The organism is Algoriphagus persicinus (genome assembly GCF_035156415.1).
Lineage (GTDB): Bacteria > Bacteroidota > Bacteroidia > Cytophagales > Cyclobacteriaceae > Algoriphagus > Algoriphagus persicinus.
In genome coordinates this window covers 57,672-167,677 of record NZ_JAYEEY010000011.1, presented here as the reverse complement: position 1 = coordinate 167,677, position 110,006 = coordinate 57,672, and the positions used below count along the sequence as shown (strand labels likewise).

Annotated in this window: 107 protein-coding genes, 1 tRNA gene and 2 pseudogenes (1 of these 110 only partly in view); 75 read left to right on the top strand and 35 right to left on the bottom strand. The window is 40.3% G+C overall.

Annotated features, from left to right (window positions below; translation table 11 throughout):
- Positions 1-1,025: RHS repeat-associated core domain-containing protein (locus U3A58_RS10760; protein ID WP_323823429.1), on the top strand; the 1,025-nt coding region annotated here is incomplete at its 5' end.
- 389 nt (positions 1,026-1,414) lie between these two features.
- Here U3A58_RS10760 and U3A58_RS10755 read toward each other — a convergent pair.
- Together U3A58_RS10755 and U3A58_RS10750 are read right to left on the bottom strand one after the other, a co-directional pair.
- Positions 1,415-1,870: a hypothetical protein gene (locus U3A58_RS10755; protein WP_323823428.1), complete on the bottom strand. Its 456-nt coding sequence runs from the start codon at positions 1,868-1,870 to the stop codon at positions 1,415-1,417.
- 58 nt (positions 1,871-1,928) lie between these two features.
- Complete coding sequence (locus U3A58_RS10750) at positions 1,929-2,267, bottom strand: helix-turn-helix domain-containing protein (protein ID WP_323823427.1); 339 nt, start codon at positions 2,265-2,267, stop codon at positions 1,929-1,931.
- Between the two features lie 113 nt (positions 2,268-2,380).
- Here U3A58_RS10750 and U3A58_RS10745 point away from each other — a divergent pair, with 113 nt between their 5' ends.
- A complete protein-coding gene (locus tag U3A58_RS10745) occupies positions 2,381-3,595 on the top strand; it encodes an RHS repeat-associated core domain-containing protein (RefSeq protein ID WP_323823426.1) in 1,215 nt (404 codons plus the stop codon).
- A 230-nt stretch (positions 3,596-3,825) separates the two neighbouring features.
- Here U3A58_RS10745 and U3A58_RS10740 read toward each other — a convergent pair whose 3' ends face one another.
- Positions 3,826-4,161 (bottom strand): helix-turn-helix domain-containing protein, encoded by a 336-nt coding sequence (locus U3A58_RS10740; protein ID WP_323823425.1) that lies wholly within the window; start codon positions 4,159-4,161, stop codon positions 3,826-3,828.
- A gap of 113 nt (positions 4,162-4,274) precedes the next feature.
- On the opposite strand from U3A58_RS10740, the gene U3A58_RS10735 reads away from it, so the two are divergent.
- Together U3A58_RS10735 and U3A58_RS10730 are read left to right on the top strand one after the other, a co-directional pair.
- A complete protein-coding gene (locus tag U3A58_RS10735) occupies positions 4,275-4,826 on the top strand; it encodes an RHS repeat-associated core domain-containing protein (RefSeq protein WP_323823424.1) in 552 nt (183 codons plus the stop codon).
- A 10-nt stretch (positions 4,827-4,836) separates the two neighbouring features.
- Positions 4,837-5,181: a hypothetical protein gene (locus U3A58_RS10730; RefSeq protein ID WP_323823423.1), complete on the top strand. Its 345-nt coding sequence runs from the start codon at positions 4,837-4,839 to the stop codon at positions 5,179-5,181.
- A gap of 80 nt (positions 5,182-5,261) precedes the next feature.
- Here U3A58_RS10730 and U3A58_RS10725 read toward each other — a convergent pair whose 3' ends face one another.
- The 11 genes and pseudogenes from U3A58_RS10725 to U3A58_RS10675 form a co-directional block, all read right to left on the bottom strand.
- Positions 5,262-6,149, bottom strand: coding sequence for a sugar phosphate isomerase/epimerase family protein (locus U3A58_RS10725; RefSeq protein WP_323823422.1), 888 nt, complete (start codon positions 6,147-6,149; stop codon positions 5,262-5,264).
- A gap of 149 nt (positions 6,150-6,298) precedes the next feature.
- Positions 6,299-7,186 (bottom strand): SMP-30/gluconolactonase/LRE family protein, encoded by an 888-nt coding sequence (locus tag U3A58_RS10720; RefSeq protein ID WP_323823421.1) that lies wholly within the window; start codon positions 7,184-7,186, stop codon positions 6,299-6,301.
- Between the two features lie 13 nt (positions 7,187-7,199).
- Positions 7,200-8,087 (bottom strand): sugar phosphate isomerase/epimerase family protein, encoded by an 888-nt coding sequence (locus U3A58_RS10715; protein WP_323823420.1) that lies wholly within the window; start codon positions 8,085-8,087, stop codon positions 7,200-7,202.
- Between the two features lie 25 nt (positions 8,088-8,112).
- The gene (locus U3A58_RS10710) at positions 8,113-8,910 is read right to left on the bottom strand and encodes an SDR family NAD(P)-dependent oxidoreductase (RefSeq protein WP_323823419.1); all 798 of its coding nucleotides are present in this window, start codon (positions 8,908-8,910) and stop codon (positions 8,113-8,115) included.
- A 1-nt stretch (position 8,911) separates the two neighbouring features.
- Positions 8,912-9,739, bottom strand: a pseudogene (locus U3A58_RS10705) (zinc-binding dehydrogenase); the annotation flags it as partial.
- A gap of 1 nt (position 9,740) precedes the next feature.
- Positions 9,741-10,062: pseudogene (locus tag U3A58_RS10700) on the bottom strand (alcohol dehydrogenase catalytic domain-containing protein); the annotation flags it as partial.
- A 12-nt stretch (positions 10,063-10,074) separates the two neighbouring features.
- A complete protein-coding gene (locus U3A58_RS10695; RefSeq protein ID WP_323823418.1) occupies positions 10,075-10,773 on the bottom strand; it encodes an orotidine 5'-phosphate decarboxylase / HUMPS family protein in 699 nt (232 codons plus the stop codon).
- A gap of 418 nt (positions 10,774-11,191) precedes the next feature.
- Positions 11,192-12,262, bottom strand: a complete 1,071-nt coding sequence (locus U3A58_RS10690; RefSeq protein ID WP_323823417.1) for a dipeptidase — start codon at positions 12,260-12,262, stop codon at positions 11,192-11,194.
- A 3-nt stretch (positions 12,263-12,265) separates the two neighbouring features.
- Positions 12,266-12,976: an SAM-dependent methyltransferase gene (locus U3A58_RS10685; RefSeq protein ID WP_323823416.1), complete on the bottom strand. Its 711-nt coding sequence runs from the start codon at positions 12,974-12,976 to the stop codon at positions 12,266-12,268.
- A gap of 99 nt (positions 12,977-13,075) precedes the next feature.
- Positions 13,076-13,834, bottom strand: a complete 759-nt coding sequence (locus tag U3A58_RS10680; RefSeq protein WP_323823415.1) for an alpha/beta fold hydrolase — start codon at positions 13,832-13,834, stop codon at positions 13,076-13,078.
- A gap of 137 nt (positions 13,835-13,971) precedes the next feature.
- Positions 13,972-14,688 carry a pyridoxine 5'-phosphate synthase gene (locus U3A58_RS10675; RefSeq protein WP_323823414.1) on the bottom strand — a complete coding sequence of 239 codons (717 nt, stop codon included), beginning with the start codon at positions 14,686-14,688 and terminating at the stop codon, positions 13,972-13,974.
- A 62-nt stretch (positions 14,689-14,750) separates the two neighbouring features.
- Between U3A58_RS10675 and U3A58_RS10670 the strand changes: the two genes are divergently transcribed.
- From U3A58_RS10670 to U3A58_RS10625, 10 genes are all read left to right on the top strand, one after another.
- Positions 14,751-15,203: a GatB/YqeY domain-containing protein gene (locus U3A58_RS10670; protein WP_323823413.1), complete on the top strand. Its 453-nt coding sequence runs from the start codon at positions 14,751-14,753 to the stop codon at positions 15,201-15,203.
- Position 15,204: 1 nt separating this feature from the next.
- Positions 15,205-15,753, top strand: coding sequence for a CvpA family protein (locus U3A58_RS10665; RefSeq protein WP_323823412.1), 549 nt, complete (start codon positions 15,205-15,207; stop codon positions 15,751-15,753).
- Positions 15,734-16,321, top strand: coding sequence for an anthranilate synthase component II (locus tag U3A58_RS10660; protein ID WP_323823411.1), 588 nt, complete (start codon positions 15,734-15,736; stop codon positions 16,319-16,321). The genes U3A58_RS10665 and U3A58_RS10660 overlap by 20 nt, the downstream gene beginning before the upstream one ends.
- Before the next feature lie 123 nt (positions 16,322-16,444).
- Complete coding sequence (locus U3A58_RS10655) at positions 16,445-17,656, top strand: ATP-binding protein (protein ID WP_323823410.1); 1,212 nt, start codon at positions 16,445-16,447, stop codon at positions 17,654-17,656.
- A 220-nt stretch (positions 17,657-17,876) separates the two neighbouring features.
- Positions 17,877-18,611, top strand: coding sequence for an RluA family pseudouridine synthase (locus U3A58_RS10650; protein ID WP_323823409.1), 735 nt, complete (start codon positions 17,877-17,879; stop codon positions 18,609-18,611).
- Positions 18,612-18,857: 246 nt separating this feature from the next.
- Complete coding sequence (locus tag U3A58_RS10645; protein WP_323823408.1) at positions 18,858-19,355, top strand: phosphoglycerate mutase family protein; 498 nt, start codon at positions 18,858-18,860, stop codon at positions 19,353-19,355.
- 85 nt (positions 19,356-19,440) lie between these two features.
- Positions 19,441-21,003, top strand: a complete 1,563-nt coding sequence (locus U3A58_RS10640; RefSeq protein ID WP_323823407.1) for a glycerol-3-phosphate dehydrogenase/oxidase — start codon at positions 19,441-19,443, stop codon at positions 21,001-21,003.
- A 19-nt stretch (positions 21,004-21,022) separates the two neighbouring features.
- Positions 21,023-22,522 carry a glycerol kinase GlpK gene (glpK, locus tag U3A58_RS10635; RefSeq protein WP_323823406.1) on the top strand — a complete coding sequence of 500 codons (1,500 nt, stop codon included), beginning with the start codon at positions 21,023-21,025 and terminating at the stop codon, positions 22,520-22,522.
- On the top strand, positions 22,522-23,256 hold the full coding sequence (locus tag U3A58_RS10630) for an MIP/aquaporin family protein (RefSeq protein WP_323823405.1): 735 nt from the start codon (positions 22,522-22,524) through the stop codon (positions 23,254-23,256). The genes glpK and U3A58_RS10630 overlap by 1 nt, the downstream gene beginning before the upstream one ends.
- A 212-nt stretch (positions 23,257-23,468) precedes the next feature.
- Positions 23,469-24,617, top strand: coding sequence for an ATP-binding protein (locus U3A58_RS10625; protein ID WP_323823404.1), 1,149 nt, complete (start codon positions 23,469-23,471; stop codon positions 24,615-24,617).
- Positions 24,618-24,662: 45 nt separating this feature from the next.
- On the opposite strand, the gene U3A58_RS10620 is transcribed toward U3A58_RS10625, so the two are convergent.
- Positions 24,663-25,805 (bottom strand): acyl-CoA dehydrogenase family protein, encoded by a 1,143-nt coding sequence (locus tag U3A58_RS10620; protein WP_323823403.1) that lies wholly within the window; start codon positions 25,803-25,805, stop codon positions 24,663-24,665.
- Between the two features lie 403 nt (positions 25,806-26,208).
- On the opposite strand from U3A58_RS10620, the gene U3A58_RS10615 reads away from it, so the two are divergent.
- Complete coding sequence (locus tag U3A58_RS10615; RefSeq protein WP_323823402.1) at positions 26,209-26,901, top strand: cyclase family protein; 693 nt, start codon at positions 26,209-26,211, stop codon at positions 26,899-26,901.
- 24 nt (positions 26,902-26,925) lie between these two features.
- Here the strand turns inward: U3A58_RS10615 and U3A58_RS10610 are convergent, their stop codons facing one another.
- On the bottom strand, positions 26,926-27,744 hold the full coding sequence (locus tag U3A58_RS10610) for an inositol oxygenase family protein (protein ID WP_323823401.1): 819 nt from the start codon (positions 27,742-27,744) through the stop codon (positions 26,926-26,928).
- Between the two features lie 4 nt (positions 27,745-27,748).
- Positions 27,749-29,353 (bottom strand): solute:sodium symporter family transporter, encoded by a 1,605-nt coding sequence (locus U3A58_RS10605; protein WP_323823400.1) that lies wholly within the window; start codon positions 29,351-29,353, stop codon positions 27,749-27,751.
- A 203-nt stretch (positions 29,354-29,556) separates the two neighbouring features.
- Here U3A58_RS10605 and U3A58_RS10600 point away from each other — a divergent pair, with 203 nt between their 5' ends.
- The 3 genes from U3A58_RS10600 to U3A58_RS10590 all read left to right on the top strand — a co-directional run bounded on the left by U3A58_RS10600 (position 29,557) and on the right by U3A58_RS10590 (position 34,845).
- Positions 29,557-30,957: an alpha/beta hydrolase family protein gene (locus U3A58_RS10600; RefSeq protein WP_323823399.1), complete on the top strand. Its 1,401-nt coding sequence runs from the start codon at positions 29,557-29,559 to the stop codon at positions 30,955-30,957.
- A 295-nt stretch (positions 30,958-31,252) separates the two neighbouring features.
- Positions 31,253-34,225, top strand: coding sequence for an HsdM family class I SAM-dependent methyltransferase (locus U3A58_RS10595; RefSeq protein WP_323823398.1), 2,973 nt, complete (start codon positions 31,253-31,255; stop codon positions 34,223-34,225).
- Between the two features lie 2 nt (positions 34,226-34,227).
- The gene (locus U3A58_RS10590) at positions 34,228-34,845 is read left to right on the top strand and encodes a hypothetical protein (protein WP_323823397.1); all 618 of its coding nucleotides are present in this window, start codon (positions 34,228-34,230) and stop codon (positions 34,843-34,845) included.
- Between the two features lie 16 nt (positions 34,846-34,861).
- Here the strand turns inward: U3A58_RS10590 and U3A58_RS10585 are convergent, their stop codons facing one another.
- From U3A58_RS10585 to dinB, 3 genes are read right to left on the bottom strand one after another with little or no spacing between them, the layout of a single operon-like run.
- Positions 34,862-35,455, bottom strand: a complete 594-nt coding sequence (locus U3A58_RS10585) for a 2'-5' RNA ligase family protein (protein ID WP_323823396.1) — start codon at positions 35,453-35,455, stop codon at positions 34,862-34,864.
- A gap of 27 nt (positions 35,456-35,482) precedes the next feature.
- Entirely contained in the window at positions 35,483-38,449 is a 2,967-nt protein-coding gene (locus U3A58_RS10580; protein ID WP_323823395.1) for a DNA polymerase III subunit alpha, read from the bottom strand.
- Position 38,450: 1 nt separating this feature from the next.
- Positions 38,451-39,599, bottom strand: a complete 1,149-nt coding sequence (gene dinB, locus U3A58_RS10575; RefSeq protein ID WP_323823394.1) for a DNA polymerase IV — start codon at positions 39,597-39,599, stop codon at positions 38,451-38,453.
- 69 nt (positions 39,600-39,668) lie between these two features.
- Here dinB and U3A58_RS10570 point away from each other — a divergent pair, with 69 nt between their 5' ends.
- The 4 genes from U3A58_RS10570 (at position 39,669) to U3A58_RS10555 (ending at position 43,588) form a co-directional block, all read left to right on the top strand.
- Entirely contained in the window at positions 39,669-40,481 is an 813-nt protein-coding gene (locus U3A58_RS10570) for an XRE family transcriptional regulator (protein WP_323823393.1), read from the top strand.
- A 554-nt stretch (positions 40,482-41,035) separates the two neighbouring features.
- On the top strand, positions 41,036-42,202 hold the full coding sequence (locus U3A58_RS10565) for a CynX/NimT family MFS transporter (protein ID WP_323823392.1): 1,167 nt from the start codon (positions 41,036-41,038) through the stop codon (positions 42,200-42,202).
- A 70-nt stretch (positions 42,203-42,272) separates the two neighbouring features.
- Positions 42,273-42,875 carry a DUF2179 domain-containing protein gene (locus U3A58_RS10560; RefSeq protein ID WP_323823391.1) on the top strand — a complete coding sequence of 201 codons (603 nt, stop codon included), beginning with the start codon at positions 42,273-42,275 and terminating at the stop codon, positions 42,873-42,875.
- Positions 42,875-43,588, top strand: a complete 714-nt coding sequence (locus U3A58_RS10555; RefSeq protein WP_323823390.1) for a tRNA1(Val) (adenine(37)-N6)-methyltransferase — start codon at positions 42,875-42,877, stop codon at positions 43,586-43,588. The genes U3A58_RS10560 and U3A58_RS10555 overlap by 1 nt, the downstream gene beginning before the upstream one ends.
- On the opposite strand, the gene U3A58_RS10550 is transcribed toward U3A58_RS10555, so the two are convergent.
- On the bottom strand, positions 43,585-44,916 hold the full coding sequence (locus tag U3A58_RS10550; RefSeq protein WP_323823389.1) for a saccharopine dehydrogenase family protein: 1,332 nt from the start codon (positions 44,914-44,916) through the stop codon (positions 43,585-43,587). The two genes, U3A58_RS10555 and U3A58_RS10550, sit on opposite strands and share 4 nt — an antisense overlap.
- Before the next feature lie 120 nt (positions 44,917-45,036).
- Here U3A58_RS10550 and U3A58_RS10545 point away from each other — a divergent pair, with 120 nt between their 5' ends.
- The 4 genes from U3A58_RS10545 to U3A58_RS10530 all read left to right on the top strand — a co-directional run bounded on the left by U3A58_RS10545 (position 45,037) and on the right by U3A58_RS10530 (position 47,449).
- Positions 45,037-45,519, top strand: a complete 483-nt coding sequence (locus U3A58_RS10545) for a cytidine deaminase (RefSeq protein ID WP_323823388.1) — start codon at positions 45,037-45,039, stop codon at positions 45,517-45,519.
- A 4-nt stretch (positions 45,520-45,523) separates the two neighbouring features.
- A complete protein-coding gene (locus U3A58_RS10540; protein WP_323823387.1) occupies positions 45,524-46,171 on the top strand; it encodes an alpha/beta hydrolase in 648 nt (215 codons plus the stop codon).
- Between the two features lie 94 nt (positions 46,172-46,265).
- On the top strand, positions 46,266-46,703 hold the full coding sequence (locus U3A58_RS10535) for a UPF0158 family protein (RefSeq protein ID WP_323823386.1): 438 nt from the start codon (positions 46,266-46,268) through the stop codon (positions 46,701-46,703).
- A gap of 239 nt (positions 46,704-46,942) precedes the next feature.
- The gene (locus U3A58_RS10530) at positions 46,943-47,449 is read left to right on the top strand and encodes a GNAT family N-acetyltransferase (protein WP_323823385.1); all 507 of its coding nucleotides are present in this window, start codon (positions 46,943-46,945) and stop codon (positions 47,447-47,449) included.
- 76 nt (positions 47,450-47,525) lie between these two features.
- Here U3A58_RS10530 and eda read toward each other — a convergent pair whose 3' ends face one another.
- Positions 47,526-48,185 carry a bifunctional 4-hydroxy-2-oxoglutarate aldolase/2-dehydro-3-deoxy-phosphogluconate aldolase gene (eda, locus tag U3A58_RS10525; protein ID WP_323823384.1) on the bottom strand — a complete coding sequence of 220 codons (660 nt, stop codon included), beginning with the start codon at positions 48,183-48,185 and terminating at the stop codon, positions 47,526-47,528.
- Positions 48,186-48,193: 8 nt separating this feature from the next.
- On the bottom strand, positions 48,194-49,189 hold the full coding sequence (locus tag U3A58_RS10520) for a sugar kinase (protein ID WP_323823383.1): 996 nt from the start codon (positions 49,187-49,189) through the stop codon (positions 48,194-48,196).
- 281 nt (positions 49,190-49,470) lie between these two features.
- Between U3A58_RS10520 and carB the strand changes: the two genes are divergently transcribed.
- Together carB and U3A58_RS10510 are read left to right on the top strand one after the other, a co-directional pair.
- A complete protein-coding gene (carB, locus tag U3A58_RS10515) occupies positions 49,471-52,290 on the top strand; it encodes a carbamoyl-phosphate synthase large subunit (protein WP_323823382.1) in 2,820 nt (939 codons plus the stop codon).
- Positions 52,291-52,315: 25 nt separating this feature from the next.
- Positions 52,316-52,573: a DUF4834 family protein gene (locus U3A58_RS10510; RefSeq protein WP_323823381.1), complete on the top strand. Its 258-nt coding sequence runs from the start codon at positions 52,316-52,318 to the stop codon at positions 52,571-52,573.
- Between the two features lie 117 nt (positions 52,574-52,690).
- On the opposite strand, the gene U3A58_RS10505 is transcribed toward U3A58_RS10510, so the two are convergent.
- Together U3A58_RS10505 and U3A58_RS10500 are read right to left on the bottom strand one after the other, a co-directional pair.
- Positions 52,691-53,878: a THUMP-like domain-containing protein gene (locus U3A58_RS10505; RefSeq protein ID WP_323823380.1), complete on the bottom strand. Its 1,188-nt coding sequence runs from the start codon at positions 53,876-53,878 to the stop codon at positions 52,691-52,693.
- Entirely contained in the window at positions 53,878-54,867 is a 990-nt protein-coding gene (locus U3A58_RS10500) for an aspartate-semialdehyde dehydrogenase (RefSeq protein ID WP_323823379.1), read from the bottom strand. Before U3A58_RS10500 ends, U3A58_RS10505 begins: the two co-directional genes overlap by 1 nt.
- A gap of 358 nt (positions 54,868-55,225) precedes the next feature.
- Between U3A58_RS10500 and U3A58_RS10495 the strand changes: the two genes are divergently transcribed.
- From U3A58_RS10495 to scpB, 4 genes are all read left to right on the top strand, one after another.
- Positions 55,226-57,748 (top strand): lamin tail domain-containing protein, encoded by a 2,523-nt coding sequence (locus tag U3A58_RS10495; RefSeq protein ID WP_323823378.1) that lies wholly within the window; start codon positions 55,226-55,228, stop codon positions 57,746-57,748.
- A gap of 67 nt (positions 57,749-57,815) precedes the next feature.
- A complete protein-coding gene (locus U3A58_RS10490) occupies positions 57,816-57,986 on the top strand; it encodes a hypothetical protein (RefSeq protein WP_323823377.1) in 171 nt (56 codons plus the stop codon).
- A 425-nt stretch (positions 57,987-58,411) separates the two neighbouring features.
- The gene (locus U3A58_RS10485; protein ID WP_323823376.1) at positions 58,412-58,795 is read left to right on the top strand and encodes a TraR/DksA family transcriptional regulator; all 384 of its coding nucleotides are present in this window, start codon (positions 58,412-58,414) and stop codon (positions 58,793-58,795) included.
- 3 nt (positions 58,796-58,798) lie between these two features.
- Positions 58,799-59,359 carry an SMC-Scp complex subunit ScpB gene (scpB, locus tag U3A58_RS10480; RefSeq protein WP_323823375.1) on the top strand — a complete coding sequence of 187 codons (561 nt, stop codon included), beginning with the start codon at positions 58,799-58,801 and terminating at the stop codon, positions 59,357-59,359.
- Here scpB and U3A58_RS10475 read toward each other — a convergent pair whose 3' ends face one another.
- The 4 genes from U3A58_RS10475 to era all read right to left on the bottom strand — a co-directional run bounded on the left by U3A58_RS10475 (position 59,360) and on the right by era (position 62,531).
- Positions 59,360-59,983 carry a SprT-like domain-containing protein gene (locus tag U3A58_RS10475; protein ID WP_323823374.1) on the bottom strand — a complete coding sequence of 208 codons (624 nt, stop codon included), beginning with the start codon at positions 59,981-59,983 and terminating at the stop codon, positions 59,360-59,362.
- A 64-nt stretch (positions 59,984-60,047) separates the two neighbouring features.
- On the bottom strand, positions 60,048-60,245 hold the full coding sequence (locus U3A58_RS10470) for a hypothetical protein (protein ID WP_323823373.1): 198 nt from the start codon (positions 60,243-60,245) through the stop codon (positions 60,048-60,050).
- Positions 60,246-60,321: 76 nt separating this feature from the next.
- Positions 60,322-61,635, bottom strand: coding sequence for a ribosome biogenesis GTPase Der (gene der / locus U3A58_RS10465; protein WP_323823372.1), 1,314 nt, complete (start codon positions 61,633-61,635; stop codon positions 60,322-60,324).
- 2 nt (positions 61,636-61,637) lie between these two features.
- Complete coding sequence (gene era / locus U3A58_RS10460) at positions 61,638-62,531, bottom strand: GTPase Era (RefSeq protein WP_323823371.1); 894 nt, start codon at positions 62,529-62,531, stop codon at positions 61,638-61,640.
- Between the two features lie 145 nt (positions 62,532-62,676).
- Between era and U3A58_RS10455 the strand changes: the two genes are divergently transcribed.
- From U3A58_RS10455 to U3A58_RS10415, 9 genes are all read left to right on the top strand, one after another.
- Positions 62,677-62,749: transfer RNA gene (locus U3A58_RS10455), tRNA-Met, on the top strand.
- 174 nt (positions 62,750-62,923) lie between these two features.
- Positions 62,924-64,180 (top strand): tyrosine-type recombinase/integrase, encoded by a 1,257-nt coding sequence (locus U3A58_RS10450; RefSeq protein ID WP_323823370.1) that lies wholly within the window; start codon positions 62,924-62,926, stop codon positions 64,178-64,180.
- Between the two features lies 1 nt (position 64,181).
- Entirely contained in the window at positions 64,182-64,877 is a 696-nt protein-coding gene (locus U3A58_RS10445; protein WP_323823369.1) for a hypothetical protein, read from the top strand.
- Between the two features lie 69 nt (positions 64,878-64,946).
- Positions 64,947-65,249, top strand: coding sequence for a hypothetical protein (locus U3A58_RS10440; RefSeq protein ID WP_323823368.1), 303 nt, complete (start codon positions 64,947-64,949; stop codon positions 65,247-65,249).
- Positions 65,250-65,537: 288 nt separating this feature from the next.
- Positions 65,538-66,560: an AAA family ATPase gene (locus U3A58_RS10435; RefSeq protein WP_323823367.1), complete on the top strand. Its 1,023-nt coding sequence runs from the start codon at positions 65,538-65,540 to the stop codon at positions 66,558-66,560.
- Between the two features lie 169 nt (positions 66,561-66,729).
- Positions 66,730-67,773 (top strand): toprim domain-containing protein, encoded by a 1,044-nt coding sequence (locus U3A58_RS10430; protein ID WP_323823366.1) that lies wholly within the window; start codon positions 66,730-66,732, stop codon positions 67,771-67,773.
- Positions 67,774-68,313: 540 nt separating this feature from the next.
- Positions 68,314-70,887, top strand: a complete 2,574-nt coding sequence (locus tag U3A58_RS10425; RefSeq protein ID WP_323823365.1) for an AAA family ATPase — start codon at positions 68,314-68,316, stop codon at positions 70,885-70,887.
- A 182-nt stretch (positions 70,888-71,069) separates the two neighbouring features.
- Entirely contained in the window at positions 71,070-73,289 is a 2,220-nt protein-coding gene (locus U3A58_RS10420; protein WP_323823364.1) for a hypothetical protein, read from the top strand.
- An 84-nt stretch (positions 73,290-73,373) separates the two neighbouring features.
- Positions 73,374-74,036 (top strand): condensin-2 complex subunit G2, encoded by a 663-nt coding sequence (locus tag U3A58_RS10415; protein WP_323823363.1) that lies wholly within the window; start codon positions 73,374-73,376, stop codon positions 74,034-74,036.
- 45 nt (positions 74,037-74,081) lie between these two features.
- On the opposite strand, the gene U3A58_RS10410 is transcribed toward U3A58_RS10415, so the two are convergent.
- Positions 74,082-74,351: a hypothetical protein gene (locus U3A58_RS10410; RefSeq protein WP_323823362.1), complete on the bottom strand. Its 270-nt coding sequence runs from the start codon at positions 74,349-74,351 to the stop codon at positions 74,082-74,084.
- Between the two features lie 381 nt (positions 74,352-74,732).
- Between U3A58_RS10410 and U3A58_RS10405 the strand changes: the two genes are divergently transcribed.
- The 3 genes from U3A58_RS10405 to U3A58_RS10395 all read left to right on the top strand — a co-directional run bounded on the left by U3A58_RS10405 (position 74,733) and on the right by U3A58_RS10395 (position 83,319).
- On the top strand, positions 74,733-78,170 hold the full coding sequence (locus U3A58_RS10405; RefSeq protein WP_323823361.1) for a DEAD/DEAH box helicase: 3,438 nt from the start codon (positions 74,733-74,735) through the stop codon (positions 78,168-78,170).
- A 112-nt stretch (positions 78,171-78,282) separates the two neighbouring features.
- Positions 78,283-82,608 carry a DarT ssDNA thymidine ADP-ribosyltransferase family protein gene (locus tag U3A58_RS10400; RefSeq protein WP_323823360.1) on the top strand — a complete coding sequence of 1,442 codons (4,326 nt, stop codon included), beginning with the start codon at positions 78,283-78,285 and terminating at the stop codon, positions 82,606-82,608.
- 102 nt (positions 82,609-82,710) lie between these two features.
- Complete coding sequence (locus U3A58_RS10395) at positions 82,711-83,319, top strand: macro domain-containing protein (protein ID WP_323823359.1); 609 nt, start codon at positions 82,711-82,713, stop codon at positions 83,317-83,319.
- A 208-nt stretch (positions 83,320-83,527) separates the two neighbouring features.
- Here U3A58_RS10395 and U3A58_RS10390 read toward each other — a convergent pair whose 3' ends face one another.
- The 3 genes from U3A58_RS10390 to U3A58_RS10380 all read right to left on the bottom strand — a co-directional run bounded on the left by U3A58_RS10390 (position 83,528) and on the right by U3A58_RS10380 (position 84,990).
- Complete coding sequence (locus tag U3A58_RS10390) at positions 83,528-83,797, bottom strand: hypothetical protein (protein WP_323823358.1); 270 nt, start codon at positions 83,795-83,797, stop codon at positions 83,528-83,530.
- Positions 83,798-83,804: 7 nt separating this feature from the next.
- On the bottom strand, positions 83,805-84,551 hold the full coding sequence (locus tag U3A58_RS10385; RefSeq protein WP_323823357.1) for a ParA family protein: 747 nt from the start codon (positions 84,549-84,551) through the stop codon (positions 83,805-83,807).
- Between the two features lie 70 nt (positions 84,552-84,621).
- Entirely contained in the window at positions 84,622-84,990 is a 369-nt protein-coding gene (locus U3A58_RS10380) for a helix-turn-helix transcriptional regulator (protein ID WP_323823356.1), read from the bottom strand.
- 698 nt (positions 84,991-85,688) lie between these two features.
- Here U3A58_RS10380 and U3A58_RS10375 point away from each other — a divergent pair.
- The 27 genes from U3A58_RS10375 to U3A58_RS10245 all read left to right on the top strand — a co-directional run bounded on the left by U3A58_RS10375 (position 85,689) and on the right by U3A58_RS10245 (position 106,236).
- On the top strand, positions 85,689-86,258 hold the full coding sequence (locus U3A58_RS10375; protein WP_323823355.1) for a GNAT family N-acetyltransferase: 570 nt from the start codon (positions 85,689-85,691) through the stop codon (positions 86,256-86,258).
- On the top strand, positions 86,255-87,175 hold the full coding sequence (locus tag U3A58_RS10370) for a response regulator transcription factor (protein WP_323823354.1): 921 nt from the start codon (positions 86,255-86,257) through the stop codon (positions 87,173-87,175). Before U3A58_RS10375 ends, U3A58_RS10370 begins: the two co-directional genes overlap by 4 nt.
- A 152-nt stretch (positions 87,176-87,327) precedes the next feature.
- Positions 87,328-87,693, top strand: coding sequence for a plasmid mobilization protein (locus U3A58_RS10365; RefSeq protein ID WP_323823353.1), 366 nt, complete (start codon positions 87,328-87,330; stop codon positions 87,691-87,693).
- Entirely contained in the window at positions 87,690-89,018 is a 1,329-nt protein-coding gene (locus tag U3A58_RS10360; protein ID WP_323823352.1) for a relaxase/mobilization nuclease domain-containing protein, read from the top strand. Before U3A58_RS10365 ends, U3A58_RS10360 begins: the two co-directional genes overlap by 4 nt.
- Before the next feature lie 9 nt (positions 89,019-89,027).
- The gene (locus tag U3A58_RS10355) at positions 89,028-89,678 is read left to right on the top strand and encodes a ParA family protein (RefSeq protein WP_323823351.1); all 651 of its coding nucleotides are present in this window, start codon (positions 89,028-89,030) and stop codon (positions 89,676-89,678) included.
- Positions 89,657-90,001, top strand: a complete 345-nt coding sequence (locus tag U3A58_RS10350; protein WP_323823350.1) for a hypothetical protein — start codon at positions 89,657-89,659, stop codon at positions 89,999-90,001. Before U3A58_RS10355 ends, U3A58_RS10350 begins: the two co-directional genes overlap by 22 nt.
- Before the next feature lie 2 nt (positions 90,002-90,003).
- The gene (locus U3A58_RS10345) at positions 90,004-90,390 is read left to right on the top strand and encodes a hypothetical protein (RefSeq protein ID WP_323823349.1); all 387 of its coding nucleotides are present in this window, start codon (positions 90,004-90,006) and stop codon (positions 90,388-90,390) included.
- Entirely contained in the window at positions 90,387-90,716 is a 330-nt protein-coding gene (locus U3A58_RS10340) for a DUF4134 family protein (protein ID WP_323823348.1), read from the top strand. The genes U3A58_RS10345 and U3A58_RS10340 overlap by 4 nt, the downstream gene beginning before the upstream one ends.
- A 57-nt stretch (positions 90,717-90,773) precedes the next feature.
- Positions 90,774-91,079, top strand: coding sequence for a DUF4134 domain-containing protein (locus tag U3A58_RS10335; protein WP_323823347.1), 306 nt, complete (start codon positions 90,774-90,776; stop codon positions 91,077-91,079).
- A complete protein-coding gene (locus U3A58_RS10330) occupies positions 91,079-91,369 on the top strand; it encodes a DUF4133 domain-containing protein (protein WP_323823346.1) in 291 nt (96 codons plus the stop codon). The genes U3A58_RS10335 and U3A58_RS10330 overlap by 1 nt, the downstream gene beginning before the upstream one ends.
- Positions 91,362-93,851 (top strand): TraG family conjugative transposon ATPase, encoded by a 2,490-nt coding sequence (locus U3A58_RS10325; protein ID WP_323823345.1) that lies wholly within the window; start codon positions 91,362-91,364, stop codon positions 93,849-93,851. The genes U3A58_RS10330 and U3A58_RS10325 overlap by 8 nt, the downstream gene beginning before the upstream one ends.
- A gap of 14 nt (positions 93,852-93,865) precedes the next feature.
- Positions 93,866-94,522 carry a hypothetical protein gene (locus tag U3A58_RS10320; RefSeq protein ID WP_323823344.1) on the top strand — a complete coding sequence of 219 codons (657 nt, stop codon included), beginning with the start codon at positions 93,866-93,868 and terminating at the stop codon, positions 94,520-94,522.
- 2 nt (positions 94,523-94,524) lie between these two features.
- Positions 94,525-95,178 (top strand): hypothetical protein, encoded by a 654-nt coding sequence (locus U3A58_RS10315; RefSeq protein WP_323823343.1) that lies wholly within the window; start codon positions 94,525-94,527, stop codon positions 95,176-95,178.
- Positions 95,175-95,837, top strand: coding sequence for a hypothetical protein (locus tag U3A58_RS10310; protein WP_323823342.1), 663 nt, complete (start codon positions 95,175-95,177; stop codon positions 95,835-95,837). Before U3A58_RS10315 ends, U3A58_RS10310 begins: the two co-directional genes overlap by 4 nt.
- Positions 95,834-96,616, top strand: a complete 783-nt coding sequence (locus tag U3A58_RS10305) for a hypothetical protein (RefSeq protein ID WP_323823341.1) — start codon at positions 95,834-95,836, stop codon at positions 96,614-96,616. Before U3A58_RS10310 ends, U3A58_RS10305 begins: the two co-directional genes overlap by 4 nt.
- On the top strand, positions 96,613-97,767 hold the full coding sequence (locus U3A58_RS10300; RefSeq protein WP_323823340.1) for a plasmid transfer protein: 1,155 nt from the start codon (positions 96,613-96,615) through the stop codon (positions 97,765-97,767). The genes U3A58_RS10305 and U3A58_RS10300 overlap by 4 nt, the downstream gene beginning before the upstream one ends.
- Positions 97,768-97,769: 2 nt before the next feature.
- Positions 97,770-98,378, top strand: coding sequence for a conjugative transposon protein TraK (gene traK, locus U3A58_RS10295; RefSeq protein WP_323823339.1), 609 nt, complete (start codon positions 97,770-97,772; stop codon positions 98,376-98,378).
- Positions 98,356-98,793: a hypothetical protein gene (locus U3A58_RS10290; protein WP_323823338.1), complete on the top strand. Its 438-nt coding sequence runs from the start codon at positions 98,356-98,358 to the stop codon at positions 98,791-98,793. Before traK ends, U3A58_RS10290 begins: the two co-directional genes overlap by 23 nt.
- Positions 98,783-100,006: a conjugative transposon protein TraM gene (gene traM / locus U3A58_RS10285; RefSeq protein ID WP_323823337.1), complete on the top strand. Its 1,224-nt coding sequence runs from the start codon at positions 98,783-98,785 to the stop codon at positions 100,004-100,006. Before U3A58_RS10290 ends, traM begins: the two co-directional genes overlap by 11 nt.
- Before the next feature lie 6 nt (positions 100,007-100,012).
- Positions 100,013-100,849 (top strand): conjugative transposon protein TraN, encoded by an 837-nt coding sequence (traN, locus tag U3A58_RS10280; protein ID WP_323823336.1) that lies wholly within the window; start codon positions 100,013-100,015, stop codon positions 100,847-100,849.
- Positions 100,846-100,980, top strand: a complete 135-nt coding sequence (locus U3A58_RS10275; protein ID WP_323823335.1) for a hypothetical protein — start codon at positions 100,846-100,848, stop codon at positions 100,978-100,980. The genes traN and U3A58_RS10275 overlap by 4 nt, the downstream gene beginning before the upstream one ends.
- Positions 100,977-101,444, top strand: a complete 468-nt coding sequence (locus U3A58_RS10270; RefSeq protein ID WP_323823334.1) for a hypothetical protein — start codon at positions 100,977-100,979, stop codon at positions 101,442-101,444. Before U3A58_RS10275 ends, U3A58_RS10270 begins: the two co-directional genes overlap by 4 nt.
- A 9-nt stretch (positions 101,445-101,453) precedes the next feature.
- Complete coding sequence (locus U3A58_RS10265; RefSeq protein ID WP_323823333.1) at positions 101,454-103,445, top strand: type IV secretory system conjugative DNA transfer family protein; 1,992 nt, start codon at positions 101,454-101,456, stop codon at positions 103,443-103,445.
- Positions 103,446-103,457: 12 nt separating this feature from the next.
- Positions 103,458-104,090: a M23 family metallopeptidase gene (locus U3A58_RS10260; protein WP_323823332.1), complete on the top strand. Its 633-nt coding sequence runs from the start codon at positions 103,458-103,460 to the stop codon at positions 104,088-104,090.
- 10 nt (positions 104,091-104,100) lie between these two features.
- Positions 104,101-105,030, top strand: coding sequence for a DUF4099 domain-containing protein (locus tag U3A58_RS10255; RefSeq protein WP_323823331.1), 930 nt, complete (start codon positions 104,101-104,103; stop codon positions 105,028-105,030).
- Positions 104,996-105,673: a hypothetical protein gene (locus U3A58_RS10250; protein ID WP_323823330.1), complete on the top strand. Its 678-nt coding sequence runs from the start codon at positions 104,996-104,998 to the stop codon at positions 105,671-105,673. The genes U3A58_RS10255 and U3A58_RS10250 overlap by 35 nt, the downstream gene beginning before the upstream one ends.
- A gap of 68 nt (positions 105,674-105,741) precedes the next feature.
- On the top strand, positions 105,742-106,236 hold the full coding sequence (locus tag U3A58_RS10245) for a hypothetical protein (RefSeq protein ID WP_323823329.1): 495 nt from the start codon (positions 105,742-105,744) through the stop codon (positions 106,234-106,236).
- A 54-nt stretch (positions 106,237-106,290) separates the two neighbouring features.
- On the opposite strand, the gene U3A58_RS10240 is transcribed toward U3A58_RS10245, so the two are convergent.
- Positions 106,291-107,355 (bottom strand): 6-bladed beta-propeller, encoded by a 1,065-nt coding sequence (locus tag U3A58_RS10240; protein WP_323823328.1) that lies wholly within the window; start codon positions 107,353-107,355, stop codon positions 106,291-106,293.
- Between the two features lie 442 nt (positions 107,356-107,797).
- On the opposite strand from U3A58_RS10240, the gene U3A58_RS10235 reads away from it, so the two are divergent.
- The gene (locus U3A58_RS10235; RefSeq protein WP_323823327.1) at positions 107,798-108,013 is read left to right on the top strand and encodes a hypothetical protein; all 216 of its coding nucleotides are present in this window, start codon (positions 107,798-107,800) and stop codon (positions 108,011-108,013) included.
- A 40-nt stretch (positions 108,014-108,053) separates the two neighbouring features.
- Here U3A58_RS10235 and U3A58_RS10230 read toward each other — a convergent pair whose 3' ends face one another.
- Complete coding sequence (locus U3A58_RS10230) at positions 108,054-108,716, bottom strand: hypothetical protein (protein ID WP_323823326.1); 663 nt, start codon at positions 108,714-108,716, stop codon at positions 108,054-108,056.
- A gap of 150 nt (positions 108,717-108,866) precedes the next feature.
- Between U3A58_RS10230 and U3A58_RS10225 the strand changes: the two genes are divergently transcribed.
- From U3A58_RS10225 to U3A58_RS10215, 3 genes are all read left to right on the top strand, one after another.
- Positions 108,867-109,031, top strand: a complete 165-nt coding sequence (locus U3A58_RS10225; protein WP_323823325.1) for a hypothetical protein — start codon at positions 108,867-108,869, stop codon at positions 109,029-109,031.
- A 162-nt stretch (positions 109,032-109,193) separates the two neighbouring features.
- Positions 109,194-109,787, top strand: a complete 594-nt coding sequence (locus U3A58_RS10220) for a DUF6088 family protein (protein WP_323823324.1) — start codon at positions 109,194-109,196, stop codon at positions 109,785-109,787.
- Between the two features lies 1 nt (position 109,788).
- Positions 109,789-110,006, top strand: the 5' portion of a protein-coding gene (locus tag U3A58_RS10215) for a nucleotidyl transferase AbiEii/AbiGii toxin family protein (RefSeq protein ID WP_323823323.1). It continues 817 nt past the right edge of the window; the window shows 218 of its 1,035 coding nt (coding positions 1-218); the start codon lies at positions 109,789-109,791; the stop codon falls past the right edge of the window.

The following is a 110,006-nucleotide window of genomic DNA, read 5'->3' as shown; positions in this document are numbered from 1 at the left end:
GATATGTGTATATTTATTTATCCAATGAAAATACAACTCCGGTGGAAGTTTTCTTTGATGACTTTAAAGTAACCCATACACCTACTGATATTGTTCAGAAGGATGATTATTATCCATTTGGGTTGACTTTTAACTCGTTACTCAGGGAGAATTCATTAGGCAATAAATACTTATTTAACGGGAAGGAAAGGCAGGAACTTACTGGGTGGGATGACTATGGGGCCAGGATGTATATGGCTGATATTGGAAGGTGGGGAGTTGTTGACCCCATGGCGGATCAACGTTCTTGGATGACACCGTATAACTATGTCCAGAACAATCCATTGAACCGTATTGATCCTGACGGGATGCTGGACGAATGGAGATTAAATACCGAGACGGGAGACCTTGCTTGGATGAGTGATTTGGGGGGTGATTCCCAACAAACAGTACATATAGGAAACAGAAAAACTATAATTGAAGGATCCAAAGAAGACATTCATGTTGGGGCCGTTTCTAAACCAGGTGGTTCGGATGGAGATTTTGTTTACACAGCCAGTAAAGCCGACTTATGGTCGGATATTCCTGACGAGTACCAAGGACATTATAGTTCTAGAGACCTTGTTGAAAGATATAATGCAGCACAAGATGGGGGGATAAAGATTAGAAGCATTCGTGATATGGAAGGTCAAGGGCTTTCAAGGCGAGAAATGGTTTGGAATAGGTCTGATTATGGAAGACACCTCGTTACAAAATACGGCAGCAAAGATGCATTTTATATGGCTGCTGATTTGGGAATGATGCCTTTGCCGAGTCCTGCAGGTTTTGATGATTTTGCTTTTGCAGGAAGCGGTCTTTCAGCAATAAACAATTTTTCAAAGAATAGGAGTGCATTGAAAGTTACATCGCAATTAAATATTGCCGCAAGAGGTGTAAAGTTATCGAATAACCCTTGGATCAAATTTCTACAGCAAAACAAAGGTAGTTGGAGTGGTAAGGACTGGTTAAATCAAGCCAGACAGGCATATAAAGTACTTAAAAAATGAAATATATGTTAGAATTGGTTTACATATGCAGAAAATGCGGTAAAGCCAACTCTATATTTTCTTTCTATGAAGATCGCTATAAACTTTCAGAGAAAGTAGGAAAGGAATTCGGTGTGGAATGTAGGTATTGTTGTAAATCGGACAATATCCATGTGAATAGTGTCCATTCTAAGGTAATCCCTGTATATGCTTTCATTGTTTTTGGATTATTGTTTATCCTATCCTGTTTCGTTAGTTATTTTCTTTTTATGGAGTATTGGAGAGATAGTGTTTTTATCCAGAATAAATCTATTCAAGTTGTGTTTATAGGTTTCTGCATTCCAATATCGGTAATGGCGGTATTGTCTATTTCTTTGAAGGAAAAAATTAGAGCATTTAATAAGTATCGACTATAGGAGGATTTCTTCCCTTTTGATTGAATTTTTTCTTTCTCGAAATTCTTTCCAATATTTTGCAATCTCCTCTTGATTGCCGTGGCCAATTAAATCGATATCAGTACTTATATCTATGGGTTTTAGTTCTAGTTTTTCAAATTCATTCAAAATGACAAGATTGTTTGTTTCAGAGTTTGAAATTTGATATTTAATATGTCCATTGTCTTCGGTGGAAATTGTAAAAAAAGCATCACTTAATTCAAGGATATTTGAGATTGAAGTTCCCATCACTTCATTATGGATAATAAAAAAATCATTGCTAATTAAAGCTTCATTATACATACCACTTAAGTCCTTAAACATCCAAGCTCCAGTGATTTCTTGTTCTTTATGGCTTTTTGGAGCACATTTAATGAATATGGTGCCAATTATCAGGTATTTACAGATATGGTATATTGTGTTTTTTAACAAGATCATCGATTGGTTAATCATAATGGGTGAAACTACAATTTGTTAAATCATAAAAGATCTAATTACAGCGCAGCGATACTTTTGAGTTTGGCAACCTTGATGAAAGCGTCGATGGTTGCGAAGAAGTGTGACATTTTTCGGGATCGAGGTTTTGGATCTCCTTCATTTTTTTGAGCGTTTCGTTGTCAATGCGCCCATACTTTCCGTCTTTGACAAGATAATCCAGCGTGACCCCGATTGAGTTGGCGATCTTTGCAGACACGTCAATTAATGGGATGTTTTCACCCCGTTGGTACTTGCCGATGATATACCCTGAAGTCCCGACAAGCTTCCCCAGGTCTGCCTGACTTATTTTTTTCTGCTTGCGCGCGAAAGCCAATCTGTCTGCAAAAGCCATAAATGCCTCGTTTTTAAGAGTTATATGAGAGTGATTTACAAAAATACATGACCTATAGGTCAAATACAATTACCATAACTCTTTATTGTAAACGTAGTCCTGGAAGTGAAGCTATGCCCTCTTTCATTGGAATGCTTGGGGGCAACGGGGAGCAAAACTCTGGGGCTCCTAGAGCCTATTTGAATCTGATGGTGTTCGATTTGAACTTTCAACAGGTTGGGAATACTTTATTCAAGCAGATTTCAACAGCGGCCCAGGAGGATGGATCGGAAATAAGCCATGAATACATTTCGATCAATCCGGTCACTATAACAGAACCTGGATATGTATATATTTATCTATCCAATGAAAATGTGACTCCGGTGGAAGTATTCTTTGATGACTTTGAAGTAACCCATACACCTACTGATATTGTTCAGAAGGATGATTATTATCCATTCGGCCTCACTTTTAACTCGTACTCTTCTGGTACAGAAAATCTCTACAAATACAATGGAAAAGAGGAACAGAAGGAGACTGGGCTGTACGATTATGGCGCTAGGATGTATGATCCAGCAATTGGAAGGTGGAATCATGTTGACCCCATGGCGGATCAAAGGAGTTGGGTGTCACCTTACAACTTTGTTCAAAACAACCCTCTCAACAGGATCGATCCTGATGGAAGACTAGACTGGGTGGCCAATAGGGAGGGAGAAGTATATTGGGATGAAAATGCAACTTCTCAGGCAACCACAAAGACTAATGAAACTTATCTGGGTAAATCCGGGACAGGGATAGACGAACAAACAGGGAATATGTTGGTGTATAATTCTGATGGGTCAATAGATCAGGGAATGATGAGTTTGGGAGAAGTGACAGTGTCAGCCACTCAATCAGACCATGATAGAACAATGAGTAGCCCTGTTGTACAGAACATGCGGGCAAACAGCGAGCGTATTAAAAGCGAAGCGTTACCTTTTGCCAGGCACATGGTGAGAAGTGCAATTGATGGTGCAGGATATACCGGGGCGGGGATAACCGCTTTAGGTGGAGTTGTGGTTCCGTTTGTTCCTCCTATTGGTGCTGGATTAATTGGTGTTGGAGGATCTGTTTCTACAATAGCAGGTGGGGCAAGTACTTTAATGTATGCAGCAGAAGGTGACTATAAGAGTGCTGCTATTGAAGGGTCATTAACTGTTTCAGGATCTGTTAGTGGCCGATATCTTCAAAATATGGCATCTCCGGCAAGAGGGTTGATAAATTCAACGACCGATCTCCCAATCTTACAAGGCCTGAAAAACACTTCCTTTGACATTGTGAACATTATTATTGTTCCAAAAATAAAATAAGAAAGGAAATGGTTTTTGTTATTAGTTTACTTTTGATTGTTACTGGGGTTCTTTTATTAAGGAATCAAAAGGGTAATCAACAAAAAGAGGATTTTTTGTTGATAGGTTTTCAATTTAGAATTATGATATATATGCTGATAGGTTCTGGGATTGTTCTCATGATACGTGAACTAATACTGTTATTTATTTAAAAAAAGTAAAACAAAAGCCTCTTAATTGGGGCTTTTGTTTTATAGTGCAGCGATACTTTTGAGTTTGGCGGCCTTGATGAAGGCGTCGATGGTAGCGAAGACGTGTGACTTGTTTTCGGGATCCAGGTTTTGGATCTCCTTCAGTTTTTTGAGCGTTTCGTTGTCAATGCGCTCGTACTCCCCATCCTTGACCAGGTAATCCAGCGTGACCCCGAGTGAGTCGGCGATCTTTGCGGCCACGTCAATGGATGGGATGTTTTCACCCCGTTCATACTTGCCGATGATATCCCCCGAAGTCTCGACGAGCTTCCCCAGGTCTGGCTGCCTGATTTTTTTCTGCTTGCGTGCGAACGCCAATCTGTCTGAAAAAGCCATAAATACCTCGTTTTTAAGAGTTATATAAGAGTTATTTACAAAAATACATCACCTATAAGTCAAATACAATTACCATAACTCTTTATTGTAAACGTAGTCCGGGAAGTGAAGCTATGCCCTCCTTCATTGGACTTCTTGGGGGCAATGGGGAGCAAAATGCAGGTGCTCCAAGGGCTTATTTGAATCTGATGGTGTTCGATTTGAACTTTCAACAGGTTGGGAATACCCTATACAAGCAGATTTCAACAGCGGCCCAGGAAGATGGATCGGATATAAGCCATGAATACATTTCGATCAATCCGGTCATTATAACAGAACCTGGATATGTATATATTTATCTATCCAATGAAAATGTAACTCCGGTGGAAGTATTCTTTGATGACTTTGAAGTAACCCATACACCTACCGATATTGTTCAGAAGGATGATTACTATCCATTTGGGTTGACTTTTAACTCGTTACTCAGGGAGAATTCATTAGGCAATAAATACTTATTTAACGGGAAGGAAAGGCAGGAACTTACTGGGTGGGATGATTATGGGGCCAGGATGTATATGGCTGATATTGGAAGGTGGGGAGTTGTGGATCCGATGGCACAACTCAGAGAGTGGGTTTCACCGTACAATTTCGTGCAGAACAACCCAATTTATAGGGTTGACCCATAAGGGGCTTTGGATGAACCTGTCTATGGTTCAGACGGCTATAGGGATTCTCTATGAATGGGGTAAGGGACAATCAGGAAAGGGTGATTATGCAGCATTTGGGGGAAACTTTTTTAGTGGAGCTTTATCCGCGATGGAAAGCATTGCAAAATATGGTTCAGTTGATCCAATGGTTTGTCAAAATCAAGAAAAGATGGCTAAGTGGGCAAAAAATATTAATCGCTTCAATATGGCTTTTGGTTTGTTTGGAGTTTTTAATGAATTAAATCCTGCTCCTACTCAGGGAGTACAGCTAGAATCATTAACATTTAGGTTTGTTGAATTAAGTGGACAGGCTAGCTTGGGCATACTACCTTAGATTGGAGACAGATTAAAACTTTTCAAAATTTGGTTTTTAGCGGTCTTCCTGATTGATTACAATTCTTGAAATTGATTTCCTTATTTCATGGCATTTCTAATCTCTTTCAAAAACACTGAAACTTTCACTTTTGGGTCGCCTTCACCCAAGGTCTCAAGTGGAATATATCCACGATAGCTGGATTTTTGAATTATCGCCATGACTTTGTCTAGGTCAGTTTTTTGCTCAATTCCATTCACATACAGATTCTCTTTCAATTGCCAACTGACCGCGTATGGAATGGCCTTTTCTATTTCCTGATAGGCATCAGTGCGAAAACTGCCAATATCCAGAATCAACCCAAACCAATCCGAGTTGACACGTTTGATGATTTCAATGGTCTCATCGGCTGTTTTAAGAAAATCATGGTGGTTCTGTATTCCAACAATTACCCCATGAGCTTTCCCAAATTCAACACATTCTTTGAGATCGGCGACCATATAATCGATCACTTTTTCGCGAGGGATGTCTGTTACATCAGCTGTTCCGGAGAAAACCCGAATAACAGGAACTCCGAGCTTTTCGGCGGCTAAAATCCAATTTTTCACCAACTCAACACTTGCTTGTCGCACAGCAGGATCTGGATCTGAAAAATCATTGCGTACACCTGTTCCGCTAATTTCAAGCCCAAGCAGAAAAGCTTTTTGTTTGATGTGGTACAAATATTCATCGGACGGGACTTCAGGATAACCCGGGAAATAGTAGGCGGTAATATCTACCGCATCAAACTGATTTACAGCACAATACTCCAGCAGATCGTCAAGATTCATTTCCCCTTTCATCAGCGGGCCATTAAAAGAATAAGCATTCAGGCTGGTCTTCAATTTGACAGGAAGTTTTTGCTGTGACTTTCCGACTAAAGGAAAACTTGTGACCAAAACAAGAAGGGTAACAATAATCCAAAGTTGCTCTTTATGATTTCGTTTCATGTGATTATAATTGTTTTTTAAAGTCAGATAGCCTGTCCCGTCCCGCCGCGGCGGATCGGGAGAATCTCGCATGGTAGATAATCATCCCTGTGTGTGACACTTAATAATCATGCTCGATTTCATATTCTTAAGATCTTTAGTTAAATAAGCTAGAATCCACATTGATAAGGTAAATATCCAATGCTGCTTGTCTTTACCAAAAATACATCTCCACTTTTGGGAAATTCTTTTAATTGCTCAGCGCTCATGTTTTCCTGAGCGGTGGTGATCAAAAGCACATCTAGATTTTCTCCTCCAAAACAACAGGAAGTGATGTGAGGAACTGGCAATTCAATTTTTTCGATTAATTCTCCTGTGATCGGATTCCAGCGGTAAGCTCCTGAGCCTCCATAATGTGCCACCCACAGCATTCCTTCCTGATCTATACACATGCCGTCTGGTAACCCTAATTCTTCAGGAATCTCGATGGCAATTCTATCAAATTCTATTTTTCCAGATTCTAGATCAAAGTGAAATGATTTGATCTGTCTGGTCGGCGTGTCGATAAAGTAAAAAGTCTGATTATCCTCTGTCCAGGCCATTCCATTGGAAATAGTCAACTGATCGAGTTGCTTTTTTGGCTTAAGTTCCTTGTCAACTCTATAAAGAGAGCCAGATCCTTGGGTGAATTTTGTGCTCATTGTTCCTATCCAAAGTCGCCCTTTTGCGTCGCATTTTCCATCATTGAAGCGATTTAGCGGGAGTTCTGTTTCTACTTCCGTTAGCCATTTCAGCTTTTCAGTTTCCAAATCGTATGTCGCAATCTTACGATCTAGCGCTAGGATCAACTTGTTTTCTGCCCCTTCCAATACAAGGGTGAGCCGATGCGGAAATGTGTTGATGGTGGTCTTCCCAGTAGCCAAATGATGCTCAAATAACTTTCCGTTTTCGATATCCACCCAGAAAAAACTTTGGCGCTCCTCATGCCAAAAGGGGCTTTCCCCCAACATACATTGGGATGGATAGAGGTGTTCAACGTTTAGTTTACTTTTTTTCATGTCATGCTCGATTTCATACCTGCCAATATTGAGATATTTTCTTTTTCAAGAAAGCCACACTCCGCTGAAGTTGATCCATGCCGTCCACTCCATCTTCTATACTTATCCAATTGTCAAATCCCACACGCTTCAATTCGGTGAAAATCGCATCGTAATCATTCAATCCTTTGCCAACTTCCCCATGACTAAGCCGGGCAGCATAACCCGTCACGCCACTTTCTTCATTTTTCAAATCTTCAATTGTGCCATATTTCAAAAAGCGGTCACTGGCATGCATGGTGACTACGCGCTCCGACACTTCATACAATAAATCCAGCGGATCCTCGCCAGCCAAAAAGGCATTGCTGGGATCATAATTTACCCCGAAACTTGGATCCTTGATGCTATTGACCAGCTTGGTAAATAGTTCTCTTTTCTGTGCAAATTCAGGGTATTCCCAAAAGTCATCTTTGTAATGATTCTCCAAGATTAAGGTAATTCCTAGGGATTTGGCATAGGGAAGGCAGGCTTGTATGGATTCGGAAGCAAATTTAATTCCTTCATCCTCGGAGAGTTCAGGACGATATTGACCTGACAGAACCCTGCAATATTTCCCGCCAAGTTCGTCGGTCATTTCTATCCAGCGCTTCTGTTTTTGGATTTCTTTCTCCCGAAATGCCTTGTCGGGATGAGTGAAATCCGGAGAACAGCACATCATGGGAATGACCATTCCTTTGTCCTCTACCATCCGTCGGAAGTGACGCCAATTTTCTTCTTTTTCCATTTCCAGAAAACCTGCATACCATTCCAATCCATCAATTTCCAGTGCGCCGGAAAGTTCTATCCATTCCGATAGTTTCATACTGCCATCCTTGCAAAGTGCTTGCATGAAAGCTTTGGGAAAAGCGGCTATTTTTGGCATTTCATTAGGTATTTGATGTTTGTCATTACTTGTGGGGAATTGTGCTGTTATCCTTTGGGACATTTCTGCCAATCATTGGGAACTGCTCCAGATCGACTACCTGTCCACTTATGGGGCCACTTTCGTCGGAAAGCCAATAAATGGCAGCAGCGGCAATTTCCTCTGGCCAGATGATTCTTCCCGCAGGAGCGTAAAACGCAGGCAAATCCTTATACCATTTGTCTGGAAGTCCATGTTCCTTCTTTCGCTTGATTTCATTTTCGGTGAGTACCCAGCCCGGATTGATTTGATTGACGCGGACTCCACTTTCTCGGAAAAGAGAATCGCCAAGATTTCTTGTCATGGTCATTAATGCTCCTTTGGAAATGCTATAGGCCAATAGGTTATGCTCGCCACTCCAGGCATTTATCGAACCGATATTTAACACTGCACCATGGCTTTCAATCAAATGAGGAAGTGCTGATTTTATCAAGAATAAAGGAGCCATGGTATTTACCTCCAATAAGCGTGTTAAGAATACCTGATCAGTAGTCAAAATAGTCGATGCAGCTACTATTGCAGCATTATTGACTACGGAGTCAATTCGCCCCCAGGAATCAAGCGCGAAGTCAACCAGTCGCTGAGTAGCACCTTCGTTGGAAATGTCTTCAATGTGAATTTTGGCGTTTTCAGCACCTAATTCAGAAACAACCTGAATCCCCAGGTCTTCTTCCAAACCATGGATAATCACTTTGGCTCCTTCAGCCACAGCCCTTTTAGCAATGGCTTTGCCTATTCCCGTTGTGCTTCCTGTGACGATAATAACTTTGTCTTTCAATCGCATATCAAACGGGTTTTAGTACACTTTTTACGACTGCTCCACTATGCATTTTTTCAAATGCTTCATGCCACTCTGTGATAGGCCAGATGCCGCCAATGATTGGTTTAACATTTAACGTTCCGCTGGCAAGCAAAGCGATTACTTTTTCCCAGATCGGCCAATTATGGCTGAAACTTCCCTGAAGTCGTACATTTTTTTGAACCAACGGATCGAGTGAAAAATTACATGGGGTTGGACCCCAGCCTACTTTTGTGATTTGTCCATTGGGGCGAACAAGATCCATGGCGATTTTCAATGTGTCACTAATTCCTGCTGCATCGATTATCAGATCTGCTCCAAGTCCATCAATTTTTCTTGCCCATGCCGAAGCATCGTTAATAAGAGGTGTAACTCCATAGCTTTTGGCTATTTCCAGCCTTCCCCGGTCTTTTTCTAGTCCTAAGATGGCAACCTCTCCACCACAAATCTTGGCTACTGCCGCGCATAGAATCCCTATGGTTCCTGGGCCGATTACGATTACCCGATCTCCCGGCTTGATATGGGAATTGACTGCGACGGCATTGTAAGCAACGGAACAAGGCTCGGTCAGGCAGGCTTCTTCAAAAGAAAGCCCATCTGGAACGCGGTGTAAACATCTTGCAGGGACTCTTACAAATCTTGTCATAGCGCCATTTACTCCATAACCAAATCCTTTTCTGGTTGGATCAAGATTATATAAACCTATTTTACTCATGGGGTTTTGAGGATCGATTACAGCGGCGGTTTCACTCACTACACGATCTCCTACTTTCCAGCCCGACACTCGATCCCCAACTGTCGCTATTTTTCCTCCNCTATTTTACTCATGGGGTTTTGAGGATCGATTACAGCGGCGGTTTCACTCACTACACGATCTCCTACTTTCCAGCCCGACACTCGATCCCCAACTGTCGCTATTTTTCCTCCGAATTCGTGCCCTAAGACCACCGGATAATTAACGGGCCAGCTGTGATCGGATGTCCACTGATGTAGATCGCTTCCACAAACTCCCACATTTTCCACTTCCAAAAGAATGTCTTCATCCCCGATTTCTGGGACAGAGATTTCTCTGATTTCTACCGAGCCTTTGGTTTCTGAAAAATTAACTACGGCAGGGGATTTACCTGATATTGACATGAAATAATGGGTTTAAGAATTGCTGATTGATTGAGAATGTATCGCTGCGCAAATTTTCCTCAAAGAAGCTTCGAGGTCGCCGTCAGCAGTTTTGAAAGCGTCCGCATCAATAGTGAGTGGCGCGCCGAGTACAACAAGGGGCGCTCCGAATTGTGGGCATTGGATGGCTTGTTCTAATGTGAGTCCGCCCACGGCCTGAACGGGGACTTTTACGGCATTCACCACTTCCCGCAATTGATCGAGCGGACTAGGCATTCGATGGCCGGCTGCGGCAATTCCCCGACGCTCATCGTAACCGATATGATGGATCACATAGTCACAGCCCAAATCCTCTAAAAACTGCGCTCCCTCGACCATATCTGGACAACCTAAATTGTCCCCCATCACTTTCACTCCGTAATCTTTCCCCGCCTGCACCACGCATTTGATGGTTTCTTCATGCGCTCTAGCCATTACGACCACGTGGGTAGCTCCAGCTTTGGCCATCATTTCTGCTTCCAGATAGCCACCATCCATGGTCTTTAAGTCCGCAACTATTGGAATTCCGGGGAAAGCTTCCCGCAATTTTCTGACTCCATGAAGTCCTTCAGCGAGAATCAGGGGAGTACCCGCTTCTAGCCAGTCTACCCCTGCTCGCATCGCCAATGCAGCAGTTTCTAGCGCTTCATCAATGTCTGTAAGGTCTAAAGAGATTTGTACTATAGGTTTCATTTTGGGTTGGGTTAAAAGTAGGTCAATGAAAAATGAGTAGCGTACTAAGATTTTTAAGATAAGGAAAATTGAAAAAGATACTTTCCTGTTTTGGGATAAAAGGGAAGATTAATTCTGACAGTCAATGAAAAATGTAGAATTTCAAAAGTGAAGAGAGGAAATACTTACTGGGGGTATTAAAAAACTTTCGTGAATTAGGACTTCGCTTCTAGCAAAACAGGGAAGAACAGTAGGGATGAAAGTTCAAATTAGATCCAGCTTCTAGAGAAGCAGGATAACACTAACCGAAATAGAAAGCGCAGGATATCGCTAAACCGTGACCTCTGCGTAAACCCCTGTGTCCAAAGTGGTAAAATAGGTCTTCATAAAAAAGCCTAAACTGGAAAAGAAAAGGGCTTTTATAAAGTTGGCGTAAAAATCAGGACCATGCTTTTCTGAGGAATTTTAACCAGTTCCCATGCATTACTTTGTTAATGTCCTCCTCTGAATAGCCTCTTTTTCGAAGCAAATCAGGAATAGTATCCAGATTACTGATTGTCTTGAGATCAGCGGGACATTGCTCGGAGCCAAATGCGCCATCCAAATCCGAACCGATTCCTATGTGGTTGGTATTGCCAGCAATCTGGCAAATATGATCCATATGATCCAAAACAGTGTTTAAGGTCACCTTTCGTTCTTGTGGAGTGGATTTTCCTCTTTCCCAACCAGGGCTTAGCATCCAAGCATCCATTGCGCCACCAATCACTGCGCCGCGATCAATTAATGCTTTGATCATTTCATCAGAAAATTGGCGGTTGTGATTCACCAGTGCCCGACAATTATTATGACTTGCCCAAACTGGGCCATTATAAATCTCCAGTGCCTCCCAAAAAGCAAGGTCACACAAGTGGGTTACATCCAGAATAATCCCCAGCTCATCCATTTTTCTGATCAGTGCTTTACCCTGTGCATTAAGGGGCGCAGATGCATCGGTACCATGTGCGTATCTTCCAGATCCATAATGGGCGGGACCAAGAGCACGAAGCCCGGATTCATAAGCTTTTTCCAGATAATCTACTTTCACTATGGAGTCTGCTCCTTCGAGAGAAAGTATAAAACCCACAGGTTTACTCGCATTATCCGCTCCGTTTTCCCACAGCTGGAGATGCGAATCCAACTCAGCAAAATTCCTGATCTGTGTCATTTCGCCTTTTTCCACCATCGCATGATACCAAGCCAACTGACCTTGGGTTTGCGCCCATGCCTGCTCGGGAGAATGCCAACCTGGAAGGGAATTTCCAGGAGCTACATACCGGGCAATTTGAGTTGCGACTACCAATCCAATTTTACCTTCTCGAAGGGCTGGAAGAGAAACCACAGCATTACCACGGTCTGGCTTATCAGTAAGTCCCTTTTCTCTGGCATTGATTTCTGAAACAGGCAACGTTAAATCACGATTCCATTCCAGTGCATTCATACTCAGATCAAGGTGTGCGTCGATAGTAAACATGGGCTAAAAGCTTTGAAGAATGAAAACAGTCGGGATTTTATGAAGATCAAGTGGGAATTGCTTCCATTCTTGAACGGTTTTAGTAAGGATCATTTCGTCCGAACCCGTTATATTTTTTGCGATGCAAAGCTTGGTCTGTGGGGAAAGTACACGCAGTAAATCCTCCAGCAATTGATTGTTACGAAAAGGGGTTTCCATAAAGATTTGAGCTCTTTTTTCACGTAGTGACTCAGCTTCCAGTTTTTTGATAGCGGCAGCTTTTTCTTTTTTATCTATAGGCAAATAGCCATGAAAAGCGAATGACTGGCCTGAGAACCCGGAACCCATCAAAGCCATAAACATAGAGCTAGGACCTGATAGGGGTACGACCTGGATTCCTTTTTTATGCGCATGCTCCACAGCCAACGCACCGGGATCTGCAATCCCGGGACAGCCCGCTTCGGAGATTATCCCTATGTCCGCGCCATTCATGAGGGGCTGCATCAGTCGGTTGATGAACTCGGGTGAAGTGCCTTTGTCTAGTATTTCCATGTGAACTTCCTCTAGGTTTACGCCCAGTTTTAAGCTACTAATATAGCGGCGCGCAGTACGCATATTTTCTACCAGATAGACTTTGGTGTTCGAGATCACCTCTTTCACTTGAGGTGAAATGACAGCATCTTGTGTATTGTCTGCCAATACATTTGGAATGAGGAAGAGTTTTCCTTTGGGCATTTTAGGTTGATTGTTGAGAAAAAGATCGGAAATTTAGGTTAATAGGGCTTCTTGAGAGCAGAAACTTTTTCAAATAGTTTGAAATAGCTAAGATCAAGCCTATTTCAAGAACCTTCTAATTTCCTCTACCACTGCCTCTGGTTGCTCGGCATGAAGCCAGTGTCCGGCATCCGCGATGAATTCCACTTCATTGTCTGGGAAAAATGCATCAATATCCACTAGATCAGATTGCTGAATGTAGCTGGAATTAGATCCCGCCATGAAAAGGGTAGGCCCAGCGAAACTTTTCCCATCCGGAAGAGCTTTACCCACTTCGTTGATTTTCTCAGTAATGACTGGTAGATTGATTTTCCACTGGAATCCATCAGTATCTCTACCTAGACTTTTCAGCAAAAACTGACGGACGCCAATTTCGGGAATAGACCTAGCAAGCTCTTCGTCGGCCTCTTTGCGGGATTGGAGTTCATTCAAATCCAGTGCATTCAACCCTTCTAAAATGTCATGATGATGGACCGCATAATAGCGAGGAGCAATATCAGCAACGATCAATTTTTCTACTTTCTCAGGATATTTCAATGCAAAATTCATCGCTGTTTTTCCGCCCATCGAGTGCCCCATCAGAAATGCTTTTTCTAGACCTTCATTATCCATTAGCTCTTTCAGATCTTCTGCCATCACTTCGTAATTCCACTCGTCAGACTGTGGAGAATCACCATGGTTTCGCTGATCGACCAGGTAAAGTGTAAAGTCGTCTTTGAGGTCCTTAGAGATGGTGAGCCAATTATCTGCTGAACCAAAAAGTCCGTGAAGAATGATTAATGGCTTTCCTGAGCCTATTTTTTTGAAGTTTAACTGCATTTTAGATTTGGGATTTACGATTTACGAGTTTCATTTATATTCCAACATCTATTTTTCTATTCAATCTATTTTTAGACAAATGGAGATGGTGCACTACATCGGACATCGGACATCGGACATTTTTCAATTTTCCAATCCTACAATTCCAGCTTCCTCCTATACATCTGTATGGTATTCTCCAAACCGTAGTAAAGTGCATCACAAATCAATGCGTGACCGATGGAAACTTCGTCCAAGTAGGGTATACTTTGTTTGAGGAATGAGAGGTTCTGCAAATCCAGGTCGTGGCCGGCATTTAGTCCAAGTCCCAATTCCCTTGCCACTTCTGCAGCTTCTACATAAGGTTTGACTGCTGCATCCCGGTCTTTAGGATAAAGGGAGGCATAAGGCTCGGTGTAAAGCTCCACCCGATCGGTGCCCGTGAGTTTTGCCGGCTCAAAGTATTTGATCTCCGGATTGATGAAAATAGATACGCGGATTCCAGATTCATGAAGTTCGGCTACGATATCTTTCAGCATGCCTTGATTTGAAATAGTATCCCACCCGTTATTTGAGGTAATCGCAGTCGGCGGATCGGGTACTAGCGTTGCCTGTGCAGGTTTCACTGCCCGCACCAATTCCATAAATCGATGGTCTGGGTAGCCCTCGATGTTAAATTCTGTCGTGACTACTTCGGCAAGATCAAGCACATCCTGGTAGCGTATGTGGCGTTCATCAGGCCTGGGGTGGACGGTAATTCCCTGTGCTCCAAAGCGCTCTGCGTCTAAGGCAACTTTTACTACATTTGGATTATCGGCTCCACGGGCATTACGCAGGGTGGCGATCTTGTTAATATTTACGCTTAGCTTGGTCATATCCGAGTCGAAAAAGGTATTTTTGTCAGTATTATTAGAAGTGTAACACAAACTTAGGACTAATGAGTTTAAAGCAGAAAATAGAAAGTGAAATTAAATCAGCAATGATAGCCAGAGACAAAACCCGTTTGGGAGCATTGAGATCTGTCAAATCGCTGATTCTTTTAGAAGAAACCAAAAGTGGAGCCAAAGCTGAAATCACCGAAGAAGATGAATTGAAGTTGCTCACTAAAGCGGCGAAGCAGCGTAAGGATTCTGCGGATATCTATGAGCAGCAGTCCCGAACTGATTTATTTGAAGTGGAAATGGCAGAGTTGAAAGTACTTCAAGAATTCCTGCCAACAGCGATGACTGATGAGGAAATTACGGCAGCCATTAAGGATATTATTGCTCAAACAGGTGCTTCAAGTCCTAAAGACATGGGCAAAGTAATGAGCGTGGCAAGTAAGCAATTGGCTGGCAAGGCAGATGGCAAAGTGATTTCTGAGAAAGTAAAAACCATACTGAACAGCTAAGTTGAGCATTATCGACATCATTATCGTAGTAATTCTTGGCCTAGGAGCTTTTGAAGGATTTCGCACTGGTTTCCTTCTTGGGGTCTTAGGCCTTTTTGGATTTGTGATCGCTGTGATCCTAGGACTTTATTTTATGTCTCCGATGAATGAGTGGCTGGCCGAAAATGTCACAGAGTTCAATCTGGGTTTTCCGATTTTTGGTTTTATAGTAGTTTTTGTGCTTACGCTATTGATAGTTAAGATTGTAGGATGGATACTAAAACAAATCATGAATATGGTACTCCTTGGTCCATTGGATGCTACGATTGGGTCGATTTTTGGGGTAGTGAAAGCCGCATTCTTTATTAGTCTTTTCTTTTGGCTGGCGAGTCTCTTCAAATTGGAGATGCCTGAAAAATGGACCAAGGATTCTGAAATGCTCTACCTCATCGAGCCTATAGCCCCAGGCATCGTAGCTGCGGTGGAGCCGTTTTTCCCGAGTATAGAGGAGAGTTTGGCCAAGCTGGATGAGATCGTTGAGAACATCAAAGATGCTGCTGCTGATAGATAATTTTGATTCCTTTAGTCACATGCTTGCGGATTTGCTTAGACAGACGGGGGAGGAATTGCTTGTTTTACGAAATGATGTGCCGCTAGAAGAAATCAAAAAGCTGGAGTTTGATGGGTTGGTTTTGTCTCCAGGACCCGGTATTCCAAGGGAGGCAGGAAATCTAACTACTATCCTAGCTCATTATCACAATAAGGTTCCGATTCTAGGAGTTTGTCTGGGGCATCAGGCGATAGGTGAATTTTTTGGAGCCAAGCTGAAAAAGAATACAGTTCCTACCCACGGGAAAGTGCATCAAATCAGAAAGGTGAAATTACATTCCTTGACATCTTCCTTACCGGATAATTTTTACGTAACCCGATATCATTCTTTACAACTGCATGACTTGCCAAAGGAGCTTGATGTGATTTTGGAAACTGAATCCAGAGAAGTAATGGGAATTGTGCATAAGTCTTTACCGATTCTTGGGATTCAATATCATCCGGAAGCGCACTTGACGGAGTACGGGTTGGAGTTGGTGAAAAGCTGGGTGGAAAGCATAAAAGGCCTTACTTGGGTAGCAAGTTCCTGATACCTCACCAGTGGTAATTGGATAATTCCCCTAGTGCGATAGTGAAAATATCGGATAATTTCCCTAGTGCGATAGTGAAAATATCGGATAATTTTACTAGTATGGTATTCAAATAGCTATTCTATGCGTCGAAAGCTTTTCACTGATCTATATCAACATATTCCTAAAAAAGAATTCACGATTCTTACGGGGGCAAGACAAACTGGTAAATCCACTTTATTGCGAGACTTAGAACATGAGTGCAAAAAAGATAAGCTTCCGACCGTTTTCATCAATTTGGAAAATAAAGAACTTTTAAACTTCCTTGATGCTAATCCTCTGAATATTTTATCATTCCTTTCTTCTCTAGATCAACGTACCATCGTATTTATTGATGAAATTCAATATTTGAGAGATCCTTCTAATTTTTTGAAGCACTTATTTGATGATCACGTTAGCCGGATTAAAATTGTAGCAAGTGGGAGTAGCGCATTTTATCTGGATGATAAATTTAGAGATTCCTTAGCGGGGAGAAAGAGGATTTTTCAGTTGAGGACTTGCGATTTTGAAGACTTTTTAACAATTCAAGATAAGGTAGAGCTGTGGAATGAAGTGTTGAATATTCGGGGATTATCTGGATATAAAAGCCTAATGATTGATCAGCTTAAGGTGGAATGGGAAAGGTTCATGATATATGGAGGTTATCCTTCAGTAGTGACTGAACCTGATCATAAAGAGAAAAAAGAAATCCTAACTGAAATACGAAACTCGTTTATTAAGCGAGATATTTTGGAGGCTGGAGTTCGGAATGAAATGGTTTTCTATCAATTGTTCAAAATTCTTTCTGAGCAAACTGGTCAACTTATTAACCTAAATGAATTAAGTAATACTCTTCGGGTGAGAAGTGAAACAATACAGAATTACTTGAGAGTAATGCAAGTATGTTTTCATGTTGCCTTGATTAGGCCATTCTATTCTAACCTAAGAAAGGAACTAGTCAAAATGCCAAAGATTTACTTTTTGGATAATGGTTTGCGAAACAGTCTCATCAATAATTTTCAAGATATCACAACTAGAACTGACCGTGGGGAGTTGTGGGAGCAAACATTATTTAGAATTCTTACTGATCAGCATGATGTTGATCATACTCGTTTTTGGAGAACTGCGGATGGAAAGGAAGTGGATTTTGTATTACCTGATGTAGAAAACCCATTTGCCATTGAAGCCAAATTGGATAAAAACTTAATCAAAGAGTCAAAATATCAAGTGTTTCAAGAAGCGTACCCAGCTATCAAATTCAATTTTGGATATCTGTATCCTTGGTCAGAAGATTTCTTTCGCAGAAATTTATTTTAGGAATTTGGCCAAATATGAAGTCTCTATCTTGAAGTTTCCTTGCTAATTGAGCTTTGGGTCTCCTTTTCAAAGCTCTTGAAAAATCAGGTATTCAACTCCTGTGAAATTCTTACCTTTGTTATTGATTGTGAAATCGAGCATTATTCTGAAAGTTACAAAGAGTAATGATTAAATGCGCTGCGAGATTCCATGTGGCCTTTGAAAGACAAATTATATACACATGAAAAAGAAGCCATTCACAGTTGTCTATGAGGACAACCACCTTTTGATAGTAAATAAAGCTGCAGGCATATTGGTGCAGGGAGATAAGACAGGGGATAAGACCTTGACCGATTACCTCAAAGAATATATTGCTAAGAAATACGACAAACCCGGAGCTGTTTTTCTACACCCTATACATAGATTGGATAGACCGGTAAGTGGATTAGTGGCTTTTGCCCGCACTTCCAAGGGGCTGGAGCGCATGATGGAGCTTTTCCGCAAAAGAGAAATCCATAAAGTGTACTGGGCACTCGTAAAGAGAAAGCCGAAAGAAGAAACCGGGAAATTGACGCATTACCTAGTCAAAGACGAGCAGAAAAACGTGGTGACGGCTCACGACCGTGAAGTACCAGGATCGCAAAAAGCCGAGTTGAATTACAAGACGTTGGGTTTTATGAATGATCATTGGCTGATCGAAGTTCGTCCTGTTTCGGGACGCCCACATCAGATCCGCGTGCAGTTGGCATCTATGGGTTGCCCGATTCGTGGAGATATTAAGTACGGCTTCGCAAAGCCAAACCCGGATGCAAGCATCAATTTGCATGCATTCAATTTGATTTTTGTGCATCCAATCAAGAAGGAAAAGCTTTACTTAAGAGCGGCTGTGCCAGAGGAAGAATTCTGGGAGCAATTCCTGGAATATGAAAGTATCAAGACAAAAGACCAGCACTTGGACAATTCATTTAGCGGATAAATAACTTAACCTTCGAAATTTCATTATTCTCGAAGGTTTTTTTTATAAGCACAAAGTGCACAGAGGCTTCACAGAGTTGGCACGGAGGTTTTGATGTTACTATGTCTTTTCATCAAAGGACTGGGTAAATCTAAAAGTTGGCCTACTTCGACCCACCCGACCTGACGGAGTCATCCTGCCTTTAATGACTCTTGATTCTTGCAGACAATAGTAAAAATCGTATTGAGAATTCTTTAACTTTTGGGCATGAAATATATCCTTCTCTTATTAATTGCCACATTATTTGCGGCATGCTCAAATAAGCAAGAACCTAAAACCATCTACATTGTCCGTCATGCAGAAAAGCAGTTGACCGGAGATGATCCCGGGCTTTCTGTAGCGGGCAATGCCCGTGCTGTGAAGCTTTCTCAAATCTTAGCTGACAAGGAGATCAAGCATATTTTTAGTACTGATTATCGGAGGACAAGATTAACTACCGAGCGCACCGCAAAAGAAGCAGGTATAGCGATCCAAGTGTATGATCCGAAAAACCACGATGCTCTTGTCGATCAACTTCGAAAATTGGAAGGAAATATTCTCGTAGTCGGGCACAGCAATACGGTGGGTCAAGTAGCCAATTATTTTGTAGGTGATGGAGATAAATACCAAGATCTAGAAGATTCAGAGTACAATTTTATCGATGTAGTCACGCTAGATAAGGATGGAAATTCATCTGTGACAAGAAAAACATATAAGGATTATTAATTTGAGGCACCTATGTAATTCTACCTAGGCTTGAGACTTTCCTTTCCTGATTTTTTCCTTACCTTAAAACGGTATTTTAATTACTATGAATCGCCCAGAAAACCTCAAACAATTACAGGACAAAACTAAAATTTGGGACATCGCCGTCATCGGCGGAGGTTCCTCTGGCCTCGGAGTGGCACTGGATGCGATATCCAGGGGACTTTCGGTTGTCCTTTTCGAAAAAGCTGATTTTGCCAAAGGCACTTCCAGCAGAAGCACCAAGCTCGTCCATGGAGGAGTGAGATACCTTGCCCAAGGAGATGTAGCCTTAGTCTTTGAGGCACTCAAGGAACGGGGGAAACTTCTGAAAAACGCACCTCATTTGGCTCATAACCAGCCTTTTATAATTCCAATTTATACTTGGAAAGACCGCATGATGTACAGTATTGGACTGAAAGTGTACGACTGGATGTCTGGTCGACTGAGTCTGGGAAAATCTAAATTCATCACAAAAGAAGAAACGCTCAAACGACTTCCAGGCCTAAAATCTGAAGGCCTCTATGGCGGAGTAGTATACCATGATGGGCAATTTGATGACGCACGGCTTGCATTGAATCTCGCTCAATCAGCTGATGAAGCCGGTACCTGTGTATTAAATTATGTCAGCGTGGATAATTTAGTTAAAAATGATGCTGGCAAAATCACCGGATTACTCGTTTCTGATAAGTTATCCAAGAAAAAGTATCAGGTGAATGCCAAAATGGTGGTGAATGCAACAGGGGTTTTTGCTGATAAAATCCTGCAAATGGATAATCCGGAAGCTCCGAAAATGATCCAGCCAAGTCAGGGAATTCATTTGGTCTTGGATCTTGACTTTTTGGGTGGAAAAGACGCCTTGATGATCCCGAAAACAAGAGATGGAAGAGTACTTTTTGCAGTTCCATGGCATGGAAAACTTGTAGTTGGGACTACCGATACACTTCGTGAAAAACCTAAATTAGAGCCAGAAGCATTACAGAAGGAGATAGATTTTGTATTGGAAACTGCCGCGGGTTACTTGGCCAAAAAGCCAGCTAGAGCAGATGTGAAGTCTGTTTTTGCTGGTCTTAGGCCACTTGCCAGACCCAAGGAAGGCAGTACCAAAACCAAAGAGATCTCACGTTCTCACAAAGTGATACTATCTGAAAGTGGCTTGGTCACGTTGACTGGAGGCAAGTGGACGACTTTCCGGAAAATGGGTGAAGATACGGTGGAGTATTTTACCAAAGTCACTGGAGAAAAGCTCAAGGACAGTAAGTCACTGGATATGAAAATCCACGGTGCCACTTCCCGTGTTCCCGAAGGACATTGGGGGATTTATGGTGTTGATGCGCAGCCTATTCAAGACTTGATCCTTGAGAATAAAGCATGGGGAGCAAAACTGCATCCTGATTTTCCCAATATAGAAGCCGAAGTAATCTGGGCTGTACGGGAAGAGATGGCCGTGAAGGTGGAAGATATATTGGCTAGAAGGATACGCATGCTATTCCTCGATGCTCGGGCTGCCATAGATGCGGCGCCCATAGTCGCCAGGTTGATGGCTGAAGAAATGGAAAAAGATGAAGAATGGATAGCAACAGAATTAGTTGACTTTCACAAGACAGCTTCGAAATACTTGATTAAATAATAACCCATACGAACCCAAAATGAGCCAAAACAAACCTTATTTGATGGCTCTAGACCAAGGCACGACCAGTTCTAGAGCTATTATTTTTGATAAAAAGGGCAAAATCGTTTCTGTAGCCCAAAAGGATTTTAAGCAGCATTTCCCAAAGCCCGGATGGGTAGAGCATGATCCCGAAGAAATATGGACTTCCCAGTCTTCTGTGATAATCGAATCTCTGGTCAACAAAAGTATTCGCGCAAATGAAGTAGCCGGAATAGGAATAACCAACCAGCGGGAGACGACCATCGTCTGGGATAGGAAAACAGGGGAAGCGATTTATAATGCCATCGTCTGGCAGGATCGTAGAACTGCGGAGTATTGCAACGAGATCAAGGATCAGGGACATGCAGAATTGGTAGCCTCGAAGACAGGGTTGATCATCGATGCCTATTTCTCTGCGACTAAAATCAGATGGATTCTTGAGAATGTAGAAGGGGCCAGAGTACGTGCTGAGGCTGGTGAACTTGCTTTTGGGACGGTGGATTCTTGGTTGGTTTGGAAGCTAACGGCAGGCAAAACCCATATTACTGACATTACCAATGCCAGCCGCACCATGCTTTTCAATATCCATTCACAGGAATGGGACAAGGAGTTGTTGGATTTATTTGAGATTCCTGCGTCGCTTTTACCTGAAGTGAAATCATGCAGTGAGATCTACTGCGAAACTGCCGGAGATGTGCTTAGTGTAAAAATTCCAATCGCAGGTATTGCAGGAGATCAGCAGGCGGCACTTTTTGGCCAGCTTTGCACCAAGCCGGGAATGGCAAAAACGACTTATGGAACAGGTTGCTTTTTAGTCATGAATACCGGAAAAGAGGCGGTGCGATCTGATAATAAACTATTGACGACAATCGCCTGGAAGATCGGTGATGAAATCAATTATGCCTTGGAAGGATCAGTTTTTATTGGCGGAGCTGCCATTCAATGGTTACGGGATGGTCTTGAACTTTTCAAGCATGCGCGTGAAAGTGAGCACTTGGCTGAAAGTATAGAAAGTAATGACGGAGTGTATTTTGTGCCTGCACTTTCGGGTCTAGGGGCTCCCCACTGGGATCAGAATGCACGTGGGGCATTTTTTGGAATCACTCGCGGAACTAGCAAAGCGCATATGGCCAGGGCTGCACTGGAAGCGATTGCTTATCAAGTTCACGATGTGCTAAAAGCCATGGAAAAAGACAGTGGGAAACCGACCCAGGAGCTCCGGGTGGACGGCGGAGCTACTGCAAACAGCTTTCTGATGCAGTTTCAGGCAGATTTGTTGGGTTGTGAAATCAAACGACCGGAAATTATAGAAACTACCGCCATTGGTGCGGCGTTTTTGGCTGGTTTAGCAGTAGGGTTTTGGAAAGATCAGGAAGAGATTAATTTGCTTTGGAATGCAGATAAAAGCTTTACTCCTAGAATGGAAAAAGGAGAACGAGAAAAACTGATACACTTTTGGCACAAAGCGGTAGAACGCTCAAAAAACTGGGTAGAATAATGAATGTATATCTAGCAGAATTAATAGGAACAGGGCTATTGTTACTATTGGGATCAGGAGTTGTTGCCAACATGCTGTTGCCAAAAACCAAAGGAAATGGCGGTGGCATTATGGAAATAAGTACGGCATGGGCATTGGCAGTTTATGTAGGAGTAGTAGTAGCTGCGCCATATAGTGGGGCACATTTGAACCCCGCGGTTACTATAGGTTTGGCCTTGACCGGGCAATTCGAATGGGCTTTGGCACCAGGGTATATTATTGCGCAGGTGTTGGGAGCAATGATCGGAGTAGGGATAGCATGGTTGTTTTATAAGGATCACTATGATGCTTCGGATGATACGGGTGCTAAAGCGGCCCCTTTCGGCACTTCACCAGCAATAAGAAATCTCCCCTTAAACTTCTTCTCAGAAGTAATTGGTACGTTTGTCTTGATTTTAGTCATTCTTTACAACGATGGAGTAGAAATAGGAGACGGCAATAAAACGCCTATTGGTATGGGGTCTCTGGGTGCAATTCCAGTTGCATTCCTGGTTTGGGTCATTGGCTTATCACTGGGTGGGACTACCGGCTATGCGATCAATCCAGCCCGTGATTTTGGGCCAAGGATTATGCATCAGATTTTACCTATAAAAGATAAGGGAAGTTCAGATTGGGGATATGCTTGGGTGCCAATTTTGGGGCCATGTGTAGGCGCAGCTTTGGCGGCGGGATTGTATTTGGTGGCGGGTTCGTAAGGAACTTTGAGAGCCAAGCTCCGGGTTTTAGAATTGACTGGAAAGTCAGTATATTGAAATCGAGCATATAGAAGAACGTCACACGGAGGGATGATTTGTCAGAATCCTGAAAATCTCTACAAAAAGCTAGCTTCAAAATGAGATCTTTTTTAGTAAGTTTGGTGATCGTAATCACTAAATATACGTATATTTGGTGATTACGATCACTGAATATGCATGTTTCTCGTACTTTATTTAATACGCTTCAAGCAAAAATAGACTTCAATAAGGCTATTTTGTTGCTTGGCCCAAGACAAGTAGGGAAGACTACGCTGGTAAAAAAATTGGCAGAAAGTATCTCGTCAAACTTCCTCTATCTCAATGGGGATGAAGCCAGTGTTCAAAGTTCCCTTGCTGATCCTAGTATTTCTTTTCTCAGGTCTTATTTAGGACAAAGCAAAGTCGTGGTGCTAGATGAAGCACAACGTATTCCCACAATAGGTCTCACCTTAAAATTGATCGTTGATAACTTTACGGATTTACAATTGATTGTAACGGGATCATCTGCCTTGGAACTTTCCAGCACAATTAATGAACCACTTACGGGAAGAAAATGGGAGTATAAAATGTACCCATTAAGCTGGATGGAAATTAGCAGTTCTTTAGGAATGCCTGAAGCATTAAGCGGTTTGGAGACTTATTTGGTTTATGGAACTTATCCAGAGGTTGTGACGCAAAAAGGCAATGAAATTCCAGTATTAACCAACCTTGCAACGAGTTACTTGTATAAGGATTTACTGAATTTTCAAGGGATCAGAAAACCAGAACTTTTAAATAAAATATTACAAGCATTGGCTTGGCAAGTAGGCTCTGAAGTAAGCTATAATGAATTAAGTAGAACTGTCCAAGCGGACAAAGTGACTGTGTCAAATTATATTGATCTATTGGAAAAAGCATTTATAATCGAAAAGCTTAATCCATTTTCAAGGAATCTTCGATCCGAAATCAGTTCCAGTAGAAAGATATATTTTCTTGACAATGGTATTAGAAACGCAATCATTGGTAATTATGCTCCAATTCCAGCGAGAAATGATATTGGGGCATTGTGGGAAAATTATTTAATCTCGGAGAGACGAAAGCTGTTAGCATATCATGGTTTCTATGGGCAAACGTATTTTTGGCGCACTACTCGGGGTCAAGAGATCGATTACATCGAGGAAATTAATGGGAAGCTTTACCCCTTTGAATTTAAGTGGAACCCTAACGCAAAACCTAAAATCCCCAAAACCTTTCAAGAGACTTATACTTCTGAAATACCAAGAGTGATACATCGTGATAATTTTTGGGAATGGCTAAATGCATATCCTTATACAAAAGCCTAAAATCTCTAAAGAGCTCAGGCTTTTTGATAGAGTTGGAGATGGAGATTATTTCAAAATCTCTCTCGCAATTACCATCTTTTGTATCTCAGATGTTCCTTCGCCTATTGTACACAGCTTGGAGTCACGATAGAATTTTTCCACTGGATAATCTTTGGTAAAACCATAGCCCCCAAAGATCTGCACCGCATCATTAGAAACGGAAACAGCGACTTCGGAGGAAAAATACTTTGCCTGTGCTCCGGCCAAGGTGACTTTTTCTCCACGGTTTTTGAGATCTGCAGCTTTAAATATCAATAGACTGGAAGCTTCTACCTGCGTGGCCATATCTGCCAGTTTGAAGGAAATACCCTGAAATGAACTGATTGGCTTGTTGAATTGATGCCTTTCTTTTGAATATTGAATGGAAGCTTCCAATGCTCCCTCGGCGATTCCTTGCCCCAGCGCGGCAATAGAAATCCTGCCACCATCGAGCACCTTCATAGATTGGATAAAGCCGTCGCCAACCTCGCCAATCACCTGACTCCCATGGATTTTACAATCCGTGAAAATCATCTCGGCTGTTTCGGAAGCGCGCATACCTAGTTTATCCTCTTTCCTTCCGCCTTCAAATCCAGGAGTACCGCGCTCCACAATGAATGCTGTCATTCCATGTGAATCCCCGATTTCCCCGGTACGTGCGATCACAACCGCTACATCTCCTGAGACACCGTGGGTGATGAAATTTTTTGCTCCGTTGATAATCCAGTGCTCGCCATCTTTCTTCGCGACGGTGCGCATGTTGCCGGAATCGGAGCCGGTGTTGGGCTCGGTTAATCCCCAAGCGCCGAGCCATTCGCAGGTAGCCAATTTGGGAAGGTATTTTTGTTTTTGCACTTCGGAGCCAAAAGCCATGATATGGCCTGAGCAAAGTGAATTGTGAGCCGCCATAGAAAGCCCGACCGAAGGGTCAAGCTTAGAAAGCTCCACAATCGCAGTAACATATTCTAGATATCCGAAACCAGAGCCTCCGTATTCGGTAGGGATCAAAACGCCCATCAATCCGAGTTCGCCGAGTTTCTTAAATAATTCATGGGGAAAAAACTGCTTGTCATCCCAGTCTTTTCTAAAGGGTGTAATCTCCTTGGCGCCGAAATCACGAATCATCTGAGCGATCATTCGTTGATTTTCATTTTGTGTGAAGTTTAACATATGGGTATTTGGGTTTATCCTATTATAGAAACTCTAAGATTCAGAAATAGTTTGGATTCAGCAAATCCTAAAAATCCAAAGTATATTTTTATTTTAACCCTTTATCAATCAAATAAATAGGAATTCTTGCAAGAGAGCTTAGTATTCTAGCTTCCATTTTATCTTTGCCCACTTTAAATTGAATCTTGCGAGAGAAAGATTTTTTGATTTATTTCCCAACAAATCAATTGTTTATGCATTCTTTCTGCTGTTTCGCTCTCCCTTTTTATCTACGCAAATTCTATTTGTCCAAACAACTTTAGAACTGTTCGCTAATCTTAGACTCGAATGGTTGTTGTCATTAATTGATTGGGACAAGGGAACCATTAAGACTGATTTTTTTATTATTGAAGAAATATTCTTTATGCCGGAAATCATTGACCTCTCACAGGAAATATACGAGGGTATGCCTATGCACCACAGCATGGCTCCTGTCAAAATCAGTGTTCACGCCACGCATGAGCAATGGGCAAAGGAAATAACTCCCAAAACTTACAACCCAAGTGCACTTAAGCTCGAGATGAGTGAGCATACAGGTACTCATGTCGATGGCCTTAATCACATGGGAAAAGAATTCGCTGCGCAGACAATAGATCAAATGCCTCTTTCCATGTTTTATACGGAGGGTATCTGTCTTGATTTAACCCATAAGGGATTGCAGGAATTAATTACAGTGGAGGATATCCAGCAGGCAATTCAAATCGCTGAATTATCCATTCTCCACGGAGATACTGTTTTACTTTGCACAGATCATTATCGGAAATATTTCGGCACAGATAACTGGAACAAAGGCCCGGGACTCACTGTTGAAGCTACTCGCTGGCTCGGTGAGCAGGAAATTTCCGCCTTTGGAGTAGAAACAATGTCTCCCGGAATTCCCAAGCTTACCAACCAAGAAGTGCATCAAATCTGTGGAGAGATGGGATTTACCCATTACGAAAATTTAATTAACCTCCATCTTTTGATCGATAGAGGTAGATTTCGATTCATAGGATTTCCTCTGAAGATCAGAGGCGGAACCGGGTCTCCGGTACGTGCAGTCGCAGTGTTTGAATAATGTTTGGAAAGCTCAAATGGAGGATTACCAGTTAATCGGGCCTTTTCCCAGATACTTTTCTGCAATCGGCAGGTAATACTCTTTCACATCATTTAAATCATAGATTTTAGGAGACTTGGTGTATAAGTCATACTGGTTGAAGTCCAGAATCCATTCTTTGTATTGTGCATCTTGTGGCGCTTCAAACTGAGAATAACTTCCGCCGTTGTGCCAAGGATAAAAAGAATGATAGCGTACCATCACCATTCCTGCTTCAGGGATTGTGTTTTCTGTATGGTTTTTCAATACTTGGTAAAAATACTCATCGTGTCCCCAAGCCAATTGTAAATTGTCAAGACCGCAGCCTTTCTCATAAATCCCCATTTCGGTATTGTAGCGGGGATCTTTCATGTCCGGGTTTAACTCGTTGAACTCAGGGTAAACGCAGGTATCAGGCAATTTCGCGCCAACTACGAATACATCTCCAACAAGTCCCCACTGCTCTGCCTGACTTGTGCCGTCTTCATCACTTCCAAACAGATACATGACTTTGCCGAGGTCATGAATCAAACCTACCAGCTGCATCCAATCAGGACGATTGTCATGTCTCAAAGCCTCAGCCGACTGGATCAAGTGCTGCACATTGGGCAAATCAAGATCCGGATCGCTTACATCGATCAGTGCATTGAGCTTCTCCATAGCATCCCAAAGATTCATGGGCTTGTCAAATTTGAGATACTTGGATTTCATACCTAGGACATACTCATAGGTCTGATACATCCGCATTTTTCGATAATGCTCACGCACCGCGACTTTCACATCGGCGTGGTCATAATTTCTGAATTCCTTTTCTGTAGTTTCCATAGAATTAAGCGATTGTACCTAAAATTACATAAATAATTACTGTGATTGCAATCAATATCCAGCCCAGCGTTTTGGCATATTTCCAAGGGACGATGCTCAACTTGCCCGAGTCAGCCATCACGAAAGGAATTTTAACAGGATACTTGGCTGACACCAGGTGCATTACGAGCAGATTGAGGATAAATTCTATACCCCAGATGTGGACGAAATGAATATTGACTTGTAGGATCAAATCCATAAGAATGTAAAATCCCAATCCAAATACCAGCCCCGCTTTAGCTCCTGCGGCAGATACTTTCGGGAAGAAGAACCCGGCAATAATCACCGTTGCCATAGGAATGAAGAAGATCCCGTTGAGCTGCTGCAAAAGCTGATAAAGTCCAGCCGGTGCATTGGCTACGAATGGTGCTACTATAATTGAAATCACAGCCAAAATAGCAGAAGTCCACTTTCCAATTCGTACAAGTTGCCCTTCTTTAGCAGCTTTATTGATATAAACTTTGAAAATATCCAAGCTGAAAATGGTAGCTGCACTGTTCAAAGCACTATTGAAGGTACTCAAAATAGCACCCATGATTACCGCCACAAAGAAACCAGTCATCCAGGGAGGAAGTACACGCTTGACCAGTTCAGGATAAACACTGTCCTGTGAATCAAAAAGTGTATCCCCGAAATAATAGAAGCCAATAATTCCCGGTAGGACAATCACCAAGGGAATCAGAATTTTTAGAATCCCGGTGAACAACAAGCCTTTTTGGGCTTCTTTCAAACTTACCGCTCCCAAAGCACGCTGTACGATGGATTGATGCATGGTCCAGAAATACAGTTGATTAATGATAAGGCCGGTGAACAATACTTCAAAAGGCAGAATGGAATCTCTGGATCCCGGGCCAATTGATGGCTCCTTACTGATCACATTAAATTTTTCAGGTGCATTATTAAACACCTTGGTAAGCCCCTCAATTATACTTCCATCTCCAATGTCCCAAAGCGCAAAAACAGGAACCAACAACCCTGCGATAAGCAGCCCAAAACCATTGATGGTATCTGTGTAAGCCACCATTTTCAATCCTCCAAAAATCGCGTAAACTGCGCCGATCACTCCCACTACGACCACAGTGAGCCAAATTCCCTCTGTTTGGGTAATTCCCAGCGTTTCCGAAATCCCAAAAATAGATTCAATATTTATCGCTCCTGTGTAGAGTACGATTGGCAACAGTGTCACGACAAAGGAGATAATCAACAGCAGGGAAATCAGGGCCTGTGTCATTTTATCAAATCTTTTCTCCAAAAACTCGGGAATGGTAGTCAATCCCATTCTCAAATATTTTGGGATAAAATACAGCGCACCGATTACAAGTGCGATGGCTGATGTTACTTCCCAGGCGATGATAATTGCCCCATTTTTATAGGCTGATCCATTCATTCCCACAAGGTGTTCGGTAGAAATATTGGTAAGCAACATAGATCCGGCGATGACCACACCGGTCAAGCTTCGTCCTCCTAAAAAATAACCATCTTGGGTTGCCAGGTTTTGCTTGCGTAGCATCCAGGTGGAATAGATGGCTACAAAGCCTGTAAAAGCTAAGAAACTGAAAAGAGTAAGCAATTATTTGGGGCTGAGTGGGTTTGTCAAAATTGTATTCTGGAAAAATAGGGAATAAGAGTTATTGTGGCAAATAAAAGATTAGTCTTTCACTAGTATTGTTCTAGGAGAGATGATTTTGAGGGAATACATACTCCTAAAATTTCCTTACTTTTCCTTTTGGATTCCAGTTACAGAATTCATAAGAACTGCTAACCAATTTTTGTATGAAGACCATTTCTTTAGGATTACTCAGTTTTGTGATCTCAATTTTCAGCTTTGCCCAAGATATCTCTGGCCAATGGCATGGTGCTCTGAAAGTTCAGAGTGTCCAGCTTCGGCTGGTATTCAATGTGAAGCAAACTGAAAGCGGCTATAGCGCTACAATGGACAGTCCTGATCAAGGTGCGTTTGGGATACCGGTGACTTCGACCAGCTTTGAAAATAGTACCTTGAAAATGGCGATCACCAACGCGAATATCAACTACGAAGGAACGCTAGGCGATGACGGGATAATCATCGGGGTTTTCAATCAGGCAGGCCAGTCTTTTCCTATGAATCTATCGAGAGAGGAAATAGAAAAAGTAGGTGCCAAAAGACCTCAGGAACCTAAAAAACCCTTTCCTTACCATTCGGAAAATGTAATTTTTGAGAATAAACAGGCTGAAATATTACTGGCAGGTACGCTGACTTTACCTGAACAGACAGGAATGTTCCCGGCTGTAGTGCTGATCTCTGGAAGCGGCTCACAGAATCGCGACGAGGAATTGATGGGGCATAAGCCATTTCTGGTTTTGTCTGATTATTTGACCAAAAATGGCATTGCTGTATTACGGTTTGATGATAGGGGAACAGCAGCTTCCACAGGTGATTTCGGTAGTGCTACCTCAGTGGATTTTGCCACGGATGTTGCTTCGGCTGTTCAGTATTTGCAGTCGCGACCGGAGATAGACAAAAGTAAAATAGGCCTAGTGGGGCATAGTGAAGGTGGGATTATTGCGCCGATGGTAGCAGGAGATTCGGATGATATTGACTTTATCGTGTTGCTTGCAGGTACTGGAATTCGGGGAGATAAACTACTTCTAGCTCAGCAAGCACTGATCGGGGAAGCTTCTGGGATGAGTCCCAATCAGCTTGGAGAAAATGAGCTGATCAGCAAGAAGGCTTTTGAAATTATGCTCATAGATCAGAGTGAAGAGGATCTGAAAACTGAGGTAAAAAACTACATGACTCAAGTTTTTAGAAATATTCCTCCAGAAAACGTACCCGGAGGGATGAGCGAGGAAGAGTTTGTCACGGCACAGGTGGATCAGCTGACTAGCCCTTGGATGCAATATTTCATCAGGTACGACCCTGCTCCTGCCTTGGAAAAAGTAAGCTGTCCTGTATTGGCGATCAATGGAGAGAAAGACCTGCAGGTTCCTCCAAAAGAGAACCTGGAAGCAATAAAAGCGGGCTTGGAAAAAGGAGGAAATACAAATGTGACCACGATGGAATTACCTGGGTTAAACCACTTATTTCAAGAAGCCCAGACAGGTGCACCAAGCGAATATGGAACTATAGAGCAGACTTTCTCTCCAAAGGCTCTAGAAGTGGTGAAGAATTGGATCAAAGAGCAGGTGGATTAATCATTTGCCTCTATACGATTCATTTGATCTATGCTGATACGGTAGTAATATTAATGTTAGCTTCATTTCAGAACCTGAACCCACACATATCAGGGGTATCCAAGCAAAAATGCCGAACTCGTCTAAGGCTTTCTTATCATGGGTGCAGTGTATTTGATTAAAGACAAAAGAATATTGACGGTCTATGTCGCAGATATTTATTGCTTAGTATTTTAAGCTATTTGGTATAAATTTGGGTCTAGCCTCCTCAAAATAAAACTGCAAATATCTTTTGAGAAGATTTTGATTTTGAATTATGAAAACCCAAATCCTCGATTTTACAGAAAACAATGGGCTTGTTCTGTGCAGCAAAGCTTCTGCTGCTCAGAATAACTATGAGCGACTGTATATTTCCGAGGTTAAAAAACTAAATGCCTACGCAGTTTTTTTTAGAAGATTTTTTAAAACTAAGGAGGATATAGCCGCTTATAAGTCTGAGCCAGTAGTTTGTGTTTTCCAGGAAGAGGATGTTCTGGTTAACAGTCCTCGCCATAAAGAAATACATGCTGCGCTCTGGAGTGAGAGCAAAATTGATGTTTATATCATAACTGGTAAAACGAGATTAAATATTTACAATGCTAGAAAGCCTGCCGAAAGAATCAGAGAGAATGAGCTTTCTGTAGAAAAATTGAAATTCCCTTTAGACGCAGTAAAAGTACTTGATAAGAAACGGAGTGCGGCACATCTATTTGGAACAGGGACATTTTGGGAACAAATAGAGAATCATAACCAAATAAATCTTGATAAGAGCCCGTATGTGCATCTTATCAATTATCTGATGAAAGTCAGAAAGGATTTCAATGAGAGAAGTAAAAAACTAGAACCAGAAACCATAGACAAGATATTGGTTCTAAGTATCTTGGTGAAGTTCTTGGAAGAGAAAAAGGATTCTGGAACTGATCGATCAACTCTTGATGAGATATTTTCAAAATATCAAGTACAGAGCTTTATCGAAGCGGTAGAAAAAGGAAAGTTCTTGAATGTTCTTGGTGATCTTTCTACAGAATTCAACGGAAGGGTATTCGATCAATTTACTCTTTTAGAAAAAGAGCAAATTGAGAAGATTGATTTGAGCTTACTAGCTCAGTTTCTAGGAGCTGAAAGCGACCTTAGTACTCAGCAGCTTTTTTTGTGGAAACAATATAGTTTTCAACATTTGCCTGCCGAGGTAATTAGTGCTATTTACGAAAATTTTATCCAAGAGGAAGCTCAAAGAGATGGAAAAGGCCGTGAAAAAGGTGTGGTTTATACTCCCATTCATTTGGTCAATTTCATGGTGGATGAAGTAATGCCACTTGAAAATCCTCCAGCATCTTTTACAGAAAATGGGATTTATAAGGTGTTGGATCCTACATGTGGATCAGGCGTTTTTCTAGTAGCAGCCTACAAAAGATTGATGCAATGGTGGGCAATCACTGAGAGTGAAAAAACCGGTGAAATTCTCTACCCAGATGCAAGGACTGCACAGAAAATTTTGGAGGAAAATATCTTCGGTGTTGATGTGAAAAGGACTGCAGTCCGAGTGACCATTTTTGGCCTTACCACAGCCTTATTAGATTACCTGACTCCCAAAGAAGTTTGGGGAGAATTGAAATTTCAAGATCTAAGCACAAAAAATATTGTAGAAGCGAAGCCCCATACTGGTTTTTTCCAATGGGCACTAGAGGCGAAAAATGAGAATAGGCATTTTTCATTAGTAATAGGAAATCCACCTTTCAATCCTGAAAAAAAATCATCAAAACAAAAGGTATTAGATGAGCATGTCATTAGTGACTTAGGCTTGAAGCATCCAAGTATTCCAAGAAAGAACTTTGCGTTACACTTCTTTGAAGCTTCCATTATGCTTGCAGATAGTATTTGTATGATCATTCCGGCAAATGCGCTTTTGTATGATAAGTCTGCGGGTAATTACAGAAGGGAGCTGTTTACAGATTACACCATTTCTGATATTTATGATTTCACTCATCTTAGAAGAGGACTCTTCGCTAGTGCTGATACTCCTGTAGTTGCATTAATAGTAAGTAATCGAGCTTCAGAATTCCAGCCAATAAACCATACGGTAGTCAAACGCACAATTTCTGTAGAGCAAAAAGTGCGTTTTGAAATTGATGAGTATGACAGACATCTAGTAAAATGGGATTGGGCGGTTGACCCAAAAAAGCAATTTGTATGGAAAACAAATTTGCTAGGTGGAGGAAGATTGTTTCATTTGATTCACAACTTGAGTCTTCTTCCTACATTGAAGAGGTATATTTATAGAAAAAAAGAAGAGAATTCTAAATGGATATATAGTTCAGGGTATAAAGTTGGTGGAAGTACTACAAAAAAATATCTTGCACCTTATCTGACAGGTAAAAATACATTGGACACAAAAAGAAAATTCAATAGGGAATTAGGCTTTTCTTTTGTTGAGGAAATTAACAAAGAATTCGAGGCACCTAGAACCAAAGAATTATATGAGCCACCTGTTTTGATTTTGGCAGAAGTTCTGGGTTTAGAATCAATTCCAATGCAATTATTCACAAATTCTCAACCATTTAATATAAGTTTTGTAGGAATACACGCACCGCTGAAAGAGGACTTAATTAAAATTAAATCCTATATAGAGGATAATTATAAGCTGCTGAAAGCTTACATGCTAGCAACTAGTTCAAAGCTTCTAATTAATAAAGAAACAACAATTGTAAAAGAGGATTTGGATATGATTCCTTTTGCAACCAAGGAGGATTTGATAACAATTTCAAGTGCAGATCAAATTTTATTAGATGACCTATTAACTTATGAGATACACCTTGGCAAAGCCATAACGAAAAACTCTAGTGGCGCAATCCTCCATCATCCAGTAAAAGAAAAGCAACTCCAAGAATATGGCGAAGTACTCTGCTCAGAGTTAAATGACATCTATGCTAAGGATGGAAATAGGTGGCAATCAGGCAAGGTTTATAGAATGCCCTCTTATACGGTTTATCAAATAGGCTTTGGAGTAGATGGTAAGTTGAAGCAAGAGTTTGTTGACGATCAATTAGACGATTCTATAGAGAATTTAATCAAAAATGACGCTACCAACCGAGGAGCTGCTTACAAGCGAATCGTTCGACTTTACGATCATGTTGATGGATTTGATTGCGTTTACTTTATCAAGCCGAATGCGTTACGTTATTGGCTAAAGTCTATTGCCTTGAGAGATGCAGATGAAACGTTTTCGGATTTTAAAGCTGAGGGATATTAAGTATGTCAGGGGTCTCATCTTTTAAAAACCTTCAATCTTCTCATTTAGTAAATGAACTGATATCATACTTAGAAGTAGAATTACCCAATTTCCTTGTTTCAGAAGAATTTGTTGAAATTCTCGCAGTTAAGAAAAATGAGAATCAGCATTCGTCAGCTTTTTGTGTTTATATGACAACCGAATGTTCATCTCATTTTTATTTTTTACCGGAAAATTCACAGAAAGGCAGCAGTAAAATAGATATAGGAATATATAAAGGAGCGAATTTATTTTTTACAATAGAAGCCAAAGTTCTTCCTACGCCCAAAGACTCAAAAAGGAAAGAGCATGAATATGTCTTTGGCAAAGGTGGAGGAATTGAACGCTTTAGGGAAGAAGATCACGGAGTGGATAATAGAAATAACTTGTTACCTGAATGTGGCATGATTGCCTATGTTAAAACCCAAGACTTCAACCACTGGTTTTCGACTATTAATCAATGGGTGACAGATGCATCCTGGCCTGAAATTGAAAAGCTGGAGATAGTTTCTTTTGATAAGATTGCCCGATTGAAATCAAATCATTTAAGAAAAGGAGGTTCGCAAGTTATATTGCACCATTTTTGGGTCGATGTAAGTTAAATCATCCTATCTCTACTCAGAAAATTGTTTCAAAATCCAAGCTGAGTTGCTGAATTGCTATTTCCTCTCCAGTGAAAGGAATAGTGGCAATTTTATCGAATTTATGGATTCGCTTGGTGTTCATTGGACGTCTTAAAAGCGCTAATTCATTCACCTCAAAAGACGCTTCGAATTCATGGTTTTGCCAATCCGCCCAAGCTAGAGCATGTTGCTCTGGAGTCATTCCTCTGGCGATTGAGATGTGAGGAGTTGTATGAAACCGTGGTTCGTTGAGCAATGGGCTTGCAAACTTACGAAGCTCCGTTATAATTTGTGTGAGGTGATACTTATTGAAGATATCGACAAAGACGGTCTCCGGAAACTGACCGATTCCGTTTAGTTCGGTGGTAAATGGCTCCACCGTTTTTCCAAACCTCTTTAGATTTTCGATGAGTTGGGATTCCCGATAATTTGATTGCAGGCAATTCATGATGCTAATATGTGGTTTGAAAATGTCTGCCATGGTACAGCCATATCTTTTCGTGAAATAATGTTTGTACGGCATGATCAACTCACAGATTTTCTCATTTGGTGAGATGATCAGGAAATATTCATAGGTATTGAGTCTCATCGTTTTTATAATTTTAAGTGGTTTGTTTTATACAGATACAGTAGAAAGCACTGAGATCGGAGGCACTTCTTTTTTATCTCTTAGCCCGACTTTCCACATGGCGTGTACATCTATAGCAAAGGCGCCAAATTCCTCTACGACTTTGCCCCGCATTTTGTAAAAACCCTTGCCTTGAAAAGGGTAGCGTTTCAGAGAATTGGGGAAATGGACGGTGTCCAGCCAGTCACCTTGGGCATCGAGAAAGGTTCCAAAAGCCATGTGCTCCCGATTGATCGTACGCACGTCTTTAGTCGTAACAAGCTGACCGAGCACTTCCACTTGCTTTCCAAGTAGGCTGCGGAATTGATCCGCCAGCGTCATTCCTTTGCCGTCGTTGGCTGCAAGCCGAAACATATCCGTGAGCGCAAAACCGAGCACGTTAATCTCATCAATTGCATCTTCGAGCGGGTAATCTGGAAAGTCGGGTAAAGTGAAGTCCATTGGAGGTTCTTTGAAAAGTGCAGGAGAATCAGGAATGGCTGTCAGGTGTTTTTGTGCGAAGTTGGCTTTCCAAAGCAGTTTTTTCTTTCCCAGACCTGTAAATCCAAAAGCCCCCACGCTGATGAGAATGTTCAGTTGCTCTGGCCCGGCATGTGTGCGCTCAATGAAGTCCTCCAAGCCGAGGTATAGGCCATTGGCTTGCCTTTCCTCCAAGATTAAGTCACAGAGCTTTTTTTCGAGTTGCTGCACATGGATGAGTCCTACGAAAACCTCCTCTCCACTGATGTTGGTTAGGTATTCACTGCGGTTTACGCAAGGCGGATTTACCTTCGCTCCTGTGCGCTTCAGCTCGTGGAAATAGAATTCTGTGCTGTAAAAACCTCCGAAATTATTGATCACTGCCACCATGAATTCCATGGGGAAATAGGTCTTTAGATAGAGGCTTTGATAACTTTCCACTGCGAAAGAAGCCGAGTGAGCCTTGGAAAATGAATAGCCTCCAAAGGATTCCATCTGTCGCCAGACCTCAGCGGCGACCGTATCATCACGGCCTAATTCTTTGCAATTTTTGAAAAATTTGTCCCGAATCTCATTGAAGCGATTGTGCGATCTATACTTGCCAGACATGGCTCGGCGTAGAATATCCGCTTCGCCCATGTCCAATCCCGCAAAGTGATGGGCCACTTTGATTACATCTTCCTGATACACCATCACGCCGTAGGTTTCCTCCAGTAGCTCCTTCATTTTGGGATGCAGATAGACGATTTTTTTCGGGTCATGAAAACGCTCGATGTATTGCTTCATCATACCCGACTGCGCCACGCCCGGCCGTATAATGGAGCTGGCAGCCACCAGCGTGAGGTAGTCGTCACATTTCAGCTTGGTGAGCAGCTGGCGCATGGCGGGGCTCTCGATGTAGAAGCAGCCGATGGTATCCGCTTTGCGAATCTGGGCGGCAACTTTGGGGTCAGCCATAAATTGTTCCACGCGATGGATGTCTATGTCGATTCCGCGGTTTTGCTTTACCAGTCGGATCGCTTCCTTGATATGTCCCAATCCACGCTGACTGAGGATGTCGAGCTTGAATAAGCCGATTTTCTCTGCCAAAAACATGTCGATCTGCGCCGTGCAAAAGCCCTTCGGCGGCAGTTCATTCACCGTGTATTGATAAATAGGCTTTTCGGAAATCAGCATCCCGCCCGGGTGAATGGAAAGGTGATTGGGGAAATTCTCCAGCAGCTGTCCGTATTTTAAAATGGTACGCTGGATTTTATCCTCATTCATCGGCTGGTCCTTGCCTCGGACGAGTTGGTCGATTTCTTCTTTTGGCAGTCCAAATACTTTTCCTAGTTCACGGATGACGGCTCTTCGCTGAAAGGTGCTGTACATGCCCAGCAGGGACACATGGTCTTTGCCGTATCGCTTGAAAATGTAATCGATGACCTCGTCCCGGTCTTTCCAGGAGAAATCAATGTCAAAATCGGGAGGAGAGGTCCGATGAGGATTGAGGAATCGCTCGAAATACAGGTCGAGCTTGATAGGATCCACATCGGTGATTTTTAGACAATAAGCCACAATGGAGTTGGCTCCACTGCCTCTTCCTACGTAATAAAAACCACGGTTTTGAGCATAGCGGATCAGATCCCAGACGATAAGGAAATAAGCATTGAAATTCAGGTCATTGATGATTTTCAGTTCTTTGATCACTCGGGCTCTGGCTGTAGGATTGTTACCGTAGCGATAGTGGAGACCTTCTATAGCAAGCTTTTCGAGTAAAATCCTATCGTCTTCTCCGCTGGCGCTGTAGTGCTTTTTGTTTTTGTCGGTATGGAGTTCAGTCGTGATCGCACAAGTATCGATCAGCTGTAGCGTATTGCTAATCATACCTGGGAAATTCCGAAAAACACTCATAAGGGCTGCTTCCGAAACGAACATTTCATCCGGCGAAGCAAAGTCCTTTTCTCCCAGTTTACTGATCAGCGTATTCTTGCCGATGGCTCGAAGCAGACGATGGATATTGAAAGCCGTTTTGTCCTGAAAAGTCACTGGGTGCCGGATGATGTATTTCTTGGGAAAGGCTTCAACTTCCTGCTTTTTGATGCGATTCAGCTCGCTTGCTAATACCCCGAGGAATTCATGTTCTTTTAGATTTTGCGCAGCAAAGCTCCCTAAAGGATACACGATCAAAACCTCCGAAAAACAATCGGGCCGCTCCGGGAAAGCTAATTCTGCTTGTAGATGCTGAGAAAGAAAACGATTGATCTCAAGTAGTCCTGCGTCATTTTTCGCCAGCAACATATAGCAGAAGGCATCTTCATTTCGGATTTCGGTGCCTGCGATGGGTTTGATTTTTTTTTCTCTACAGAAGTCCACAAAGTCCCACATGTCCGCAGTACTGTTGATATTGGTGAGACCAAGGGAAGATAGGCCGCGCTCGGCTCCGGAATTCACGAGCGCCTCGGTGCTGAAGGTACCGTAACGATAGCTAAACCAGGTTTTACAATTGATAAACATCTTAGGCGCGGGTTAGGGTGATAGCTCTGGTGAGGCTTTTTTCGCCGTAGCGATTCTTGATCCAGTCGATGGCTTGGTATAGACTCACGCCTTCTTCGGTGTCTTGAAAAAGGTCGATCTGCTGATGTCCCTGCACGAGATGACTGACTTTCACTCCGACCAAGCGTACGAGCATTCTCTTTTCATATAGCTTTGCAAACAGTTCCTTGGCTCGCTGGAGCAGGACCTCGTCCGAACTGGTATAGGAAATAATGCTTTGTCGGCTTACGGTATCGAAATTGGCATAGCGAAGCTTTACCGTGATGCAGCCACAGAGCTTGTGTTTTTGGCGGAGTTCAAAGCCGACTTTCTCGGTCATCCGCACCAATTGGCTGTTGAGAAAAGCCATGTCGATTGTGTCTGTCTCAAAGGTGTTTTCAGTTCCGATGCTCTTTTGCTCGGTGTAGGGAATGACCAGAGATTCGTCGATTCCATTTGCTTTTCGAGAAAGATCGATGCCTGATTTTCCTAGGAGGTTTTGCATCATCCGTGGAGGGATCTCACTTAGCAGTTTGATGCTTTCCACCCCCATGCGCTCTAGGAGCGTGGAAGTTTTTTCACCTACGCCGGGCATCCTTCGTATGGGGAGTGGGGCGAGGTAGCCTTTTTCTCCGCCAAAGGCAATGGTTGTCTGCCCGTTGGGCTTGGCATCATGCGTGGCGACTTTGGAGACCAGTTTGTTTACTGCCAAGGCACAGGAAATGGGTAAGCCGGACTCTTGGACGATCTTTTCCCGTAATTCTTTGGTGAATTTCTCGCAGCCAAAAAAGCGATCCATTCCCGTCATATCGATGTAAAACTCATCAATCGAAGCTTTTTCCATCAAAGGAACCTGCCCCTGAATTATTTCTGTGACCAGACGGGAACTTTTGCTATAGCTGTCATGATCACCTTTGATATAATGCGCCGAAGGGCAAAGCCTCCGTGCCAACTTCATCGGCATGGCAGAATGCACGCCGAATTTCCTGGCCTCGTAACTGCACGATGCCACCACACCCCGGTCGGAGCTCCCCCCGATGATGACGGGTTGATCATTGAGGGCACTGTTTTTCAGCCGCTCCACAGACACGAAAAACGTGTCCAAATCCAAATGCACGATATGCCTTTCCATTTCTCAGATTACCCTCTATATTTGATAGTATTAGTATCAAATTATTGTCATTAATTGTATCGAATAAAAATGGGAAGTCAAAGCTTTTTCTGGGCGTCCAATCTGAAATTTCTCAGAAAGCGACGCAAATTGAGTCAAGATATGCTGGCCGAGAATCTTGGTATGACCCGCGCCAAGCTGAATGCGCATGAAAATGGGCATAGCAAGTCGCCTGCGATCGAGGACTTGCTACTTTGTGCGGATTATTTCAGGATGAGCGTGGACACCTTGCTGCGTGTGGATCTGTCGAAGCTCAGCGAATTGAAACTCCGTGATCTGGAAGCCGGAAATGATGTGTTTTTGAGCGGATCTAAAGTCAGAATTCTAGCCACTACCGTGAGCTCCAGTAACGAGGATAACATCGAGCTTGTTCCGATCAAAGCGAAAGCAGGTTACCTGAGTGGATTTGGGGATCCTGAGTATTTGAGCACGCTGCCTGTTTTCAATCTGCCAAATCTGTCAAAAGACAAAAAATACCGCATGTTCCAAACCGAAGGAGATAGCATGCTGCCGATCGCGGATGGAGCGTATGTAATCGGATCATATTTAACTGAATGGCGACTTGCCAAAGAAACTCCCTGCGTGGTGGTGACGGCAAGCGAGGGAATCAGTTTTAAGATGCTGAGTTTTCTGGCTGGGGAAAGAGATTTTTTGCTACGCTCCCTAAATCCTGTCTATACACCTTACAAAGTCCCTGCGGAGGAGATTCGGGAGATCTGGAAGTTTGAATATTATATGAGTGACGAGTTTCCACAGGAACCGTTGACGCTGCAGCAAGTCGGAATTGAGATCTCGGAGATTAATAGGAAGTTGGGATTGTTGCAGGGACGGAGTGATTTGTAGTGATTTCTTTCTCGCGGTGGCGCAACGGTTATATATGGAAAGACCTTCTTTATAGTCTCCCGCGAAGGTGCAAATTCTATTAATAATAGTAAGACCGTTGTTTAGTAGAGGGCACTTTAGTACGTCTTTGCGAGAAGGAGGAATGACGACGAAGCAATCTCGTTTTTATCATAAGTGTTTTTCTTTCCCGCGGCGCAATGGCGCGACGAAAGATTGTTAATCTTCGAGGTTCGAAAAACCTCGAAGATTTTGGGAAGAATATCCCGCGAAGGCGCAAGTTCTATTGATACCAGTAAGATGTGAGAAACTGTTGTTTAGTAGAGAGCTCTTATTCGCACGTCATTGCGATGAGTGAGGTACGAACGAGGAAGCAATCTCACTTTTTAGCAGACTACATTGAAGGAGGTCTAAGTCATGAGACTTGAAACAGGGTGGGAATTAATATTCTTGGCCTGTATTGAGCGATAATTCCTCTTAAATTTTCCTAGTTTTGTCAGGCTTAATTAGCTGTTAATAGTGCGCCCTTCGTATTCTTTAATTTTTATAACCCTGTCTTGACTAAATCATTTTCCTCCCAATCACTCCTTATCACCGGGATTATTTTGGTTTCGATCAATTTGCGTACCTCGATAGCGTCGGTGGGGCCATTGATTCCTTTTATCCGTGAGGACTTGGGTTTGTCTAATGGTCTGGCGGGATTTCTCACCACGCTGCCTTTGCTGACATTTGCTACCTTTTCACTTTTTGCTCCCGGGATAGGGAAGCGATTGGGCATGGGAAGAGCCGTGTTTTTGGGAGTTGCCATTCTTGCCACGGGCGTGATTCTTCGTGTGTTGGGAGGAATAGAGCTGCTGCTTTTGGGTACAGCGCTGACCGGAGTGGGCATAGTGATCGCCAATGTGCTGCTGATTCCTTTGATCAAAGTGAGACTGCCAGAAAAACTGGGTTTGATGACAGCATTGCTTGCGACGATGATGTCACTGTTTGCTGCAATTGCAGTAGGGATGAGCGTGCCAATTGCAGTAGATTGGGATTTTGGATGGCGGGGATCTTTGGCGTTTTGGGCTGTTTTTATGGTTTTGGCGATGATCATATGGATTCCGCAACTTCAGCGACCCAAGGCAAGCCTTCATGAAGTCACTGACCCTGCAAAGAATGTATGGCGATCCAAACTTGCCTGGCAGATCACCATTTTCATGGGGTGTCAGTCAGTGATGTATTTCACGATGGTGACCTGGCTACCCGATATGCTGATTTTCCGGGGTTGGACTCCAGTCCAGGCTGGTTTTGTGTCTTCGATGATGCAGGTGGTTTCTCTGCTGGGATCGTATTTCGCTCCTGATTTCCTGATCAAACTCAGGGAACAAAGCGGTGTGGTATTGGCAGTGGGAATAGCTTACGTGCTGGGCTATCTGGGGTTATTTATAGAGAATGAGCTCGTAACCTACGTTTCCCTGGGAATTGTCGGACTCTGTATGGGGTCGAGTTTGAGTATCGCTTATATACTGATTGCCTTGCGTACTGCTGAGGATCAGACTACTGCCAAGCTTTCGGCAATGGTGCAGTCTTCCGGGTATTATTTGGCAGCTTTGGGGCCCTTGCTTTTTGGTGTGTCGCTGGATCTTTTTGACAACTGGAATGTGCTGATTTTCTTCTTGTTGTTCTTTGCTTTGGCGTTTACCTTTTTCGGAATGTCTGCAGGCAGGGATCGTAAAATCTAATTCCAACTATTATTTCGCTCTCATAGGAATAGGGTGTAGTTTTGCGGCTTCAATCTGAATCCCAAATCTCATGCAAGAATTCCTTCAATCTCTAGGCGTTTCTGAACAATTATTCGATTACCTGATCATGCCCTTGCTTATCTTCTGTGCGAGAGTGGGGGATGTGTCAATTAACACCCTGAGAATCATGTTTATGATGAATGGGAAAAAGAATATTGCTCCCGTTTTAGGTTTTTTCGAAGCCTTGATTTGGCTGCTCGCCATTGGGCAGATTTTTCAAAATATAGATAACCCGCTTTCTTATGTAGCCTATGCAGGCGGATTTGGTGCAGGGACTTATGTGGGAATGTATTTTGAGGAGAAATTGGCATATGGCAGGGTACTGGTGCGAGTGATTACGCCGCAGCCACTACCTGAATTGATCGAGTACATGAAGGCCCGTGATTTTCGCTTTACAAGTGTCGGTGGAGAAGGAAGATTTGGAAAGGTAAATCTGCTTTTTACAGTGATGAAAAGAGATAGTCTAACTGACTTTGTAGCTACGGTCAAAAGCATCGATGAGAAAGCATTCTACACGATTGAGAGTGTGAAGCGTGTGTCTGAGGATGAAGTTAATGTGATGGACGATAAACCAAGATTCAACATGAGTTTTTTTAGCAAGCCCCGTACTTAATGTCTAATACCTGGTTTCAGTTTCAGCAGTTTCGGGTCAATCAGGATAGATGTGCGATGAAAATCAGCACGGATGCTGTGATGCTTGGAGCGTTGGCTGAGGCTGCTTCCCCGGGAGAAATTTTAGATGTGGGGACTGGCACGGGAGTGATCGCTTTGATGCTTGCCCAGCGGTTTCCTGAAGCAAAAGTTCAGGCTGTTGAACTGGATTCTGAGGCGGCATCTCAGGCTTTGGATAATTTTCGATCCAATACCTTTTCGGAGCGTATGCAGCTTTGGGAAGGCAGGTTTCAAGACTTTGAACCTCAGCAGAAATACGATTTGATCGTAAGCAATCCGCCTTATTTCCCAGATCATCTGAAATCAACTGATGCGCAGCGCAACTCGGCTTTACATACAGACGAGCTCTCCTTTGAGGATTTATTGGGAAAAGTGCTTCAGCTGCTGAAAGAGGATGGGGACTTTTGGATTATTCTTCCACCAAGGCAAATGCAGGATTTTAAAAAGGAGGCAGCAACCCGTGGCTTGTTTCCCGGAGCCAAATTCACTCTGCAAGATATGCCAGGGAAACGGATACAAAGAGAGATCTGCGCTTTCGACAGAAATCAAACTGAGGTCAAAGTCACCGAGATTTTCATCAAAAACGAAGATGGAACAGCTCATGAAACTTACGCTAGTTTAGTCTCAGATTTTTTGCTTGGTTTCAAAGCCTAAAGTGTTCGTACTTCTTCTATGAAGCTAATTCCATGACTTTTTAGCGCAGCCAAAATCGGATCATAAATCTCTGGAAGCACTGGAACGTGGAGGCCTTTTAAGCCGATTTTTCCGTCTAGAAATAAATCAACAGCAATAGCTAGCGGAAGCCCCACCGTTTTTGCCATTGCCGTGTAGCTGGCATCTTCACCACAGCACACCAAGCTTGATCTGATTTCTTTGGTGCCTTCTGCCGTTTTGATTTGGAAGAGATGCTGCATCACGATCATGTCTTTATCTTCCGGGTAAAGCTTCCAGTTTTTCTCAAGAATTGCTTGCAGAATAACAGCAGGAGAGCCCTTCGTCTGTGGCAGCAAGTCGTTCCCGAAAAATCCCAGCCACTGGATTTTCTCCCAGGTCGGGAAATCAAAATCAGGGATCAAATTGCCGAGTTTTTCCTCTACAGAAAGCGCTGGATCGCAGGGTAAAAATGAATTTAAAAACTGTCGCAGCGTAGTGTCCTCCCGTAGATTCATCTGAAAGCTATCATCACACATACCGAGCTGTACAAATACATTCCAGGCTTTGCAGAAGCCAGCTCTTCGCAGAGTTCCCCGTAGCATGGTGCTGATATTTTCCAATCTATATACACTTCTATAACTGAGCGAATCCCGATTGGGGTACCCGTCAAAATCTCCTAATCTGGGAAATTGTATAGTTTCGAGGCGGTTGAAAAGTTGGTGATATGGGACAAATTTCAAATCGCCTTGTTCGATGTAGCGTGAAGTGCCTTGACCTGCGAGCACTACGTTTCTTGGATTCCAGGTGAACTTGTATTTCCATGGATTGTCCTCTGACTGTGGCGCGAGCAATCCGCCGCAATAGGATTTGAAGGAGATGATTTCTTCGCCTTTTGACTTGGCCAAGTTGATGATCTGCATGGCAGACATATGGTCGATTCCTGGATCCAACCCGCATTCATTTAGGAAAAACAAGCCTTTTGCTTCGATTTCAGTCTTCATTTCACGCATTTGCTCAGACTCGTAGGAAGCCGAAAAAAAATGCTTTCCGAATTGCAAACAATCCTTAGCCACCACCGGATGCATAAAAGCCGGCAGCATAGAAATCACTACATCGGCTTCTCGGATAAGTGCTTGTCGGGATTTCACATCCTCAATGTCTAGCTGACGCGCTTCAGTATTAGCTTGATTGTTAAGCTTTTTCTGAGCTGACTCTAGATTGATGTCAGCCAAAATCAACTCACGCGTGTTGTTTTGGCAGCTTTTTGCCAGAAAATCGATCAGGAATATGGCGGATTTTCCACCGCCTAAAATCAGAATTGTATGCATGGAATAGTAAATTACTCGGACTAAAGTGGAGAATTAATTTTAGGGTAAAAAATTGAGGTGAGAATATTAAAAGGAACAAATTCCTACCTTAATCGTTAGGAAAACTCCAATTAGAGATAGATGAGCAAGAAAATAAAAATTGAAGCTGAGTTTGAAGAACTGGCTTGGGGGGAACTGACTATAGAAGAGCAGCAGCTGATGATGCGGGCGAGAAAAGTCTCTGATCAAGCCTATGCGCCGTATTCTGACTTTCATGTGGGAGCGGCTGTCAGGCTCGAATCTGGGGAGATTCTTCAGTCTAGTAATCAGGAAAATGTGAGTTTCCCAGTCGGAGTTTGTGCCGAGCGGTTGGTGTTGGGTTATGCCGGAGCCAATTTCCCGGATCTTGCGGTGAAGGAGATCGGGATAGTAGCGCGCAGAAAGGGGGAGGAGATCTGGGCAGGAGTTTCACCCTGTGGGCTGTGTCGGCAGACGATCAACGAGATGGAAATGCGATTTAATCGTCCGATTACCATTTTTATCCAAAATCCTGATGGTAGCGTACTTCGATTCCAAGGGATTCAAACGCTTTTGCCTTTTAAGTTTGACGATCTAAACGCATAGCATTTTGAAGAAAAACATCATTTTTCCATATCAAGCTCAGTACTCCGTCTCACATGAGCCCACTTTTCAAGAGAAAGAAATCTGGCTGCTGCTGCATGGATATGGGCAATTGGCGGAGTTTTTTCTCAAGAAATTTCAGGGTTTTGATTCTCCAGATCGGCTTTTTATTGCGCCAGAAGCCACGAATTATGGTTATCTCAATGGGTTTACGGGAAGAGTAGGAGCGAATTGGATGACTAAGTATGAGCGGGAAGTAGCCATAGAAAACAATCATAATTACCTGGATCTGTTGATGGGGACGCTTCTTTCGCAGTATCAGGAAACTCCAAAAATCAATCTGCTGGGATTCTCTCAGGGGGCAGCAACTGCTACGCGATGGGCAAGTCGCTGGATGGGCAAAGTCGATCAGCTGGTGCTTTGGGCTGGAGGATTTGCGCAGGACATGGTTTTGGAAGATGCGAAAGAGAGATTTTCGCATACAGGAGTTACCTTAGTTTTGGGAGAGCAGGATGAATTCATCACTCCGGAAAGTATTGAAATACAGCAAGATTTGATCGAAAACATAGGTAAAGAGGTGAAAAAGCTGACTTTTCGGGGCGGACATGAGATTGATATTGAAATGCTTTCAAAAATTCTTGATTCAAGTGAGTAAATCCAACTATATTGTTGCTTCAATTGCTTAATTAAAATAGAATTTGATCAGAATTCGACTTTCACTATTTTTCTGAAAATTTTGTAAACCACCAATGCTTTCGCTTACTGAAAAGGAGATAGACCTTATCTCAACACAACTACTCAAAGGAATGATCTGTTTCTATCAGATCGATAAGAAAAGAATTCATCAGATGCCGGATGATGAGGATTATTATAATTATGATCTCACTGAGGCAGAAGAAGATGTACTGGATGATATCGAAGAAAGCCCGGAGAATTATGCCGAGTTTACTCAGATGGAACCTGCTCAAGAGCATCAGATGATGCAGGATTTTATTGACCGGAGGGTCAAAGAAAAAAATCTAGCAGATGATTTGGTGAGTTCACTTACCAAGCCAAAAGCAAATACTGCCTTCAAGTTTTTGATTGAAGATTCCAAATACAAAAAGGAATGGGCAGAGTTCCGGAAGGAAAAATACCACGATTGGATAAAGGAACAAGTTGATAGTTTCAACTTTACTGAAGAATAACAAATAGCAAAGATTATCTATATCCTAACACATACAGGGGAAGTGGGGTAAGTTAAACCTGGATATTTCAATAAGAGACTTAGTGGTAGATGAGAATCCTGGAATGGCTGTTTTTGATATTCCTGAGAAGTTCTTGTAATGATATGTAATAGACTCTAATTTGGAAGGGACTCAGTGGTGGGTTCTTTTTTTATTGCACCCAAGATTAAGTTTTCATCAATATTTCCTATTTTAATTGGATGCAAAATAGCTCTGATTTTTTGATCCGAAATACACTCGAGCCTGGTGATCTGGGGCAAGTGGCTGCCTTACACGGCAAAGTATATGCGGAAGAGTATGATTTTGGTTTGGGCTTTGAAGCCTATGTGATGGAAAGCTTGTTGGAGTTCTACCGTGCGTACGATAAGAAAAAGGACCGCGTATGGGTGGTGGAGCGTGAGGGCAGTATGATAGGTTTTGTATTACTCATGCATCGTCCGTCTAATCGCGCGCAGTTGAGGTATTTTATTTTAGCGAAGGAATTTCGTGGGTTTGGAATCGGAAGCAGGCTGATGAAAGAGTGGATGGAGTTCTATAATGATTCTAACTACGATGCCGCTTATTTATATACCACCTCTGGATTGGACGCCGCTGTCAGTCTATACGAAAGAATGGGTTTTCGTAAAATCAGCGAAATGAAATCGATGAATTTTGGAGTGCTCATGCTGGAACAGTACTATGAGTTAATCACTGATCCGAAAAAGTAGGCTTAAACATATATTGTGTCCTGTAAATTCTGTACGTGGTTAGTGGTTTAAGAAAACCACTAACCACGTACATCAACTACTTACACTTCTTGATGATCTTTAAAGTCTCTGCTATCTTATTCTCCAAAAGATCAAATTGCTGATTTTTGATCCAGTCTTTTTTGAAGAGTTGAGATCCCATTCCTACACAATACACGCCTGCATCAAACCATTCTTTCAGGTTTTCTTCAGTTGGTTCCACTCCGCCTGTGGGCATGATGTGCAAATCCGGAAATACTGACTTGGCAGCAGCCACAAATGCTGATCCCACCACATTTCCTGGAAAAGCCTTTACCAAAGTGGCACCGAGTTTTTTTGCCTTAAAAATCTCGGACATAGTCGCGCATCCCGGAATCCAGAAAACCTCTTTGGAATTGCAATACACAGCCAGTTCCGGTATCAAGGCCGGAGAAACGATAAAATCTGCCCCAGCTTCCACAAATGCATTTGCATCTTCAGTAGTGAAAATGGTCCCAATTCCCATGACCATATCTGGATATTTTCCGGCATAAGCGTATAGTGCTGAGAAAACTTCCAACGAGTTGCTCGCCCGATTTGTGAATTCAAAAACTCGAATTCCTGCTCTGTAAGCGGTGTCAAGCACGCCTTTTGCCACGTCTATATCTTCATGATTGAATACAGGAATCATCCCCGTATCACTCATGGCTTGTAGCATTTCACTGTTTGAAAATTTCATAATTGTTTTTAACGTAAAAGTTTACCAACATTTTTTCCTTCCACCAGCTGATTCACTTCATCGATGGAGACGAAGTTTGCGTCTCCTGGGATCGAATGCTTTAGTACCGAAGCAGCAACCGCAAAGTCCAAGGCGTTCTGGTCGTCTAAATGGAGTAAGCCATAAATCAGCCCGGCCATATAGGCATCTCCACCTCCGATTCTATCCACGATATGAGTCATTTCGTAGGTTTTGGATTCGAGTAGAGATTCTACATTCCAAAGTACTCCACTCAGATCATTTTCTGAAGCACTGATCGAATCCCGGTGAGTAGTCGATACATATTTCAAGGAGGGACACATAGATTTTGCCTTTTCACAAGCTTGCAAATAATCTGTTTCTTGGATTCCCATACAGTTTTCGAAGTCTGTAAGACCAGCTATAATCAGATGAGATGGTTTGATCAGATCAGGCATGATATCCATCGGGCCTTTTCCATATTGCCACAGATTTCTGCGGTAATTGATGTCGGCACTGATTTTTACACCAAGTTTAGAAGCTGCATCCACTGCGGCTTTGCAAAGGTCAGCTGCTGACTGAGAAATGGCTGGAGTAATTCCAGTCCAGTGAAACCAGTCCGCACCTTCAAATATCTTTGCCCAATCAAAATCTTTCCCATTCACTTTTGCAAATGCAGAATCAAAGCGATCGTAAATGATTTTTGATGAGCGCTGCATTGCCCCATTTTCGACAAAGTAAACCCCCATTCTTCCTTCGTTGAATCGAATAAAAGAAGTGTCCACACCCGAGAATCTCAATGTGTTTACAGCCGCCTGTCCGATTTCATGGTCTGGGAATGAAGTCACATGGGCGGCAGACAATCCCCAAAAGGCTAAGGAAACAGCCACATTTGCCTCTGCACCACCATAATTGACTTCATATGATTGAGTGTTGACAAAGCGTTCATGGCCTGGAGTGGATAGGCGGAGCATGATTTCGCCAAGGGTGATTATTCTTTTATTCATCGACAGGATGTTTTACTATTTTGGATTTATCGAAAAATTGGAATGACAAATTAAATTCCTTTTGATCTTAATGATTAGACAATAATAAATGTCATTTGTTGGTTTACCAATAAATCTAAATCAATACTTTGCCAAAAATGAAATTATTCCTAAGGAAAATTGCTGAGACTTCAACGACTGATGTGGATTTCTTTGGATTTTACCGTGCCCCTTCAGAATTTTTTTCTAATTTTGCCCCAATTTGGACTTAAGCAAAACTTTCCCATAAATCTCTCTCTCTAATGCCTAAAGATAGCAGTATAAAGCACGTTCTCATCATTGGTTCAGGTCCCATCGTTATTGGTCAAGCTTGCGAATTTGATTACGCAGGTTCCCAAGCAGCCAGGTCACTTCGCGAAGAAGGTATCATAGTGACGCTGATCAACTCGAATCCGGCGACAATTATGACAGACCCGGTCACGGCCGACAATGTGTATTTGCTTCCTTTGGAAAAGAAATCCATCGTACAAATTTTAAAAAAGCATCCGGACATCGATGCGGTTCTTCCTACCATGGGTGGGCAAACTGCCTTGAATCTTGCCATAGACTGCGAAAAGGGTGGTGTATGGGCAAAATACGGTGTGAACATGATCGGAGTAGATATCGATGCGATCGATACCGCCGAAAACCGTGAAAAATTCAAAGCACTGATGGAAAAAATCGGTGTAGGTGTATGTATTGGCGCTACAGCCACGTCTTTTCTTCAGGGAAAAGAAATCGCTCAAGAAATAGGCTTTCCACTCATTATCAGAGCTTCTTATACGCTAGGTGGTGCCGGCGGCGCATTCGTAGAAACTGCGGAAGAATTTGAGCAAGCACTGTCTGCAGGCCTGCAAGCTTCCCCTGTGCATGAAGTATTGATCGAGCAGAGTATCCTCGGCTGGAAAGAATACGAGCTGGAAGTGATGCGCGATAATATCGGCAATATGATCGTGATTTGTTCGATTGAGAACTTTGACCCGATGGGTGTGCATACGGGTGATTCTATCACAGTAGCACCTGCGATGACCTTGCCAGATACTACGTATCAACGGATGAGGAATTATGCGATCACGATGATGAATAGCATCGGGAATTTTGCTGGAGGATGTAACGTGCAGTTCGCAGTAAGCCCGGATAATTCTGAAATCATCGGTATTGAGATCAATCCTCGGGTTTCCCGATCTTCAGCTTTGGCGTCTAAAGCAACCGGATATCCAATTGCAAAAGTAGCAGCTAAACTAGCCATAGGGTACAACTTGGATGAGTTGAAAAACTCCATCACCGGGACAACTTCTGCATTTTTTGAGCCTTCTATAGATTATGTAATAGTGAAGGTGCCTCGTTGGAACTTTGATAAATTCAAAGGTGCTGATAGGAGACTAGGACTATCGATGAAGTCGGTAGGGGAAGTAATGGGAATTGGAAGAAACTTCCAAGAAGCACTTCAGAAAGCTTGTCAGTCACTTGAGATTAAGAGAAATGGTCTTGGGGCAGATGGTAAAGAATTACGTAACCAGGACGAAATCTTGTATTCCCTAGCACATCCTAGTTGGGATAGACTTTTCCATATTTATGATGCATTCAAACTCGGGATTTCTTTTCGAACTATTCAAGATTTAACAAAAATCGATAAGTGGTTCTTGAAGCAGATCGAGGAGTTGATTCACCTGGAAAGAGAAATAGAGAAATTTAAACTTAATACAATTCCTGTTGAGCTGATGGACCTAGCAAAGCGTAAAGGCTATGCGGACCGTCAAATCGCACACTTGCTAGACTGCCTGGAAAGCGAAGTCTTTGATAAGCGCTACAAGGAAATGGGAATCAAGCGTGTCTATAAATTGGTAGATACTTGTGCAGCAGAATTCGAAGCAAAAACCCCTTATTATTACTCTTCATTTGGCACTGAAAATGAATCTGTAAGCTCAGATCGTAAAAAAGTCGTGGTGCTGGGCTCTGGTCCAAACCGCGTAGGTCAAGGAATCGAATTTGATTATTCCTGTGTTCATGGCGTTTTGGCAGCCAAAGAATGCGGCTACGAGACCATCATGATCAACTGTAATCCAGAGACTGTTTCTACTGACTTTGATATTGCAGACAAACTTTACTTTGAACCTGTATTCTGGGAACATATCTACGAGATTATCCTTCACGAGCAGCCTGAAGGCGTAATTGTACAGCTTGGGGGTCAGACTGCATTGAAGCTTGCCGAGAAGCTGGAGAAATATGGGATCAAAATCATTGGAACCAGCTTTGAAGCCTTGGATCTAGCAGAGGATAGAGGTAGATTTTCTTCTCTTTTGAAAGATCTGGATGTTCCTTATCCTGAGTTTGGTACCATTCACAATACTGATGAGGCACTAGAGCTTTGTAAGACGATTGGTTTCCCGCTTTTGGTGCGCCCTAGCTACGTGCTAGGTGGTCAAGGGATGAAGATCGTGATCAACGAGAAGGAACTTGAGCAGCATGTCGTGGATGTGTTGAGGGACATTCCGAATAATGAGATATTGTTGGATCACTTCCTCGAAGGAGCTATAGAAGCCGAAGCGGACGCAATCTGTGATGGTGAAAATGTATATATCATTGGCATCATGCAGCACATTGAGCCGGCGGGGATTCACTCTGGTGATTCTTACGCAGTACTTCCTCCCTATAATCTGGGAGATTTGGTGATTCGTCAGATAGAAATCTACACAGAGAAAATTGCCCTTGCACTAAGGACTGTAGGGTTGATCAATATTCAGTTTGCGATCAAAAATGACAAGGTTTACATCATCGAAGCAAATCCTAGGGCATCGCGTACGGTGCCATTTATCTGCAAAGCGTACAGAGAACCTTATGTAAACTACGCCGTAAAGGTGATGTTAGGAGAGAAAAAAGTGACTGATTTTGAATTCAAGCCTTACAAAAAGGGTTATGCTATCAAAGAACCAGTTTTCTCATTTCATAAATTCCCGAAAGTAAATAAAGAATTGGGTCCTGAAATGAAATCTACCGGTGAAGCGATTTACTTTATCGATGATCTGATGGATGATTATTTCTTGAAAATCTACGCAGAGAGAAATCTGTATTTGAGTAGATAAGAAACAAATAAAACGTTAAAGTATTGTGTGGAAATTTCTTGTAATAGTTCTCGGAGTTGGTTGGCTGCTAGGCCAACTAATCCGTTATTTTCTTAGAAGCAAATTGGCAAAATTTGCACAGCATGTACACGAAGTAGCAAAGGAAGAGCAACGTGCCCAGCGGCATGCTGCTACTCCTAAGGATGATATTATTGTGGATTTTGCGCCAAAACATCAAAAGGGCAAGATTAACAAGGATATTAAAGGCGGTGAATACGTCGATTACGAAGAAGTGAAGGAGTAATCCTTCACTTTTTTTGATATTTCTTTCAAACCACGAAGAGCACAAAGTTTCGCGAAGTTGATGTTTATGAAAAATATGGTAAAGGTGGACTATTAACTGTGATGCTTGATCGCATACTCATTTTTCCATCTTGCACCAAAAAACTTTAAATCCACTTTGGGTTTTTGTGCCGATCAAAAAGTCATCTCCACCATCTTTTACACCTAGTTTTTTCTTTAGGTCTTCAGATCCACTGGCGTAATTTCGTGTGATTACATTGACCTTTCCTGAAGGGAAAAGCTTTTTGATTTCAGCTTTCTTCGGTTGTACTTCTTGAATCACCTCGAAAACTCTAGCTGGAATAGCTGTCTTAACTTCTGATGAAGTGTATAAATGGCTATTTGGATCTAGTTTTTTCAATCCAAACCTTTCTCCAAAAGTCTTAAATGCGCCTGCTTTTAATACCCCTGAAAAAGGCTCAAACAAATACTTTTCTACTTCTCCGATCCTTGAAGTGATACCTTCCTCTTCACTTGGCTCAAATGAAAAACTACTTTCTTTGGTGCCTAAATCTATTGCTTCGATGGTCAAAGGAAATTCAAAAGGTTTACTGCTCCAGTGTAAAAGCAACTCTTTCACGTCATTTTTCACAGAGATCACCTGCACTTTCTGAATATCGGGAAGCTCGCTGAGCGCCTGAGAAATATCGAGCATGGGCGATACTTTCAGCAAAATCGAATCAGCTTTGGTTTTCATCATTTCCCAAGAACTGATTATATCAGGGTCGCAGTCCTGAAGTTTGTACAGCTTCTGGTTGCCTTTTCCTCTTCGTGCAGGATCAGCATAGATCAAGTCAAAATACTTTTTTGTCTGAGTTATAAACTTTAGACCGTCACCTTTTACGCTAGTGAATTTAGATGGAGCAAGAATTTCCAAATTATGGGTTGCAATTTCAGCTAACTCCTCTTGCTGTTCGCAGTAAATGGCTTTGTCGAAATTCTTACCCAGAAAATAACTATCCACTCCAAAACCGCCTGTGAGATCTATCATCAGTTTCCCATTTCTATCTCTAGCCTTGAATTCAGCAGTTTGCTCTGATGAGCTTTGCTCTAGAGAGATAGAAGCTGGAAAAATCAATTGTGGATTGGAAGACCAAAAGGGTAGTTTTTTGGAAGCTTTTTGTCGTGTAGAGATCTGCTGCACGGCTGCTTTTAGGTCAAAATCAGTTTTGTCCTGATACTTAAAAAGCAAAAGTGCAGGATCTTCAGAAAGATGATCCTGCACAAATTGTTGGAAGTCAGCCCGATGATACTGGGTCAACTCCATTAAATCAAACCGTTTGCGAGCGCGTATTCAGCGATTTGCACTGCATTGGTTGCAGCGCCTTTTCTAAGGTTGTCCGCCACAATCCACATATTTAGCGTATTTGCCTGAGACTCATCTCTTCTCAATCGGCCTACGAATACCTCGTCTTTTTTATGCGCAGTGATCGGCATTGGGTAGATGTTGTTTGCCGGATCATCCTGTACGACTACGCCAGGAGCTGCAGCTAGTAATTCACGCACCTCAGTCAAATCAAAGTCTTCTTTGAACTCTACGTTTACTGCTTCAGAATGGCCTCCCATAGTTGGGATTCTCACCGTGGTCGCCGTCACCTGTATGGTATTGTCACTGAAGATTTTCTTAGTCTCGTTGATCATTTTCATTTCCTCCTTCGTGTAGCCGTTTGCCTGGAAGACATCGATATGAGGAAGTACATTCATGTCAATTTTGTGCGGATAGACCATTTCGGCTTTTTCTCCAGTACGCTCAGCCATCATCTGGTCCACTGCTGCTTTGCCCGTACCCGTCACAGACTGGTAAGTGGACACCACGACTCTTTTGATGCCGTAGCGCTGGCGCAATGGAGCCAAAGCCAATACCATTTGAATGGTAGAGCAATTGGGATTTGCGATGATCTTATCTTCTTTAGTAAGTTCTTTTGCGTTGATTTCCGGAACGATCAGTTTTTTGGTCGGATCCATTCTCCAAGCAGAAGAATTATCGATGACGATAGTGCCTACTTCAGCGAATTTTGGAGCCCACTCTGTAGAAGTGCTCCCGCCAGCCGAAAATATGGCTACCTCAGGTTTCAATGAAACAGCCTCTGCAAGACCGATGACAGTGTAGGGTTTACCCTTGTACTCAATCTGTTTACCTACGGATCGCTCGCTGGCGACTAATAGAAGTTCGTCAAAAGGGAAATTGTGCTCCGCGAGCACCTCTAGGATTTCGGAGCCTACCAAGCCGGTAGCTCCTACCACTGCTAATTTCATGTGTTTATAATTTGTTTTTTATAGGTCACATGGAATCTCGCGTTACGGAAAATCATTCCTCCGTGTGACGTCTGCGTCATGCTCGATTTCATATGTTTATAATAGTTTTTCAAATGCCATATGGAATCTCGCATTGTTGACAATCATCACTGGGTGTCACGATTGAGTAATGCTCGATTTCATCAGATTTATAAGTCGTTGTTGAAAATTTTTGAAGCACAAAAGTAAGGGCTATAGATTCATTTTCAGACCTGTCGCTCAAATATTTTGGCCAAAATGGTAGAAAACTCAATAAAAGTGATGGTTTGAGATCATTTTGATAAGTATATTTAGTGTAGACTTTTTAATTGACATGCTTGTGGTAGGCGTATTTTTTATTTGGCAATTCATCTTTTTTGCTGTTTTCACAGTGAGTGATGCTTCGCGAGGCTATGCAAGTAATCAGATTCAGGATTTCGAAAGTGGATTTTCCATCAATAACAACCTGAATGAGTTTTTGCCCGGCTGGTATGCTAACGAGATAGGAAGTACTTCTTCCCGTATTTATCAGGCAAGCGGACTTGGTAGGAATGGGAGCAAATCGCTAGCAGTCCAGCCTATTTCTACTTTTAATGGGGAAGTTATCATTCAACTTTCTCCGCAAGGTTTCATTGATCCCAAAGTCCGTTTCTGGACAAGGTCAATGAAAAATGGCACTGGTGACAGACCAGCTCAGGTATTCTTTAGTTGGGGGAGGAGTTTGGATGGGAATTATTCTGGGCGAGAAATCTTAGGAGGTGCAAATGAGTTTGGGAATGAGGATCAGGAGTTCAGGCTGTTTGAGTTAGTCTTGCCAGATAGCTTTTCTGAAAGCGAAGAAATTTTTCTCCGATTAGAAGTTCGCTATGGACCAGGAGCAGGTACCTGTGCAAAATGGCTGATGGATGATTTTGAGTTCGGAGAAGTTGTAGTGGATAAAACTGCTCCAGAGGTATTACGTGTACGTGGCTTTGATGAAAACAAAGTGGAGATTCAATTTGATGAGGCTTTAGATCCGATCTTCTCTGAGTTTTTGATTAGTTATAAACTGAATGCCCAAGAGCCTGTAGAAGTTAAGCTGAAGGCTGATTCTTTGGTGTATTTGAGTTTTGAAGAAAAGATTGAAAAAGGGAAAAGGTATGAGCTGTCGATTGGACAGATCTCTGATTTGGAAGGTAACTTCCTTAAGGATACGCTGATTTCCTTTCAGTTTTTTGATCCTACAGATATTCCTCCTAAGACCTTGGTAATCAATGAAATCATGCCTGCTCCAAAGGCTGATCTGGATCTGCCAAATGTGGAATATGTGGAGGTCTTTCATGCTGGCGAATATCCTGTTAGGCTAGGCGGAATTACATGGTCAAACTCCAGATCTACAGTTACTCTCCAAGATGAATGGATTCCTCCAGGAGACTTCCTGCTCATGGTACCCGAAAATCAAGCTGCATTTATGCGGAAATATGGGCAAGTGATACCTATAAAAAATTGGCCTACACTTTTGAATTCCGGTGATCAGCTAAGTCTAAAAGATGATGAAGGGAATCTGATTGATATGATTTCCTATTCCACGAAGAGCTGGGGAGGAAGTGAATTTGCCAGTGGAGGCTATAGCCTGGAAGTTGCAAATCCCTTTTATGCTTGCGAGCAATCTGAGTTGCTTAGTCACTCAATTGATCCGCTTAGAGGTACACCGGGTAGCGAAAATTCAACTTTTGATTTATCTCCAGATGAAATTCCGCCAGTTCTGAATTCAATTGAATTCACTTCTTCGAAAAGCCTTTTGATGACTTTTTCTAAGCCAATTCTAGCTTCTTTTGTTAAATCAAACTTTTTGTTCGTGCCTAGTTTGGAAATTGATTCCATAGCATACACAAGTTCTAGGCAAATTTCTCTTTACTTCTCGGATGAAGTTACGCCCAATACAGTTTATAATTTGACTAGTAGTGAATTGAAGGATTGCTCTGGGAATGAGTATATCCAAGCGGATCCTATACAACTTGTTTTACCAGTTCAGGCCAAAATTGGAGATGTTTTGATTAACGAGCTTTTATTTAATCCTAAAATAGGCTCACCGAAGTTTGTGGAATTGATCAATGTGACTGATAATTACCTCGAGGTCAAACAGTGGAAACTCGCTAATCTGGATAATTCTGGAGAAATAGACCAAGTAAAGCTGCTTAGCGAAACTTCACTCATTATCTCCCCACAAGGATTTTTGGCGATCACCACTAATCCTGCTATGCTCAAACTTGATTTTTCTAAATCGGCATATGGGGAGTTTGCCAAAATAGCGACGCTGCCCAGCTATCCGATAGCAGGTGGCACGGTGGTTTTATTGGATTCTTCGGGGACTATAGCGGAGTCATTCACTTACTCCGAAGATCTTCATCATCCCCTGTTGAGAGATCCAAAAGGTGTTTCGCTGGAGCGGCATTCTACGGGTTCTCCAGCTTCTTTGGCAGCCAATTGGCACTCTACATCATCAATTGAAGAATATGCGACTCCAGGAAGAAGGAATTCTCAGGTGATTTCTGCAGAATTCACAGGAGATTTGATTCAAATAGATCCTGAAATCTTTGATCCGGAAGGAAGTAATGGGAATACCTTTACTTCTATCAGATATGCAATTGCTCAACCAGGCTGGGTCGGAAGCTTTAGGATTTATTCTACAGCTGGCCAGTTGGTACAGTCATTAGCGCAAAATGAGGTGCTGGGTACTTCGGGATTAGTTACTTGGACAGGAACGGATAGTCAAGGTAAAATCGTAAGGCCAGGATATTATATACTTTTGGTAGAGCTCTATGACTTATCAGGTCAAGTCAGGACGGTTCGAAAAACCGTAGTCATTGCGACTAAACTATAATTTTTCTGCGTATTGCCGGATTTGATAAGCAGAAAATAGTATATTAAGAGGCTTAACCTCCTTTCCCATGGAAAAAGATCTTATCACTCAAGCACTACAGACAATTCATCTGCAGCATGGTAAAGACCTCACAGAGGTTTCTCAATACCTAAATATGAGATATCGAGTAGATGTAGAACCTTTGGTTCTCCAGAGGAGATTAAAGAAAATGTTGCAAGAAGCAAAAGCCGTCGCATGACGGTTTTTTTATTTAATCCAGAATTTTGTGACAAAGATTAACTTTTGATGAAATTGTTAAGTATGAGGAAAGATATTTCAAAACTCAATTTACGGTAGTCTGCACTACCAAAGCACTAAATTCCAGGAAGATGTAGTTAATCCTTTTGGAGGCGTTTTAGAAAGGAGGAAAGTGTAGTGTTTTGATAATCAGATTATTGTAAAAAGTTGAGCTATTTTCTTTGTGTGTAGCTGCCAGTATAAAAAATCCAATCCTGTGTTTTACAAAATGAAAATTCAAGGAGAAAGTTTGGAATTGAAATAGGGCGTATGATTTTCGGTCAAAAGTCGGCTCAGGAATCCTTGGAAATCCAACACGTACCTGTATTTTAGAGAACTAATTCCAAAAACAACTGTCCCAATACTATTACCTAATTTTAGCTGGCTATGAGCAAGGAAGAAAAGACCGCATATTCTCAGGATGAACTGAAAGAATTCGAAGTAATTATTCTGAAGAAACTTGTTAGCGCCAAGGAAGAATTACTTTCCTTAAAAGAATCACTGAGTAAAAAGAATGATAGTGGCACGGATTTCACTGCGTCAACTTCGAAATTACTTGAAGACGGAGCTGATACATTGGAGCGTGAAAGCCAAAATCAACTTGCTGCCAGACAGCAGAAGTTTATTTACAATCTTGAAAATGCACTGATACGTATCAAGAATGGCACATATGGTATTTGTGTGGATACCGGCAAGCTTATTTCAAAAGAAAGGCTGATGGCCGTTCCTCATACCATGCATTCCATTGAGGCAAAACTTGCTAAAAAGTAAGCTTTGGATTTTCTCCCTAGGCATATTGAAGCATTGATTTTTTGTGCACCGACACCATTACCCAAGGCGGAGATAGTGAAGTGTCTGAGTGAAATGTTTGAAGCTGAGATTCCTGCAGCTCACGTGGATCAAGCGATTCATGACCTGACAGAAAAATACCAGTTGGAGGATTTTTCCTTTCAACTGGAGCATGTGGGAGGAGGATATCAGTTCTTGACCAAGCCTGCTTATCAAAGCTCCATTGCTATTCTTCTACGTCAGCAATCCCAGAAGAGACTGTCAACAGCGCAGCTGGAGACCTTGTCTATTATTGCCTATAAGCAGCCTGTGACCAAGGGTGATATTGAGCAGATCCGTGGTGTAAATAGTGATTATTCTGTTCAGAAGCTTTTGGAAAAAGAACTTGTGGATATCAAAGGTAAATCGGAAGGACTTGGTAGACCGATTTTGTATGGCACTTCTGCCAAGTTTATGGAGTACTTTGGGATAAATTCTCTAAAAGACTTACCTCAGCCAAAAGATTTTTCCCAGCCAGAAAATCAGATTGGAGAAGAGCGGGATTAATTAATCAACTAGCAATACTTTAGCCAGCTGTGCGATCAGATACTTTTTGCCGGATTTCACTTCTTGACACAAAACTCGCGTTCTTCGAGTTTCTCCCTTTTCAAATTCTCTTCCTGAAAGCAAAAATCGATTTCCAGGCTTTAGATCGGATAGGAAAACATTCTCTGGATTGATACTTTTATTATCGTATTTGCTCATTTCCTTCATAAGAAAAAGATCCCTAGCGGAACTGGCTTTTGGGCTTTTCATATGCTTGCGCAAAGGAATGAGTAGGTCAATAGGGAAGTAGTTAATTGAGAGTAAAGGTATCATCAACTGCTGAAAAGTTGCTTTCCATTCAGGTCCATGTGGGGCAATGTCGATTCCAAACCTGACAAAGGCATGTAGGTGAGCTACTTCATGAATGTAGGTAAGAAGGAACTGATAAGGATTGAGATCTGCGTTGATTGTGATGGTCTGGATCAGTCGGTCTCTCCGGTACCTGAAGTCGCCCAGTTTTGATTTACGGGTAGCGGTAGCTTTGAATGAAAAAGGCTCTATTTCCCAAAGCTCTATTGCATAATTGACAGCAGTAGATGGAAGCTTTTGTGCTAGTATTTGCTGCAGTTTTTCTGAGCTACTCATTCTGAAAAGTACAAAAAAAAGAGTCCCGCATGTGCGGGACTCAATACATTCTACAAAGGAAGAATTATTGAGCTGGCTCAACAACCGCATCAGCTTCTACTACTACAGTAGTATCGGCTTCTTCGATGATGATTTCTTCCTCAACAACTGGCTCTTCAACTACCTCGATAGTCTCAACAGTGTCTTCTTTTACTTCTTTGTTACCGCATGAAGCTACAGCGAACATGCTAGCGATTGCGAAAATTGCAAATACCTTTTTCATTTTTTGTGGTTTTCTTAATTACTCTGCAAATGTATTACAGTTTTGATCAATAAAACAATAGGCCGTTCAAATATATTTATTTGTTTTTATAAATAATTTTGACTGGAACCCCCTCGAAATCAAAGTTTTCCCGGAGTCTATTTTCTAGATATCTCGTGTAAGGAGATTTAATGTATTGGGGAAGGTTGCAGAAAAATGCAAACACTGGATTCCTGGTAGGAAGCTGAGTGGTATATTTAATTTTAATGTACTTTCCTTTCCATGCTGGGGGAGGATATCTTTCGATTTCTGCGAGCATCACGTCATTCAACTTGGAGGTAGGAATACGACGGGTTTTATTTTCATATACTTTCACGGCCAGTTCAATCGCCTGGAAGATCCGTTGCTTTTCTAGCACGGAAGTGAAGATGATAGGGATCCATTTATTTTCACCCAATTTCTCCAACATATCATCCTTGATTTTCCCCATGGTTTTATGGTCTTTTTCGATCAAATCCCATTTGTTCACCATGATCATCACTCCCTTGTTGTTTTTGATGGCGAGAGAGAGCAAGTTCATATCCTGAGATTCCAGTCCCCGGGTAGCGTCCACCATCACCATCACTACGTCAGATTCCTCTAAGGTTCTTAAAGAACGCATGACAGAGTAGAATTCCACATCCTCTGTTACTTTGGATTTTTTTCTGATCCCAGCAGTATCTGTGATGATAAAGTCCTGTCCAAAAAGCTGATACCTAGTGTGAATAGAATCTCTAGTAGTTCCGGCTTCATCCGTTACGATGGAGCGGTCTTTGCCGATTAAGGCATTCAGGAAGGATGATTTTCCCACGTTAGGTCTTCCAAGAATCGAAATCTTTGGCGTGTCTGCGTCTGGATCTTCTATTCCTTCATCTTCGAAGTGTGTAATCATCTCATCCAAAAGCTCCCCTGTGCCACTACCACTGGCAGAGGCGATTGGAAATACCTCAAAGTTGCTTACGCCCAATGCATAAAATTCATGAGCGGCAAAGCTTTTCTCTTGATTGTCCGCTTTATTGGCCACTACATAGATAGGTTTTTTAGTGCCTCGTAGTTCTTTGGCAAATTCACTATCCAGATCCGTAAGACCCGTGTGGCAATCTACAATGAAGAGAATCACATCAGCTTCTTCGATGGCAAGCTTTACCTGCTTTCGAATCTCAGCCTCGTACATATCCGTAGAGCCAGTTACGTATCCACCCGTGTCAATTACGGAGAAGAATTTACCAGCCCACTGCGCATGTCCATAGTGACGATCTCGAGTCACTCCGCTCATATTGTCTTCAATCGCCTTTCGTTCTTCTACCAGACGGTTGAAAAGAGTGGATTTGCCCACGTTAGGCCGTCCTACTATCGCTACTATATTTGCCATGATCAGGTTGGGTCGTACCCAAATTTTTTCAGTTTCAATTTATTTTTTCTCCAGTCTTGCTCCACTTTTACGAAGGTTTCGAGGAAGACTTTCTTGCCGAAGAACTTTTCTAGTTCTTCACGGGCTTGTATCCCCACCTTCTTTAGCGCGGCGCCTTTGTCACCGATGATAATGCCTTTTTGGCTATCTCTTTCTACATAAATGATAGCCCGGACACTGATTATATTTTTTTTCACTTTGAAGTCTTCTATAGAGACTTCAGAGCTGTAAGGGATTTCTTTTTTGTAATTCTCGAAGATTTTCTCACGGATAATCTCAGAGGCAAAGAACCGTTCGGATCGGTCGGAAAGTTCCGCTTTGTCGTAAAAAGCAGGGTGTTCAGGAAGCCTATCGAGAATTTCCTGCATAATTTTTTCTGTGTTGAACTTCTCTCCTGCGGAAATAGGAATGACTAATTCAGACTTAATTCTTGAAGTCCAATAGGTGGTTATCTCTTCCAGTTGATCTGGCTTGGCTAGATCAATTTTGTTGATGACCAATAGTACAGGAACGCCAGATTTGTTGATTTTCTCGATCACATGCTCAATATCAGCATCGGTTTCAAAAAGATCTGTGACAAAAAGAATGATGTCAGCATCTTCCAGGGAGATATTGACGAAGCTCATCATGTTCTTCTGAAGTTCGTACTGAGGCTTGAGCATTCCGGGTGTATCCGAAAAAACTATTTGATAATTATCGGCATTGGTCAATCCAATAATTCTATGCCGCGTAGTCTGTGCTTTAGAAGTAATGATCGAAAGTCGCTCACCCACAAGGATATTCATCAATGTGGACTTGCCTACATTTGGTTTTCCTATGATGTTGACGAAGCCTGCTTGATGTTTTGGTGAATCCATTGTAGAAAATTTTTACAAAGGTACTTGATTTTGTAGAGTTTCTCCTTACCTTTGTACCACAATATCGGAGAAGGCTAGTCGCCAGAAGCGGTATTGACAGCCAGAAGGGCTTTAAAATTAGAAATTCTTAGAATTAAAAATATATCGCGGGATGGAGCAGTTGGTAGCTCGTCGGGCTCATAACCCGAAGGTCACAGGTTCGAGTCCTGTTCCCGCTACTTAGCGACTCCGGACAATGTAAAAATTGTTCGGAGTTTTTTGTTTTTCAGGGGTTTAGCACTTTTTAGATTCTGTTAGATTCCGTTAGATTCGGATGATTTTGTCCCCCTTTTCGTCCCCCTTTTTGTCCCCCTTTTCTTTATTATCTTTATTTTTTCTGCCTATATTGGGTCATGATCGACATGAAAATTACTGCCGTATTGAATCCCAAGAATAAAAAGTTGTTAGGAGGAGAGGCTATATATTTGTGCATAAATAGAAAAGTGAGACATTACATTCATCTCAAACTTGATAAAATTCCTAAAAATGCTTGGTCTGGAAAACCATTAAAATGGGTCAATACTCAATATCTTTACGCTGAGTCTCATAATAGGGTAATATCCAGAGAAATTCATCACCTGAAAGAAATTGTTCAGGAATTTTATAAAAGGGATGAGGTTTTAACTCCAGAGAAACTGAAGAACTTCTATCTAGTAAAATATCAGGGAAAAAAGATCAAAGGTGTTACAGGTGCAGCCGCTCCTGGAGCCAGTGATACAATTTCATCCTATATTGAATATTCCCTCAAGTATGGTACGTCTTCCAAGAAAGCTGATGGTACCAGAAAGATATATTTGACTTTAAGAAATCTGGTTGGAAGTTTCAGAAGCCAAGCTGTCATGGCTGATTTAGATGAAGCTTATGTTTTAGGATTTATAGATTTTTTGCGAAGTGATGCTACTGATATAAATTCTGATACGACAGTAGCAAAATATGTTGATCGTCTCAAAGTGATCTATCGGGAGTATTGTGATCAATATGGGATTCTCTTTAAAAAGAGAATTTTTGAAAGATTGGACGTTAATTCTACGAAAAGACCTGACAAAATCATCTATGTAAATGATAAGCAATATGAATCGCTTGAGAATTTGAAGTTTACACATGAAGAGAAAAGGCTTGAGATAACGAGAGATCTGTTTTTACTGCTTTGTAATACTGCTCTTTATTATAATGATTTGATAGCAATTGGATCTGAAAATGGATTTGATGAGAATTTACTAGAAGTAAATCCTGGATACCTAGTACTTCAAGGCAAACGAAAGAAAAATGGAGAAGAGTTTTGGATTCCATTAAATAATACTGCCAAAAGAATTGTTAAAAAGTACCATGTCGAGGGTGGTGAATTAATTTTCCCAAGGAGTGTGGCGATTTCTGAACAGAAGTTTAACCAACATTTGAAGGTTCTTGCAGATAGAATTAACTTTCCGGATGTGCTTTCCAATAAGGTTGGGCGCAAGACCTTCGGAACTTGGACTGATAGACTGGGGATGGAGGATAATGATATCAGGATGATTTTTGGTCATTCACCTGGCTCAGTGCTTAAGAAGTACTATACTGAAAGAAAAACTATTGAGACCTACCAGAAAATATTAAGTTGTATCCAACGGTAAAATGGAAAAGAAAAGTAAGCTTGCTATAAAGCATTATCACGGTGAGGAGTTGGAAAAGATTGGCAAATCTTCAACTGGGTTTCCGTTATATGTAATGGTGAGATATAAGAACGTTAAAACCAAGTTTGCCTCAAGGCTTGGAATACGCCATGTCAAACAAACTGATGGTGATTCAGGAGTTTTAAGCGATTATAATCTAAACGTTATCAATATCATAGAGGCGGAAGTGAAATACATTGAGATGTTGAGAGACTACTTTGAGGATTTCATGGCCGTTGATTTTACGCCTTCTATGATAGTAAATGAGTTTTATGAAAATACTACTTTAGAAAATGTCCTTGATTATTTTGATCTACTATTTGAAGACAAAGAATTAAGAGATATTCTATTAGACATAGATCAGGATTTGGTAGAACTTTTGAAGATAGCAGGTCCTGTTCGTTTTTTGTCTGGACTACGACATCTCGATTTAGACCTCTTCGGTAAAACAATGAAAATTGAGGATGTTAAGGAAGTATTCGGCTATTATGAGATTTATAAGTCCTTGTATTGGCCTGAAGTAAATAGGCTTCAATTTCGAATGACTGATTTAGATGGAGATGAAAACATCGTCAGATTGAAAAATTGGCTTGACAAAAAATTTGATGATGAAATGCGTCATTATTACGACATTAACCCGATTAAAATAATTCAGTAAAAATTATCGGTCACCTGTGACCGATTTAATTATTTTTTATACATTTGAGTAAATCAAACTCAAATCACGATGAATCAAGACACTTTTATTCCGTTTTCTGCTGTTAGCCAAAAATGGCTAGAAGAAAAATTTAGAAATCTTGAAGAGAAAATCTCAAGTATAAGTCCTGCTAGTAAATCCATTAGAGATGAATGGTTGTCTCTTCAGGAATTCATGGAAGCGACAGGTGTGAAGTCGCATTATTCTATTTCAAAAATGGAATCAGTTTCTGAGTCGAAGGGCGAGGAATTTCGCTCTATGTTCAGAGGAAAAAGAAGGTTTATTCACCAACGGGAAGTGGATAGATTTTTTGAAGGCGAGTTTGAGAACTAAAAAAAGGTAGGGATAGCTATCCTTACCTTTTATTGAAAATGCGCATTGGGCAATTCATTGTTTTGCTTTTAACCTTCTCACAATTAAAAACATGTTCCAAATTGTAAAAATTTTCAATCAAAGTCAACTTAGGCAAGGCTGTTCTTAAAACTTTTTATACACTCTCAATTCACCTGAAATGTATATGGTGATCATCTGATAACCCTTCAGATTGATTGTTTACTCTTAATTAAAAAGTTAATAGTAGCATTTGAAAAAATGCTAAATGAAATCTTATTGCCAAAAAAAATGACCTCAACAGATCGAAATAACAAATCAAATGATCCTCGTCAGGAGGGTTTCTTAATAATTAAATCAGCTAATCAATGGATAGATGAAGCCAAAAGTAAACCCATTCCAAAAAAGATATTTGGGCCATTTTGGTATGAGGAAGAGCTTTGTATTCTCTTCGCTGATACCAATCAGGGAAAGTCACTACTCGCAGTTCAAATCATAGATAGTATTACTAAGGGCGTTCCAACACTTGGAGTGGAAATGGATCTCAAAGCTTCCAAGGTGATATACTTTGATCTAGAATTGACGGCTAAGCAATTTGAAATGAGGTACGCCCAATATGATAAGGGTAAGGATGTTTTGTTTGATCATTTTGAATTCAGTGAGCTTTTCCTTAGAGCAGAAATCAATCCCTACGGGTTTGAAGAATCCATAGAAGAATATGAAGCTTCTTTATTCAAAGAGATCGAAAATCAAGCTTCCAATTCCGGTGCAACCATTTTGGTAATTGATAATTTATCTTGTGTGATTTCGGATAATGAAAAGGCCAGGAATACAACTCCATTTCTGATACGTCTCAATAATCTCAAGAAGATGTATGGATGGTCAATTCTATTAATCGCACATACTCCTAAAAGGAATTTGTTTGCTCCCATTAGCAGAAATGACATACAGGGCAGTAAAAGCTTCATCAACTTAATTGATTCTTGTTTCGCAGTCGGAGAAAGTCAAAAAGACCCATCGGTTAAGTACTTGAAGCAAATCAAGGTTCGTTATGGCGCTTTCGAATTTCCATCTGAGAATGTGTTGGTCTGCAAAATTGGTAAGGATTCGAATTTCAGCTCTTTCAAGTTTTTGGAATGTGGGAAGGAGTCAGATCATTTAAAGCAGCTGAATCCTGCAGACAGATCTCAGATGAGGACTAAGGCATTTGAGCTAAAAAAGGAGGGGAATTCCAATGTGAAAATAGCCATGGAACTAGGAGTGTCTGAAGGCGCAGTGAGGAAGTGGTTGAAGCAACTTGAGCTAAGCGACTAGGCCTGTTCGAGAAATTCGAATGGTACGAGGGGTACGAGGAGTACGATAGGTACGATTTCATCAATCCTCAAACCCCTCTTTTTCTTTGTGATGAATTCGAGAAATAGCTGGCAAAAAGAAGAAACATAAGGTTGCTATTAGAATTGATTAAAAGTCTATTTATGTATAGATGTTTTTATATAAAAATGTAAATATGTTTGACTATTCAAGAGTAAAACAGGAAGCAGAGCGCATCAAGCGTGATCTTCCTATAGTTGATTATTTCCAAAGTTTAGTTGGCTTAGGTTTCCTTAAATACGAGGGGATTCAGGGAAAGGAATACTTCTTTGGTTTTCTTACTCAGCGAACTGGGTCTATTGCTGTGGACGCAAATGCCAATGTATGGTATGACCATTCTGCCGGTAGAGGTGGTGATATCATAGAAGCTGTCCAGGTATTTGAAGATAAATCATTTACGGAATCCATTAAGAGACTTTCTGATTCACCTCCTGAAAGAATAATTATTCCAAAAAAGAAACCTGTATCGCCACCAAAGATTGTGGTTGAAAACGTGAAGGAAATCTCTCATATCGCTTTGTTGAATTACATTCGGGAAAGGGGTTTGGAGCCTGATGAAATCACTCAGTTTGCCAAGGAGGTTCATTGGAGGAACCAGGGTAAAAGTTATTTCGCAGTGGGCTTTCCCAATGAGGCTGGAGGGTGGGTGCTTCGATCCTCCATTTTCAAGGGAAATATTCTTGGAGGGGGTATATCAATCCGGGTGCTTGGGAATCCTAAAAGGATTAAAATATTTGAAGGCTGGTTTGATTTTCTTAGTTACCTGAAGCTTTCCAAAGCCACGAATTTCAAAGCCATCATTTTAAACAGTACTGCTAATCTCAGTTTTCGCTTGATGCAAGATATCCTGAAAGAGAGTGAGGCGGTAGATCTCTATCTGGATAATGATGCTACCGGTGACAATTGCACAAGTAATTTTATTAGAGTTGCTCAACTGTACAGATATTGCCTAGAAAATGGATTGGATCCCGATTGGGATTTGAAGGCTTGGCGAGGGAGTAGGGATAAAGTTGGGAAGTTGCTTACCAATTTAAATATCTATGGATCTAAGGCTGTGGAGCTCTGGAAGATTCAGGTGGATGTTTCTGATCAAAGATTCTTTTACAAGAATTTTGAGGATGTTAATGAGTTTTTAAATGGGAGTACACTCGATTAAAAATCCAAGATTGATTAGCTATTTAAGCAACGATTTGTACTAAGTTTTTCATTTCAAACAAAAAAATACCCCGTACAGGGTATTTTTTTGTTTGAAAATAATCCTTTCCTTGTAGGAGATTTATAGTTAATGAGAACATCTCTTCTCGATCCTTTTTTCGAGGTATGATCTAGATCCCTTAAGGATAGTGATCTGGAGAGACGTGCAAACCAACTTTTCCTATCCCTCGGGGCTTAAATCCGGAATTCTATAAACAGCTTTTCAGCCTGAGATCAGTATGAAAAATACCAACAGATTTTCGTCGGAAGGTTTTGCAGGATAACGTGTACTTTCGAATGAATAACCATTTCAGGCCTAAAAGCATGATTGAGTTAAATTCCAGTATCAAATTTTTGAGATATATCACCAACATCCTGTGGATATATGTCCGCATTGGATCGATATCACCCATTGGGGATATACTACCGTTATCGGCAACCTTAACCCAGACACTGTAAACATTCGACAAACTGAAAAAAATAACTAACAAATTATCAACCTATGCCAGAGACACCTTTAAAAAATACAATCATTTCGTGGCTTAAAGGTTTCGACTATTGGTTTAAATATGCAGGCAATAGACTTTTGGAGGGCGAGGATATCAAAGAGGCTTTAATTGACAGGACATATGATTTTTTCAAAGAAGATTATGGCTTAAAACCTATTAAAGCTGAAAGAGAAGATATTGCCTTCAATGAAATTGATATTGATGCAGCAGCAGTTGTTAAAAATCTACAACTACAATTGATTAAAGACATTGAAAATGTAAATGCACTTGCTGCGGGACAATCAATTCCAATCAGTCCAAACTTGACCATAATTTATGGAGGGAACGGCACAGGAAAATCAGGTTATGTAAGATTACTAAACAATGCCTTTATTTCAAGAGGCGACAAAAAGATTTTAAATAATGTTTTTTCAGATGCTGAGGTAGGAGAACCAACTTGTAAATTTACTTTTCAATCGATAGCAGCCCCTTATGATTTAGCTTATCCACTACAGAAAGCCAACTTAGAATTTTCACAATATTCAGTTTTTGACACTCATAGTATTAGGGCAATTTTAGAGCAAGACAACAAACTTGACTTCACACCAATTGGTTTTGAATTTTTTGAAAAGGTATTACAATTATATGAGGCAGTAAAAGCAAAGCTTTATTCAGAGATAAAATCAAACAGACCAATAAATGAGTTTGAAAAGTTTTTTGTCAACGACAATGCTGTTAAAAATGCAGTTACAAAACTTGGTGCAAATTCCAATGAAGAAGAATTGAACTTATTAGGAACATATACAGATGAAGACGCTACTAACCTTGCAGAACTTATTGCCAAACGAGAAGAATTAAAAGCACTTGATATACCTAAAAGAATTGCTGAACTTCAAAAATTGCTCACTCAACTTATTGAATTTATCAGCAGACAACAAGCAATATTAGATTGTTTGAAACCCGAAGACATTGAGCATTACAAGGTATTGATAACTTCTTTTCACAAATTCCAAGAGTTAGCTAAACAAGAAGGCATCAATAGTTTAGAAGATTACAATATTGAAAGTTTGGGAAGCAATGAATGGAAGGAGTTTATTAAAGCATCTAAAAATTATGCCTCTATAATTGAAGCGAATAGAAATAAAATAATCTATCCTTCAGACAAAGACAATTGCTTATTCTGTTTACAGCCACTTACAGAAAAAGAAAACTTTTTAATAAATTCCTATTGGAATTTATTAAAAAGTGAAGCAGAAGGCGAACTCAATAGAATTATTAAGGCAATCCAAGATTTAGAAAAAAGATTGAATGGGTTACCTCTAAGCAATTTTGACGAAACAACGACTTTGTTTGATTATATCAATCTTGCTGACGCAGCATTTGCAGAAAAATGGAAAGGGATTGCTTCTTCATCTGAAACAGTAAGACAAAATATTATTTCAAATTTGGCGAATATCAATCTTGATTTAGAAATGGCATCATTTACAGTTTCGACAACTGAAATGAATGAAATCGATGAAAAAATAAAGGTAGCCATTGATGAATTATTTCAAAAAAATCCAGCTGCCGAGTTATCAGAATTAGAAAAACAAATTCAACTCCTTACAGATAAAAGTTTACTAAATAAATTACTTGGGCAAGTTTTAATTTTTGTTGCAGCCCACAAATGGGCTGCAAAAGCCGAAAGTTCTGCTTCTGCTTTTAATACAAAATCTATAACAATTAAGCAAGGGGAACTATTTACAAAACATATAACAGAAAAATACACAGAGACTTTTACTAATGAGTGTCAAATACTCAATGCTCCAAAAGTTGTTCAAATTTCACAGAAAAATGCAAGAGGTTCTACATTACGAAAATTACAAGTTGCAGGGATGGTTGCAAATAGTATTTTGAGTGAGGGGGAACAAAGAGCAATTTCGCTAGCAGACTTTCTAACAGAGGTTCAAATGAACCCAAGCAACAAAGGCGTTTTCTTTGACGACCCAATTACATCACAAGACCATCATCGAAGAGAAAAAATTGCTGAAAGATTGGTTGGACTTGCATCACAAAAGCAAGTTATTGTTTTCACTCACGATATTACCTTCTTCATTCGTTTGAAAATTTCTGCAGAAATTACAGATACACCTTTGAGTTACACCACAATTAGAAATGCAGGAGGAACTCCAGGCGTTATTAATCCTCAACTTCCTTGGATCGTACAACCTGTAAAAGCAAGAATTGGAACATTAAAAGATATGTTAGTACGATTAAAGAAAATCGAAAAAGAAAAAGGCGAAGACGAATATTTATTTGCTGCAAAAAGTTGGTATAGTTTATTAAGAGAAGCTTGGGAAAGAGCAGTAGAGGAAAGACTATTGAAAGGTGTAGTCGAAAGATTTTCGTTTGGAATTCAAACACAGAAAATAAAGAAAATAATTGTAACAGACGACTTAATTAATGCAATCGAAACGGGAATGACCGAAAGTTCTAAATGGGTACACGATGCGGCTGCAGGACTAAATCCAATGCCACCTGACACGACAAAAGCTGAAAGTGATTTGAAATTCTTTGAAGACTTCGCTACTAAATGCGTTGTTGCTTAGACCAACGAAAAGAAAGGCAGCCGATAACAGCACCTAACCAAAAGTTGCGGATCAGTGCTTAAGTGGGGCTTTGTGCTTCGTGTCAAGTTTAGTGCTGGCAGACAGTTCAGTGCTTCTAAATCAGCTTCTTCGTCAAGCGCCAAACCCTTGTTTGTCAGTGAAATAATACCTAATAAAAAAATATGATCATAGATGAAACCGCTCTTAGGGTAATCTTGAGCCGAATGCCTGATGGGTTTGTATTCGAGCATTTCGCTCACAAAATCTTATCCATTGTATTGGGGGATGAATTTATTCCAGTAGGTGGCTCTGGAGACCAAGGAATAGATGGGTTCCAATTCATCTATCAACGTAAAGAGCGATCAAAGTTAATTTATCAAATTTCTACAGAAGAAGTTCATTGGAAGCAAAAAAGTAACAAGATAACAGAAACTGTTACTAAGCTCGTCAGAAACACTATCGGGTTTGATAAGCTTTATTTTGTTACCAATCGGAAGGTGCATAGAAAGGACTCAGTTCAGGAAAATCTTTATTCTGAGCATGAGGTAGACGTGATTATTTATGACCAAGAATGGTTTGTAACACAAGTTTTAGCAGATCCTAATGCCACAGACGTCTACTTGAGTTTTCTTGAAACATATGTTCATGAATACAATAAGCCAGGTAAGCTAATTGAGGTTGCTGATTTCTCAGGTGACTCAAGATTGTATGCTTTTCTTCGACACCAAGTAGACGAAGGTGGTAACGAAGCAATTGAAGAAAACATCCTTGATGGTCTAATATTATACTCATTAGAGGAGACAGGTAGTGAAAAAGGTGTATTTAAAGACGTAAGTGAGGTCATTACTTCAATAAATAAAATCACTAAGTTCAAAGTCCATGATTTTGAAGCTAAAGTTGAATCTAGATTATTGAAGTTGTCATCAAATGGTGCTAAAAAAATCAAACATCACACTAAAGAAAATTACTTTTGTTTACCATATGAGACGAGAATTGAACTCGCAGAGCGAGATGTGAAAGATTTAGAGCTGCAAGAAGCATTCAAAGAAGAATCACTTGGAGTTATTAAAAACAACTTGTCTATTGTAGAAACTAAAGTTCTAAATGTTTATGAGCTTTTCGAAGAAATTCTTCATAGTATATACTATAGACAAGGATTAGAATTCTCAGATTTTGTTCTTTATCATAACGATAAGGATATTATTGATCAATCTCTTCAAACAATAGTTTTCAAAGTCGTTGACGAATCTAGGGTAGTGATTGAGAATCGTGGTTCAGTTAAAAAAGCACTTCTATTGTCTCTACGTGAGATCGCCTACAATGGCACTGAAAATCAACGAGAGTATTTACGTAGAATGTCAAAAACCTATATGATGGTTTTTTTGACTCAAAATGATCCTAAAATTTCACTTTTTTTCAAATCACTTGCAAACAAGCTTGAAGTTTATGTTGGAACCTCCATTATTGTACCAGCATTTTCAGAATTATTCTTAGAAAATGAAAATAAAAGGTATTGGAATTTATTATTAGGCGCTCGAGCAGCAGGTGTTAGCTTGAAAGTTAACGAGTACATTATAGATGAGCTTGTCAGCCATATACGTGGAATAAACAATACCTACCTTGGTCTCTATAAGCATTGCGAATCAGACTATTTAGAAGATGAGATTACATTTCTATATATAGATGAAATTCTTCTAAGGTCATATTTTTATGCAAGACAAAGAAGCAGAATTTCTGACTTCAACAGTTTCCTTATGAAGTTTGTTGATCCAAGCCTCAGTACTCTTCGAAGCGATATTATTCAGTTCTTGAAAGACGTGTTTGGAATTGAATATGTCACTTTATCTTCTCAAAAAGTAACTCTAGATAATGAAGAAGTTCAAAAGCTAATAGATCATTTGAAAGCAACAAAAAAATCTGAAAAACGAGCAGAAGTAGATGCTAAGCTCATATTGCATTTGTACAAATTAAGAGAGATAAATAATGAGACAGATAACGCTGGTATTTTTGGCTATAAAACATGGTGGTTATCTCAGGATATTAATACTTTTAGATCTGTTAAAGAAGTTTTTCCAGAAAAGTACGATGTTAGCTGTTACATGAGATCAGATTTTATGTACAAGTATATCTCATTATCGCCTAAAAAAGAGGATATAGATTTGCTCTATAGAAAGTGTTTTCCAAATCTTCTTGGCGTTAATCTTAGTTATCATATTCCTCAAGGAGTAAGTGAATTTGTAAGTCAGAAGATTACGGAACATAAAGACACTGAGCCTACTATAGTTAAACGTACACTAAAAAATCTAACAGAGAGACTTATGTCTGCGACTGAAGCTGTTGGAGCCAAACAATTAAAATCATACTTCGAGGACGAACTGGAAAAGTTAAGTACTGGAAATTGAAAAGACTAATACACAACAAGGTGCATACCTTTAGGGATACACACCATTCACATAACGTTATCTGGCATTGTTGCAAAACTGATCATGACACTTAAAGAAAAAGTTGAATTATTTATAAAAGACCTTGAGAATAATATTGACGAGAACATACCTAAAGTTCATAGTCAGTTTTTGAACGATTATGGATGGCCAGAATTTGACCCTTTAAGAGAAGAAATATCTAGATGCCTCATTTGTGATCTCTGTCAGGCAGCAATAACCCTAACGAACCACTTACTGGAGAACTTTCTCAAAACTATGCTTATTTACAATGATAATTCCGGATTAGGCACCACCCAAGATATGCGAACCGCATTTAAAATCGGAATTGAAAAGTATAACGATAAGGGTTTAGTTGAAACGATCGCAAGAGCTAAAAGATTTGGGATAATTACCAAGGAAGATGGCAAGATTTTGAACCAATACCGTGAGGATTTTAGAAATGCTTATTCTCATGCAGACAAAAAGAAAATATTCAAGGATCTAAAAGTACCAACACAAGTTCTGAGTTTAAATAAGGATTTGAAATATGAACTTGGGGAACCAGGTGACTTTGACTTATCTGAACTCCCATTCGTTCAGGGAATTGCTCAATCAATGCTAAGCAAGAAATCGGCTTTTGAATATTTCATCAAAGTGGATGGAATCATCAGATACTCCCTTGACACCTTTGGATCGAAAAATAGGCCAAAAAACAACAATGTATAGTTACAAGCTCTGTGCTAAAGCTCCGTGAATATGGCTGAACAAATATTAAATCCCATAATGCTCCGAAACCGCCTTCAGAATCATATCCCTCATTGATAACTTGGTTTCTCTACCAATCTCATACTTTAGCTTATCGAACATATCGGTTGGAATCCGGTGGGAGTATATTTTCACATCTTCGGTGTCAAATTCTTTGCTGGATACTTTTTCTTTTTGCTGCATCTCTGGTTCTGGGTTGATCAGCATTCCGAGACCTCTTTGTTTTGCTCCAAGGTTTTTGTTTCCCTTGCTTGGATCGTTCAGTTTCTTAGCCATGTTCTTCTCAGTTTAGTTTGGTGATAATTTCCTCAACCAACATTTCATAATCTTTCTCTACGTACAGGCACTTTTAGGTTATGAAAGCAGTAAGACGACAGAAATTTATACCCATTTCCTGTCGATTTCCAATAAAAATATTCAATGTCCACTTGATGGCGTCGACGAAATCCCTAATTTGGTCACAGCAGAACCCGGAAGACCTGTAGATAATAGCGATATCGACGCAATAAGGTAGGGGAGTTGGGTATACAAGTGTTTGGCGTCATTGTTTAAACCCAGCCGCACAAACAGGCACATTTGCTTGTCCATCAAAAATCCAACGCTTGACAAGCAAAAGAGCCTGTTTTTTTTTGCCAACGCGCGAACTAACAAGAGACAATGAATCAAAAAAGAATTTGGAAAGAGTACATAACCGCACAAACCAAAATATTAGAGCACAAATCTAAACCTATTGGTATTGATACTTCCAAACCTTATGAAATCGAAGGTCAAAAAGTGAAAGTGGCTATTGACCAAGAAATTTTTAAGAAGGTTTTTATAGCTGAAGTAGAGCGGGTTTTTAAAATAAAGGACTTTAATTTAGACAATGATTACATCCTGACAGGCCTAGAAAATTCATCAAAAATATCAGAAACGGATTTACTAGAGCTAAAAGAGCTTGCCGAGAACAACTACATAAATTTCAATGAAAATCCTGTAATTGAAGGTGAAATAACCGGAATAGAAGATAACATTGAAAAAGAGCTGTCATCGGTTATTGGTGAAATCCCAACTAATTTTCAATTTAAAAATTCAGGCTTAGTATTGTTAACCATTGACCAGTGGAAAAAGACTAAAAAAATAGCCAACATAGAATTTGAAGAGACTGCAGGTGCAGTATTTCCAATAAAACCTTCCCTTTCCTATCTTATTTCTACTTTTTACAAAAAATTGGATGTTACACAAAATGGGAATGAAATAGAGGTTAAAGGGGAATTGCATCAACCTGTTTTCGAATTATTCAACAAACACTTTGGACTTTCGAAACAAAGGCACAGTTTGATTTTTGAATTTCAAAATGCTGAAAACCTATTTGAACTAGTATCCAAATTAGAAGAAAAAGGCGTTGAACTTCCCAAACCAACTGAAAATAAAATAATCTTCACTTTTGGCGAGTCATATTATGAAAATTGGGGTACCGATTTAGGTTTTGAAAATTTCAGGCTCAAAAGAGTATTAAAAAGATATTTTCCTGACGCTGAATTTTCAACTTCTTATACAACCACGTATTCTTTTGATTTTGCTGCACTAAATGAAGGAGCCAAAGAACTCGACATGAATGAAGATGCTTTTTGGAATGAACTATATGCTAAAATCCACGGTGACGATTTTCAAATAAGCCAATCACGTAGAACTTTATCCTTTGTATTTGCAAGTGAGGAAAATCTAGAACAGAAATTAGAAGAAATAAAATCATTTGACTTTGTTGATATATACGACCGAGGAGATGACCACAAATTCAAGTTCAAAATTAAATTTGACATGGGTTTACAAGAACTTCAAGCCCATTTGAACAAAGAGTATCCCAACTTAGACACGAAGTTAATTGCAAATGGAAAGAAGCTTATTTTCAGGCAGTTTTACAAAACTGGAAACAAGTCCGAAATACTTTCAAGGCTCAGGAATAAATTAGACGAAGCTATTAGTTATTCAAATGAACTCACCTACATTATAAATGACACATTCCAAGAAAAGTACTTGTGTGAAGAAAATTTTGATTTGAAAGAAGAGCAGGAAGAAGAAAAACTCTCAAAACTTCTAAGGGAAGAATTCTTTTTTAGTGCAGACAACAGAGAAAAATTTTATTTGGGAAGATTGCAAAAAGTGGACTATCCCGAATTGCATTTTGTCATTGATGAAGAAAGACTTGATGAATTAAAGGGAAATATTGAACAAAAAGCAATAAAGGCTATCTTCCCTAATTTAAAAGGGAATAAAGACAAAATAAAGCGGTTAGAGGACACTGTAAATAAGTTAGATTCTGACGTAAAGTTACCCAATGACAACGCCAAAGAGTTTTTATACGATTCGTCAAAGGCTAAAGCTATTGAGAACATTGAGTATCTGCTAAACAAAACAAGTGCAGAATGGCAAGACTTTGAGAACAACCTGTTTTCAAGCTCGCTGAACGAATCACAAAGGCAAGCCATTTACAAATCCCTATATGCAGAAGAATTTGCCCTTATACAAGGCCCACCAGGAACCGGTAAATCAACCGCAATTGCAGAGATAATTTGGCAACACATCAGAAAAAATCAGAAAGAAAAAATCCTCCTAACATCAGAAACCAATCTTGCAGTTGATAATGCCATCTTCCGATTGAAAAACAGAGAGAACAACTTTGTAAAGCCAATCCGTTTTGGTAATGATGAAAAACTTGAATCGGAAGGTTATTTTTATTCTTTAACGGCAATAAATAAGTGGAAGAGTGATAAGGAGACTCAAATAAACGCTGTTTCTCATTGGATTGAAAACATTTCGAATAGGGTTTCCATACTAGATGATGAGGAAATAAATTCCGCTCTTAGGAAATGGAAAAAACATCTTCAAAATCCAAGAAGTGGCACAAAGAAACTGTTTGCTGACAAATATTTGGAATATGTCAATCTTATTGGTGCTACAGGTAGTTCAATAGGAAAAAGTAATTCGGAGGGTAAGCCAACTTCTTTCTTTCATTCTTACTTAGCCACATTTGAACCTGCAAAATATGACAGGAAAGATTGGAGAGCTTGCTTCGAGGTTAATATAGCTTTTGATACGGTCATAATGGATGAGGCAAGCAAAGCAACGCCACCGGAATTGGCGTTACCAGTTCTTTACGGAAAGAAAGCAATAATTGTAGGTGACCATCGTCAATTACCGCCTATGGTTGACGGTGAGGAAATAAAGGACTTGCTTATGTCAATCGGAGAAAAAAAATTGGCTAAGACCTTATCACATAAAGAATTTGAAAAATCCCAATTTGAAAGATTGTTTGAGTCTGTAGATGAAAGTATAAAAGGAACTTTTAATACACAATACAGGATGCACCCCGCAATCAATGAGGTAATAAGGCAATTCTACATTGATGACGGTGGCTTAAATTGCGGCTTGCCTTTGGAAGAATCCTTTCACAACTCATTTGACCAATGGAATTCAAGATACCACGGTTTGAGTTTCGAGAATATTATTTCACCCCAAACCCACGTAATGTGGGTGGATGTAAACACCCCTGAAATCAAGGAAGGAACGTCAAGGGTGAATTTCGGGGAAATTAAAGCCATTAATTCTATTTTGACCATACTCAATAATAGTAATGGTAAAAAAGCATTTGATGAATGGTTGTCAGGGCAAAGCGAGGAAGAAAAGCAAATTGGGATAATTAGTTTTTATGGCAAACAAATAAGCTACATCAACAAGATGCTAAAAGAAGATCACAATGATAATCCTATCCGATTAAGTACTGTTGACAGGTTCCAAGGAATGGAAAGAAATATTGTGATAGTTTCAATGGTTCGGAGCAACAAGATTGCGTCTTCACAAAACCAAGAAGCAAATTATGATTTGTATAGCGAATTAGGCTATCCCAACCAACCAAGTTTGGGATTTGCTGAATTTCCCAACCGGCTTAATGTAGCTTTGTCTAGGGCGAGAAGATTACTAATTATAGTGGGCAACAGTGAACATTTTTGCCAGAAAGACACCTATAAAAACGTATTCGAAGCCATTAAAAAATCTGAATACGGAAAGATTATCAAAATGGATGAATTACAAGGGGTTCTAGAACATAATGGTTGACAGTAACTCAATAAGCGTAATTTTTCCATTTGAATGGACAGTAAAGTCGACAACCTACAAAATCAGGTTTAGAAAGGCATTTGACATCAATGATGTTGATGAATCTTTTTGTGTGATTATCGACGCTAAAGGTAGACAAATTAACAAAAAAGAGTTTGGGGAACTACTCGGTTTTAACCTTGAAGACCTTGCAGAAAAGGATATTTTAGATGTTTATCTAAATGGACTCAAAGAATATGGATTAATTGAAGTCAATAATGAATCTATTTTCTTAACTGAGTTTGGAAAAGAGGCTGTAACAAGTAAACTGAAATACAAATATTTCTATGCTTCAGCACAACTATTTGAGAATCAAAATGCAGAAGGAGAGGCAATAGATTTTTCATTCAAAGATGCTTTTGGAATACATAATATTCCCGGAAGCATTCGTAAACCGGAAAACTTTAAAGCCATTGAAAACCTTGACTTATACAACAAGTTACAATTTCAACTATTTAACAATGATATTTACAAGGGAGAGGTAGTAGAGATTAGCAAAAATAGAGACTCCCAGTTCAGTTACAGAAACGTTGAGCTACAGTGTAAAACCACCTTTTTAGAAAGTGCTTTTCAAATCAATTTCTACAAAAATGATTCAAGTATTACTACACTTGACCAACTTGTAGGAAAAGCCCTAAATAACGAACTGAGAGATGGGCTGATTCGCAAAGGGAGGTATCATTACATCCTTGCCAACAATGACATTATTACAGCTCAAAATATAAGGACCTATATTGATATATGTGATTGGAAAGAGTTGGCTAAATGTCCAAAAGTAGATTGGGGTAACAAAGAAACTTTTGAGCTGTTTAAGGAAAAGGCAAATGGTGGCATTTGGAAGATACTTTCCGAAAACGTACCATCCTCATATATAAAAGTCGTAATAAGTGATTTTGACGAATATTGGAACTGGTCAGTTCTTACCCAAAGACTTGACAACTCTTTCATTAAGAATAAAATCCATAGTTTCAATTGGGATTTTGAAGAATTGTCCTTTAAAGAAACCGAATTTGTAATTGACTTACTTTCCATACCCACGCTTAAAGACTTTGATTGGGACTGGAACTATTTATCACAGCACTTACCGGATGAATTTATCGAAAAAAACATCCTCAATTTCAATTGGGATTTTCACATAATCACCACTTCCAAAAATAAGGTTTTTAAAAACGTTTTCAGAAAACACAGCAACAACCTTGGTAGTGTTTCCGCGAAGCTATGGAACTGGAAATATATTTCGGAGGAAATTAATATTAACTTCCTCTACAAAAACATTGAAGGGTTAGCTTTAAAAATTGTATGGCCAATAGTTTTAAATAGGTTCTTCAATGATGAGGATATATTGGTTAAGTGTTTAAAAGATGAGAATTTCAAATCACTCATAAAGGCGGGTCTACCAGGTTATTATAGAGTATGTGACCAAAAGTTCTTATGGACAACAGAGGTAATTGATTTCCTCAATGAATTAAGCCTCATAAATTGGGAAACAAAATCCTACATCAAAGGCCTTGATACCAATGAGTGGATTGAATGGAACAAGAAAACCTTTACCAAATATCACGACAAAGTCACGACTCAAAAGGGTTTTGCTAACGTGAGCAAACTGATAACGGATTCGTCGTTGATAGACGACTTTCCCGACTTTACTTGGGACTGGGAAGGTATTTCAACAAATAAAGCATTAATAGACAATGTTGATTTTGCTGAGAGTGCTTTTTCTGGAGAGGTATTCTTTACAGGCGAACTTCTGTGGGATGAAATTCTTTTACAATCTTCATTTGACATCAGTTTCTGGAATAGGCATTTAGAAGCTTTTCACTACACAACAAACAACGAAAAGCATTCCCTATTTTGGGAGCTATTAACACAGCAAGAAAAACCCTCATTCATTTTTTCCAACCCTCATTTCCCGTGGGATTGGAGTTTAGTAACTGATACTACTTCGATTGAAACCATAGTTAAAAGCCTGAAAGATGAGGATTTAATCATTAAATGGGATTGGGAAATAGCCACAAGAAAACTAGACAAAGAAACCATTCTTGAAAATTTAGAGGTCTTAACTCATTACGTTAATTGGTCATTTATAATCAACGAGGTTTTTGCTGTTGAAAACGAACTTCGTTTAGACAACCAGTTGTCAAGGGTTGCTGCTTGTCTATCCATTTTGGAAGATGAAAAGCGAAAAGAGTACTGGAAAGAACTGACAGCCGTTTATCCATTTCCACAACTTTTTGGGTATGTTAATGCAACCTACAATTTAAAAGAGTTTGAATGGGATTGGGATATGATTTCCAACCACGATCATTTTTCCACAGACCTAAGAACATTAAACCGATTTAAAATCTATTTAAACTGGTCAATCTTCTCTGGAAGTAAGGCAATAATCCAAAAGTTTGATTTTGGTAATTGGGATAATTTTCATAACTGGTTCAAAAGTACCGACTCATATTTATTCAGGTTTTCAGATTATTGGGATTGGGAGATTTTATCACAAAATGATAATCTAACATACAACAGGATACTGTTAACCAAATACAGAAACGAAAAATGGGACTGGGAACACCTTAGTGAATTTGGAGGCTTTTTAAAAAAGCAGAAGAAAGACGGAGACGATTACCTTAGAAAATTCATGAAGGATTTCCCTAAAATCAAATTTGCATTCCTTTCTAAGCGAACAGATATAGAGTTTGACAGCGACTTTATCCTGTCCAACAAGGATAAAGATTGGGATTGGCAAGTACTTTCTGAGAACAATAAAGCAAAAATATCAAGCGACTTACTTCTTGAGTTAAAATGTAAAAACTGGAATTGGCAAGCTATTTCTACAAGAAGGGACATTAAACTAAGTAACGGTACAATTCTAAACTTGCTTGACAAGTGTTGGGATTGGCAGGTTTTATCACAAAATGTCAATCTTGAATTTAACCCTGAGTTTATAGAGCAAACTAAATCAAAATCTTGGAATTGGAGATTGGTTTCACGTCATAAGAGTTTTATTCCAAATATTGAAACGCTAACCATTGGTAAAGATTTCAATTTAGATTGGGAGTACATTTCACAGAATTCAAGCTTGAACCCGACAGGGGAATTACTTTCAAAATTTGAGGATAAATGGGATTGGCAGAGTATTACCCAGAATGAGGAAATCAACTTTTCCAACGCTGGTTTATTACAAAGGTTTGTCGATAAATGGGATTGGAGATTTATTATTAAATCTGGACAACTAATATTAGACAGCCAAACATTAGCAAGGTTCAAAAAGTATTTAGATTGGGATTTAATTTCAGCAAACACAAATATCAACTTCACTCAAGAGATTATTCAAGAGTTCAGACCATTCTGGAATTGGACAACGCTTAGGCAGAACAAGCGGATCGAAGAATTACTTAATGATTATGTTGTGAATGAAATAGAGAATTCATCAACGCTTTCATTCTTGGATAAAATCGAACAACAATATTCTTGTTGGAAAGGAAGCATTTACCATTTCACGCACATTGATAACGCTGTTGAAATTATCAAGAACAGAAAAATTCAAAGTAGAAATAGAGCAACCATTCAAGGAGATGCCGCAGGGAACGTCGTTCACCGAAGAGGTGATGCTCACAATTATGCCCGTTTTTATTTTCGACCACAAACGCCCACACAATTTTACAACGAATTTTTAGGAAAAAACACAACTGATGGATATCCAGGTAAAAACGGCTGGGTGTCTTGGTATGAAAGGGCAAGGGGTTTAGGTTTTCCTAAGTGCCCAGTCCCCATATTTTTTCGTTTTTCCCTAAAAGAAGTGCTATTCAAATATGACGACAAATGCTGTATTAGTAACGGAAATATGCAAACAAATGCAACGAAATTTGGCAGTATTGATACAATGATAGATAAATTTGGTTTCGATGATTTATTCTATACACCCGAGCAATATGCTACTAAAGAAGATTACAACAGGTATCGAAATTATGCACAACAAGAATTTTTGGTTAGGGATGAACTATTATTTAATGATTTAGCGGATTTTGAAATTGTTTGCCCATCTGATTCCGACAGAGCACTATTTATCAATTTATTAGGAGAAGGGCAAAAAGACATTTATTCTAAAATTTTGGTGGATAACAGTTATTACAACCAAGAAAATCCACGCATTCAAATTCAAGAAGATGAATCCATCCTACACATTTATACCGACTTCAATGGAGACGGTTATTTTGTTCTGAATGGCTCTAATATAAGTGAATTAGAGGTTGTCTCGGGTAACTTAAATAGTATAGACGATAAAAAAATCATATTTAAATCCCATATAACAATCGAAAACAAACTAAATCAGGATATTAATGTGAGGTTTATAGATGAATCTAATAGGAATTGGTTTGTTTACTCGAATAAATATTCATTAAAATAAAGGCAACAAAAATTTCAACAATTTTAAAAAAAAGATAAGGTGGCAATAAAATATATAAAAGGGAATATTTTTAACTCAAAATGTCAAACCGTTGTAAATACAGTGAATTGCGTTGGCGTAATGGGAAAAGGGATAGCATTGGTTTATAAATTGCGATACCCCAATATGTACAAAGAGTATAAAGAACATTGCCAAAACAAGCTCATTAGAACGGGTTCGCTTTGGATTTATACAAAACAAGAAAATGCACCTTGGATTTTGAATTTTCCAACTAAATTCCATTGGAAATACCCAAGCAAAATTGAGTGGATTGAGCAAGGCTTACAAAAGTTTGTATCAACCTACGAAGAAAAAGGTGTCACTTCTATCGCTTTTCCATTACTTGGCACTCATAATGGAGGATTGGCTACAAATGAAATCAAAAGCCTAATGAAGCAATATTTGGAAAAATGTAAAATAGATATTGAGATATACGACTACGATCCTAACGCCAAGGACGACTTGTTTGCCTCCTTCAAGGAAAAGTGGCTGTCATTAAACGAAAACCAAGTCAAGGAAGAAACTGGAATACAACCGCAATACTCAAGAAGGATAACAGAAGTAATTCAAAATGGGGAAACCACCTCAATGATTTCGCTTGCGAATTACAAAGGAATCGGAGAAAAAACTTTGGAAAAAGCGTTTGGTTACGTGCTAAATACCAAAGCCTAAGCCATGCACATTGTCAAGTCACATCGGACAATACACAAGCCAAATATTGACATAGAGCATGGCTTTCTCATCTCTTGAACTAATAGAACGAAATACAATGAACGCCAACATTGTATAAGTATTATGTGTGCTGAATGGCTGCATTTGAGTGTTTTGCTCCTAATGAACTTTACCGTTAGTGCCATTTAAAACAATAAGCTTTTTATTCCTAGATGCCATAATACTTAGCTACCGCAGTCAAGATCATATCTCTCATGGAAGCTTTGGTTTCTCTGCCTATTTCGTATTTCAGCTTATCGAACATGTCAGTCGGAATTCGTAGGGAATAGATTTTCACATCTTCTGTGTCAAACTCTTTGCTTGATGATTTTTCTTTTTGTTGTATCTCAGATTCAGGGTTGATCAGCATGCCGAGGCCTCTTTGTTTGGTGCCAAGGTTTTTATTTCCCTTGCTAGGATCATTTAGTTTCTTTGCCATATTTTTATCAGTTTAACTTGCTTAAAATTTCATTGACCAGCAGTTCATAATCCTTAGCTCCGTTCGAGTCTGGTGCATAGTCAAATATGCTTTGTCTCTGCAGCTGTGCTTCGGCCAATGCTACGTTGATCCTAATTTTGGTTTCAAACACTTTGTCCTTTAGGTCCTCGGTTAACTTTTCAACGATGGTTTTGGTCAAGATTCTATTGGGATTGATTTGGGTGATGAAAACACCTCCAATTTCCAGTTTTTCGTTTAGGTTATCCCGCACTTCCTGCACTATCCCCAGCAGTCGATCAACTCCTTTGTAAGCGAAGTATTCTCCTTGAAGTGGCAAGAGGATGGTATCACTTGCTACCATTGCATTTACTGTCAAAAGTCCTACAGATGGGGGACAGTCTATTATGATATAATCATAATTTTCACGGACAGGTTTTAGCAATTTGTTGATGATTTGCTCTCTTCCAATTTTGGATACAATTTCCATTTCAGCACCCAACAGATCAATAGAAGATGGAACCAGGTCCAGATTCTCGCTGATGTTGAGAATGGGGAGAGCTTTGTTTTCCCTGATCGAGTCATAAACGGATATTTCTGGATCAACGATTCCCAATCCCTCGGTCAAATTTGCTTGTGAATCTATATCCAGTAACAAGACTTTAAATCCTTTTCTTGCAAGTCCGGCACCGATGTTTATGGAGGAGGTGGTTTTGCCTGTTCCTCCTTTATGGTTCATGATGGAGATTGTTTGCATGGCTTTGGAGTTTTACCCAAAGATATGAAAATACCTATTTGCGTAAAAATGTATTTATATAAAAATGTATTTATTTTTTATTCAGTTGAGCCTCCAGATTTGCGATGATCCGGTTCTTTGATTTCACTAGATCACTGTAAAAATTGTTTTCTGCTGTAAGACGTTTATTCTCATTTTGAAGTCGGTCAATTTCTATTTGAAGCTTTTCGAATAGATTTTGTTCGTTGGCAAACTGATTTGAGTCAACTTCATTGTCTTTAATGGAAGTAGTAAACATTTCTCCTTCACCGTTTTCCAGCCAACTCAGGTTAATATTATGCTCCTTTTTCAGCAAGATCTTGATCTTTCGGGAAACGTTGTTTTTGCCTCGTTCAATGTCTGAATAACCAGCCTGCGTCAAACCTAAGGAAAGCCCAAAATCAACTTGGGTTACTTTCATGAATTTCCTTATAATTTTTAAGCGCTGATTTTGAGTTATATGCATCTTACTCTAATCTTAAAACTATAAATATTTTTTAAAATATCGCAAAACCATATATTTGTATATATGGATATATTCAAACGGAATAGTCCGCCAGCCTTTTACTAATTACCTATTTAGGGTGATTACAAAAAAAACTGATCATGCTTCGATTTCTTAGGAAGAGTACGAAGCCTATCTTATTTCCTTCTGCTGTTATAAGAGATGATTCATCACAAATATATACTTATAAATGTATTTAGATATGTGTTTATTGGTGTTTCTATATATGCAGTAGTTGTATGTCTATATGTGGACATATAGATATGGGAATATCTAGATATTGATATATTTGGATATGAATATATCTGGATATCAATGTTATGAGTTATTCAGGAGTGTTTTTTGCTTAAGACTTTAATCATCTTTTCGGGTTTTTGAATACTTGGTTAGCCAAGCGATCGTTGAAGCTTTATCTATTCATTTTTTACGGTAATAGAAAATGAAAATTAGGATGGAGAAACGTTTGCGTGTTCCATGCAAGTTGTGTATTTGTGACACAAATTCTGCCGAATTTTTTTCACAAACACGCACTTGCCATTTGAGATTCTTTTCAGAATCATTCAAAATGGAGGCATTTAACCTCGCAACTCGGTTAAATTTTAATAAACTGAATCATGAGAAAATTCATAGAACAGGATAGAAAAAACATCATAAACATATTAGTCAAATCTTTTAAAGGAAATAAATCAGTTGATTTTGTAGTCGGAACCTCAGCTAAAAGAAGAGAGGTTTTGATGGAATACAGTTTGGAAAACTGTTTAGAAAACGGTGAGGTTTATATCTCCGATTCAGGAAAAGCTTGCGTCCTTATTAAGTATTCTGAGCAAAAGAGAAAGCCTTTAAGTTTATGGATCTGGGATTTGAAACTTGCCATCCGAGGTATAGGCATACCTAGAATATCAAAAGTGCTGAAAAGGGAATCGAGCATTGAAGAAGTCCAGCCCAAGGAGCAGTTTCTTTATTTATGGTTTATTGGTGTCCAGCCGGAAGACCAAGGTAAAGGTGAGGGGTCTAAGCTTTTTAAATCTGTTCTACAGTTGGCAAAGGAAAAGAACCTTCCGGTCTGCTTGGAGACTTCAACCGAACGTAATTTTAGATGGTATGAGAATTTCGGATTTTCAGTCTATGCTTCTTCCAATCAATTTGGTTTCTCGTTTTACTTCTATAGAAAGGATTCGCTATGACAGTGTTTGGAACTGAAATGCACCTAGCGACATTTATTTTTGTCGTATGTGAGGTGCTATTTTTTGTGTCGCAGTTGGTTTTCTATCTACAAAATCCCTCTGATAAAAATCGCAAATATTACTTGATCCTTTTGGCTCTGTTAATCATCTATAACATAGCTGGCGGATTGTTCCCAGATCCAGAACTTTCCCTTTCATTGAAGTTTCAGATCAACTTGGCCTATGGATCTGGGTTTGTCATGGGTGCATATTTTCCTTACTATTTTTATCGGGTTTTCGAACTGGATGATTTGAGGTGGAATGCACGGATTGGTGTTTGGATATTCTTAATAGTTCCATTCTTCCTTTTCTTTTGCCTAGGGCTTCCATTGTTGGATGATTTACCTACAATCGTTTGGTACGGATTGGCAATCCCTCTGCTTTATGCGATCTATCTTATCATAATAATTTTTCTAAGTATCAGAAAAAAATTCAAAGGATATCAACATTCGCTGGAAGCAATACTCACCTATTCTGCAGCTGTTCCCTGGGTATTGCTTCCTTTTTTTAGCTACGTGGATGCTTCTCAATTTGTAGAAGTATTATGTACCAATGTGGGCTTTATCATCATTACTTTTTTGTTCATTCGTAAGATGATCTTCGAAAACAGAAAGGCTTTTGAAAAGTTGAGGCAGTTTGATCTTCAAAAGGACCTTAGCACAGAGGGATTATTCACACTATGGTGTACAAAAACGGGACTAACAAAAAGAGAATCCGAAGTTGCGGAGCAGGTTTCCCAAGGCTTGACCAGCAAGGAAGTTGCTGAAGTACTTTTTATTTCGGAAAGAACCGTAACTAAACACCTTCAATCGATTTATCGAAAATCGGACACCAAAAACAGGGTTGAGTTGATTAACTCACTAAACTCTTATTCATAATACATTTTAGAGAGGATAAACCTTTCAGGTAAGTATATGTGCGTATATGGATATCCATTTACGCATATATGCCTATATATGGTTTTTACGCAGTTCTAGGTATTTTTTTTCACCTAGGGAATCAGATTCTTTACTCCCAGTAACATGTAGCCATGAAAGACAAAAGGGAAAATCTCTCTTGGGTATCTGTCAGGTTAAAGCCAGATGACTATACCCGATTGAAGGATGAAAGCAGGTCACTTGGTGTGTCTTTGAGTCAATTGATCAGGATAAAACTAAGCGACGATCAAATCAAGATCATTGACACGAAAGGAATTCTAAATGCAATCGATAAGGTAGTCTCCGAACAGGCTAGGGTGAACAATAATATCAACCAATTGGCAAAGCATGCCAATACCTATAGAGACAAGATTTCTTTAAAGGTCTTTCAGGATCATACGATGCTGATGGCAAAGCATCTTGAATACCGTGACTTCATGAACAAGTTTTTGAAACAAATATATCAGGCAATCAAATGAGAGCTAAAATTCTATCCAGTACAAGTTCATTTAATGGGGTGACCTACAACACGAATAAAACCCAGAATGAAAAAGGAGAACTGACCAGGTTCCGAAATTTTGGCTACCTCCAAGACACCAAGGAAGTGGGCCCTAATGAGGTGAAAAACTTTCTGATTGCCCACTCTAACAGAAACGCCATTGTCAAGGATAAGCAATTTCATGCCATGATCAGTTGCAAGGGTAGGGAATATACTAAAGAGCAACTCACAGACATCGCCCATGAATGGGCGGATAAAATGGGATATGGAAACAATCCTTTCCTGATCGTTTTTCACAAGGATACTGCAAACAACCATGTCCACATTATTTCATCAAGGATTGATAAAGAAGGCAAAAAGATCAGCGATTCTTTCGAAAAATTGAGAGCGCAGGAAGCAATCAATGAGATCATGAGAATGAATCCTAAGCATGAGGCAGACAAGGCTGCAGATACGCTAAGAGAATTCCGCTTCAGTACTCGGGCGCAAGGGCTTATGATTTTGGAGTCTCTGGGCTACAAGGTTAGGGAAAAGGGAGATCATTTGGATTTGATCAAGTACGGTTCCGTGCAAGGTCAGTTTTCATTATCTGAAATCAACCGAAAGATACAGACCTATGAATTAGATAAGTTACGAGTGAACCAGTTGAAGGCGATTTTGGACAAGTATTTCAAAGTCTATCAAACTAATCCTGTTCCGCTGTTTGAACCATCAACGAACGGAATAAAGAAAAAACATATAGGGTATAGCTCAGATCTTGGGGAATTCATCAAAGACAAATTTGGAGTTCAGCTGATATTTCACGGCAAGGATGGGAAACAACCTTATGGCTATTCCCTTATAGACAACGCAAACAAGATCGTGTTTAAAGGGAGTGAGGTGTTTTCCATGAAGCGCTTTTTTGAGCAGGAAGGAGAAGGGAAATCTTATCAATCCAAGAAATCTAGCGAATCAAAACCTCTTGATTTGATTGGTGCAAAAGTAAAGCTCCAATCCGCTCTTAATGATTTTTCGACTATCCGAGAAGGCTTGGATCACCATTCATTAAAGATTGATAACAGGAGCGGAAATCCCTGCTTGAAAACTTCTCAGGGAGATTTACCGACCAAGGACATTCTTCCTCCTGAACAGCAATTGGCTTTAAGGGAATACTTCCAGGAAACAGAAGGTCATATACAAGACCAGAACCCTTTGATGTTTGATCTGGTCCCTACGCTCAATATCGCAAATGATGTTGACGATGAAGCAACCCATGGCAGGAGAAGAAACAAAAAACGAAAAGCGGATAATGAAATCACTAGATAAAATAGATCCATGATAATTCTATTCGCAAACCAAAAAGGAGGGGTTGGAAAAAGCACACTAGCGGTGCTGTTTTCGAATTTCGCAGCTCAGAAAAGGAAGAGAAAGGTTAAGGTCTTTGACATGGACTTTCAGCAGTCTTTGTACAACAAATACCTCAATTCTGATCAGCTGGAAAATGAAAAGCTTTATGAGGTTGAACTATCTAATATTACTGGATTTAAATCAATTCAAAAAAGATCAAAAAACGATCCTTTACAACTCACGGTCATAGACCTCGCTGGGAAGATGGACGACGATAATCTGGTTCAGGTGTTCAAGGAGTCCGAATTGATTATTTGCCCATTCTGCTATGATGAATATAGCGTGACTAGCACTTTTGAATTTTGCTATGTGGTCAAAAAGCTGAATCCAGCAAGCCGGATCATCCTGATACCTAACAGGGTCAAATCATCAGTCAAATACGAGACACTGGAAAGCGTCAACCAAGCACTAGGCCAGTTTGGGGAGCTGACTTCCCCAGTGACAGATAGGATTGATTTCCAAAGACTTACTACCTCCTATACCCCGGAATCCTTGGTGCCTATCCTAGATCCGATTTTCAATAAAATATTCGATGACTATATAAAAGAAGAATCCTCATGGGAAACGGAGACTACATAAACAAGCTCTTAAATGGTGTTCGAGGAGATAAGGTACTGCATGAAAAAGAAACTGTAGAAGTAACAGAACATCTAGAAAAATCACCTGATAAAAAGGCAAGCTCAGATATAAATAATCTTTTGGAAAACATGAGGAATTTTGAAATAGAGGGTGATTCCAAAAGGTTGATCCGAATGGATGCAAGGACGGAAGAAGTCTTGAAACTTCTGAATCCCATGTTTAGAGTTGATGTAACCTCCTTTGTGAATTTTTTGTGCTGGGAATTTTTGGAAAAAAATCCTGAACGGATCAATGAAATCAAACAATCACTTAAAAAATTATAGCCATGACCTGGATAGACTTCTTCTTATACTTAAGCCTCTTATATGTGGTGTACTATGCAATAAATGTGGTGATTGATGTTTTGCGGAAATCTCCCAATACAGAAACCAAGGCAGGGGATTCCTACTCCTTTCAGACCGACCTCACGGAGTTTGACGATAGGCCTACGATCATTGAAGACAATGATCCTGAACCTGTCAGATTAGAGAACCTAGCTGTATCGACTTCCGCTTCCGAAGAATTGGTCAACAGCGAGGATGATTCGGAGGTAATCGAAATCAATGAATTTAATCCCATCAAATCCTCGGGAGGTGTGACGAATCTCAATTCCTTGTTTGTGCTCGCCAAGGAAGGCACAATTGAAATGAAAAAGAAAGTAGTGTTCTCATGAGATTCCTTCATTCTCTGGTCGTCAGCGGGTTTTTGCTTCTCTTTCTCTTTTTGTCGGAAGCTGAATCATTTGGCCAGTCTCCTCCTGGGGTAGCAGAATTTCAGGAGGTGGAGACAGATATGAGAAAATTCTATGTGGCTATTTCTCGACTGTCCTTTGTAGTTGGTGCGGTCTCTGGATTGTTGGGAGGTCTTAGGGTGTATAACAATTGGCAGATGGGCAGGCATCACATAGATGTTCAGGTAATCAGCTGGTTCGGTGCCTGTCTTTTCCTTGCAACCATGGGTATTTTCCTCAGCGGACTTTTCGGGGTCCCGCTAACCTAAGAACTATCAAATCAACCATATATAATCAATTATTTTCTTACTAAAATTAATAAAGCCATGTTCTACAGAACTAAAAAAATCATCGCCAGCGCATTTATAATGAGTCTTGCAACAATATCAGCAAGAGCCCAAGGTGTTCAAGGTATCACAGCAGCCGAATCCTCACTTCTTACTTATGTAGATCCCGTGGCAAGCCTTTGTCTGGTGATAGGTGCGGTGGTCGGGATCATCGGAGGGGTAAGAGTTTACATCAAGTGGAACTCGGGAGATCAGGACATCAACAAAGAGCTAATGGGATGGGGCGGTTCCTGCCTTTTCATGGTGTTGGTGAGTGTGATCATCAAAGCATTTTTCGGAGTCTGATGGCAAAACAATTTCCAATTTATAAGGGGCTTCAAAAACCCCTTATTTATCGTGGCTTTCAAGGAAAATTTATCGGATGGGGAGTCGCTTCCTTGGTGATCGGTGTCGTGTTGGGAGGTCTAATTGGAAGTTTGTCAAGCATGGTTCTAGGCGGCGTAATCACCATTTCGGTAATGGTAACAGGCCTTTTCATCACATCTCGGCAACAAAAAAAAGGGCTGCATACCAAAACAAGGTATGTAGGAATCTTTCAGATCGCTACATCCTTAAAATCAAAAAATCATGTTTAAGAAAAAAAGGAATGAGTTTAAACTGCCCTATATAGGTATTGAAAATGAGATCAATGGTTTTCATTGTCTATTCAATCAAAAGGGTGATTTTGGGATTATTCTGAAGCTGGATAATCCTGTTTTGCAATATTCGGCGGATTCATCCAAATATGATTCATTTCACCAACTGTACACCAATGTAATCAATATACTCGGTGAGGGACATTTGATCCAAAAACAAGATATTTTTTCAAGAAGCATTTATAGTGAAAATAACTCAAAGGAATACCTACAGCAAAAGTATGACGAGCATTTCCAAGGTCGGCAATATACCTCGCTAAATACATTTTTGGTGATCACCAAAAGAGCAAAAGGCAAATACAATGGAAAGTCAGTGAATGACTTTATCAAGACGCTCGGAAAGATATCTGATGTATTCACACGCTCAGGAATCAAGGCTGAAGCTCTTAACAGGATTGAAACCGACCGTTATGTAAGAAGAATTCTCAGCATGAACTTTCATGAAGAAAGGATCGTGTTGGACAACTTGCTATCAGAAGAAACCCAAGTGGAAAGTGGAGACAGGGCTTTTCGTTCGATTACGTTAGTTGACACGGACAAAGTGGAAATTCCTGAAAACATTACTACCCATTTGGAGAGAAACGACAAGGATACCCTCAAAGGCTTTCCTGTAGATAACATGGGTTTTCTGTTTGATGTCCCCAACTTCCAAACTGTAATTTATAACCAGGTCATTGAGATTATAGAGCAGAGACCAATCCACACAAAACTTGAATTGAAGCGGAAAAGGCATTCTGGAATGCCTGATCCGGTTAACGATATGTGTGTCGAGGATATTGACAGGCTTTTGGATGATGTAGCAAGACACAATCAACTTTTGGTCAACTGTCACTTTAACGTGGTCGTTTCGGCTCAGAAAGAACATATCCAAACCGCTTGTAATTATGTGGAATCTTCCTTGTTCCAGCAAGGGATCGTCGCCAACAAAAACTCCTATAATCAACTCGAACTTTTCAGGACTCTGCTTCCCTGCAATACTGCAGAGTTGAAAGTTTACGATTATTTTCTAACCACCTCAGATGCTGCTTTGTGTTTTTTCTTAAAAGAGTCACTGAACAAAGACGAAAAAAGCGGTTTTCAGATTCGTTTCACTGATAGGCAGGGAATTCCGCTGAAAATAGATCCAGCTGATTTGCCAATGGAAACCAACCGGATTAACAATAGAAACAAATTCGTGCTTGGCCCTTCTGGTTCTGGGAAATCATTCTTTATGAATGCCTTGATCGAGCAATACTGCATGTGGAATAAACGGCCTGATCCCAAGTGGCTTATGGACGTGGTAATCGTAGATACTGGGCATTCCTATTCGGGTTTGTGCCAATATTACAATGGTAAATACATTACCTATACAGAGGAAAATCCTATTACGACTAATCCCTTTGCCATCAAGGAGGAGGAATACAACATCGAGAAGAAAGACTATCTCCTAACTCTTGTTTCCCTGCTTTGGAAAACATCTGAAGGTTTAGTTTCCCAGGTAGAGGCAGACGTAATATCCAATACCATTTCAGGTTACTATTCCTCTTTCTTTTCCAACGATGGAAAAATAGCCAGGCTTTGCTTCAATAGCTTTTATGACTTTGCTCTTGAAAAGATCCCAGACATCATAGCGCGTGAGAAAATCGGTTTTGAACTGGATGAATTTCGGTTTGTACTCAAGAAATTTTATAGGGGAGGAGAATTTGAAAACCTTCTTAATGAAGAGGTAGACCAATCCCTGTTTACCGAATCCTTTGTGGTCTTTGAAATAGATAGCATCAAGGAACACAAGGTGCTTTTCCCGATTGTAACGCTCATAATTATGGATGTTTTCATCCAGAAAATGAGGTTCCGAACCAAATACCGTAAAGCATTAATAATCGAAGAGGCATGGAAAGCCATAGCCTCCCCGCTCATGGCGGGATATATCCTTTATCTCTATAAGACAGTCCGAAAATTCTGGGGTGAGGCTATCGTAGTGACTCAGGAGCTTGGGGATATCATTGGAAACGCAGTAGTCAAGGATAGTATAATCAACAATTCCGATACGATTTGCCTGTTAGATCAGACCAAATTTAAGGATAACTATTCCCAGATAGCTTCCCTACTTTCTATCAATGAGACTGAGCGGAAAAAGATCTTCACCATAAACCAACTGAACAACCAGGAGGGAAGGGGAAGGTTCAAGGAAGTTTATATAAGACGTGGATCTACGGGAGAAGTATATGGGGTAGAAGTGTCCTTACACCAATACCTCACCTATACCACGGAAAAACCTGAAAAATCAGCTGTAGAAATCTATACCCATGCTTTTGGAGACTACCACAACGGACTGGATGCTTTTGTCGAGGATTTTGAGTCCTCCAATCTTTCTCTACACGGCTTTTTTGGAGAGGTAAACAAACACGAGAGCCCCTTAAGAGAAACACTGATTTCCACTTAATAACCTACGCTATTATGAAATGCTTCCTATCACTCTTATTACTTACCCTGTCGGGATCGTCCTTTGGACAGGCCGTATATGTGGACGTTGCCGTTTCAGGTGCCACAGCCGCCCACTCTGCCGTTATCAATTCCCAGCTGAGGGCGACCAATGAAAGGTTGACTCTGATCGAACGGGGTCAGTTGGCGATAACGGGAAACCTGACCATTGTCAATACGATGCAGGACAAAATCTATAAGGGACTTTCGGAAGTAAGCTCCATTCTGACCAACCTTTCTAACGTGCAGGAAATAGCAAGAATGGCAACGGCCATTTCGGGAGATCTAAACGAGGTTACGGACTTAGCTGGGGAAAACCCAGCATTGCTTCTGTTTGCCGAAAGAAATGCCACCATGTTTCAGCAACGGGCTACTTCCTTGGCTTTGGAGGTCAGTTCTTTTGTTTTGAAGGGAGGAGAAACGAACCTCATGGACGCAGGAGAAAGGTCCAAGTTGATCAACCAGGTTTTGACTGAAATGGTGATCCTGAGATCCTACACCTATGGTATGTATCGTGCAATGTACTTTGCTCAGATGAAGGGATTTGTCAAGGCTTTGAATCCCTTTCAGGGATACATCAACGTAGATATCCAGCTTGCTCAGGATATCGCCAGAAAAGCCAAAACGCTATAATTATGAAAGCATTTTGTTGTCTTTTCATTGTCATTTTCGCAAACATAGGAGTTGGTGTTGCGCAGGTGAACGTTGCACTTCTCCACCAGCTGGTCGAAGAATCTAAATCTGAATACAGCCTTCAAAAGGAGGCGAAAGCAAATCAAGGAAAGAATGCAGTCAATGAAGAGGTAAATAATAGCCTGGTCAATTCGGTCAAGAAAAAATACCGAACCGTACAGGAACGATTTGCCAAATTTTCCATCGTCATAGATGCCATCGGCATAGGGAGCACAGCACAACCCTTGGTTAACTCAATTATAGACAACCAACAGCAGATCGTCTACTACTGCAGAGAAGATCCGACACTGCTGCTTTTCGCAATCGAGACAGAAAAGATTTTCGTCGATAGATCCTACTCCCTTTTGAACTACCTGTTAGGCCTTTCGGCAAGTATCGGGGTGGTCAACCAAATGAAAGTCTCGGAAAGGCGGATTCTTTTCCAGCACATCATTGACGAGCTGAGAGAAATCAACGGGATTTCCCTTACAGCTTCCAAAACTCTGCAATACCATTTGGAAAGGAAGCTAGGAGTCAATCCTTATCTCGATTATGTGGCAACTGAAATGGCCTTGGTGGAAGAAATCATTCAAAATTCCAAAACCCTCACACAATGAAAAAGCTCATTTTCTTTTTGCTGTTTTTCATGGTTGTTCAGGCCTACTCGCAAACAATGGTGTTTGACAAGAACCATTTTATGATTGTCAATGCCAACGCCGCTATGAGAAATGTAAGCGAAATAGGCTATCACCAAACGTTGGATATCATCAAACAGAACACCGATGACATCATTGTCAATTCATCTAGCTTGGCTATGGTTCAGACGATGATCGTCAACTCTCTGACTCAAGTAAATGAAGGATTTAAAGATGCAATTCAGGTAAAAATGATTGCCGAAACCGTCCTAGACATCAGTTCGATTTCAGCAGAAGCATTCAAATTAGCTTCCGACAATCCAGTCCTTTTCCTCTTTACCGAAGAATATACCGCACAGGCCAAAACCAGAAGCATCAAGCTTGCAACTGAAGTTTCGAGCCTGATCCTCAAAGAAGGCGATAATCTTTTGATTAATTATAATGTCAGGGACGAACTTCTTAATACAGTTCAGAAGGAATTACAAGTAATTCTAGCCTTGGTATTATCAGCGAGGAACAGCATCTATTGGGCAAAGACCAATGGAGTAATTAGATCCCTCAATCCGTACCAATCCTATATCAACAAGAATTTGGGATTGATCAATGAAATAATCATCAAACAGAAAATCCTAACCCAATGAAACCCTTACTAGCGTTCTCGATCCTCTTTTTTATAAGTGCTTCCATTTATGGGCAGACCCTTATTAATGATAAGGCAATTGTAGCCCAACAGGAAAGAATGGTCTTTAAACAATGGGATGAAGATAAATTTTATCCAGAACCGAAGAGACTGCTGGGGATTCCGACCAATGCCATCTGGTATTTAACCTGGGCATTGCATCCCAATTATCCAGATTTGGATAGAAGACCTTTGTCCCCCACAGGGGAACAGACCCAAAGATTGGGTTTTGCGGCCGCAATGCAGATTTCTTCCAACTACTATAAACAGCATTCAGATACGATTAAGAACTTGGCGAATGCTGAAATTGCTCGCATTTCAGGTGCACTTTCGGCAACAGATCCTCTTTACCAATTCTATTATAAAAAGGAACTCAAACTTTTGGAAGATCCTGGTTCCAATGCTTTTCAGGGAATTTCACCAAAGGTAGTTTCCTATATGACAGATCATGGAGCCTACCAATGGTATACCAACAACATGGCTTCACTTTCGGAGAGATACAACTTTGCTAAGACCTTAAATATGGAAAGAGGTCAGCGAATATTGATGTACCACAGAATCATGCTCGACATGAGGGATATCCTGAAAAAATGGCAATACAAACTGGATATGTCCTCCAATATGCTTGCCTTCCGAAAGCTAAACAATCGGCTAATAAACGGGGACATCACCCTTTCAGATCCACAGGATGAAGTGGGCAGAGCGAAGAGAATTGCTAACAAAACCCAAGTCTTGCAATGAAAAAGCTAATCATTGGACTATCGATTTTTCTTGGATTGTCTCTCACTGGATTTGGACAGTCCGTCAACCATGACGAATACAAAGAGACAATCAGCTATTTGCAGGGAAACAGTATTTACGACAGAGGGGTAATGACCTTTTTTGAGGAAATGAGGGATTATGGTTTTGCCCATTCTGATCCTTTTATCAGAGACGCACAAACTTTGGCTTGTATTTTCATGCTGATTTTTTTTAGTCTGAAATGTTACGAAATGATGGCAGGTGACAAGAAACTTGAAATCATGCCTCTTTTAAGACCCTTCGGATTAGTTATTCTGCTCATGTGGTGGCCTGTTTTCTGCCAGATCATCGCTTTTCCTACTGATTTGGTTGCGGCCAGAACAGAAGCGCTTTTCGGAACTCAGAACGACACAAATAATGCTTTACGGCTAGACCGTGCAGCCTATATGGTGGAAATGGCCGACCAGCTGGTCGAATTTCAGGCAGTTACTGAAATGGCATCCGACCAAGCTCAGGAAGCAGATGAGGATTTGGGAACCGTGATTGTGGACGGTGTGAAGGGTTTTTTCTCAGATCAAGTCCTTGGGCCTATCATGCAAATGCGAATAAGGATGCAAACTAGTATCCAAGTGCTTGCCACCCAGATTATAGAATTGTTGGCAATATGGATTCTTAGGGTTTGTGTCTATATCATTTTCATGATCCAGATTATTTATTCTACAGTGCTGGTAATACTTGGCCCATTCTCGGTCGTGGCGAGTATTCTTCCTGCTTTTCGAGATGCTTTCACCACTTGGATCGCTCGGTTTGTTTCAGTCAATCTATATGTAGGAGTTGCTTTTCTGATTCTATACATCACCGGAAGACTTCAACAATATGCCTTGGAAGTAGAAATCGACAAATACGAATACCTGCTATTTACTGGAGGCGGGGCGGACAGGCTGGAAAAAATGGCTTGGTTGGCCTCCAATGGATTCCTGAGTTTCGGACTCGTAATAGTCGCTTTCATTGTAAGTGCTATTGCTATAATGACTGTGCCTTCTATCTCCACATGGATCATTTCTACTTCGGGCATTTCCTCAGCAGCATCAACCGCAGGAAGAATGAGTTCTTCGGCTACCAAATCCATTTCCAGAGCTAAACTAATCTAACCATGATCATCAAAAACATTGAATCGAAAATCAGGTTGGCTACCTTTCTTTCCTTGGGGAGTTTTCTGACTTCCATCATCATTTGCGGTTTTGTCTCAGCATATGCCTACCAACAGGTAGCAAACGCCAGGCAATCCATCTATATCCTAGATAATGACATTCCCATTTTGGCGAAGCAGACCAATATGCAAATGAACAGGCCAGCGGAGTACAAAGCTGCCGTGGATTTGTTCCATAGCCTCTTTTTCAATCTTACGCCCGACGATAAACATATCGAATACCAGATGGGTAAGGCCATGTACTTTGTTGATGAAACTGGGGTTGGGCAATACAACAACTTGAAAGAGAAAGGCTATTTCAATTCCATCCTTTCTTCAAGTTCAGTCCTTTCCATCCAAACGGATTCCATTGTGATTGACCAAAACAGGTTCCACTATTACGGAAAGCAAAAGATCGACCGCAGAAGTGCTACCATCACAAGGTCGATCATTACTGAAGGGGAATTGATCGATATCCCAAGAAGTGAGAACAACAGCCACGGGGTATTGATCACCAATTGGAAAACTATAGAAAATAAAGACCTCTCCAATGTTTCGAAAAATACCTTCTAGGGAGAAGAATACTACCGTATTCCAAGAACTCAAAAAAGAGTTCTCCCCCCACATCGAGATAGCTGATAGTAAGGCTAAAGCCTTTATGGATTGCCATGCAAAAATTATTTTTTGCATCATGATCCTACTGATCGTAGTCTCTTTTATCCTGACGTTTTTTGTGCTCAAACCGGGCTTTAGCAATCAATCTGAAAACTTCAAAAAAGAACTTGATGCTATCCCAGTAGGATTTATCGGTGAATTTTCAGCCTTGCAGAACCTATCATTAAAAGCGGGGAAAATGGTCGAGCTAAAGGCAGAGATTGAAAGGATCTTATCCCAAGAACCCATTTCCGAGGAAGATTCCATATACCTAGAAAAAGCAATCGAGCAATTGCAATACTTCAACAACAAATCTAAAGAAGATGAAAATTGACTTCAAACAGCCGAAATACATTTTGCCTATTATCATGCTTCCGTTTTTGTGCTTGCTGTTTTACGGCTATAAATCATTCAGCAAGGAAAGCGCTACAGAATCTTTACAGGGAGTCAGTGGCATTCAGTCGCAGGTAGGTAAGGCTTCCGAACAGATTCAGAACAAAAAGATCGATTCCAAAATGGACGCTTCCAGAGAAACTTACAAAAGGGCAAATGATGGATACACCGCCATTAAGGGACTGGAATTGGATGTTGAGGAATCCAGTCAGATCAAAAGCCTTTATAATGAAGAGGAAAAAAGGTTATTGGATTCCATTGACAACGCCTTAAAAAACTCAGGATTCTATTCAGGTTCTGCCAACGCATCCAATACAGTTCCTCCGGTTACCCAATCGATTCCCAGGCAACAGAGCTATTCCAAAGAGGATGAAGAATTGTTAAAGGCCATCAATCAATTGGAGGGAAATAAAACGCCAACACCATCCAACAAATATGAAGACCCAATGGATCTTTTCAAAGCGCAAATGGCCGTGATAGACTCGATATCCAAAGCGAATGACCCAGTCTATCAAGAACAACATCAAACGGTTAAAGAGACTGAAACTACCCAACAAAAAACTGAAAGGGAGATTTACCGAGTTCACAAGTCCAACGGGACGGCTACCCTGTTCAATACCGTCACCAGAGAAAAAAAAGGAAAGTTTATTGAGGCGATCATTGATCAGGATATCAAAAACGGGACACTGGGAGCCAGATTGAGGATACGACTTTTGGACGATATCCTAATCGGTAACGCCATTGTCAGCAAGGGAACCTATCTCTATGCCCTCATTTCTGGATATGAAGCTCAACGGGTGAAACTAACCATTTCTTCCGTGATGATGGGTGACAAGATCTATCCCATTGAACTGTCGATTTACGACGTGGATGGAATGGAAGGGTTATACGTTCCGGCCAGTGCTTTCAGGGAATTTTCAAAGGAACTCGGAGGCAATACCACCGGGGGAATGAATCTGACAATGCAACAAAATTCAGATGCAATGAGCCAGTTATATATGTCAGCCCTGCAAAAAATGTTTACCTCAACCTCGCAAGCCGTTTCCAAAACCATCAAAAAGAACAAGGCCAATATCAAGTATGGAACTTCTGTCTATCTGATAGATCCTAACGAACTGCAGAAAAACAAAAAGTTGATACAAAACCAAAACTGATTTACTATGAACCTAAAAATAATAACTTTTATCCTTTGGGCTATATCGATTTCGAGCTATGCCCAGCAGAGCGGAACACTATTGAAAAGCCAGCTTCCCAAGATCTACATTGACGAGGATATTTCTCTTCATTTCCTTTCTCCTGAACCTATCCAGTACGTCGATATTTCCACCAATAATATGATCGGGGATATCCCATTAGAGAATGTGTTTCGGTTGAAAGCTGTACGTGACAGTGCTTCTGACTTGAACGGATTCAACAAGTCCCTCGGGGTAGTAACCATCATCGGACAAAAGTTTATCGCCCAATATGATTTATGGTATGCGCATGACGAGCGCCAGCTAAAGACCCAAATTGAAATTCTGCCTATTAATACCAGTCCTCTAGAGGTTGGGGAGATTCCTATGAGCGACCAGGAGCTTCGCTATTTTTCAATCGAGGCTTTCAAGTGTAAAAAGAAGAAAAACACCATCCGAAGCACCCAGTATGGGATCACTGGTCAGGTCAACAACATCTATACGGTCGATGATTATATCTTTTTGGACATATCCTTCCGAAACAAGACAAACCTAAAGTTCGACCTAGACCAGCTGAGATTCAAAATCGAGGACAAGAAAATCACCAAGGCTACCAATGTACAATCCATCGAAATAGAACCTGAATACCAGCTGTTCACTCCTGATAACTTTGAAAAGAAATACCGAAATATCTATGCGTTCAAAAAAATCACTTTTCCCAATTCTAAGGTGTTTACCATCGAATTGGCGGAATCCCAGATTAGCGGAAGGACATTCACCTTGCAGGTCAAATACTCCGATCTCTTAAACGCAGACACGCTGTGAAATCGAGCATGACGAAAGTGTCACACAGAGGAATGATTATCCGTAATGCGAGATTCTCCCGAATCAATCCCGATAGTTACCGGGACGGGACATGCTATGTGGCCATAGAAAAGCAAAATATAAACACATGAAAAAGGGGTTAATCTTACTTCCGCTTTTCCTGTTGGTTTGTTCTGCCCATGCTCAGAACGGCAATCTGTTTCTAAGCTTCAAAGGAGGATATGGAGTCAGAAAAATTGCCTTTATGGGATTTTCCTTTGACTACAGTACCAAATACAATGCACAGAATGAGATTTTTGCCGACTTCCAGAGTGACAACGAAAACAACTACCACACCGTTTTGGCTGGGTTTGGAATCAAGCCCATTCTTGTCAGATCCGCCAATTCAGCCATTCGGCTATTGTTCGGAGGTTCCATAGGATCCGATTTTGAAAGGTTCATTGCCGCACCCCATGCAGGGTTTGAACTTTCACAGACTTTAAAGACACGCATTGACCTTTTTATCGGGAGCAAAAATCAAGTTTTGCTATGGGTACCACCCTCCAAAAGATGGAGGTTCATAGCATTTGGAGGTGTAAGATTTCCACTCAATTAAGTTTTCGCCATGAATGAGAAAAGAGAATTAAAGAGCCTTCACGAGACATTCCAATTCATCGTTTACCTGATGGTTTTTATAGACATTCTGATGTTTGTCTATGCTCCCCAGCTGATGGCCTCGGAAGAGGTAGGAAAGCATCTTATTCCCCTTTTTAATAAACTTCTGAGCCTGAGAATCTACAACAATGTGTTGGTCGGGAAAATAGCCATTTTGATAGCTATAGCTCTTTCGGCCATCGGCACCGCCTCCAAAAAGAACCTGGATCTAAATCCGAAAAACCAGATCATTTTTCCCTTGGCCATCGGCCTGATCCTGTTCTTTGGTTCTGTCTATATCTACACCTTCGAAAATTCCTTTCTGGTGATCGATTATACTTCCATTGAAAATTTGGGCTATATACTGAGCACTTTCCTGGGAGCAGTACTCATTCATACCTCTTTGGACAATGTGTCCAAAATGATCAAATCAGGATTGGGCAAGGATGAATGGAATATCGAGGGAGAATCTTTCTTGCAGGATAGAAAAAAAGTGGAAAATCCCTATTCGGTCAATATTCCCATGAAATTCTATTACAAAGGGAAAGTCCGAAAAGGATGGATCAATTTGGTGAATCCTTTCAGGGGTACTTTGGTGATCGGAACCCCAGGTTCCGGTAAGTCCTTTGGGGTAATCAATCCCTTTATCCGTCAGATGATCGGTAAGGGTTTTACCATGTGCCTATATGATTTTAAATTTCCCGATTTGGCGCAGATCGCCTATTTCTATTATCTTAAATCGCAGGACAAAAAGAAGAATCCGAATTTCAAATTCCATGTGATTAATCTGGACGAGGTGGAATATTCCAGAAGAATCAACCCGCTCAATAGAAGATATCTGAAAACGGTAGCCAATGCCTCTGAAACGGCAGAGGCCATATTTCTGTCCCTTCAAAAATCAGATTCATCGGGAGGCGCAGACAAGTTTTTCGAACAGTCGGCTATCAACTTCCTTTCTGCCTGTATCTTCTTCGTGTCCAGGTACAAAGATGGAGAATATTCAACTTTTGCTCATGTACTCGATTTTCTAAACAGGGACTATGAGGATATTTTTAACTGTTTGACTAAATATCCGGAACTCAGATCAATGGTGTCTCCATTCCGCAGTGCCTATGAAAAGAAGGTTTATAAGCAGCTGGAAGGGCAGGTCGGTACCTTAAAAATTTTCCTTTCCAGACTCAATACAAAAGAAACCGCTTGGGTATTCAGTGGGGATGATTTTGACCTCAAAATCTCAGATCCCAATTCTCCTTCTATTCTAGTACTTGCTAATAGCACGGAAACTCAGAGCATCACGGGAACCTGTTATTCAGTGATCATCAACAGACTGACTAAGCTAATCAATACCAAGGGAAATCTGCCAACAGCCCTGATTGCGGACGAAGCACCAACTTTTTATATACATAAAATTGAAAACTTGATTTCCACCGCTCGAAGTAATAAGGTGGCAGTTTTGCTGGGACTTCAGGAACTCCCACAGTTAAACCAATTACAGGGAAAAGAGACTGCTTCGACAATGACTTCGGTAATAGGAAATGTTCTTTCTGGCTCAGTCCGGCACAAGGATACCTTGTCATGGTTGGAAATGATGTTTGGCAAACGAAAACAGTTAGGTCAAAGTGTGTCCATTGACCGTGATAGAACTTCCGTGTCTTACAGCGAAAAATACGAACCACTCATTCCTGCTGGAAAAATAGCTTCCATGCATACAGGGGAGATTGCAGGGATAATTGCAACTGAGGGAACCGAGTTCGATGGGAAGTACAAAACATCCAATGTCCATTGTCGGGTTAATCTCGACATGAAGGAGATCAAACAAGAAGAAAATTCCTATCGATCTACCCCAAAATACTATGACTTCAAAGGGAAAAAGGAAGAGATCCTAACCAAACACTTTGAAAAAATCCATCGACAGGTCACCGAGATCATTGAAAAGCACAGAGAAATGGTATCCGCAGATTAAATCACTTTCATCATGAAGAGGACACCATTATCCATTCTTTTTCTTTTTGTCGCTCAGGTGGCATTCCCGCAATTCAATTCCATTGAATTTCAAAAGGAACTGCCATTGGTGACTGTGATCCAGCAACCAGCCTCCCCGTCAAAACTCGTCGGGCTTGATTTAAGGCTCTTGTCTCAGCTGATCCAGTCTACAAAAAAGGAGAGGGAGGTTTTACTTGCTTCACCTCCTTTGGAAGATTTTTTCATGACTTCGAAGTACGGTTACCGTTCAGATCCATTTTCCAGAGAACAGACATTCCATCGGGGAATCGATTTGAAAACCAATCGCTCAACCATCTATTCCATTTTGCACGGCAAAGTTGTTTCGGTGGGGAATGATCCGCTTTTGGGAAATTTCATCAAAGTCCAACACGGGAAATATGTGTCGATTTACGGGCATATTTCCCAAGTCTTGGTTTCTCCCGAAGAATATGTTTTGCCTGGATCGGTGCTCGGAATTTCTGGAAGCACGGGAAGGGCCGCTGGGGATCATCTTCATTTGTCAATCAAAAATGGTAAGGACTACATTAATCCAGTCCTGTTTATTCAGATGATATCCAAGGTTTCTACCAAAGAAGAATTAATCACTTATTTATCAAAACAATAACCACAACAATATGAAGAGCCAAAACAACTTACCGATGAATGACTTGGAGATTTTCGGAGTCGTCAAAGACGGGAAATTCACCATTCCAGAAAAAGAAATCAATGCCTTGAAAAACGGAAAAATGACTGATATAGTGGAACTGTCTGATTTGAAGGGGAAGGACATCCACATCGATAAATTACCCGCTAGACTTTCCATAGTGAGGGGAGAGGACGGGAATCCTGCCTTGAGGATAGATCCGGTCTATAAAGAGCCAAAGAGTCATCCCGATTTGAGTGAAGTTGAACGGAACCAGCTAGTCAAAAAGGAATTGGCCAACATCAAGAAAAGCTATGTTGACCAGGAAGGAAATATTCAGTCGGAAATCATCGAGTACGATCAACGCACCAAACAATTTCTTTCCTATAACCCCAGAGATATCAAATCCCCTCATCGAGTCAATGGGGAGGAACTAAATCCACAGCAAAAGAAGAAATACAAAGAAGGGGACAAAGTACAGCTGGCCGACGGTACGGAATTTCAGCTCTCCCCATCCTCTCCCAAGGGAATCAGATCCAATAAGGCAGGATTAGTCCTTTCGGTGATGATGGATGGAGGATTATCTTATCTGTTGATCACAGGAATTAAAAAAATGCTAGGAAAGGAAAGTCAGGAGGATAAAGCTTATAGCAAAGGGTATCTCCAAGCTATTAAAGAAGTTCAGAAACAAGTAGAACGAAGGATCGCCAGAAATTCAAAGGACAAGGATGCAGTACATGATTTAAGCAATATCAAGGAAGAATATTCCAAAATTTCTGCTGATCAGACTCTTTCCAAAGAAGTTAGGGACGATTTTGATATCCATAAAATCAAGCGGCTAAACAGCATCGATACCGAAGAGGGTAGAAATCCAAGAAAACGCTCGGATGAGCAAAGCAATGATTTTGAAAGAGAAATTTGATGTTTTGACATTCAAAGGTGTTGAAAAAGATATTCAACGCCTTTTTTCAAAACATGCTTCTCAAAATGAAAAAGGGCAGATCATCTTTGATTTTTTTGATAAACAGGGGGAGTTGATCGATAGCGAAATTCTGAGTCTTCACCGAAGTAAGAAGGCTTCTCATGGTATTTCTGCTATTAACCTTTCGGAGAATGTTCGCTCGGTTTTTGTATCGGATTCCTATGCATCATTGATCTGCTTTGCCAATCAATACCATGCAAGAATTTCTTTTGAAGATGCAGGTTTTGCGGTCATTGGGGCTGATTTTGATCATAAACTATTGAAACAGGCTTTTAAAAATCTGCCTAAAAAAGCCAAGATCAATACGGTCTTCAGTACATCGATTTTGGGACGGGTGATGGATTGTAAGATTCAGGATCTTATCCAGGACCGAGACTGTTCTTATGTTTTGTCTGATAGTCTTGTTCAGATGAAAAACAAAAAGACAGATAGGACTTCAGCTGAATCAATATTCACCTTTTCGCTTCGGACCTATTGTATTTCACAGGGTGTATTGCAAACTGTACGGACTTATAAGCCAAAACAGAAAGGGGTAGAGTCATTTTACCAGCTAAATCAAGTCTTTTGGAATAAGCCCAAATAATATGGTTTTGCTATATTTAATGGATCGCCATTCTAAAATCCAAATTTTTGAACTAAACCAATTCCACAATGAAAAAACTGAAATACCTATTTCAAATTGCTTTTGTCAGTTTAACTCTCGCCTGTTCCTCCGAAGATGACGAACCCAAATTGGTGGAAAAAGACGTTACCATCGATATTGAAATGAGAGGAGACTATTCCAAGTATCTGGTGACCTTTTCTGTGCATAGTATGCTGGCAGAAACTTCAACTTTTGTTGCTCCAATGTTGGGAGAGCCAAGTGATTTGGATTGGACTCAGGTGGTCGAACAAGGGAATACCTATACCTTGTCTTTCGAACCAGAGTCTTCTAGACTATCTGCAACATCTTCAGTTCCAATCCATAGCCTGGGTTTTGTGTTCAATGCTGTTCCTTTGGATAGGGAGCCGGATGAACCTTTTGAGGTTTTAACTGCAACAATTCGAGTTTTTGCTGATGGGGAAGTTTATAGGGAATACGCCTACGAGGCATCTCCTTCAGATCAAACTTCTGTTCCGATTTCGGAAAGTGTTACTGTTGAATAGTTATTTGGGATAGTTAAATTGAGTTTGATTCAATTTATCTTTGGAAAGCATTATTTACCTCAGTTTAACTATTCCGATTGCGGGATTTAATTCCTCAACCCCCGTGTTTTGAAACTCTTCCTCTTTGATATAATAAAAAATATCATTTTCTAAATCCAGGGGCCTTAGAACTACCGGTTGATCATCTTCATCCAATATTCCAACTTCAAGGTTATAACCCTTGGACTCCTTCTTGCTGTATATAAACAACTTCTTATCCTTATTCCGAGCGTATTCACAAATTATGTAAGAAGAAGAATGCATAATATTATAGATATCAACCGCCTTCTCGCCATTCTCATCAAAATGAGGTTCTTCAAAATCAAGCTTTACAAATGGGATTAACGAATCTCCCTCAAATTTATAAAGGGTATCTCTCAATATATTTTCTTGTGTCAGTACTGGAGCGTACAAAAATGTACCATCAAAAGTATTGCTTAAAAAGTGCTTACTAGTATATCTAATTCCATTAGCTTTTTTAAGTATTGTATTTCTAAAAAGAATACTGTCAGTAATATCGAGCTCACGGTTCAATTCAAACAATATAGTTTGGTTGGAATACCCACCTTCAACAGGAATCCAATCTCTGCCGGTAATAATTATAGGCTTTTGATCAACTATACTTATATAAGTGATAAAATCAGAAAACTTCTTCTCTTTTAAGAATTCATAATTCTTGTCATATACTAACAGCTTCCGAACTCCGCCTAAATAAATTAAACCCAATCCTTGATCAATTTCAATCGAATATGCGCTACTATATTCACCAGGGCCTTCTCCTCTAACTCCTAATTTTCCAATAAAATTACCTTTGGAATCAAAGATCCGTACACTCCCGCTCGTATCACGAACAAGTAAATTTCCGTTAAAAAGTTTTACCTCTAAAATGGATGTTAAGTAAGCCCCGTTTTTAGTCTCCATCTGCACTAAATTTACGGACTTAGCTATATCTGATAAGTGCAAATTTGAATCAATTGTTCTTGGAATTTCTATGGAATTGATGCCTGATTTTGGAGCTTGCGAGCAACCTGTAAAAAGAATGAAAATGCACAAAACTAGTAAATACTTCAATTTGCTCATTATTGAAATTCAAGATTGGTTGTGATCATACGGCTTTTCATCTGTCTTTGACAGATAATGGAAACTAATCATTTTTTATTCACTAGCCTAAAAATCAATAGGTTTTAGATGTGCTAAATTGTTGGGTTTCTCACATATATTACATAACCGTGATATAAAAACCACCTGATTTTTCACTGAAACTTTAAGCATATTTTTTGTATGCTTCATCAAATATTTTACTTATTTACTCATCTTATCAAATGCCCTATCCCGGTTTTACCAGAATTCTATGCACAAAGGTCGAACTGCCTGTTAGCTTCAAAAAATTGGGGCTTTAAGCAGAATTTTCTAAAAACAGGGTTTCCTACGGACTACCTCCCAGTTTTTAAATTCTAATTTTTATTCGTTTTCCAAACAGTCCTAAATGACCTGCATAAATTTTAACTAAAACCAAAATAGTATGGCATTCTCAAAAAAGTACATCGGTAAAGGAAAGCAAGTTGAAAACATGGACATCGTGGAAGTGAACCTGAACATGGCTGAACTTCAAAACCACGCCTTCGAATATGAAGGAGAAACCTATGTAAAATTCAACGTAGCGAAGCTGAAAGAACCAGATCAGTACGGAAAAAGCCATACGGCCTATGTTTCTGTCAAAGAGCTGGAATTAGAATAATCTTGAAAAATAGCCCTTCGGGGCTTTTTTTATTCTTCACTTATTTACTTAAGAATTGAAATACTCCTTGATACATTAGTTTCACTTGGTTTATATTATACTCTTCATATTTTCCATGAGCAGCATTATTCCTTAAATCCAACCAACTTGTTACAGTCTTTTGGGTCAATTTATTGTAAACACCATTTTTTGCTAAATCATCATTTAACCTACTAGCTTTTTTTGGAACCTGTTTTTCTTTGCCTTCGTCATAAATTGGAATTGATTTTTCTACACACAAACTTCTTAGATGCTCCTCCAGAACGGAGCCAATCATGACTGCTGCGGGATCTTTATAATTTTCTTCCATTAGATATTCTGCCATTTCTAAGAAATCACAAAAAACATCTGCTTCAACTAGTTTCTTAAATGAAATCAACCAGCCAGATTCTATTTCCGTTTTTATAGCATTTAAAATTCCAATTGCTGATTCGATATAATAGTAGTTTGAACCCCTTACTTCAGCTTTGAATTGTTGGTAGTAAACGCTTTCAGCACCAATTACATTTGAAATAAAAGATAGACATGCTGAGTTGAATTCTGAAAATAAAATACTTGGAGCATACCTCTCATATCTTTCGCCAAGGTAGTTTTGAGTAATAGTTTGACCCTTTCCAAGTAGAAAGTTTATTTTTTCTAACAGTTTCTGATTGGTTTTTTCCATATCGTTTTTTTAAACCTAAATACAAAGGATGATTTTTTATTAGACTTTCAACCTCTTAGCTTACAAGAATAAATTTAAACTAAAATCAATATAGTTCTCTTTTCAAAAAAGTACATCGGTAAAGGAAAGCAAGTTGAAAATAGGAACATCGTGGAAGTGAGCCTTAACATGGCTGAGCTACATGACCACACTTTCGAATATGAAGGAGAAACCTATGTCAAATTCAATGTAGCCAAACTGAAAGAACCAGATCAGTCCGGAAAAACCCACACCGTTTATGTTTCTGTCAAAGAGCCGGAATCAGAGGAATCTTAACTTAAAAGCCCTTCGGGGCTTTTTTTATTTCTCATCAATTTAGCGGAAAGCCTAAAATCTATTTAGTTCTGTCACAAATATTGATAAGATTTGTGACAGAACGATTAGAATATTTGTCACAAAAAGAAACTATATTTGTGACAAATAAACAGCGGTGTTTCTATGGAAAGCATTGAAAAACAAATAGAAAGACATATAAAGGTTAAGCCATTGGGGTCTTTATTTTTTCCTGATGATTTTTCGAGTTTCGGCTCGTCCGAGGCGGTAAGGAAGGCATTGGAGCGATTAGAAGATAAAAAGGTCATTTTCCGAATAGCACAGGGGATATATACCCGACCTAAAAAAAGTAAGTTGATTGGTGAAGTAATGCCATCAGCCGAGGAAGTGGCCGAAGCGATTATAAAGCGAGACAAGGTGAGAACAGTCCCAACTGGATCCTATGCGTTAAATGCACTAGGGCTCAGTACACAGATACCCATGAGGATTGTTTTATTGACGGATGGCTCTCCAAGAGAAATAAAAATCGGAAAGCGAACGATCAAGTTTAAAAAGACAACTCCAAAAAGTCTTCTAGCTAAGGGGAAAATAAGCCGCCTTGTCATACAAGCTTTAAAAGAAATAGGGAATGGTCAAGTCACAGAAAGTGAAGAAGCGAAAATAATAAAGCTACTCAAGGAAGAGGACGAAAAGAATTTGATTTACGATATTGGGCTTGCACCAGTTTGGATTCAAAAAATTATGAGGAAAGCTTTATAAAATGCAGAAAGGCAATTTTTACACTCTTGAGGCATCGGAAAAAGAACTCATCTTTCAGGATATCAGTAATAGAACAGGGATGCCAGCATTCGCCGTGGAGAAAGACTGGTGGGTAACTCAGGCTTTAACGATCATATTTGAAATGGAGGTTGGCCAAAGCCTAGTATTCAAGGGCGGCACATCACTAAGTAAAGCATGGAAGCTAATCCAGCGATTTTC

Excerpts from the sequence above, each read along its gene's own strand:
- U3A58_RS10490 (WP_323823377.1), top strand. The coding sequence starts at position 57,816 with ATGGAAAAAGATCTTATCACTCAAGCACTACAGACAATTCATCTGCAG.
- U3A58_RS10560 (WP_323823391.1), top strand. The coding sequence starts at position 42,273 with ATGCAAGAATTCCTTCAATCTCTAGGCGTTTCTGAACAATTATTCGAT.
- U3A58_RS10260 (WP_323823332.1), top strand. The coding sequence starts at position 103,458 with ATGAAGAGGACACCATTATCCATTCTTTTTCTTTTTGTCGCTCAGGTG.
- traK (WP_323823339.1), top strand. The coding sequence starts at position 97,770 with ATGATCATCAAAAACATTGAATCGAAAATCAGGTTGGCTACCTTTCTT.
- U3A58_RS10595 (WP_323823398.1), top strand. The coding sequence starts at position 31,253 with ATGAAAACCCAAATCCTCGATTTTACAGAAAACAATGGGCTTGTTCTG.
- carB (WP_323823382.1), top strand. The coding sequence starts at position 49,471 with ATGCCTAAAGATAGCAGTATAAAGCACGTTCTCATCATTGGTTCAGGT.
- U3A58_RS10315 (WP_323823343.1), top strand. The coding sequence starts at position 94,525 with ATGAAAGCATTTTGTTGTCTTTTCATTGTCATTTTCGCAAACATAGGA.
- U3A58_RS10250 (WP_323823330.1), top strand. The coding sequence starts at position 104,996 with ATGAGCAAAGCAATGATTTTGAAAGAGAAATTTGATGTTTTGACATTC.
- U3A58_RS10580 (WP_323823395.1), bottom strand. The coding sequence starts at position 38,449 with ATGTTTATCAATTGTAAAACCTGGTTTAGCTATCGTTACGGTACCTTC.
- U3A58_RS10325 (WP_323823345.1), top strand. The coding sequence starts at position 91,362 with ATGTTTAAGAAAAAAAGGAATGAGTTTAAACTGCCCTATATAGGTATT.
- U3A58_RS10305 (WP_323823341.1), top strand. The coding sequence starts at position 95,834 with ATGAAACCCTTACTAGCGTTCTCGATCCTCTTTTTTATAAGTGCTTCC.
- U3A58_RS10380 (WP_323823356.1), bottom strand. The coding sequence starts at position 84,990 with ATGAAAGTAACCCAAGTTGATTTTGGGCTTTCCTTAGGTTTGACGCAG.
- U3A58_RS10255 (WP_323823331.1), top strand. The coding sequence starts at position 104,101 with ATGAAGAGCCAAAACAACTTACCGATGAATGACTTGGAGATTTTCGGA.
- U3A58_RS10685 (WP_323823416.1), bottom strand. The coding sequence starts at position 12,976 with ATGCCCAAAGGAAAACTCTTCCTCATTCCAAATGTATTGGCAGACAAT.
- U3A58_RS10600 (WP_323823399.1), top strand. The coding sequence starts at position 29,557 with ATGAAGACCATTTCTTTAGGATTACTCAGTTTTGTGATCTCAATTTTC.
- U3A58_RS10585 (WP_323823396.1), bottom strand. The coding sequence starts at position 35,455 with ATGAGACTCAATACCTATGAATATTTCCTGATCATCTCACCAAATGAG.
- U3A58_RS10725 (WP_323823422.1), bottom strand. The coding sequence starts at position 6,149 with ATGAAACGAAATCATAAAGAGCAACTTTGGATTATTGTTACCCTTCTT.
- U3A58_RS10310 (WP_323823342.1), top strand. The coding sequence starts at position 95,175 with ATGAAAAAGCTCATTTTCTTTTTGCTGTTTTTCATGGTTGTTCAGGCC.
- U3A58_RS10500 (WP_323823379.1), bottom strand. The coding sequence starts at position 54,867 with ATGAAATTAGCAGTGGTAGGAGCTACCGGCTTGGTAGGCTCCGAAATC.
- U3A58_RS10320 (WP_323823344.1), top strand. The coding sequence starts at position 93,866 with ATGAAATGCTTCCTATCACTCTTATTACTTACCCTGTCGGGATCGTCC.
- U3A58_RS10555 (WP_323823390.1), top strand. The coding sequence starts at position 42,875 with ATGTCTAATACCTGGTTTCAGTTTCAGCAGTTTCGGGTCAATCAGGAT.
- U3A58_RS10650 (WP_323823409.1), top strand. The coding sequence starts at position 17,877 with ATGAAAAAGAAGCCATTCACAGTTGTCTATGAGGACAACCACCTTTTG.
- U3A58_RS10335 (WP_323823347.1), top strand. The coding sequence starts at position 90,774 with ATGTTCTACAGAACTAAAAAAATCATCGCCAGCGCATTTATAATGAGT.
- U3A58_RS10485 (WP_323823376.1), top strand. The coding sequence starts at position 58,412 with ATGAGCAAGGAAGAAAAGACCGCATATTCTCAGGATGAACTGAAAGAA.
- U3A58_RS10505 (WP_323823380.1), bottom strand. The coding sequence starts at position 53,878 with ATGGAGTTGACCCAGTATCATCGGGCTGACTTCCAACAATTTGTGCAG.
- U3A58_RS10340 (WP_323823348.1), top strand. The coding sequence starts at position 90,387 with ATGAGATTCCTTCATTCTCTGGTCGTCAGCGGGTTTTTGCTTCTCTTT.
- U3A58_RS10590 (WP_323823397.1), top strand. The coding sequence starts at position 34,228 with ATGTCAGGGGTCTCATCTTTTAAAAACCTTCAATCTTCTCATTTAGTA.
- U3A58_RS10695 (WP_323823418.1), bottom strand. The coding sequence starts at position 10,773 with ATGAAACCTATAGTACAAATCTCTTTAGACCTTACAGACATTGATGAA.
- U3A58_RS10720 (WP_323823421.1), bottom strand. The coding sequence starts at position 7,186 with ATGAAAAAAAGTAAACTAAACGTTGAACACCTCTATCCATCCCAATGT.
- U3A58_RS10740 (WP_323823425.1), bottom strand. The coding sequence starts at position 4,161 with ATGGCTTTTTCAGACAGATTGGCGTTCGCACGCAAGCAGAAAAAAATC.
- U3A58_RS10425 (WP_323823365.1), top strand. The coding sequence starts at position 68,314 with ATGCCAGAGACACCTTTAAAAAATACAATCATTTCGTGGCTTAAAGGT.
- eda (WP_323823384.1), bottom strand. The coding sequence starts at position 48,185 with ATGAAATTTTCAAACAGTGAAATGCTACAAGCCATGAGTGATACGGGG.
- U3A58_RS10375 (WP_323823355.1), top strand. The coding sequence starts at position 85,689 with ATGAGAAAATTCATAGAACAGGATAGAAAAAACATCATAAACATATTA.
- U3A58_RS10535 (WP_323823386.1), top strand. The coding sequence starts at position 46,266 with ATGCTTTCGCTTACTGAAAAGGAGATAGACCTTATCTCAACACAACTA.
- U3A58_RS10350 (WP_323823350.1), top strand. The coding sequence starts at position 89,657 with ATGGGAAACGGAGACTACATAAACAAGCTCTTAAATGGTGTTCGAGGA.
- U3A58_RS10355 (WP_323823351.1), top strand. The coding sequence starts at position 89,028 with ATGATAATTCTATTCGCAAACCAAAAAGGAGGGGTTGGAAAAAGCACA.
- U3A58_RS10670 (WP_323823413.1), top strand. The coding sequence starts at position 14,751 with ATGAGTTTAAAGCAGAAAATAGAAAGTGAAATTAAATCAGCAATGATA.
- U3A58_RS10570 (WP_323823393.1), top strand. The coding sequence starts at position 39,669 with ATGGGAAGTCAAAGCTTTTTCTGGGCGTCCAATCTGAAATTTCTCAGA.
- U3A58_RS10750 (WP_323823427.1), bottom strand. The coding sequence starts at position 2,267 with ATGGCTTTTGCAGACAGATTGGCTTTCGCGCGCAAGCAGAAAAAAATA.
- U3A58_RS10680 (WP_323823415.1), bottom strand. The coding sequence starts at position 13,834 with ATGCAGTTAAACTTCAAAAAAATAGGCTCAGGAAAGCCATTAATCATT.
- U3A58_RS10385 (WP_323823357.1), bottom strand. The coding sequence starts at position 84,551 with ATGCAAACAATCTCCATCATGAACCATAAAGGAGGAACAGGCAAAACC.
- U3A58_RS10735 (WP_323823424.1), top strand. The coding sequence starts at position 4,275 with ATGCCCTCCTTCATTGGACTTCTTGGGGGCAATGGGGAGCAAAATGCA.
- der (WP_323823372.1), bottom strand. The coding sequence starts at position 61,635 with ATGGCAAATATAGTAGCGATAGTAGGACGGCCTAACGTGGGCAAATCC.
- U3A58_RS10520 (WP_323823383.1), bottom strand. The coding sequence starts at position 49,189 with ATGAATAAAAGAATAATCACCCTTGGCGAAATCATGCTCCGCCTATCC.
- U3A58_RS10475 (WP_323823374.1), bottom strand. The coding sequence starts at position 59,983 with ATGAGTAGCTCAGAAAAACTGCAGCAAATACTAGCACAAAAGCTTCCA.
- U3A58_RS10415 (WP_323823363.1), top strand. The coding sequence starts at position 73,374 with ATGACACTTAAAGAAAAAGTTGAATTATTTATAAAAGACCTTGAGAAT.
- U3A58_RS10300 (WP_323823340.1), top strand. The coding sequence starts at position 96,613 with ATGAAAAAGCTAATCATTGGACTATCGATTTTTCTTGGATTGTCTCTC.
- U3A58_RS10715 (WP_323823420.1), bottom strand. The coding sequence starts at position 8,087 with ATGCCAAAAATAGCCGCTTTTCCCAAAGCTTTCATGCAAGCACTTTGC.
- U3A58_RS10730 (WP_323823423.1), top strand. The coding sequence starts at position 4,837 with ATGAACCTGTCTATGGTTCAGACGGCTATAGGGATTCTCTATGAATGG.
- U3A58_RS10445 (WP_323823369.1), top strand. The coding sequence starts at position 64,182 with ATGGAAAAGAAAAGTAAGCTTGCTATAAAGCATTATCACGGTGAGGAG.
- U3A58_RS10675 (WP_323823414.1), bottom strand. The coding sequence starts at position 14,688 with ATGACCAAGCTAAGCGTAAATATTAACAAGATCGCCACCCTGCGTAAT.
- U3A58_RS10270 (WP_323823334.1), top strand. The coding sequence starts at position 100,977 with ATGAAAAAGGGGTTAATCTTACTTCCGCTTTTCCTGTTGGTTTGTTCT.
- U3A58_RS10640 (WP_323823407.1), top strand. The coding sequence starts at position 19,441 with ATGAATCGCCCAGAAAACCTCAAACAATTACAGGACAAAACTAAAATT.
- U3A58_RS10235 (WP_323823327.1), top strand. The coding sequence starts at position 107,798 with ATGGCATTCTCAAAAAAGTACATCGGTAAAGGAAAGCAAGTTGAAAAC.
- U3A58_RS10690 (WP_323823417.1), bottom strand. The coding sequence starts at position 12,262 with ATGTTTACTATCGACGCACACCTTGATCTGAGTATGAATGCACTGGAA.
- glpK (WP_323823406.1), top strand. The coding sequence starts at position 21,023 with ATGAGCCAAAACAAACCTTATTTGATGGCTCTAGACCAAGGCACGACC.
- U3A58_RS10745 (WP_323823426.1), top strand. The coding sequence starts at position 2,381 with ATGCCCTCTTTCATTGGAATGCTTGGGGGCAACGGGGAGCAAAACTCT.
- U3A58_RS10545 (WP_323823388.1), top strand. The coding sequence starts at position 45,037 with ATGAGCAAGAAAATAAAAATTGAAGCTGAGTTTGAAGAACTGGCTTGG.
- U3A58_RS10655 (WP_323823410.1), top strand. The coding sequence starts at position 16,445 with ATGCGTCGAAAGCTTTTCACTGATCTATATCAACATATTCCTAAAAAA.
- U3A58_RS10220 (WP_323823324.1), top strand. The coding sequence starts at position 109,194 with ATGGAAAGCATTGAAAAACAAATAGAAAGACATATAAAGGTTAAGCCA.
- U3A58_RS10530 (WP_323823385.1), top strand. The coding sequence starts at position 46,943 with ATGCAAAATAGCTCTGATTTTTTGATCCGAAATACACTCGAGCCTGGT.
- U3A58_RS10370 (WP_323823354.1), top strand. The coding sequence starts at position 86,255 with ATGACAGTGTTTGGAACTGAAATGCACCTAGCGACATTTATTTTTGTC.
- U3A58_RS10265 (WP_323823333.1), top strand. The coding sequence starts at position 101,454 with ATGAATGAGAAAAGAGAATTAAAGAGCCTTCACGAGACATTCCAATTC.
- U3A58_RS10345 (WP_323823349.1), top strand. The coding sequence starts at position 90,004 with ATGACCTGGATAGACTTCTTCTTATACTTAAGCCTCTTATATGTGGTG.
- U3A58_RS10550 (WP_323823389.1), bottom strand. The coding sequence starts at position 44,916 with ATGCATACAATTCTGATTTTAGGCGGTGGAAAATCCGCCATATTCCTG.
- U3A58_RS10660 (WP_323823411.1), top strand. The coding sequence starts at position 15,734 with ATGCTGCTGCTGATAGATAATTTTGATTCCTTTAGTCACATGCTTGCG.
- U3A58_RS10290 (WP_323823338.1), top strand. The coding sequence starts at position 98,356 with ATGTTTCGAAAAATACCTTCTAGGGAGAAGAATACTACCGTATTCCAA.
- U3A58_RS10330 (WP_323823346.1), top strand. The coding sequence starts at position 91,079 with ATGGCAAAACAATTTCCAATTTATAAGGGGCTTCAAAAACCCCTTATT.
- U3A58_RS10405 (WP_323823361.1), top strand. The coding sequence starts at position 74,733 with ATGAATCAAAAAAGAATTTGGAAAGAGTACATAACCGCACAAACCAAA.
- U3A58_RS10645 (WP_323823408.1), top strand. The coding sequence starts at position 18,858 with ATGAAATATATCCTTCTCTTATTAATTGCCACATTATTTGCGGCATGC.
- era (WP_323823371.1), bottom strand. The coding sequence starts at position 62,531 with ATGGATTCACCAAAACATCAAGCAGGCTTCGTCAACATCATAGGAAAA.
- U3A58_RS10390 (WP_323823358.1), bottom strand. The coding sequence starts at position 83,797 with ATGGCAAAGAAACTAAATGATCCTAGCAAGGGAAATAAAAACCTTGGC.
- dinB (WP_323823394.1), bottom strand. The coding sequence starts at position 39,599 with ATGGAAAGGCATATCGTGCATTTGGATTTGGACACGTTTTTCGTGTCT.
- U3A58_RS10620 (WP_323823403.1), bottom strand. The coding sequence starts at position 25,805 with ATGTTAAACTTCACACAAAATGAAAATCAACGAATGATCGCTCAGATG.
- U3A58_RS10365 (WP_323823353.1), top strand. The coding sequence starts at position 87,328 with ATGAAAGACAAAAGGGAAAATCTCTCTTGGGTATCTGTCAGGTTAAAG.
- U3A58_RS10435 (WP_323823367.1), top strand. The coding sequence starts at position 65,538 with ATGACCTCAACAGATCGAAATAACAAATCAAATGATCCTCGTCAGGAG.
- U3A58_RS10440 (WP_323823368.1), top strand. The coding sequence starts at position 64,947 with ATGAATCAAGACACTTTTATTCCGTTTTCTGCTGTTAGCCAAAAATGG.
- traN (WP_323823336.1), top strand. The coding sequence starts at position 100,013 with ATGAACCTAAAAATAATAACTTTTATCCTTTGGGCTATATCGATTTCG.
- U3A58_RS10470 (WP_323823373.1), bottom strand. The coding sequence starts at position 60,245 with ATGAAAAAGGTATTTGCAATTTTCGCAATCGCTAGCATGTTCGCTGTA.
- U3A58_RS10240 (WP_323823328.1), bottom strand. The coding sequence starts at position 107,355 with ATGAGCAAATTGAAGTATTTACTAGTTTTGTGCATTTTCATTCTTTTT.
- U3A58_RS10245 (WP_323823329.1), top strand. The coding sequence starts at position 105,742 with ATGAAAAAACTGAAATACCTATTTCAAATTGCTTTTGTCAGTTTAACT.
- U3A58_RS10625 (WP_323823404.1), top strand. The coding sequence starts at position 23,469 with ATGCATGTTTCTCGTACTTTATTTAATACGCTTCAAGCAAAAATAGAC.
- U3A58_RS10420 (WP_323823364.1), top strand. The coding sequence starts at position 71,070 with ATGATCATAGATGAAACCGCTCTTAGGGTAATCTTGAGCCGAATGCCT.
- U3A58_RS10610 (WP_323823401.1), bottom strand. The coding sequence starts at position 27,744 with ATGGAAACTACAGAAAAGGAATTCAGAAATTATGACCACGCCGATGTG.
- U3A58_RS10360 (WP_323823352.1), top strand. The coding sequence starts at position 87,690 with ATGAGAGCTAAAATTCTATCCAGTACAAGTTCATTTAATGGGGTGACC.
- U3A58_RS10710 (WP_323823419.1), bottom strand. The coding sequence starts at position 8,910 with ATGCGATTGAAAGACAAAGTTATTATCGTCACAGGAAGCACAACGGGA.
- U3A58_RS10450 (WP_323823370.1), top strand. The coding sequence starts at position 62,924 with ATGATCGACATGAAAATTACTGCCGTATTGAATCCCAAGAATAAAAAG.
- U3A58_RS10430 (WP_323823366.1), top strand. The coding sequence starts at position 66,730 with ATGTTTTTATATAAAAATGTAAATATGTTTGACTATTCAAGAGTAAAA.
- U3A58_RS10410 (WP_323823362.1), bottom strand. The coding sequence starts at position 74,351 with ATGGCTAAGAAACTGAACGATCCAAGCAAGGGAAACAAAAACCTTGGA.
- traM (WP_323823337.1), top strand. The coding sequence starts at position 98,783 with ATGAAAATTGACTTCAAACAGCCGAAATACATTTTGCCTATTATCATG.
- U3A58_RS10630 (WP_323823405.1), top strand. The coding sequence starts at position 22,522 with ATGAATGTATATCTAGCAGAATTAATAGGAACAGGGCTATTGTTACTA.
- U3A58_RS10230 (WP_323823326.1), bottom strand. The coding sequence starts at position 108,716 with ATGGAAAAAACCAATCAGAAACTGTTAGAAAAAATAAACTTTCTACTT.
- U3A58_RS10615 (WP_323823402.1), top strand. The coding sequence starts at position 26,209 with ATGCCGGAAATCATTGACCTCTCACAGGAAATATACGAGGGTATGCCT.